The 112,342-nt window shown below is 64.6% G+C and carries 119 protein-coding genes and 1 pseudogene (2 of these 120 only partly in view); 72 read left to right on the forward strand and 48 right to left on the reverse strand.

Going from position 1 to position 112,342, the window contains the following annotated elements:
• Positions 1-171 carry the beginning of a hypothetical protein gene (locus MUG78_RS17085; protein ID WP_246997352.1) on the reverse strand. Its footprint begins 507 nt before the window's first position, so the window shows 171 of its 678 coding nt (coding positions 1-171); its start codon is at positions 169-171; the stop codon falls past the left edge of the window.
• A 70-nt stretch (positions 172-241) separates the two neighbouring features.
• Here MUG78_RS17085 and MUG78_RS17090 point away from each other — a divergent pair, with 70 nt between their 5' ends.
• Positions 242-721, forward strand: coding sequence for a helix-turn-helix domain-containing protein (locus tag MUG78_RS17090; protein ID WP_246997354.1), 480 nt, complete (start codon positions 242-244; stop codon positions 719-721).
• On the forward strand, positions 714-1,403 hold the full coding sequence (locus tag MUG78_RS17095) for a nucleotidyl transferase AbiEii/AbiGii toxin family protein (RefSeq protein WP_281500422.1): 690 nt from the start codon (positions 714-716) through the stop codon (positions 1,401-1,403). The genes MUG78_RS17090 and MUG78_RS17095 overlap by 8 nt, the downstream gene beginning before the upstream one ends.
• A 22-nt stretch (positions 1,404-1,425) precedes the next feature.
• On the opposite strand, the gene MUG78_RS17100 is transcribed toward MUG78_RS17095, so the two are convergent.
• From MUG78_RS17100 to MUG78_RS17140, 9 genes are all read right to left on the reverse strand, one after another.
• Entirely contained in the window at positions 1,426-1,611 is a 186-nt protein-coding gene (locus tag MUG78_RS17100) for a helix-turn-helix domain-containing protein (RefSeq protein WP_246997358.1), read from the reverse strand.
• A gap of 234 nt (positions 1,612-1,845) precedes the next feature.
• Positions 1,846-2,505 carry a Fic family protein gene (locus MUG78_RS17105; protein ID WP_246997360.1) on the reverse strand — a complete coding sequence of 220 codons (660 nt, stop codon included), beginning with the start codon at positions 2,503-2,505 and terminating at the stop codon, positions 1,846-1,848.
• A 153-nt stretch (positions 2,506-2,658) separates the two neighbouring features.
• Entirely contained in the window at positions 2,659-2,961 is a 303-nt protein-coding gene (locus MUG78_RS17110; RefSeq protein WP_246997362.1) for a hypothetical protein, read from the reverse strand.
• A 72-nt stretch (positions 2,962-3,033) separates the two neighbouring features.
• Entirely contained in the window at positions 3,034-3,405 is a 372-nt protein-coding gene (locus MUG78_RS17115; protein WP_246997364.1) for a hypothetical protein, read from the reverse strand.
• Positions 3,406-3,911: 506 nt separating this feature from the next.
• Positions 3,912-5,897, reverse strand: coding sequence for a hypothetical protein (locus MUG78_RS17120; RefSeq protein ID WP_246997366.1), 1,986 nt, complete (start codon positions 5,895-5,897; stop codon positions 3,912-3,914).
• Positions 5,898-7,286, reverse strand: coding sequence for a type VII secretion-associated serine protease mycosin (gene mycP / locus MUG78_RS17125; RefSeq protein ID WP_246997368.1), 1,389 nt, complete (start codon positions 7,284-7,286; stop codon positions 5,898-5,900).
• Positions 7,286-8,815, reverse strand: a complete 1,530-nt coding sequence (gene eccD, locus MUG78_RS17130) for a type VII secretion integral membrane protein EccD (RefSeq protein ID WP_246997370.1) — start codon at positions 8,813-8,815, stop codon at positions 7,286-7,288. The genes mycP and eccD overlap by 1 nt, the downstream gene beginning before the upstream one ends.
• Positions 8,816-8,887: 72 nt before the next feature.
• The gene (locus tag MUG78_RS17135) at positions 8,888-9,286 is read right to left on the reverse strand and encodes a hypothetical protein (protein WP_246997372.1); all 399 of its coding nucleotides are present in this window, start codon (positions 9,284-9,286) and stop codon (positions 8,888-8,890) included.
• A gap of 95 nt (positions 9,287-9,381) precedes the next feature.
• Complete coding sequence (locus tag MUG78_RS17140) at positions 9,382-10,686, reverse strand: MinD/ParA family ATP-binding protein (protein WP_246997374.1); 1,305 nt, start codon at positions 10,684-10,686, stop codon at positions 9,382-9,384.
• Between the two features lie 222 nt (positions 10,687-10,908).
• On the opposite strand from MUG78_RS17140, the gene MUG78_RS17145 reads away from it, so the two are divergent.
• Complete coding sequence (locus MUG78_RS17145) at positions 10,909-11,079, forward strand: hypothetical protein (RefSeq protein WP_246997376.1); 171 nt, start codon at positions 10,909-10,911, stop codon at positions 11,077-11,079.
• An 18-nt stretch (positions 11,080-11,097) separates the two neighbouring features.
• On the opposite strand, the gene MUG78_RS17150 is transcribed toward MUG78_RS17145, so the two are convergent.
• From MUG78_RS17150 to MUG78_RS17165, 4 genes are read right to left on the reverse strand one after another with little or no spacing between them, the layout of a single operon-like run.
• The gene (locus MUG78_RS17150) at positions 11,098-13,533 is read right to left on the reverse strand and encodes a hypothetical protein (RefSeq protein ID WP_246997378.1); all 2,436 of its coding nucleotides are present in this window, start codon (positions 13,531-13,533) and stop codon (positions 11,098-11,100) included.
• Positions 13,530-16,100 carry an ATP-binding protein gene (locus tag MUG78_RS17155; RefSeq protein WP_246997380.1) on the reverse strand — a complete coding sequence of 857 codons (2,571 nt, stop codon included), beginning with the start codon at positions 16,098-16,100 and terminating at the stop codon, positions 13,530-13,532. Before MUG78_RS17155 ends, MUG78_RS17150 begins: the two co-directional genes overlap by 4 nt.
• 42 nt (positions 16,101-16,142) lie before the next feature.
• Entirely contained in the window at positions 16,143-16,490 is a 348-nt protein-coding gene (locus MUG78_RS17160) for a hypothetical protein (protein ID WP_246997382.1), read from the reverse strand.
• 51 nt (positions 16,491-16,541) lie between these two features.
• Entirely contained in the window at positions 16,542-16,817 is a 276-nt protein-coding gene (locus MUG78_RS17165) for a hypothetical protein (protein ID WP_246997383.1), read from the reverse strand.
• A 605-nt stretch (positions 16,818-17,422) separates the two neighbouring features.
• Here MUG78_RS17165 and MUG78_RS17170 point away from each other — a divergent pair.
• The 6 genes from MUG78_RS17170 (at position 17,423) to MUG78_RS17195 (ending at position 29,039) form a co-directional block, all read left to right on the forward strand.
• Complete coding sequence (locus MUG78_RS17170; protein ID WP_246997385.1) at positions 17,423-18,280, forward strand: hypothetical protein; 858 nt, start codon at positions 17,423-17,425, stop codon at positions 18,278-18,280.
• Positions 18,280-19,323, forward strand: coding sequence for a hypothetical protein (locus MUG78_RS17175; protein WP_246997387.1), 1,044 nt, complete (start codon positions 18,280-18,282; stop codon positions 19,321-19,323). The genes MUG78_RS17170 and MUG78_RS17175 overlap by 1 nt, the downstream gene beginning before the upstream one ends.
• A gap of 523 nt (positions 19,324-19,846) precedes the next feature.
• Positions 19,847-21,223 (forward strand): hypothetical protein, encoded by a 1,377-nt coding sequence (locus MUG78_RS17180; protein WP_246997389.1) that lies wholly within the window; start codon positions 19,847-19,849, stop codon positions 21,221-21,223.
• A gap of 43 nt (positions 21,224-21,266) precedes the next feature.
• Positions 21,267-23,150 (forward strand): AAA family ATPase, encoded by a 1,884-nt coding sequence (locus tag MUG78_RS17185; RefSeq protein ID WP_246997391.1) that lies wholly within the window; start codon positions 21,267-21,269, stop codon positions 23,148-23,150.
• Between the two features lie 90 nt (positions 23,151-23,240).
• Positions 23,241-24,719: a type VII secretion protein EccB gene (gene eccB, locus MUG78_RS17190; protein ID WP_246997393.1), complete on the forward strand. Its 1,479-nt coding sequence runs from the start codon at positions 23,241-23,243 to the stop codon at positions 24,717-24,719.
• A 3-nt stretch (positions 24,720-24,722) separates the two neighbouring features.
• The gene (locus tag MUG78_RS17195) at positions 24,723-29,039 is read left to right on the forward strand and encodes an FtsK/SpoIIIE domain-containing protein (protein WP_246997395.1); all 4,317 of its coding nucleotides are present in this window, start codon (positions 24,723-24,725) and stop codon (positions 29,037-29,039) included.
• Between the two features lie 476 nt (positions 29,040-29,515).
• On the opposite strand, the gene MUG78_RS17200 is transcribed toward MUG78_RS17195, so the two are convergent.
• On the reverse strand, positions 29,516-30,277 hold the full coding sequence (locus tag MUG78_RS17200) for a hypothetical protein (protein WP_246997398.1): 762 nt from the start codon (positions 30,275-30,277) through the stop codon (positions 29,516-29,518).
• A 68-nt stretch (positions 30,278-30,345) separates the two neighbouring features.
• Here MUG78_RS17200 and MUG78_RS17205 point away from each other — a divergent pair, with 68 nt between their 5' ends.
• Positions 30,346-30,882 carry a hypothetical protein gene (locus MUG78_RS17205; RefSeq protein ID WP_246997399.1) on the forward strand — a complete coding sequence of 179 codons (537 nt, stop codon included), beginning with the start codon at positions 30,346-30,348 and terminating at the stop codon, positions 30,880-30,882.
• A 553-nt stretch (positions 30,883-31,435) separates the two neighbouring features.
• Here MUG78_RS17205 and MUG78_RS17210 read toward each other — a convergent pair.
• The 3 genes from MUG78_RS17210 to MUG78_RS17220 form a co-directional block, all read right to left on the reverse strand.
• The gene (locus MUG78_RS17210) at positions 31,436-31,666 is read right to left on the reverse strand and encodes a hypothetical protein (protein WP_246997401.1); all 231 of its coding nucleotides are present in this window, start codon (positions 31,664-31,666) and stop codon (positions 31,436-31,438) included.
• Positions 31,667-31,847: 181 nt separating this feature from the next.
• Positions 31,848-32,027 carry a hypothetical protein gene (locus MUG78_RS17215; RefSeq protein WP_246997403.1) on the reverse strand — a complete coding sequence of 60 codons (180 nt, stop codon included), beginning with the start codon at positions 32,025-32,027 and terminating at the stop codon, positions 31,848-31,850.
• Positions 32,028-32,033: 6 nt separating this feature from the next.
• Positions 32,034-32,582, reverse strand: a complete 549-nt coding sequence (locus tag MUG78_RS17220; RefSeq protein WP_246997405.1) for a helix-turn-helix domain-containing protein — start codon at positions 32,580-32,582, stop codon at positions 32,034-32,036.
• A 204-nt stretch (positions 32,583-32,786) separates the two neighbouring features.
• On the opposite strand from MUG78_RS17220, the gene MUG78_RS17225 reads away from it, so the two are divergent.
• Together MUG78_RS17225 and MUG78_RS17230 are read left to right on the forward strand one after the other, a co-directional pair.
• Entirely contained in the window at positions 32,787-33,110 is a 324-nt protein-coding gene (locus MUG78_RS17225; RefSeq protein ID WP_246997407.1) for a hypothetical protein, read from the forward strand.
• 11 nt (positions 33,111-33,121) lie between these two features.
• Positions 33,122-33,451: a hypothetical protein gene (locus MUG78_RS17230; RefSeq protein ID WP_246997409.1), complete on the forward strand. Its 330-nt coding sequence runs from the start codon at positions 33,122-33,124 to the stop codon at positions 33,449-33,451.
• A gap of 87 nt (positions 33,452-33,538) precedes the next feature.
• Here MUG78_RS17230 and MUG78_RS17235 read toward each other — a convergent pair whose 3' ends face one another.
• Positions 33,539-33,928: a hypothetical protein gene (locus tag MUG78_RS17235; RefSeq protein WP_246997411.1), complete on the reverse strand. Its 390-nt coding sequence runs from the start codon at positions 33,926-33,928 to the stop codon at positions 33,539-33,541.
• A gap of 192 nt (positions 33,929-34,120) precedes the next feature.
• Here MUG78_RS17235 and MUG78_RS17240 point away from each other — a divergent pair, with 192 nt between their 5' ends.
• From MUG78_RS17240 to MUG78_RS17250, 3 genes and pseudogenes are all read left to right on the forward strand, one after another.
• Positions 34,121-34,816: an exonuclease domain-containing protein gene (locus MUG78_RS17240; protein ID WP_246997414.1), complete on the forward strand. Its 696-nt coding sequence runs from the start codon at positions 34,121-34,123 to the stop codon at positions 34,814-34,816.
• Positions 34,817-35,891: 1,075 nt separating this feature from the next.
• Positions 35,892-37,041 (forward strand): annotated as a pseudogene (locus MUG78_RS17245) (IS3 family transposase).
• A gap of 37 nt (positions 37,042-37,078) precedes the next feature.
• Positions 37,079-37,687, forward strand: coding sequence for an HNH endonuclease family protein (locus MUG78_RS17250; RefSeq protein WP_246997416.1), 609 nt, complete (start codon positions 37,079-37,081; stop codon positions 37,685-37,687).
• A gap of 171 nt (positions 37,688-37,858) precedes the next feature.
• Here the strand turns inward: MUG78_RS17250 and MUG78_RS17255 are convergent, their stop codons facing one another.
• The 12 genes from MUG78_RS17255 to MUG78_RS17310 form a co-directional block, all read right to left on the reverse strand.
• Complete coding sequence (locus MUG78_RS17255) at positions 37,859-38,002, reverse strand: hypothetical protein (protein ID WP_246997418.1); 144 nt, start codon at positions 38,000-38,002, stop codon at positions 37,859-37,861.
• 172 nt (positions 38,003-38,174) lie between these two features.
• Positions 38,175-38,513 (reverse strand): type II toxin-antitoxin system RelE/ParE family toxin, encoded by a 339-nt coding sequence (locus MUG78_RS17260; RefSeq protein WP_246997420.1) that lies wholly within the window; start codon positions 38,511-38,513, stop codon positions 38,175-38,177.
• Positions 38,514-38,629: 116 nt separating this feature from the next.
• Positions 38,630-39,352 (reverse strand): site-specific integrase, encoded by a 723-nt coding sequence (locus tag MUG78_RS17265; protein ID WP_246997423.1) that lies wholly within the window; start codon positions 39,350-39,352, stop codon positions 38,630-38,632.
• A gap of 163 nt (positions 39,353-39,515) precedes the next feature.
• Entirely contained in the window at positions 39,516-40,607 is a 1,092-nt protein-coding gene (locus tag MUG78_RS17270; RefSeq protein WP_246991954.1) for an IS630 family transposase, read from the reverse strand.
• A 27-nt stretch (positions 40,608-40,634) separates the two neighbouring features.
• Entirely contained in the window at positions 40,635-41,534 is a 900-nt protein-coding gene (locus MUG78_RS17275) for a ParB/RepB/Spo0J family partition protein (protein ID WP_246997425.1), read from the reverse strand.
• Positions 41,534-42,223: a nucleotide-binding protein gene (locus MUG78_RS17280; RefSeq protein ID WP_246997426.1), complete on the reverse strand. Its 690-nt coding sequence runs from the start codon at positions 42,221-42,223 to the stop codon at positions 41,534-41,536. The genes MUG78_RS17275 and MUG78_RS17280 overlap by 1 nt, the downstream gene beginning before the upstream one ends.
• 1,650 nt (positions 42,224-43,873) lie before the next feature.
• The gene (locus MUG78_RS17285) at positions 43,874-44,263 is read right to left on the reverse strand and encodes a hypothetical protein (protein WP_246997428.1); all 390 of its coding nucleotides are present in this window, start codon (positions 44,261-44,263) and stop codon (positions 43,874-43,876) included.
• 1,694 nt (positions 44,264-45,957) lie between these two features.
• Entirely contained in the window at positions 45,958-46,407 is a 450-nt protein-coding gene (locus MUG78_RS17290; protein WP_246997430.1) for a hypothetical protein, read from the reverse strand.
• Between the two features lie 417 nt (positions 46,408-46,824).
• A complete protein-coding gene (locus tag MUG78_RS17295) occupies positions 46,825-47,067 on the reverse strand; it encodes a hypothetical protein (RefSeq protein ID WP_246997432.1) in 243 nt (80 codons plus the stop codon).
• Positions 47,068-47,235: 168 nt separating this feature from the next.
• The gene (locus tag MUG78_RS17300; protein WP_246997434.1) at positions 47,236-47,652 is read right to left on the reverse strand and encodes a helix-turn-helix domain-containing protein; all 417 of its coding nucleotides are present in this window, start codon (positions 47,650-47,652) and stop codon (positions 47,236-47,238) included.
• A gap of 177 nt (positions 47,653-47,829) precedes the next feature.
• The gene (locus MUG78_RS17305) at positions 47,830-48,198 is read right to left on the reverse strand and encodes a hypothetical protein (RefSeq protein ID WP_246997436.1); all 369 of its coding nucleotides are present in this window, start codon (positions 48,196-48,198) and stop codon (positions 47,830-47,832) included.
• A gap of 189 nt (positions 48,199-48,387) precedes the next feature.
• A complete protein-coding gene (locus tag MUG78_RS17310; RefSeq protein ID WP_246997438.1) occupies positions 48,388-48,723 on the reverse strand; it encodes a histone-like nucleoid-structuring protein Lsr2 in 336 nt (111 codons plus the stop codon).
• Positions 48,724-49,097: 374 nt separating this feature from the next.
• Between MUG78_RS17310 and MUG78_RS17315 the strand changes: the two genes are divergently transcribed.
• The 4 genes from MUG78_RS17315 to MUG78_RS17330 all read left to right on the forward strand — a co-directional run bounded on the left by MUG78_RS17315 (position 49,098) and on the right by MUG78_RS17330 (position 52,460).
• Positions 49,098-49,403, forward strand: a complete 306-nt coding sequence (locus MUG78_RS17315) for a hypothetical protein (RefSeq protein ID WP_246997440.1) — start codon at positions 49,098-49,100, stop codon at positions 49,401-49,403.
• 12 nt (positions 49,404-49,415) lie between these two features.
• On the forward strand, positions 49,416-49,805 hold the full coding sequence (locus MUG78_RS17320; protein ID WP_246997443.1) for a hypothetical protein: 390 nt from the start codon (positions 49,416-49,418) through the stop codon (positions 49,803-49,805).
• Positions 49,806-49,880: 75 nt separating this feature from the next.
• Positions 49,881-52,013 (forward strand): hypothetical protein, encoded by a 2,133-nt coding sequence (locus MUG78_RS17325; protein WP_246997445.1) that lies wholly within the window; start codon positions 49,881-49,883, stop codon positions 52,011-52,013.
• Between the two features lie 99 nt (positions 52,014-52,112).
• Positions 52,113-52,460: an Lsr2 family DNA-binding protein gene (locus MUG78_RS17330; protein ID WP_246997447.1), complete on the forward strand. Its 348-nt coding sequence runs from the start codon at positions 52,113-52,115 to the stop codon at positions 52,458-52,460.
• A 68-nt stretch (positions 52,461-52,528) separates the two neighbouring features.
• Here the strand turns inward: MUG78_RS17330 and MUG78_RS17335 are convergent, their stop codons facing one another.
• The 4 genes from MUG78_RS17335 to MUG78_RS17350 form a co-directional block, all read right to left on the reverse strand.
• Positions 52,529-52,915 carry a hypothetical protein gene (locus tag MUG78_RS17335; protein ID WP_246997449.1) on the reverse strand — a complete coding sequence of 129 codons (387 nt, stop codon included), beginning with the start codon at positions 52,913-52,915 and terminating at the stop codon, positions 52,529-52,531.
• 264 nt (positions 52,916-53,179) lie between these two features.
• A complete protein-coding gene (locus MUG78_RS17340) occupies positions 53,180-53,449 on the reverse strand; it encodes a hypothetical protein (protein ID WP_246997450.1) in 270 nt (89 codons plus the stop codon).
• 19 nt (positions 53,450-53,468) lie between these two features.
• A complete protein-coding gene (locus tag MUG78_RS17345) occupies positions 53,469-54,176 on the reverse strand; it encodes a hypothetical protein (RefSeq protein ID WP_246997451.1) in 708 nt (235 codons plus the stop codon).
• Between the two features lie 141 nt (positions 54,177-54,317).
• Complete coding sequence (locus MUG78_RS17350) at positions 54,318-55,892, reverse strand: hypothetical protein (RefSeq protein ID WP_246997452.1); 1,575 nt, start codon at positions 55,890-55,892, stop codon at positions 54,318-54,320.
• Between the two features lie 264 nt (positions 55,893-56,156).
• Between MUG78_RS17350 and MUG78_RS17355 the strand changes: the two genes are divergently transcribed.
• Entirely contained in the window at positions 56,157-56,555 is a 399-nt protein-coding gene (locus MUG78_RS17355) for a hypothetical protein (RefSeq protein WP_246997453.1), read from the forward strand.
• A 2,377-nt stretch (positions 56,556-58,932) separates the two neighbouring features.
• Here the strand turns inward: MUG78_RS17355 and MUG78_RS17360 are convergent.
• Positions 58,933-59,262, reverse strand: a complete 330-nt coding sequence (locus MUG78_RS17360; RefSeq protein ID WP_246997455.1) for a hypothetical protein — start codon at positions 59,260-59,262, stop codon at positions 58,933-58,935.
• A gap of 403 nt (positions 59,263-59,665) precedes the next feature.
• On the opposite strand from MUG78_RS17360, the gene MUG78_RS17365 reads away from it, so the two are divergent.
• The 4 genes from MUG78_RS17365 (at position 59,666) to MUG78_RS17380 (ending at position 64,172) form a co-directional block, all read left to right on the forward strand.
• Positions 59,666-60,391, forward strand: a complete 726-nt coding sequence (locus MUG78_RS17365) for a hypothetical protein (RefSeq protein ID WP_246997457.1) — start codon at positions 59,666-59,668, stop codon at positions 60,389-60,391.
• Between the two features lie 217 nt (positions 60,392-60,608).
• Entirely contained in the window at positions 60,609-60,926 is a 318-nt protein-coding gene (locus MUG78_RS17370; RefSeq protein WP_246997459.1) for a hypothetical protein, read from the forward strand.
• 83 nt (positions 60,927-61,009) lie between these two features.
• Positions 61,010-61,345: an HU family DNA-binding protein gene (locus tag MUG78_RS17375; RefSeq protein ID WP_246997461.1), complete on the forward strand. Its 336-nt coding sequence runs from the start codon at positions 61,010-61,012 to the stop codon at positions 61,343-61,345.
• Positions 61,346-63,593: 2,248 nt separating this feature from the next.
• Positions 63,594-64,172 carry a lysozyme family protein gene (locus tag MUG78_RS17380; RefSeq protein ID WP_246997463.1) on the forward strand — a complete coding sequence of 193 codons (579 nt, stop codon included), beginning with the start codon at positions 63,594-63,596 and terminating at the stop codon, positions 64,170-64,172.
• Between the two features lie 157 nt (positions 64,173-64,329).
• Here the strand turns inward: MUG78_RS17380 and MUG78_RS17385 are convergent, their stop codons facing one another.
• A complete protein-coding gene (locus MUG78_RS17385; protein ID WP_246997465.1) occupies positions 64,330-64,926 on the reverse strand; it encodes a WhiB family transcriptional regulator in 597 nt (198 codons plus the stop codon).
• A gap of 102 nt (positions 64,927-65,028) precedes the next feature.
• On the opposite strand from MUG78_RS17385, the gene MUG78_RS17390 reads away from it, so the two are divergent.
• Complete coding sequence (locus MUG78_RS17390; RefSeq protein ID WP_246997466.1) at positions 65,029-65,997, forward strand: hypothetical protein; 969 nt, start codon at positions 65,029-65,031, stop codon at positions 65,995-65,997.
• Positions 65,998-66,057: 60 nt separating this feature from the next.
• Here the strand turns inward: MUG78_RS17390 and MUG78_RS17395 are convergent, their stop codons facing one another.
• Positions 66,058-67,152, reverse strand: coding sequence for a hypothetical protein (locus tag MUG78_RS17395; RefSeq protein WP_246997468.1), 1,095 nt, complete (start codon positions 67,150-67,152; stop codon positions 66,058-66,060).
• A 229-nt stretch (positions 67,153-67,381) separates the two neighbouring features.
• Here MUG78_RS17395 and MUG78_RS17400 point away from each other — a divergent pair, with 229 nt between their 5' ends.
• The 3 genes from MUG78_RS17400 (at position 67,382) to MUG78_RS18480 (ending at position 69,130) form a co-directional block, all read left to right on the forward strand.
• On the forward strand, positions 67,382-67,942 hold the full coding sequence (locus tag MUG78_RS17400) for a hypothetical protein (RefSeq protein WP_246997470.1): 561 nt from the start codon (positions 67,382-67,384) through the stop codon (positions 67,940-67,942).
• Between the two features lie 15 nt (positions 67,943-67,957).
• A complete protein-coding gene (locus tag MUG78_RS17405; protein ID WP_246997472.1) occupies positions 67,958-68,704 on the forward strand; it encodes a hypothetical protein in 747 nt (248 codons plus the stop codon).
• A 75-nt stretch (positions 68,705-68,779) separates the two neighbouring features.
• Positions 68,780-69,130, forward strand: a complete 351-nt coding sequence (locus MUG78_RS18480) for a DUF6283 family protein (RefSeq protein ID WP_372493301.1) — start codon at positions 68,780-68,782, stop codon at positions 69,128-69,130.
• Between the two features lie 49 nt (positions 69,131-69,179).
• On the opposite strand, the gene MUG78_RS17410 is transcribed toward MUG78_RS18480, so the two are convergent.
• A complete protein-coding gene (locus MUG78_RS17410) occupies positions 69,180-69,548 on the reverse strand; it encodes a hypothetical protein (RefSeq protein WP_246997473.1) in 369 nt (122 codons plus the stop codon).
• 150 nt (positions 69,549-69,698) lie between these two features.
• On the opposite strand from MUG78_RS17410, the gene MUG78_RS17415 reads away from it, so the two are divergent.
• Entirely contained in the window at positions 69,699-70,106 is a 408-nt protein-coding gene (locus MUG78_RS17415; RefSeq protein ID WP_246997475.1) for a hypothetical protein, read from the forward strand.
• A gap of 57 nt (positions 70,107-70,163) precedes the next feature.
• On the opposite strand, the gene MUG78_RS17420 is transcribed toward MUG78_RS17415, so the two are convergent.
• Entirely contained in the window at positions 70,164-70,595 is a 432-nt protein-coding gene (locus MUG78_RS17420) for a hypothetical protein (protein WP_246997477.1), read from the reverse strand.
• Between the two features lie 312 nt (positions 70,596-70,907).
• Between MUG78_RS17420 and MUG78_RS18195 the strand changes: the two genes are divergently transcribed.
• The 19 genes from MUG78_RS18195 to MUG78_RS17515 all read left to right on the forward strand — a co-directional run bounded on the left by MUG78_RS18195 (position 70,908) and on the right by MUG78_RS17515 (position 86,133).
• Entirely contained in the window at positions 70,908-71,465 is a 558-nt protein-coding gene (locus MUG78_RS18195) for a MerR family transcriptional regulator (protein WP_372493307.1), read from the forward strand.
• Between the two features lie 21 nt (positions 71,466-71,486).
• Complete coding sequence (locus tag MUG78_RS17430) at positions 71,487-71,975, forward strand: hypothetical protein (RefSeq protein ID WP_246997478.1); 489 nt, start codon at positions 71,487-71,489, stop codon at positions 71,973-71,975.
• 10 nt (positions 71,976-71,985) lie between these two features.
• Positions 71,986-72,207, forward strand: coding sequence for a hypothetical protein (locus tag MUG78_RS17435; protein ID WP_246997481.1), 222 nt, complete (start codon positions 71,986-71,988; stop codon positions 72,205-72,207).
• Positions 72,208-72,490: 283 nt separating this feature from the next.
• Positions 72,491-72,790: a hypothetical protein gene (locus MUG78_RS17440; RefSeq protein WP_246997482.1), complete on the forward strand. Its 300-nt coding sequence runs from the start codon at positions 72,491-72,493 to the stop codon at positions 72,788-72,790.
• A gap of 21 nt (positions 72,791-72,811) precedes the next feature.
• Positions 72,812-73,009, forward strand: coding sequence for a hypothetical protein (locus MUG78_RS17445; protein ID WP_246997485.1), 198 nt, complete (start codon positions 72,812-72,814; stop codon positions 73,007-73,009).
• 433 nt (positions 73,010-73,442) lie between these two features.
• Positions 73,443-75,155: a hypothetical protein gene (locus MUG78_RS17450; RefSeq protein ID WP_246997487.1), complete on the forward strand. Its 1,713-nt coding sequence runs from the start codon at positions 73,443-73,445 to the stop codon at positions 75,153-75,155.
• Between the two features lie 37 nt (positions 75,156-75,192).
• On the forward strand, positions 75,193-75,969 hold the full coding sequence (locus MUG78_RS17455; RefSeq protein ID WP_246997489.1) for a hypothetical protein: 777 nt from the start codon (positions 75,193-75,195) through the stop codon (positions 75,967-75,969).
• A complete protein-coding gene (locus tag MUG78_RS17460; protein WP_246997491.1) occupies positions 75,966-77,057 on the forward strand; it encodes a YlcI/YnfO family protein in 1,092 nt (363 codons plus the stop codon). Before MUG78_RS17455 ends, MUG78_RS17460 begins: the two co-directional genes overlap by 4 nt.
• A gap of 145 nt (positions 77,058-77,202) precedes the next feature.
• The gene (locus MUG78_RS17465) at positions 77,203-78,474 is read left to right on the forward strand and encodes a PPE domain-containing protein (RefSeq protein ID WP_246997493.1); all 1,272 of its coding nucleotides are present in this window, start codon (positions 77,203-77,205) and stop codon (positions 78,472-78,474) included.
• A gap of 151 nt (positions 78,475-78,625) precedes the next feature.
• Positions 78,626-78,919, forward strand: coding sequence for a hypothetical protein (locus tag MUG78_RS17470; protein ID WP_246997495.1), 294 nt, complete (start codon positions 78,626-78,628; stop codon positions 78,917-78,919).
• 44 nt (positions 78,920-78,963) lie between these two features.
• Positions 78,964-79,260, forward strand: a complete 297-nt coding sequence (locus MUG78_RS17475) for a hypothetical protein (protein WP_246997497.1) — start codon at positions 78,964-78,966, stop codon at positions 79,258-79,260.
• Positions 79,261-79,579: 319 nt separating this feature from the next.
• Positions 79,580-80,593, forward strand: coding sequence for a hypothetical protein (locus MUG78_RS17480; RefSeq protein WP_246997499.1), 1,014 nt, complete (start codon positions 79,580-79,582; stop codon positions 80,591-80,593).
• Positions 80,594-80,685: 92 nt separating this feature from the next.
• Positions 80,686-80,898: a hypothetical protein gene (locus MUG78_RS17485; protein ID WP_246997501.1), complete on the forward strand. Its 213-nt coding sequence runs from the start codon at positions 80,686-80,688 to the stop codon at positions 80,896-80,898.
• 83 nt (positions 80,899-80,981) lie between these two features.
• Positions 80,982-82,388: an N-acetylmuramoyl-L-alanine amidase gene (locus tag MUG78_RS18395; RefSeq protein ID WP_246997502.1), complete on the forward strand. Its 1,407-nt coding sequence runs from the start codon at positions 80,982-80,984 to the stop codon at positions 82,386-82,388.
• An 85-nt stretch (positions 82,389-82,473) separates the two neighbouring features.
• Positions 82,474-83,013: a hypothetical protein gene (locus MUG78_RS17495; RefSeq protein WP_246997504.1), complete on the forward strand. Its 540-nt coding sequence runs from the start codon at positions 82,474-82,476 to the stop codon at positions 83,011-83,013.
• 543 nt (positions 83,014-83,556) lie between these two features.
• On the forward strand, positions 83,557-84,549 hold the full coding sequence (locus MUG78_RS17500) for a C40 family peptidase (protein WP_246997506.1): 993 nt from the start codon (positions 83,557-83,559) through the stop codon (positions 84,547-84,549).
• Between the two features lie 45 nt (positions 84,550-84,594).
• Complete coding sequence (locus tag MUG78_RS17505) at positions 84,595-85,005, forward strand: hypothetical protein (protein ID WP_246997507.1); 411 nt, start codon at positions 84,595-84,597, stop codon at positions 85,003-85,005.
• A 52-nt stretch (positions 85,006-85,057) separates the two neighbouring features.
• Positions 85,058-85,720, forward strand: a complete 663-nt coding sequence (locus MUG78_RS17510) for a hypothetical protein (RefSeq protein ID WP_246997509.1) — start codon at positions 85,058-85,060, stop codon at positions 85,718-85,720.
• 56 nt (positions 85,721-85,776) lie between these two features.
• Positions 85,777-86,133 (forward strand): hypothetical protein, encoded by a 357-nt coding sequence (locus MUG78_RS17515; protein ID WP_246997511.1) that lies wholly within the window; start codon positions 85,777-85,779, stop codon positions 86,131-86,133.
• A 36-nt stretch (positions 86,134-86,169) separates the two neighbouring features.
• Here MUG78_RS17515 and MUG78_RS17520 read toward each other — a convergent pair whose 3' ends face one another.
• Positions 86,170-86,334 (reverse strand): hypothetical protein, encoded by a 165-nt coding sequence (locus MUG78_RS17520; RefSeq protein ID WP_246997513.1) that lies wholly within the window; start codon positions 86,332-86,334, stop codon positions 86,170-86,172.
• Between the two features lie 453 nt (positions 86,335-86,787).
• Here MUG78_RS17520 and MUG78_RS17525 point away from each other — a divergent pair, with 453 nt between their 5' ends.
• Entirely contained in the window at positions 86,788-87,279 is a 492-nt protein-coding gene (locus tag MUG78_RS17525) for a hypothetical protein (protein WP_246997516.1), read from the forward strand.
• Positions 87,280-87,612: 333 nt separating this feature from the next.
• On the opposite strand, the gene MUG78_RS17530 is transcribed toward MUG78_RS17525, so the two are convergent.
• Together MUG78_RS17530 and MUG78_RS17535 are read right to left on the reverse strand one after the other, a co-directional pair.
• On the reverse strand, positions 87,613-87,897 hold the full coding sequence (locus tag MUG78_RS17530; RefSeq protein ID WP_246997518.1) for a hypothetical protein: 285 nt from the start codon (positions 87,895-87,897) through the stop codon (positions 87,613-87,615).
• Between the two features lie 305 nt (positions 87,898-88,202).
• Positions 88,203-89,783 carry a helicase-related protein gene (locus MUG78_RS17535; protein WP_246997520.1) on the reverse strand — a complete coding sequence of 527 codons (1,581 nt, stop codon included), beginning with the start codon at positions 89,781-89,783 and terminating at the stop codon, positions 88,203-88,205.
• Positions 89,784-89,903: 120 nt separating this feature from the next.
• Here MUG78_RS17535 and MUG78_RS17540 point away from each other — a divergent pair, with 120 nt between their 5' ends.
• From MUG78_RS17540 to MUG78_RS17630, 19 genes are all read left to right on the forward strand, one after another.
• Positions 89,904-90,302 carry a hypothetical protein gene (locus tag MUG78_RS17540; protein WP_246997522.1) on the forward strand — a complete coding sequence of 133 codons (399 nt, stop codon included), beginning with the start codon at positions 89,904-89,906 and terminating at the stop codon, positions 90,300-90,302.
• Positions 90,303-90,494: 192 nt separating this feature from the next.
• The gene (locus MUG78_RS18485; protein ID WP_372493308.1) at positions 90,495-90,776 is read left to right on the forward strand and encodes a helix-turn-helix domain-containing protein; all 282 of its coding nucleotides are present in this window, start codon (positions 90,495-90,497) and stop codon (positions 90,774-90,776) included.
• 105 nt (positions 90,777-90,881) lie between these two features.
• Positions 90,882-92,135 carry an IS256 family transposase gene (locus MUG78_RS17545; RefSeq protein WP_246997701.1) on the forward strand — a complete coding sequence of 418 codons (1,254 nt, stop codon included), beginning with the start codon at positions 90,882-90,884 and terminating at the stop codon, positions 92,133-92,135.
• A gap of 523 nt (positions 92,136-92,658) precedes the next feature.
• Positions 92,659-93,951: a hypothetical protein gene (locus MUG78_RS17550; RefSeq protein ID WP_246997524.1), complete on the forward strand. Its 1,293-nt coding sequence runs from the start codon at positions 92,659-92,661 to the stop codon at positions 93,949-93,951.
• Positions 93,948-94,343, forward strand: a complete 396-nt coding sequence (locus MUG78_RS17555) for a hypothetical protein (protein WP_246997527.1) — start codon at positions 93,948-93,950, stop codon at positions 94,341-94,343. The genes MUG78_RS17550 and MUG78_RS17555 overlap by 4 nt, the downstream gene beginning before the upstream one ends.
• 305 nt (positions 94,344-94,648) lie before the next feature.
• Positions 94,649-94,879 (forward strand): hypothetical protein, encoded by a 231-nt coding sequence (locus tag MUG78_RS17560; RefSeq protein WP_246997530.1) that lies wholly within the window; start codon positions 94,649-94,651, stop codon positions 94,877-94,879.
• Positions 94,880-95,006: 127 nt separating this feature from the next.
• Positions 95,007-95,726, forward strand: a complete 720-nt coding sequence (locus MUG78_RS17565; RefSeq protein WP_246997531.1) for a hypothetical protein — start codon at positions 95,007-95,009, stop codon at positions 95,724-95,726.
• Between the two features lie 75 nt (positions 95,727-95,801).
• On the forward strand, positions 95,802-96,080 hold the full coding sequence (locus MUG78_RS17570; RefSeq protein WP_246997534.1) for a hypothetical protein: 279 nt from the start codon (positions 95,802-95,804) through the stop codon (positions 96,078-96,080).
• 74 nt (positions 96,081-96,154) lie between these two features.
• Positions 96,155-96,520: a hypothetical protein gene (locus MUG78_RS17575; protein ID WP_246997536.1), complete on the forward strand. Its 366-nt coding sequence runs from the start codon at positions 96,155-96,157 to the stop codon at positions 96,518-96,520.
• Between the two features lie 149 nt (positions 96,521-96,669).
• Positions 96,670-96,993 carry a hypothetical protein gene (locus tag MUG78_RS17580; RefSeq protein WP_246997538.1) on the forward strand — a complete coding sequence of 108 codons (324 nt, stop codon included), beginning with the start codon at positions 96,670-96,672 and terminating at the stop codon, positions 96,991-96,993.
• A 15-nt stretch (positions 96,994-97,008) separates the two neighbouring features.
• The gene (locus MUG78_RS17585; protein WP_246997540.1) at positions 97,009-97,257 is read left to right on the forward strand and encodes a hypothetical protein; all 249 of its coding nucleotides are present in this window, start codon (positions 97,009-97,011) and stop codon (positions 97,255-97,257) included.
• Positions 97,258-97,354: 97 nt separating this feature from the next.
• Positions 97,355-97,693 carry a hypothetical protein gene (locus tag MUG78_RS17590; RefSeq protein ID WP_246997542.1) on the forward strand — a complete coding sequence of 113 codons (339 nt, stop codon included), beginning with the start codon at positions 97,355-97,357 and terminating at the stop codon, positions 97,691-97,693.
• A 121-nt stretch (positions 97,694-97,814) separates the two neighbouring features.
• Entirely contained in the window at positions 97,815-98,081 is a 267-nt protein-coding gene (locus tag MUG78_RS17595) for a hypothetical protein (protein ID WP_246997543.1), read from the forward strand.
• Between the two features lie 683 nt (positions 98,082-98,764).
• Positions 98,765-100,420 carry an ABC-F family ATP-binding cassette domain-containing protein gene (locus MUG78_RS17605; protein WP_246997545.1) on the forward strand — a complete coding sequence of 552 codons (1,656 nt, stop codon included), beginning with the start codon at positions 98,765-98,767 and terminating at the stop codon, positions 100,418-100,420.
• Positions 100,417-101,685 carry an MFS transporter gene (locus MUG78_RS17610; RefSeq protein ID WP_246997547.1) on the forward strand — a complete coding sequence of 423 codons (1,269 nt, stop codon included), beginning with the start codon at positions 100,417-100,419 and terminating at the stop codon, positions 101,683-101,685. The genes MUG78_RS17605 and MUG78_RS17610 overlap by 4 nt, the downstream gene beginning before the upstream one ends.
• Positions 101,686-101,700: 15 nt before the next feature.
• Positions 101,701-103,035 (forward strand): ISL3 family transposase, encoded by a 1,335-nt coding sequence (locus MUG78_RS17615; protein WP_246997549.1) that lies wholly within the window; start codon positions 101,701-101,703, stop codon positions 103,033-103,035.
• A gap of 987 nt (positions 103,036-104,022) precedes the next feature.
• A complete protein-coding gene (locus MUG78_RS17620; RefSeq protein ID WP_246997551.1) occupies positions 104,023-104,178 on the forward strand; it encodes a hypothetical protein in 156 nt (51 codons plus the stop codon).
• 15 nt (positions 104,179-104,193) lie between these two features.
• Positions 104,194-104,442 (forward strand): hypothetical protein, encoded by a 249-nt coding sequence (locus MUG78_RS17625; protein WP_246997553.1) that lies wholly within the window; start codon positions 104,194-104,196, stop codon positions 104,440-104,442.
• A gap of 26 nt (positions 104,443-104,468) precedes the next feature.
• Positions 104,469-104,714 (forward strand): hypothetical protein, encoded by a 246-nt coding sequence (locus MUG78_RS17630; protein WP_246997555.1) that lies wholly within the window; start codon positions 104,469-104,471, stop codon positions 104,712-104,714.
• 176 nt (positions 104,715-104,890) lie between these two features.
• On the opposite strand, the gene MUG78_RS17635 is transcribed toward MUG78_RS17630, so the two are convergent.
• Positions 104,891-105,751 carry a hypothetical protein gene (locus MUG78_RS17635; protein WP_246997557.1) on the reverse strand — a complete coding sequence of 287 codons (861 nt, stop codon included), beginning with the start codon at positions 105,749-105,751 and terminating at the stop codon, positions 104,891-104,893.
• 249 nt (positions 105,752-106,000) lie between these two features.
• On the opposite strand from MUG78_RS17635, the gene MUG78_RS17640 reads away from it, so the two are divergent.
• Positions 106,001-106,273 carry a hypothetical protein gene (locus MUG78_RS17640; protein ID WP_246997559.1) on the forward strand — a complete coding sequence of 91 codons (273 nt, stop codon included), beginning with the start codon at positions 106,001-106,003 and terminating at the stop codon, positions 106,271-106,273.
• 30 nt (positions 106,274-106,303) lie between these two features.
• Here MUG78_RS17640 and MUG78_RS17645 read toward each other — a convergent pair whose 3' ends face one another.
• Positions 106,304-106,648 (reverse strand): hypothetical protein, encoded by a 345-nt coding sequence (locus MUG78_RS17645; RefSeq protein WP_246997562.1) that lies wholly within the window; start codon positions 106,646-106,648, stop codon positions 106,304-106,306.
• 185 nt (positions 106,649-106,833) lie between these two features.
• Between MUG78_RS17645 and MUG78_RS17650 the strand changes: the two genes are divergently transcribed.
• On the forward strand, positions 106,834-107,043 hold the full coding sequence (locus MUG78_RS17650; protein ID WP_246997563.1) for a hypothetical protein: 210 nt from the start codon (positions 106,834-106,836) through the stop codon (positions 107,041-107,043).
• Positions 107,044-107,053: 10 nt separating this feature from the next.
• Here MUG78_RS17650 and MUG78_RS17655 read toward each other — a convergent pair whose 3' ends face one another.
• Positions 107,054-107,890 (reverse strand): restriction endonuclease, encoded by an 837-nt coding sequence (locus MUG78_RS17655; RefSeq protein WP_246997565.1) that lies wholly within the window; start codon positions 107,888-107,890, stop codon positions 107,054-107,056.
• Positions 107,891-108,156: 266 nt separating this feature from the next.
• On the opposite strand from MUG78_RS17655, the gene MUG78_RS17660 reads away from it, so the two are divergent.
• Complete coding sequence (locus tag MUG78_RS17660; RefSeq protein WP_246997567.1) at positions 108,157-108,498, forward strand: hypothetical protein; 342 nt, start codon at positions 108,157-108,159, stop codon at positions 108,496-108,498.
• A 27-nt stretch (positions 108,499-108,525) separates the two neighbouring features.
• Positions 108,526-108,852 carry a hypothetical protein gene (locus MUG78_RS17665; RefSeq protein WP_246997569.1) on the forward strand — a complete coding sequence of 109 codons (327 nt, stop codon included), beginning with the start codon at positions 108,526-108,528 and terminating at the stop codon, positions 108,850-108,852.
• A gap of 99 nt (positions 108,853-108,951) precedes the next feature.
• Here the strand turns inward: MUG78_RS17665 and MUG78_RS17670 are convergent, their stop codons facing one another.
• Complete coding sequence (locus MUG78_RS17670; protein ID WP_246997571.1) at positions 108,952-109,989, reverse strand: Eco57I restriction-modification methylase domain-containing protein; 1,038 nt, start codon at positions 109,987-109,989, stop codon at positions 108,952-108,954.
• Positions 109,986-112,342, reverse strand: partial view of a DEAD/DEAH box helicase family protein gene (locus tag MUG78_RS17675; RefSeq protein WP_246997573.1) — the 3' portion only. Its footprint extends 940 nt past the window's final position; the window shows 2,357 of its 3,297 coding nt (coding positions 941-3,297); its start codon lies beyond the right edge, outside the window; the stop codon is at positions 109,986-109,988. The genes MUG78_RS17670 and MUG78_RS17675 overlap by 4 nt, the downstream gene beginning before the upstream one ends.

Genomic DNA, 112,342 nt, shown 5'->3' on the forward strand with positions numbered 1-112,342 from the left:
CATCGCGCCCAGGAACCACAGCAGGGTCGCGGCCGCGGTGCCGGCGGGGTTGACGGTTGCCAGCCGCCATCCCCCAGCGAGTGCCCCGAAGGTCCCCGGTTGCGCCGACGAATCTCCGCCAATAGCTTCCGCTGATCCCTGCGTATTGGGCAACTGGCCCGGATTGTTCATGCTTTTCACGCTAGCGGAAGCGGGGTGTCGGCGGCGGGTCGCCACGCCAACTCTGTCTAAAATATGAGACATGTCTGCCCGCCGTCCCGCCCCGCCCGCGCTTCGCGATCTGTCGGCGATCGGCGGCACGCTCCGGCGGCGTCGACAAGCGCTCCAGCTCGCGGCCGCCGCTACTGCACGGTCGGCGGGGATCTCGCGGGCGACGTTGTACCGCGCCGAGTCTGGGAACCCGTCGGTCACGATCGGCGCGTACGCGAGCCTCGCCGCGGTTCTCGGACTGCGGATCGAGGTCGCCGACACCACTGCCTGCCCCGCAGATGCCGTCCCGGGCCGGCACGAGCCCGAAACCCGAGTGTCGCTGTCGCAGTACGGGCAGTTGCGCGCCATCGCCTGGAATCTGGCCGACGACACCACTCTCACCGAAGAGGAGGCGTTGAGTCTGTACGAACGGCTGTGGCGCCACGTCGATCAGTCCGCGCTCACCGACGACGAACGCGCCTTCATCGCGTCTCTCGCAACCCGATTCGGCGGGGGAGTGCTCCTTGTTTAGTCGCCCACATCACCAGCGCATTGCCCAGTTCCTGGAAGCACTGGATTCAGGGTTTCTCTCCCAGAATGGGTGTCTGTTCGGCGGAGGCACGGCGCTGACTTTGCGGTACGGGGAGTACCGCGAGTCGGCGGTCGTGGACTTTCTCGTCTCCGACCGTGCCGGTTACGGGGCGGTCCGCGAAGCTGTCCATCACCGCAACAGTATCGACGCGCTCACCACGAGTCCGGTGCGGGAGTTGCGGACGCCGAAGACTGATCAGTATGGGATTCGCACCTTCGTCGAGATAGACGGTGTGCCGATCAAGTTCGAGCTGGTCGTCGAGGGCCACATCGATTTGGAGGCTCCGGGCGCTGGCGACGTCGTGTGCGGGGTGCGAACGCTCACGGTGCTCGATGCGGCCGCAACGAAGCTGTTGGCGAATTCGGACCGGTGGGCCGATCGTTCGGTGTTCAGCCGCGACATCATCGATCTGGCGATGATGGATCTATCCGAAGATGTGCTGGATGCGGCGATCGAGAAGGCGGCGGCCGTCTACCACTCGTCGGTGGTCACGGATCTGAATCGGGCGATCGGCTATCTCGCTGACAACCCGCAGCGCCTCGAAACGTGCATGGCAGCATTGCAGATGGACCAGGTCTCCCCTGCCGAGGTGTGGGACCGGATCTTCCGCCTTCGGCGGTAGCTGACCTGAGCCCGCCGACCCCTCATTTTCGGATCAGTCGATAGATGTTCTCGCGCGACATGCCCGCCGCCCGCGCCACATGGGTGATCGGCAGTCCGGCCTCGACGGCGGCCCTGATGGCGGCCAGCTGCTCGGCGCGTGCGGACTCGCGCCTACGCGTGGCGTGTTCTACGGCGGCGAGGAGGTCAGCGGGAACAGAGTCTGGCACGGAACCTGTTCTAGCACAGTGCCTGCCACGGATGGCCCTTCCGCCGAGGGCAAGCGTTCGTGGGGGCTGTTGTCGCGGCTAACGATCAGATCGTTGCCGCCAAGCTGGCGCGTCGGCGCGCTGTGGTGTCCGCGCTTGCCGCTGGTGTGCCAGCGACGCGGGTTGCCGCGGCGCTCGGGGTGTCGAGGTACCGGGTGTACCAGATCCGCGACGGCAAGTAGGTCGGCGCGCCGGCTATTCGGCGGCGTCGCTGATCTCCAGTAGTCCTTGGTCGCGGAGTAGTTCTTTCACGGCGTCTGGGTTGCGGTCGAGGTAGGCCTGTGCGAGGAGGTCGTTGAATTCGTCTGCCAGCGCCGGGTTGGTGTCGTCGACGGGGATGGTCAGGAGTAGTCCTGTGTCGGCGGCGATTAGGTGGCGGTTGGCGACCAGCAGTGCGGTGCGTTTGTTGCCGTCTTCGAAGGGTTGGGCTTTCGCGATGTCTACGAACAAGTTCAGTGCCGCGTCCACGTCGTCGCCGGTGACGAGCGCTGATTCGATGATTGCTGTCAGTCCTGCTTGATCTAGCGCGGTCGGGGTGTGCCGGCCGTATCGGGTCTGTACGCCGATTGCTTGGTCGGCGGTGCGTAGTTGTCCTGGGTGTAGTGGTCCGCTGCGGCTGATCTGGGAGTTGACCGCGCACACGAAGTCGGCGTCGATGTCGCCGTCGTGGCCGAGGACCTCCATGACGGCGTCTCGGAGGTCTTCCAGGAGTGCGAGGTCGGCGCGGGAGTTGATTCCGTGGGTGGATCCTGAGCGGAGGAAGTTGGCGGTGTCGAGTCGTCCGGTGCGTAGTCCGTCGAATACTTTTCCGGCGGAGTAGACGACGCCGGCGAGGTCGGCGACGGTGATCGTCATGCGGGGGTCTTCCTCGTGTCGCGGGGGTCAGATGGTTTGGGTTGCGAGTTCATCAGCGGCGGCGGTGAGCGTGGCGTGGCGGTCCGACTGGGCCGCCACGGTCCAGGCGAGGTTGCCAGTCGCCAGCCACCGTGGGCCACCCGCAGTGCGGACTCAGCCCACTGCTTCATACATGACGACATACTCGGGATTCAAATACTGAGCCAGCGCGAAGGCCGCTTCGAAGTCGCCTGCGTAGATAGAGCATTCGTCGCAACGTTGGATACCGAACTCGGTATCAACCGGGGCTACGACTCCAGGGATGGGGGCACACTGTCCACACTCTGAACTTCTAGTACCGCTGACCGCGGTCAGGTCAATTATCGTGCCCGAGTTGTCAGCGAGCCATGGGTTGGTTCCGAGCGCGAGTACGATCTCCGGACTGTCGCGCTCCGGCGTCCACTGCTCAATGGCCATTGTCGTTCGTTGTCCTCTCTGACGCGCGCCAGTCGATAGCACGTCCTCATTTATCGACTCTCGCCCTGTGATCTATCGGCTGATCTGACTGAGCTTTTCGTATGCGGCGGCGATGGCGTCCTTAATCAGGCCCGGCAGGTAGCCGATGTTGTCACTTCCATCGTCGCCGATCGGCTGGACATGCTTGCCTTCGATGTCTCCGTACTCGCTTCCCCAGATACTGGCGTCACCGAGGGTGACTCCCTCTCGAGATGCCTCTACGACAACGCCCACGAATTGGAACTCATCGTTCTTCCAGGCTCTGATCAGATCTGCGAACTCTTGCCGGTCGTACCGCTGTTCGGCGTCGCAGTCTGTGTCCTCGACGATGTAGGCGGTCAGGTCGAAGTCGTCCTGGCCCTCCAGTTCGACGGAGTAGACGATCGATTCGGTGGGATACGGCATCAGGTCCCTCTCTATTGATCTTGGCGTTTGCAGACAGCATGGCATGCCGCCCCGACGAAGCCCCTCGGGCTGGTCTGGACCCGAGTCAAGTCACGCGGAGCTGGTCGCGGGCCATGACACTTCGCACGATCGACAATGGTTCAATCCCGTGGCACTTACGGGGATCTCTGGCTACTGGGTAGCGTTCGATGGCCACTGCCATTAGGCCTTGGTCACACTGAGAATCTCTTTAACGGCGTCGTGGTTGCGCCCTTGATCTCCTACACGAAGTCTGCGTCGATGTCGCCGTCGTAACCGAGGGCCAGCACGACGGCGTCTCGGAGGTCTTCCAGAGGCGCAAGGTCGGCACAGGTAGTTGATTCCGGTGGATCCTGAGAGGAGGAAGTTGGCGGCGTCGAGTCGTCGGGTGCGTAGTCCGTCGAGTACTTTTCCGGCGGAGTAGACGACGCCGGCGAGATCGGCGGCGGTGATTGTCACGAGAGGTTCTTCCTCGTGTCGCGGGGTGGTTAGACGGTTTGGGTTGCGAGTTCGTCGGCGGCGGTGAGGTGGTCCCATTCGGCGTCGGTCAGTTCCCAGTGGAAGTGTTCTTCGTCGGACATCGACTTGATGGTGAAGTCGCCGTCTTTGTTCTGCGCGTACAGCATGTAGGGGGCGGCTTCTGGGCGCCAGGACGGGCTGTAGGCGATGAGCGTGGTGTTGGGGTCGGCGGGAGGTGGAGGCTGGTCGGGACCGGCGGCGACGATGCGGACGCCGGGGGTGTCGAGGGGGGTGTCGTAGTTGACCCAGTCTGAGTCGAGGGCTTGGACGTAGCTGCGGAGCGCTTCGACTTCGACGTTGACGGCGATTCCGGCCAGGGACAGTCGGGCGATGAGGGAGCTGAGGTGCCAGGTGCCGCCGAACATCCACAGGGTGCGGCCGGCGGGTTCCAGGTTGACGAACAGGGCCGCCCCGTCGGGGGTGGGTCCGAGGTGGATGCCGGGTCCGTGGAGGTAGATCGCGGTGTCCAGTTCGGGGGTGAGCTGGTGCGTGCGGGTTCCGGCGGAGTCGACGGTGTCGGCCATCGGTAGGGCCCGGGTTTGCAGGTCTCCTTGCCGGTAGCGGGGCGGGTACCAGTGCCCGGCCGGCGGGGGCGCGGCTCGTTCCAGGTCGGGGGCGGTGATCGTGAGTGCTGTGTCGACGACGGCGTCGGCCGTGCCGGTGCCTCGCACGTCCCAGGTGGAGGTGATGGTGGAGCCGTAGGTGTAGCTGTCGATCAGTGCGTACTGGTCGAGGCGGCGGGGAATGTAGGTGACGGTGGTGTCGGTGTCGCTGGTGCTGTGACGGGGTTCCTCGGCGGCGATGGCGTCGTTGAGGGTGTCCAGTGCGCGGTCGTGGAAGTCGCGGACCTGTTCTACGGTCAGGATGTGTGACCGAATGCGGTGGCGGGCCAGTGCGCGCAGGAGTCGTGCGGCCACGACGTAGGCGGTGCGGCTGGTGGCGCGCGCGAAGGCTTCGGGGCTGTCTTCGAGCATGCGGGCGGCGATCGCGTCCATGCTGTCGCGGACGTCGATGACGACTTCGATCACGGTGGCCTGGTTGATCGGGGGGCGTGGGGCGTCGGGGATCTGGTTGAGGTAGTCCGTGGCCAGTCGGGATTCTTCCAAGCTCAGGTAGCCGTTGGTGATCACGCGGAGGCTGTCGACGTGTACCCCGGATCGGTCGAGGTATTCGGCCAGCACGCTGAGCGGTAGCGTCGCCGCGGTGCGGCGGGCGGGACTGTCGGTGTCGGAGTCCTCGGCGTCGTCGGAGTCCTCGGCGCCGTCGGGGTTCTCGGCGCCGTCCGGGCCGGAGCCGGGGTCGGAGTCTAGGTCTCGCAGGTCCAGCACAGCGGTGATCTCGTTTGCGTTCGCGACGTCGGCCAATCCCCCGCCGAGTGCGGGGTCGGGATCGGTCGCAGCCCCCAGCGGCTGCCGGGCCTGTTCGGAGGCGACAACGGCCAGCATGTCGGAGGTGTCCACGATGTCGGTGGCCGGCGGAACGTACTGGATGGACTCCTGGTAGGCGTCCTGGTCCCACGGTTGTTCACTCGGCGCAGCCCCGAGGGGGCCGTCGAGGTCGGCCGACGCATGGACCTCGTCGGCGGGGGGCCGATGGTCGACGGGGGCGGTGTCGACGGCATCGAGGTCTACCGGGTCGATGACCGTCAGCGCGAACGGCTGCGGGTCGATCTGGACGTAGACCGAGCACTTTCCGTGGCTCCACGTCGTTCCGGCGCTGTCCTGGTCGAAGAGCAGGTTCGTGCCGCGACGCGCACCGCGGCGCCGATAGTGCCAGCGGGCCAGGATCGTTTCGGCGACCGATTCGTTGCGGCTGGCCGGCCACAGCGGCACCGATCCCAGCACCAGCCCGGTGATGGCCGCGACCCACAGGTTCGCGCCGAACACCGCGCCGACTGCGGAGATGGTGATGGCCAGGAAGGTGGCGGTGATCGTGGCACCGGTGGAGATCCGCATTTAGAAGAGGTCCTTGCGTTCGGGGGCGCGACTGGAGGCTTGCAGAATCACGACGAGCAGCACGATGACGCCGGCCACTGCGGCGATGGCGATGGCGATCCATTGCGGCCAACGGTTAGGGGTTTCTGGAGCGAAGTTGGGGGCTGCTTGCGGGTTGTTCGACGCTTGCGCCGGCCAGGATTGGTCGATGTCGTAGGTCAGTGCGGCGACGGCGTCGACGGTGCCGTTGCCGAGTTTGCCGGCTTGGTCAGCGGACGGCGATTGCGCTGTGCGCAGCACCCGCGCGTACAGGCTTTCCACGGGGGCGTCGGGGTAGGTCTCTTTCAGCAGGGCCATGAGTCCGGTGACGTATGCCGAGGCGAAGGAGGTGCCAGCGAGGTCTTGGGGTTGGCCGCGTTCGACGCGGGCGTTCATCAGGGTTCCGCTGCGCCCTTTGGCGGGGTCGAGGGAGACGATGCTGGTGGCGGGGGCGGCTACCGACACCCATGGCCCGGCCATTGTGCGTTCGTAGGGGGCGCCGGTGTCGTCGATGCCGCCGACGGACAGCAGTAGTCCGCTGGGCGCGTAGTAGCTGGGGAAGCTGACGGCTTGGACGTCTTCCCAGTTGCGGGTGTCGCCGGGGTTCTTGGGGTCGTATGGCGGGTTGGATACGCACGCTTCGGAGGTGTTGCCGGCGGAGGCGACCACTGCCACGTTCTTGCTGTGGGCGTACTTCAGTGCCGCCCCGAGGTCAGTGGTGTCGACCAGTGCTGTTGCGGGGGCGCACGCGGTGATGGACAGGTTGATCACTGAGGCGCCCATTTGGGTGGCGCGGACGATGGCCATGGCGACGGCGTCGAGTCGGGATTGTCCGCCGCTGCCGCTGGACGCCGATTCCAGTCGGACCGAGGTTTGGCGGATCGACAGGATGGTGGCGTCGGGTGCCACGCCCACCATGCCGTCGTCCTCGGATGGTTTCGCGGCGATGATCCCGGCGACGAGGGTGCCGTGGTGGTCGCAGTCTTCAAGTCCGTTGCCGCCGGCTACGTAGTCTCCGCCGCCGCGCAGGTTGGGCAGTCGGACGTTGGGGTTGACTCCGGAGTCGATGACGGCGACGGTGACGCCTTTTCCGGTGGCGTAGCGGTGTAGGTCGTTGACTCCGAAGATCGCTGACGCCGGCGGTTCGTGTTCGAAGTTGACGTCGTCGGTACTGCCGCTGGTGGCGCATTCGACTTCGCGTTGGCTCTCCACCCGCGCCGAGGGTTTGGTGCCCGAGGGTACCGCTGCGGTGATCTCGTCGATGGTGGGTGGCTTGTCGTATGCCGCGGCCGGGGCGATCGGTGCTAGTGCCAGTGTCGCGGCCAGCAGGAGTGCGCCGGCGGCGCGGAGCGTGCGTGTGATGGTGGCCATCAGTGGGCTCGAATGGTCTGCCACAGTTCCATCACCAGGGCCAGGTCGATCATCAGGGAGGTGTAGAGGATCTTCTCCACGATTTCGCCCTTGAATCGGGTGCGGGCGGAGTAGACGACGGTGTGGGTCAAGGCGTAGATGCAGGTTGCCAGGAGTGCGGCGGCGGCCAGTGCGATGGTGACGGCCAGGTAGGTGCCGTGTCCGGATAGTGCGGCGCCGATGGCGGTACCGGCCAGGGTCAGTGCGGCCGCGGAGAGCCACATTCCGACCATGACGGCGTCGTCGAAGGAGCGGCCGCGGAAGACCATGGCCAGCGCGAGAGACAGGGAGAAGATGAAGGTGACCAGGGGGTGTGACTGCAGGGTGGCCATGGCGGTGGTGACTGCGCCGATGATGAGGAGCAGTCCGCCGCCGAAGAACCCGAGGATGGTGTTGTGGGCGCGGATGACCTGTGGTTCGTGGTTGATGACCGATTCGATGTACTTGGATCCGGCGTCGAGGGGGATCTGCGACAGGTCGGTGGTGCGGTCCTTGACGAAGTCTTCGCCGACTGACCGCACGTAGGGCATGGGAATGCGGGCCAGGGTCATCGCCCATCGTTCAGCCGACATCAGGAAACCGAGGGTGACCAGTGCGAGTTGGATGGCGCCGACGGTGGTGTTCTGGGGGAACTGGAATTGGCCGATCCCGCGGGCGATGAGGTTGATGCCGCCGAACAGGATGATGGTGGCGATGATGGTGAGTCCACCGAAGCCGGCCCCGTAGTGCACTGCGACGATCTGCGGGTTGATGCGCAGCATGATCATGGCGATGGCCAGGAGGAGTGCTGCCGACATCAGCGCGCCCCAGATGAGGTTGCCGGCGGGGAACGCGACTTGGCCCAACGCGAGAATGCTGGCGTATCCGCAGCCGGCTAGGACCGAGGCCAGTGCGGTGTCGACGCGCCCGAATTTGGGTAGGACTCGGGTGGCTACGGTGCCCGAGACCAGTAGGAACACCAGTGCCGCGAAGATCAGTGCGCCGAGGGTGGCGCCGCGAACTCCCCATCCGACGTTCTCGGTGAGGACTGCGGCAACACCCAGCCCGGGGGCGAGTACACCGAAACCGGCCAGGACGACGAGCGCGAGAATGCGGGACTGGGGGCTTTCCCAGGTGCTGAAGTGTCGGCGCTGGTATTCGGCGACGGCCTGGGGGGTGTCGTCGATCAACCGCGGGTACTGCTCTCGCACAGAGTTCTGCAGCAGCAGCAGGGTTTGCCCGTTGCGGATCCCGAGCTCACGCAGGGTGGCGTCGGGCCGAAGGTGACTGGCCAGCAGGGTCGACAGGGACCAGCGGGACTCTTTGTCGTTGAGCCAGTCGAGATCGTCGCGGTGCCGGCCGTCTCCGGAGGCCTCGTTGCGGCGGGTCAGGTCTGTCCGCAGGTCGACGATAATTTCTGCCAGCAGGGAACGGACTGGCTCGTTTTCCGGTAGGCGCAGGTCGATCTCGGCGTTCGGCGTCTTGATGGAGACGTCGAGGAATTCAGTCATCGCGGGGTCTTTCTGCGGTGGTGTGCAGGAGTGGTGAGGTGTTGGTGTCGGGGCGGGCCGGGAACCGGTCCCCTATTTGCCGGGACGGCGACCTTTTCGGCCGGGGGCGGTCTTGAATCCCATCTTCGCCAACGCCTGCTTGGTGATGATCTGCTGTCCGAGGATCTCGTCGAGTGCGGCGTTGTAGGCGACCCGCTCGGCTTCTTCTGCGTCGAGTGCGACGTTGTGCGCCTTGGCAACTTCGGCGGTCACGTCCTGGATTCGCTGTTCTCCTTCGAGTCGCACCTGCTCCGAGTGGGCGGCGGCTTCGTCGAGCTTCTTACGCGGCGCGGTCAACGATTCCGCGGCCTGGATGAAGAACTTCGCCATATCCATCGGATCGGCGACCACTTCCGGGGCACCGGCGACAGCGTCCACGCTGTCGCCGCCGGACACGATATCGACGTCGGTTTCGGTTTCGGTATTGCTCACGGGGCTTGGTTCCCTTTCTTCCCTGCGTTCAGTTCCCTGAATTATAGAATCGGTAGGGACGCGACTTCTCTGCCGAAACGCGCCTTCGCCGGTTTTTACGATGAAATCTCGACGACGGTCGCTCCGATCACGACGTACGCCTTACGCGTTTTCGGATCGAGATCGTCGTAGGAGGTGTCTTCGGCGGCACGAAGGTGCGCGTCGAACGGCACTTCGGCGGCGTGGACGCCGCCGGAACGCAGGACTCGGCGCAGTTCGTCGACGTCGATCTCGTTGTCCAGGGTGTCGGTTTTGCTGATGACGACCATGCGTCGGCTCTTCAGGTGGCTGGCGCCTTCCTGGTCGAGCCATTGCGGGATCTGGTCGAGCATTCGGGTGCCGGCGACGGTGGGTGGGGCGGTGATCACCAGCGAGTCCAGCGACCGCAGGACTGCCTGGTAGGTGGGATCGCGTTTGATGACGGCCATGTCGACCAGGATCACGTCGTAGCGTTCCTTGAGTTCGTCCAGGACCGCCTGCCATCCGTCGGGAGTGAGGGGCTGGTCCAGGAGCGAGGGGGCCGCGCCCAGGATGTCGACACCGTCGACGGTGTGCGCCATGTACGCCGGCCGGCGTTCGTTCCCGTTCGCGATCGCAGCGGCGAAGTCCAGGATCGACGATCCGGCCATGCCGTCGCTACGGAGGATGAGATCGCCGAGCGGGTCGGTGTCAACGGCGCACACGCGAGCCCCCGCCCGCAGCCGCGCAATCGAGACACCCGCGGCGATGGTGGTGGTCGTTTTCGCGCCGCCACCCTTGAGCGCGGTGTATCCGACGACGATGGGCCCGTTGAGCGGCAGGTTCATCTTCTTCACGAAGCGACGCCACTTCCGTTCGTCGTCGGACTCCTTGACCGCGAAGCCCATGCGGCGCGCCATCGCCCGCCACGCGGTCGTGGCCGGGGTGACGTTGGCCGGGACGACTTCCATTTCCGGCAGTTCGTGGTCGGGGGTGTCGATGATCGACATCTCCGGCAACACCGGTGCCGGCCCCGGCAGCGCAGTGCTGGCCGCGGGCGCCGCGTAGTGCGGGGCACCTGCGAGCTCCGAGTCCGCACTGTCGGCAGCGGCGGCCGCAGCCGACGGCGCGGGAGGAGCGGGCGGCTGGTAACCCTGCGCCGAACCCGGCCAGTGCGGTCCGGGCACACCGAGAGGCGCCTGCAGGCTGGGGGCGGCACCAGGCGGGGCCACCGGCTCCGAAGATTCTCGAGTGCCCACGGCGAGCGACGCGGCGAACTCGCGCGGTGCGGCCGGTTCGCCGACCCGGCCACCGACGGTCGGCGCCGACGGATCGGCCCGGTGGGTGGGCTGGTCCAGTGCAGGTTCGGGCTTGGCCGCGGGCGGCTGCGGCAGTGGCGGCACTGGGGCAGGCTTGGCCGGGGCCGGGGTGGCCTGCGGCGGCGCGGCGTCTCGGCCTGCTCCGCTGCGGGCGCTTCGGTCACCGACGGCTTGGGCGCCGGGGGTGCGGGTGTCCGATTCGGCGGCGCTGGCCGACGAGAGTGCGGGGTCAGCCGCACCCCGAACTCGGCGTCGTCGTCGAAACGAAAATCGCGCGTGCTGCCTGCCACGACTTCCGTCGGCGGCGTGGTTGCACCGGTGTGCCCGCCAGCGGGGGGCGGCGCCGTGGTCGGCTCGGGCCGGTTCGGCGTTGAGGCGGAGACCGGCGCCGACTCCGGGGCATCGTTGTCGTTGTCGCTCAGTGCCGCCAGCGCGGCCTCGCGCGCCAACTGCTGGCGTGCGGCCGCCGGGTCGTAGGCAGTGCGTTCTTCCATGTCAGATCCTATCGTTGAAGACTGCGGAGCTCCCGAAGGAGATTCCGTCTGGTTCCCGAGCATCGAAGTCGATCGCGGTACCGCGTTCGACGTTGTCCGACAGGACCGGATGGATCGGTTCACCGGCGGCGCGGGCCCGCTCGATGGCGTCCAGGTGGGCGCGTTGAGCTGCGGCGGCGGCCATGACGTTCGGTCCTGTCCCGGAGGCGTCTTGTGGTAGTTGCGGTCCCGAGGTGCGGGCGTCGGGTGCCCCGAAGAACTGCTGCTGTCCCGGCGGGGTGGTGCCTCCGAAGGTGAGAGTCTCGGTAGTGCTGGCACCAGAGTCGCTGGGCGCCCCCCACGTTGTTGCCGTGTCCAGGGGGTCGGGTGCGGTCGCTCGGGGCGCGGCAGAGCTGGTGGCCGAGGTCGGACCGGTCAGGCGCGAGAGAATGTCTGCCGGCGGCGTCGCGGCCGGTGTGGGCGTGCTGGCGGCGACGTGGGCGGTCGGGGTACTCACTGCGATGACCTGGCCGTCGATCACGCGCGGCTGTGTCGGATCAGTACGTCCGTTCAGGTGCACGGTGGTTCCGATGACGGTGAGCCCGTCGACGTTCCAGGTGTCGTCGGCACGCAGGTGACGGCCGTTGGGGTGGTCGGTGTGGCTGGCCCCGAAGCCCGCCGATTCCGAATGGGAATAGTGCTTCCAGTTCCGGTCGGTGCTGTCGCGGGCGACGGCCGGGATCGGCCGTGCACCGGCCGGCAGTGTGGGGGTTTCGTCGGGGTTTCGGTGGCGGCCAATGTTGGTGCCGACGGGCACCAGTGCCGTGGCAGAGGCGGTGGCCGCCGGGAGTGCGCCCGCGGCGGCGGGCACGATCACTGCGTCGCCGGCCGCAGCGGGGAGGTCTTCGCTGCCGGGAGTCGGGGCCGTGTTCGCCGCAGCGGGAGACTTCTCTGGGGCGATGACGGGTTCGGATTCTCCGTCACCGAAGATCACCGGGGTGGCTGTGGCCGTGGCGGCGGGAGGAGAGCCGAGGGTGACGGTTTCGGTGACGGTGTCCACCGTCTCGATGTCGTCCTGGGACAGCATCTGTGTTCCCTCCTTCTTCTCAGCGGCAGCCTTCTCGGCGCGGCGCGCACTGGCCCATGCGGGCGAGAGCGGCATGCCGTCGAGCCCAGCCTTGTCGAACAGTTGCGCCGGGCGTGCGGCGGGGTCTTCCCAGTAGATCTGGCGCCAGTCGCCCCAGCCGTCGATCTGTTTTCCGCTGTGGATGACCGCGGTCCCCGGCATGGTCGTCTTGAACAGTGCCCCGCCGGGCTTGATGTTCGGGATGACGTAGCGGGCGAACAAGTAGTAGATCACGCCCAGGATGATGATCTGCAAGGTCGGATGCCAGTTCATGTTCGACATCGCGCCCAGGATCGCGTTCGGCAGCAATGCGGCCAGGAACACGGTGCCCAGGAAGTACAGGAAGTACGTGAGGATGGTTTGGAAGATCGGCAGGATGTCGCCGAGGATTCCGCGGTCATCCCCGGGCATGAACAGGCGCTTCAGCGCCAGGTAGGGAATGTACAGTCCGCGCCAGATCACTACGGCCAGGAACCACGTGATATTGCGCAGCAGAACCCAGGTGAACTTGAACAGCGCATACATGACCGGGACGCAGAGCACCGCGACGACGAAGTTCCCGACACCGACATCCATGCTGGCGGCTTGGTCGGCGGGCAGGCATTGCGCGACGATGTCGGGGTCTCCGCTGGTCATCGATGACGACCAGGCGTCGATGCAGGCCTCGGGGATGAAGCCGCCGAAGTTGATCAGCCAGGTGATGCCACGCAGGACCGCGAACATCGGGGTGACGACGCCGCCCTGTTCTTGGCTGATATCGGCGACGATCTTCTCCGACCATTCCATCAACGTCTGCACCACGACGAACGGGTGCATGGTGAACACGCCCACGATCATGGCCAGCACGAACGCGGAGGTCAGTGCGTCGAGGGTCTTCTTCCGTTCGGGTGAGCCGTGGTTGTCCGAGCGTAGGACCGTCGAGTCCCATTTGTAGGAGGTCTTACCCAGGTAGCGGACCGTGTCCTGCTTCTTCTTGTCTTTCTCTCGGCGCGGCATAATGCCGTAGCGGAAAACGAGCAGCATCAATGCCAGCGCGCTGAGCCCGAGGGGCGAGACGATCCGGAACGCTGGACTGAGGAGTCCGGCACCGATGTTGGTGAGGATTTCCGCGAGTCCTTGGGGGCTGGTGATGAAGTTCGTCAGCCAGGTCAGGGGCGCGAAGATCGTGACGATCAGGTAGTAGACGCCGCCGGTGAGGAAGGTCCCCAGGAACCAGGCGCCGGGGTTGGGGAAGAATGCGGACTGCTCGAAAACGAGGGTGTAGTCGCTCAGTTCCAGACCGGTTCCGTCCGGGGTGTTGAACAGGTCGACGATCGGATTCAGTGCGCTCACGATTGCGCCACCAGATCGTCTTCTCGGATCATCCGCGAGGCGGTGGTGTCAGCCAGTCGCGCCCGCTTGGGCGGCATCGGGAGCATACGTACCCGCGCGATTCCGTTGTGCTGGAGATAGCATTCTCCTTCACGGCCTGCCAGCACCTTTTCCCCACTCACGTCCAGCGGGGACATGTCGGTGGTGATGTGCTTCAGCGTCGAGGGGGTGACGGGCACGTTGCCCCACATCAACGCTTCTTCGGCGAGTTGCTGCTCGCGTTGCCGGAAGACGACGCGGGTCGGGATCAGCGAGTACTCGTCTCCCAGGTCGCGGGCGTTCTGGGTGGCGGCGATGACCAGGTTCTTTTCCTTGGCGCCCATCTTGTCGGGGGTCTTGATCAGCAACGTCGGGACTTCCCCGCCGAGGAAGGCCACCTCATCGGCGATGGTGACGCACACGTCGGCGATGCGGGAGAACCGCTGCTGGGTGTAGAACGCGATGGCCAGGTATGCGGCTTCGGAGAACAACTCGCGGGGCTGCTTGACCGCCTTGTCCTTGTCGGGGGTGCTCAGGTTGTGGGTGCGGAACACCACCAGCCGCCGCGGGTCGTCGCGCTGCAGCAGCGGCAGCGGCGCCGGCGCGCCGGTGCTGGAGTCGAGCGGATCGATGAGCAGCCGCGCCCACGACGAGTTCGCGTACGGCAGGAACGCCGAGTACAGCTCGCGCAGCGGATCGCCGGCGGGCCGGTTGGGGCCGACGGCGGACAGGTACTGGACCAGGTCTCGGGTGGAGGTGATCGTGCCGCCGGCGCGGGAAGTGAGGATGTTGATCAGCTGCGTGCCGGCGTCAGTGCGCGCGTTGATACCCAGCATGGGCAGCCACAGGTCCAGGAAGATGTCGCGGGCGGTTTCCGGGTCGTCGGCGTAGACGCGCAGCGGATCCATGGAGTGGGTAGCTGCCGCGACGTGGACGGTGACGCTCGCACCGGCCGGTAATGCGCGTGCGGCGACCGCGTACTCGCCGTGGGTCGACATGTCGATGATGTGTTCGTGGGCGCCCATGTCGAGGTAGGCGTAGGCCAGGGTCTTGATGAAGTAGCTTTTTCCGCCGCGGGGCTCACCACTTGCGGCGATCGATCCGCTACCGGCTTCGGTGGACCGCATGAGGTTCATGCGCACGATCTGGCACAGCGAGTTCTCTTTGTTGATCGCGATCGGGAAGCCGGTCTCGGAGCCGATTCGGGTCGACCGGATCGGCATGGATGCAGCGAACTTCTGGATGGTGGAGGTCTGCTGGAGTGCTTCACCGAGCGCGCCGAGGGGCTGTCCGGGGGCCATGAGCTTGAACAGTTCTTCTTCGGCGCCGGGAAGGGTCCGCAGGTCGTAGCCTTCGTTGCTCAGCGCGGTTTGCACGGCCGCTGTTTGCTGTTCCAGGTACCGCCAGTCTGGGTGCGCGAAGGCGTAGATGGTGGCGACCTTGATCGCTACCTGGGCGCGGTCTTTGCGTGCTTGCGCGTGCCAGGCCACCATTTCGGTGCCGGAGTCCTGGTAGTCCTGCATGTCCAGTTCGTCTTCGGCGATCGCGCCGGCTTCTTCGCCTAGCCGGGCGCGGGTATGCCGAATGCCGTCCTTGGTGACCGCGTGCCGGTCGAAGGTGATGCGTTGAGCGAAGTCGGCGTCGAGGAAGATCTCCTGGTCGACGATGCCGGTGAAGTGGTTCAACGCCTTGGATTCGGTCGTCGGGTAGCTGAGGATCGCCATCAGCTTCTGGTAGGAGACTGCCCCCTCGGGGCGGTCCGCGGTGCGGGCGTCGGGGTCGATGACAGCGCACATGGTCGACTCTTGGGCGGTGCGCCAGTTCCCGATGAACCAGTCACGGGCCTTGGCTCGGATGCCGCGGTTGAACTTGTCAGCGAAGTCGTCGGCGTAGGCGTCGACCTGGGCGTTCTTGTCGAAGATCATCGCGGGGAACGACTTCGGCCCGAAGGATGCCTCTGGTGAGGCGTCGGTCAGTGCGTACGGGATCGTGCGTCCGCGGGACATGAAGCGCTGGTGGATCCAGCGCACGTGGTGGGGGGTGCCCCGGGCCGGCCGGTACTCGGGAGGAATGGCTTCGAACATTTTCCGTTCGAGCTCGTCGAGGGAACGTTCGTCTGGAGCAGCCATTTCTCGGCCGACGGCTTTGTCGAAGCCGCCTTGTTCAGCCCCCAGTTTCACGGCCAGGAAGTACTCGCGGCGGTACTCGTTGCGGACGCCGTGCTCGTATTCGCGATAGAAATGCTGGAACTGATCGAACAGTGCCGCATAGCGGTCTTTAGTGAACCCGGGAAGCCCGGCGACGCAGGCACGGAGGATGTCCTTGGGACTGGTACGTGCCTTCATGCCGAGGATCAGATACTCGGATCCGGGGGCGGCCGCCAATGCCTGGAAGAAGCCCTGCTGTGACAGTTGGGCCGACCGAATAGTATTCGGCTGGTACATGTTGTACACGACGCCAGAGAGAGTGTAAAGCGCCCAGATACTGCCATCTTCGGCGTAGAGCCGATTCCCTCGGATGTCCTTCAGCGGAACGATAAAGTCAGGCATTTTTCTCTCTGATCTGTGGGGTCGGCGGGTTCGCTGGCGACGTCAGTAGTTTTTCGTGATGGGTTTCCGGGCGGCAGCCCGAAGGAGTCGAATCTGGATCATCACGTCTCGTAGCCCATAGGAACGCAGCCGCGCGTCGAGAATGACCAATGCGGCCATCACAATTCCGGCCGGTACACCGAACAACCAGACCGGACTCCAATACCCTGATGTCGATGCGTACATGACCAGTGCACTGATCGTGGCCACGTACACGAAGAAGATGAGCCCTACCGGCTTACTCACCTTCATGCCGGCAACTTTGTAGATCGGTTCCACGTAGGTGACGCCGTTGAAAATTCGGAAGGAATCCATCTCACCATAGCCTTGTTGGACGATCGGGCAACTCACGGACGACGCTACTCACTGCAGGCTGCAGGTAACACTGCAACACGCCGCCAACTAGGCCGCGCTGAGCTCGATAGCAGGTTCGTGAATCATTCCGAGGTTGTTGAGTTCACCGCCACCACGCTGCTGGAGGCCGGGAACCCCACTCGGAATCCACAGAATGACGGCGCCGACAACAATCGCCGCCAGGATGATAGCGGCAATATCCTTGAACATCTGCTCACCTGTTGTGCCTTTGCTGAACACCTTGTAGATGAGCCAGATCGCGGTGAGCGCGACCATCCCGAGGAGGTAGGGCTGAAACTTCGCGATGAATTCGAAGATGATCATCTTCGTACTGCTCCTTCGTTCCTGGTTAGTGCCGCGAGAAATCGCCTCTCGCCGCCCCGGCATCCCGACACCCCTCCATGGCCCTGCCTGTCGCCTAACAGACGATCAGCGGAACCCAAAAGTGCGACCCCACAGGAGGAGAACCCCTTCGACGAGCGCTCTGCAAATCACGTCTGACCTGCGCGGGCGCACCGCCTCACGGAACCACTTCCCAGGGCCGGGAGCCTGGTTTCGGGCAGCGTATCAGCGGACCTGCCACCGACTCTCCCCAAAAATGCCCCTTACCAACAAAGCCTGTCCGCAGCCCTCCATTCCGACGCATTCACCCAACGTCCAAGCGCCCCGATACGGCGACTGTTTACGCAGTCCAGGGCAGGTTTCTGGTCGCCCTTCCCGACCGCAGATCCGGCATTACAGAACCTCCGATCCCCCTCGTCCAGGCCTCCACTTCGACCCCTCCCCCCCGCCGGATAGTCCGCCAACACCCCATCGACGCCCACAACAGCTCCCACCTTCCCCCGTTTGCCGCCCGCCACCTGCCCTTTTCCAGGAGGGTGCTCTTTTAGGGCCGAAGTTGCCCGATGCCCGCCGGTACGATCCTGTGCATGAAGGTCTACCTTGCTGATCCGCAGTCAGACGAAAGTTCCCTCGTCCCGATGTACCGCAGGCTCGTCGATCTGTACGCCGCTGGCGTACTCGGCGACAATGCTGAGGTGTGGCCGGACCCTACGGATACGCAGGCAACCCTCTTTTGGACTCTGACGGATCGAAGCAGTGCCATGTACTGCTTCGAGGCCCCTGTGCCTGGTTATGTGCGGATCTATGACGGACGGGTCCGGTGGGCGACGACATACGACGGCGCCGGCAAGGATAATGCTCCTCTCGACCTGGTTCTCGACGATCTTCGTGACGCTGTCGATGGGCCCCTGAATCTGGATGCCCGTTCCAACTTCACGTTGGTCATCAAGACGATCAACTCGTCGAAGGAGGTCGGCATCGTCGAAGGTACGAAGCAACAGACTCACGGCGGTGTGTACCGGTCGCCGCGGGGTATCACGATCATTGATCTGGCCCGCTTCGAGCCGACCTTCCACTACGCCGTGCCGAATCCTCACGCAACCTCTGACGCTGACGCGTGGACCTTGCAGCCGAACAAGCCGACCGAGCCGGGCGTGGAGTACCTCAAGTTCCATGGGAAGCCGCCAAGCTATGAGCAGTCGCACGCGATTGTTCAGGGGACGGGGTTGATGACGGCGCGGATGTCGACAACGAATCGGAATATCGTTCGCAGCTACATCGAGAAGCATGTTGTCGACCTCGGATCTGAGGCTCTGAGCAATGCCGATGAGCGGGCGCGTGGCGTGTTCCAGGCACTGGCTCGCGACACGCTTGACGAGCTGGAACAGCAACTCGCCGGCACGCCGCCGCTGTTTCGCGGCGTGGAGAGTGAAATGGTCAGCTGATGGCCGTGTGGAATCGGATTTCCAGCGAGCAGTATGGGAAGCTCCTGCGGTGGAATCTGCTGATCTCCCCGCTACTTCTCATTCTCACGCTGTACTCGTGCAGCACGGCCAACGAGGCCGCCAACCGGGCGTTGCCGGATGTGCAGCGCGAGGTCACGATCAACAACAACATCCGATTCTTCGTGGGCAACTTCCTGGACGTGTACTTCGGCGGGAGCGGTCGGCTCGACTCCGACCAGCTCGCTGCGATGGTCGCCGACGGGGTGCCGGTCGATCTGCCTGTGCAGCCGATGACGGTGGAGTACACCAACATTCGGGATGTGCAGACGTTGGCTCGCGGCCAGGACTCGGGTTTGTATTCGGTGTCGGCGTCGGTCACGCTCACTGCGCCCGGCGCCGCGGGGTCGACACGAAATACGTTTGTGCTGGAGGTCGTGCGGGCCGGCGAGTCGTATGCGGTGGCGAAGCTGCCGGAGTTGACCGCGTACGCCGCGCAGCGGGTGCAGTCGTCGATGACGTACCTCACGCCGGTGTCGACGACGAGCCCCCTGGGGGAGGCTATTTCGAATTTCGCTGGCGCGTACTACGTGTCGGCGAACAGCGCGTCGCTGGGCCGGTTCGTGACCTCCGGGTTCAAAGACGAGTTCTCGATCGCTGATTCCCCGTACACCGCGGCCCAAGTCGTTTCGATCATGGCACCCCGTAACCTCGATGGGCAGCCGCCGACTGGTGATGAGACAGTCAGTGTGGTGGTCACGTTCAAGGGTGTGGTGACCAATCAGACGTTCAATCTGATGCAGACCATGTTGAAGATGAAGGTGCGTGACGGCAAGTGGGTGGTGGACGGAATCGGGGCGCGCGTTCCTATCGACGGGGTGAAGGCGGTTGATCCCGCTGCCACACCGACGACGCAGAGCCCCTTGGACTACACCGGGCCGAAGCTGACCCCGACACGCCCCTACGCCACCCCCGAGTCGACCCCGACAGACAGCAGTGAAGGCGAGCAGGACGATGACTCCCCCACCGAACCCTCCGGCCGGTAGTTCTGGCGGTCGGTCCATCGATGACCTGGCGGCGCAGATCCTGGCGGGCGGTATCGACGGTATCGAGGCCAACCCGGGGCTGCTCGATGAGTTGACTGCTGCCGCGCGTTCTCGGCCCGCTCCGGGTGTGGGCTCGGCGCAACAGTCTGCGCCGGAGCAGGGGCGGTCGCCGCGGCAGGGGCTGGGGGACCCTCGGCGTATCGCTCAGGCCGCCCAGAATCTTCCGCAGGCGCCGCCGGCCATTCCCAAGAGTGTGCAGCCTCCCCGGGTTCCTGCGATCGACGACGGTCTTCCTCATGTGGCGGCGCCACCTGCGGCTACTGGGGAGGACTTCACGGTCAGTCTGGTCGAGCAAGCTAACGCTGGGCGCGGTCGCGTCTCGGACATGTTCGCTCCCCCGCCCGCGACTCCAGATCCGTTGCCTGCTCCAGTCGACGGGCTGTCGGTCCAGGCCCGCGAGGAGCGTTCGGTAGCTGCCGAGACAGTTGACACTGCTGCGGCCGCTGACGCAGCAGACGACGCTGTGGACGTGCCGCCCCGTGTCGATGTGGTGGACACGGCCGCGCTAGCTCCGGCCGATACGTCACCGGCCGAGGACGCCTTGCCCTCAACGTTCGGCCAGGACCAGTCCGCACAGCCGATTTCCGTGCCGATCAGCATGCCTGCCGCTGAGGTGGGGGCCGAATCCCCCCAGGAAGATGTGCGTCCCAGTTCGGCGGTGCCGCCGCCGATCGAGGCCCCTGTCTCGGCCGAGGATCCTGTCGAGAGCCTCCCCGGCTCCGACGCGGGGTCTGTTCCGGTGCCCCCCGAGGTTGTACCGGCGTTGGGGCCCGAAGCCCCGGAGGGAGATCTCGGAGACGCTGCAACGTTGGGCCGGCCGAGTCTGAGCTCGCAGGCCGAACGCACTCTTGAGGAGATGTTCGGCGAGACGGACGAGCCGGAAGTTGCCGCGGCCACCCCGATCGACGACCCCTACGACGCCAGCCGCGCTGGGCGGGGCAGCCGCCGCACGCATGGCCGGTCTTCGGCTGCTGCCGATGCCCGTAGCGAAGACCTCGCCGACCTTGATGAGACCACCGCCTCCGATGGCGACGACGGCTCCAGCGCCGAGGAGGAAACCGAGACCGGAGGGGACGTCCAAGCAGCCCAGAAGCCCTGGTTTGTGCGGGCGATCTTGGCGGTGAAGTCGGCGTATCGGATCGTCGCCGGGAGCGTGTCGCGGGCGTGGCAGAAGATCCCGGAGGGGTGGCGGCCGCTGGCGAAATGGGCCATCGGTTTTGTGGTGGTAGCGCTGGTGGTAACGCTCGTGGTCCCCACCATTTTCGGGGGCGACGATGCGGAGCCGCAGGAAGCTGGTCGCGCCGGTGGCGCAGTGCCGGAGGTCGTGCAGTCGCAGTCCACGGGTGCCGCGGCCGACGGCGTTCTTGCGGTGGCCCGGGGCAATGTGAGTGCGGACTGTGCGAACGGTAGCACTCACCCACACTTGGCTTTCTCGTCGGCGAGTAAGGATGCGTGGCAGTGTAAGCGCTACTTCTCCTCTGATGGTGTCACCATGGAGATTCGTTTCGATCGGCCGGTGACGATTTCGCAGATCCAGTTCACGCCGGGGTGGAACTACACCGAGCCGTCGGTGGACAACTGGACGAAGTGGCGTGTCGTCAAGGAAGTCTTGTGGATTGTCGGAGAAGATCAGTATGCGCAGTCGGTTACCCCTACTCGCGCCGGTGTGACCCAGCGGTTCAATCCGCCGGTGAGTACCAGTGTTTTGAAGATGGTGATTTTGCAGACCGAGCCCGCCAGCGGCGCCAAACAGAACGGCTCCTTGGGGGGTTCTTGGGATGAAACCGAGGACGGTTTCGCTATCTCCAATTTGAAGATTTATGGCCGCGAATCAAGTTAGTCACATTAATCAACGATCACATGAGCAGCAAGGGCAAGGGGAAATGAACGATACGCAGGTCCAGGATCTTTTTACGCAGGCGATCGACTACCTGGGGTTCAAGGACAGTCCGCAGGCGGCCAGCGAAATGGCGACGCGCGCACTGAACCTGGACAAGAACCAGTGCGATTTGTGGCGGCTGCTCCTGCGTTGCGACCCCACCATGACTCAGGCCCCCGAGGTGCTGCAGCGCATCCATCTGCGGTCGGCCAGTTTCGGGGAACTCGCGGCCGTGGTCAATGCCAATCCGCATTTCAAGGGCGCGTTCGATCGGCAGGGACTGACAACATCAGAGTGGATTGGGACTGAGTGGCCGCTGCCGCTGGACCTGCGGGTCTCCATGATCTCGCCCAGTCGCGTGGCCGCAGCGTGGGCTGCGCACAATGCGTTTACGCTCGGCGAGTTCGACAAGGCTGCAGCGATCCTGGACGCCAGTCCCGTGCCGAACCTTCCGTGGGTGCGTGCGGTCTACGCGCTGATGTACTGGTACACCGGCCGCTGGCAGAACGCCCAGTCCGAGGCCGAGAAGCTGCTGGCCAGCCTGTCGTACGCGTCCGACGACCGCACGGTCCGGGTCAACGAGTCCGGCCAGGAACTCATCGACGCCGACCTGCGCTACCTCGGCTATCTGATCGACGGCATGGCGTACGCCCACTTCGGGCAGGACGCGCAGGCAGAGGAACGCCTGGCCGTCGTCGCCGGCGCCGCGATCGGGGGGATCGCTTTCCCGGTACTGCAGCGCGCCGCCCATCACACCATGGGCCTGCTGCATCGCGCCCGCGGGGCGAATGAGAAGGCTGACCGCGAGTTCGCCAACGCCAAGCAGTTCGGGACGACCGCTGAACTCGATGCCGATGCGAGCGATCCGAATCGGCGTCTGGTCTTCACTTCGCCGGAGACCATCGACGCCCGCACGTCCTATTGGGACAAGTCCAGCGAGCCGTCGATGAAGGAGATCACTGATCAGCGTCGTTCCGAAGAGGGCGCGGCGCTGCTGGAGTCGGCGTTGGCGGCGATCGACGAGCAGATCGGCTTGGTCGATGTGAAGAAGAAGATCCACGAGTTCGCCGCCCAGCAGCGGATGGATCAGTTCTACCGCGATCAAGGCATCGTGCCCGACGGTGATTCGCGGAACTCGTTCGTGTTCGTGGGTCCTCCCGGCACCGGTAAGACCGTGACAGCCCGAGCGTTCGCTGAAGTGCTCTTCGCCTACGGCGTCATCAGGGAGAACAAGCTCGTCGAGAAGTCCGCCCCGGACCTGGTCGGTAACCATCTCGGCGACGCGGAAAAGCTGACGATGGCGGCCCTACATGAAGCCGACGGCGGCGTGCTGTTCCTTGACGAGGTGTATCAGCTCACGCAGAAGGGCGACAGCAGCGGCGGGTCGAATGCGAATGCGTTCGGCAAGAAGGCGGCCGAAGCGATCCTCAAGTACATGGAGGACACCCCCGACTGTGTGGTGATCATCGCCGGCTACCGGGAGGAAACTGACTCCTTCCTTGAGTCCAATCCGGGGTTCCGTAGCCGCTTCACCGACACCCTGAACTTCGTTTCCTACACCCCCGACGAACTCGGGCAGATCGCCACCCTGATGGCTTCCAAGCGGGTGCCGCAGCTGAAGTTCGCCCCGGGCGCACACGCCCACTTCGTCGAACGCTGCCAGGGCATGACGGCCCCCTACCGCGATGGCCGCACCGTCGGCGACATCGCCGGCAACGGCCGCATGGTCCGCAAAGCACTCGACGCCATGCGCAAGAACATCAACGTCCGGCTCAACCCGATCCTGGCCCAGCCCAACCACCAGCTCACCGTGGAGGACACCCTCACCATCACCGTCGAGGACGTCGACGCCGCAATGGACCCGATCATGAAGGAACTCTGGCAGTAGCAGCCGCACCGCCCCGCACTCACCACCCGCACCGCACACCATCCGCGACCTCCCCGCACTCCTCGCAGGGCCACCCGAAAGGACAGCAGGTTGCCACGCCGTCATCTCACCAACCCGGTTCAACGCTCCGGCGAAGCCTGGATGATGAACCGTCTCACGCGCGCTTTCGGACGCCGTGACACCCGGGACATCCCCGAACCGCTGTCGTTGCAGGCCACCCATTTCCGGTATGGATTCATCGCCGTGATCGTGCTCTGCATCGCCGCAATCGTCACCGGATTCATCCTGCCGTCAGGCAAAGCGGGGACGGCGAACTTCATCGTCACCAAACAGGGCGGCCGCTACGTCAAGTACGACGACGCCTGGCATTCGGTACCGAACTTGGCGTCGGCGCGTCTGATCCTGAACTCTCCTGTCGAGGCGAAAAAGGTCGACGAGAACGAGTTGCGGTCGGCGCCGATGGGGCCGGCGATGGGAATCGCGTTCGCGCCGGACTCCTTGTCCGTCACCAAAAGCACCCATCCGCGGTGGTCGGTGTGTTCGGCGCAGGAACCGTCGACCTCGCTCACCTCGGCCAGCAGTAAGGACATCACCACCACGGTGGTCGGCGGCACCGGACTGAACTCGCTGGCGCACAAGCTGTCGGGGTCGGAGGCGACGTTGGCGGTCACCGACCAGGACAAGGACGCCTACTGGCTGGTGTGGAACGGCAAGCGGGCGTTGGTCTCCGACGACACCGAGGTGTGGAACGCGCTGGGAATCTCTGAGGAGAAGCGGGCAGCGGCGACGGTGGTCTCACGCGCGGTACTCAACACCATTCCCAGTGCCCCCACGATCGCCGCCCCGACTATGGACCGGATGGGGCAGTCCTCCAGCGTGGCCTCGCAGTGGGATGTGGGCACGGTGTTGCGGACCCAGGTCGGTGATGAGGTCAGTACCTATGCGGTCGCTGATGACGGCGTTCAGGTCATCAACGAGACGATCGCGCGACTGCTGATCAACAGCGGCGCCGAGGAGTACACCGACGCTCCGGTGTCGGTGATCGCGCGGTTGAAGTCGGTGCACCATATCGACACTGGCGGTTTCCCGGCCAGTCCACCGTTGATCATTGCCGGTAAGACGGTGTGCTCGACGTGGCAGAAGGACGGTACGACGCCGGCGCAGTTCTCGGTGTCGGTGGCCCCGAAGTTGCCGCTGAACGAAGATCAGCAGCCCGCGGAGCTGTTGCCGTCGCAGGGGGCCACGTTGCGTGCAGACAACGCCTACCTCACTGCCGGCGACAACTGGTTGGTGAACATCATCGGGAGCGATCGTGATGATGTGGCCGGGGCGCAGAGTTGGTTCATCACCCCGAACGGGGTGCGGTATGCGATCGGGGCGGGAACGCAGAACGCGGATCCGCGGGGCGCGTTGGGTTTGGGGTCGGTCACACCGGTTCCCATGCCGTGGTCGATGGCGCAGCTGCTCACTGAGGGTGAGTCGTTGACGTTCGCCAATGCGTTGGTCTACACCGATCGTTCGTTCGACAGTCCCAATCAGAAGCCGGCACCGCGAGAGGGTGGGCAGTAAGTCGTGGCCAAGCAAGTGTTCATCGCTCCGCAGCGAAAGCCAGGGGCTCCGATCCCCCCGAAATCGGAAACGATTCCCGAACCGATCCCGCATCCGACGAAGAAGAAGACCAGCATTATGGCGGTCCTTCTTCCCGTCCTGATGATGGTTGGCATGATCGGCATGGTCTCGCTGATGGCCATCCAGATGAAGCAGACCACCGGGCAGATCAACCCGATGATGCTGATGATGCCGCTGTTCCTGATTCCCGCGATGTTGCCCATGCTGATGAACCAGGCCAGCGGTGTCGACATGGGTGAGCTGCACGAGAGTCGCGTCAACTTCGTGCTCGCCGAACGCGAGGTTCGGGAGACGATTCACGACCAAGGCGAGCTCGTTCATGACCAGCAAGCCCGCCAGTTCCCGGCCCCGGACGCGTTGATCAACTACGTCGGTTCACGCAACGCCGACCACCCGATCATGTGGCAGGTCAATGCGAATGAACGCGGAGGGCTCCACGTGCCCGACGCTCTCATGGGCGACGATGAGGACCGCAAGCACATCACGTACGAGGCGTATCTGGCGCCGCGGATCGGGGTCGGTACCGTGCGCCGGATGCCGCCCTTGGACCTGGGGAACAATCAGCAGGTCTCTGAGCTCCTGGAAGCCACCACTCAGGTGATGTGGCGTCGCTTCGTGATGATTCAGTCGTTCATGCCGGCGATGCCGGTGGCGTTGAACCTCGGGTCGGCCCCGTTCTATTCCTTCGAGGGCGACGGTGAGGCCATCGTGTCCGCGGCCCGCGCCATGATCTGCTCGTTGGCATTCAACCATTCGCCGGCCGATCTGAAGATCGGGATCATCAGCCCCGACATCGGTGAGGATTCGGAGTGGTCGTGGCTCAAATGGCTTCCCCATCTGGAAGATCCCAGTCGCCGGGACCGCCACGGTATCGCTCGCCACGCCTATCGTTCTCTGGATGAGTTCGCCCAAGCGCACCACAGCGATCTGGCCTCCCGGAAGAAGTTCCTGGCCGAAACCGAGATCACGACGAATCGGTGGATCATTTTCATCGACGCTCCCGGCCGGGAACTGACCGCACCGGCAGTGATCGGCGACGGTGTCGACGGTGTGTCTTTCGTGGTCCTTCGAGGACATTCCTCCCAGCTCGTCACCGATCCGCGGAACATGTTCCGTATCACCGCAGACCGCGACCTCGTCTCGGCCACTGGCGCCACCCAGGCCAAGGTCGATCAGGTCAGTGTGCTGGATGCGCTACTGCTGGCCAAGAAGCTCAGTCAGTACACCGCGACCGCATTGGCCAGCTACGAGCTCGTCGACGACACTGAGGAGGAGGAGATTCCCGGTTTCCTGGAGCTGATGGGAATCGACAACATCTCGCAGTGGGATCCCCGTGAACGCTGGAACTCCATTCGCCATGACTCGCATCTCAAGTTCCCGATCGGCAACGTGCGAGACGCCGCCCATCCCAAAGAGGCGATCCGGACGCCAAAACTCGCGTATCTGGATTTGATCGAGATGGCGCAGGGCGGATTCCCGCACGGCGCCGGCCAGGGCCAGACCGGTGCCGGAAAATCGTTCCTTCTGAACGCGTGGATTTTGACGCTGATGACCCTTTTCGGACCGGATCGCCTGAACCTGATTCTGGCCGACTTCAAGGGCGGTTCGGCTTTCTCTCCATTCCGGGGCCTCCCTCACGTGACGCAGGTGGTGACCAACTTGGACGATGACATGGAGCTTGTTCATCGTCTGGGGTTGGTCCTAGAAGGTGAGGTACAGCGGCGCCTGCAGTACTTGGAGAAGCACGGAAACGCGAAGGATATCTACGCCTACCGGCAGTTGATGAAGGAGAACCCCCAGGAACACCCCCCACTGCCGGATCTGCTGGTGATCATCGATGAATATGCCAAGTTCTCCCAGATGATGAAGGACATGCCGGCCAACGCCCGGCAAGCCCTCCTTGACATCGGCCAGCAGGGACGGTCTCTGGGAATTCACCTGATGCCTTTCAGTCAGGCACTGGATGCGGCGCAGATGGGCGAAGACCTGTGGAAGCACATGCAGTTCTTCGTCACACTGGCAACCGCAGACGAACGTGCTTCCCTCGGGATGGTGAAGTCGCCGCAGGGCCATTACCTGAAGGCTGGCGCAGCCATCATTCGGTACGGATCCTCGGACTTGGTTCCGTTTATGGCATTCAATATTGAAGCCGAATACACCCCCCAAGACCGACCCGTCATCATCGAAGAGGATGCTGAACCCGCCCCTGAACCGCTCGACACAGACCTTGTTCCGTTCACTCTGGAGAACCTCGAACTCGAGTCCGATCAGGACCAGGCCCCGTTGTCTCAGCTCGATTCCCTTCTAGCTGCCGACGTCACCGAAGACGACCAGAACTCCAGCCGACCTCGGGTCCCCATTCAAGACCAGGTGATCACCCACATGATCGCCCGGCTACGCGAACTCGATCAGATTGAAACGGCGCGCCAAATGTGGCAGCCGACGCTGCGTGAACCGGTAACCTTGCACCCCGACACGCTCATTGTCTCGCCCATCACCGATATCGCAGACCCCACGATCACGCTCGGGTTGATCGACGATGCATACGGACACGCACGACCGCCTTTGTCTCTCCGGCTCGACGGAGCGATGTCCAACGTGTGCATCAGTGGGCAGGGCCGCTCCGGCCGCACTCAAACGCTGGCAGCCCTCATCGGTTCGGCATCGATCTCCCACGATCCAGCACTGATGTCGTTCTACATCGTCGACCCCACCGGCGCCGGACTGTCGTACATGTCGGAATTCATCAACGTCGGCGGATACGCATCCCAATCCGATACTGACCTGACTGACCGACTCCTCGGCGAGGCCACGCGCCTCATTGACCACCGCGAGGCGTCCATGTCCACTAGCCTGGCCACCAGCTTCGCCGAGTACTTCACGCGGAAGCAGTCCGTACCAGACCGCGAGGACCCGTACGGCCACTACGTCCTCGTGATCGATCGGCTGGACACTCTCCTTGACCGCAACCCCACACTCCAGGCGCAGATCGAGCGGATCCTGAATTCGGGATCCGCGGTCGGCGTCCACCTGGTCGCTACCGCCCAAGACCTGGGGTACCGAATCAAGACGAGTTTCGGCTACATCCACCTCGCGGGCGGCGACAGCGACGCCACCACCAACCGACTCCACAAGCTCGCCGTAACGGAGATCGACCCCGACTACCCAGGCCGCACCACCTCGTACTACAAGAAGCGTGACTCCTTCCTCGATGCGCGCATCCTCATTCCAACGACCGAGCTGATCGAACCAACGGGATACGAGCCGGGATCCGACGACACCCGACCGATCTGGCCGACCGATTTCACCTCCCAGATCCGCGAGTTTGGCCAGCGGATCCGCGCCTACAAGGAGGGCCGAGGAACCATGGCGGCACCGCGCGTCGCTGTTGTCGCCGACGTCGTGGACTTCGCCGACTTCTGGCGGGAGTTCTCCACGACCCCGGTCCACCAGTCGGAAAAGGCATTGGCGTTGGGTGTGAACCGGCGGGATCTGCGGCCGGTTCTGGCGCCATCGTCGCATCTGCTAGTCGCTGGCACTAACCGTTCCGGTCGCACCAACGCATTGCGCGTGTACATCAACTCGATTGTGTCGACGTACTCGCCGGCCGAGGCGCAGATCTTCATCGCCGATCCGCGGTTCCAGCTGCGGGCCGAGTACGACGTGCTGCGCGCTAACGGTTACTCGATGGAAGATCGGGGTTACGCCTACGACGAGACATCGGCGAACGCGATGGGAGAGGCGTTGAACACCTACATCGCCAACCGGACGCCGGACCTGGATACGCTCACCGCCGAGCAGCTTGCGTCGGGCAAATTCTATGAAGGACCGCACATTTTCGTGCTGATTGACAACCTTGCCCAGTTCAACCTGTCGGGCTCCCAGCATGTGATCTCGACGGTGTTCGATGTGGTTACGGACGCTATGCGGGGGTTCGACATCGGGGTGTCGTTCATCGTGACGCTGTCGGAGATCGATCTGGAGGCGTTCCGCAACAGCGCAGGCTTGAACAAGGTGTTCCAGTCCTCGATGACTCCGCTGCTGGGGCTCTCTGGCAGCAGCCAGACGATCTTGCGTCCCCGGATGGGCGACCATGTCGAAGCGATCAAGTTCAGTATCCGCCGTCCCGGCGAGGCCATTCTCTACCGCCCGGACAACCCCGTCGACGTCGAGATCGTTCAGATGCCGCAGGTGTTGCCCTGGGGGCAGGCGCCGAAGCCTGCTGACGACTCGCCTGAAGGTGGCCGCCACCGCGGTTGACCCCACCCATCGCGAAGGGCCCCGCACCTCGGATTCGTCCAGGTTGCGGGGCCCTTACTATGTTGTCGCCGCACGAGCGTGAAGTTGGCTTATCTTTTGTCCCGCAGCGCTCTCGGCCGTCGGCCGTCCGCGCGCCGATGACCCGGCTGGCCCGGATCGTGAGTACGAGTTCGACCCCCCGCGGAACTCGGGGTTAGTGATCCCGTACTTCACTGCCGCGTTCGGCTCGGTGTCGAGTGCGCGGCCATCGTCCAGGACGATCGTGTACGTCGGCCCCCCGCTGCTGGTGGTGGCGCCGCGGGTGGTGTCTCGAATGGTTCCCGTGGTGGTCGTCTCCATGCGGCGACCCCTACGGGATTGCCGTCTCTGCGTTTGGGTGGCGCGGGTGGTGGTGGCCGAACCGAGCCTCGACGAGCGCGGTCCGTGTTCGGGCGGATCTGAATCGTGCCCTTCCCTGATGGACAGTGCGCTCGGGCCTAGTTCGGCGAGTCGAGCAGGGGAACGGTGGGGATGGATTGCTCTTTCGCGCATGCCTCGGCGGTGGCGCCGATCAGGTCGTCGGCCACTTTCTGTGGGGCGTCGAGGTGGTCGGTGATCAGGAGGTAGATCGCGGCTGCGTTCGCTTGGTCGACGTAGTCCTTGTAGTTGCCTGCGGGGTCGATGATGGCCACGACATCCTCGACTGTCGAATCTGCGTCCAGGCCTGGAGCAGGGAGCGGTGTGCGGGTCCGTTTGCCGGGTTCGGATGACGTTGAGCGGCGGGGTGTAGTGGCGGGCGCCGCGGTGTAGGCGCCGTCTTGGACCTGCTGCCAAGCCGTTTCGAACTGGTCGAAGGTCAGTGTGGATGAGGCTCTGCTTGTGCCTTGATGGGGGGCGGCGTAAATGAGCCATCCGGCGGCGACGTCCACGGGAGTGTGCGCTGGCACGTCCTCGACGAGCGCGGTGAATGAGGGATCGACCTGGTTGTCGGTGAAGCAGTTCTCGGCGTCCTCGCCGGGGTCGGCGCCGCCGAATAGTTCACCGGGGATGTTCAGGAATCCGACCAGCGAGTTCACGGGGCTTGCAATGCTGCCGGCTGCGGTAATGGCTCCGCCGACGAGAATGATGCAGCCGCAGATTACGATGGCGGCGACAGTGATCTTGGTTCGAAGCGCCCACTCTCCGACTTTGAGATACTTCTGTGCGTAATGGGATTGGACTTTGTCCTTAAACCACGATTTCACGCCATTGACGATCATTTGTCAGGGCCCATTTCCTGCTGTTAGTATTCGGCCAGTGACCTTCATCTTAGGGGAAAGGGTGGCCTGTGGTGAACGCTGACGCGCCTGCGCGGAACAGGACGGCCGTCGTCGTCATTGTAATTGCGGTAGTTGTCATCGTCGTTGCGGGCCTTGTGCTGCTCTTCAACCGGGACGAGGGCAATGAGGGTTCCACGGACTACGCCACCGCCGAGACCCTAACTGAGAGCGGAGCTCTCATGCTTTGGGACCGCTGGCTCGACGCGGTCGGTGACTGTAACTTGGCGGAGATGCGAGCTGTCGGTTCTCCCGATTTCCTGGAGACGTTCAGTCAGACGAACGGTTCGGGTGCCAGCTCGCTGGCAGAGGCGTGCAGCATGAAGCAGGACCATGAGCGGTTTAAGTCGGTCACCACGGTCGAGCCGACCAATGATCCGCCTCAGTTCACCGGTGGGATTCCTCCGACTTTGGTCTTGGGGGCGAAGATCACCACTGCGGATCTGTTGGGCGGCAACAAGCAGGTCCGGTTCACCCAGCGGTCCCTCAGCTATGTTCGGGGCAGCGACGGGTACTGGCGCATCGATAGTGCCCGATGGGTCGACTGATCCCGCACTGCGCAGGAATCATGACGGGCAAGCCTTGCTTCGCCGGTCGCCGCCGAGGCGCCTCGGCCCCGCTCCCCTGAGTTGTCGGAGGGGTCTGGTGAAGTGATCACGTGGCCGCATTTCCTAGAGGTCTGTAGCCACACATTTTCCGGGTAACGCGAGAGCCCATCGGGACTCTCTCACCACCGGGATGAAGAATGACGGAAAGGGGCCGTCATGGAATCTGGAAGGAGTACGCAGGTGTTGACGTTGATTGCGGTTTTGGCGACTGCTGTTGCTGCGGTGATGCTTGCGTTGGCTGTGCGTGTGGCGGTCTTCGACCCGCCCACTATGCAGCCGGTGCGTCAGAGTGTGAGGGTCGGCGACTATGACCCGGCTCGTCCCACGTATGACCCTCCGCTGGACCGTCAGGTGATTCGCTTGCCTGGGGTCTGGCCGATTCAGCACTAGCTGCTGATCGAATCCAGAAGAAGGGCTGGGGCCCCGTGAACATCAGTGTTCGCGGGGCCTTAGTCTTCACTCCCCTGAGTTCTACGGGCGCGTTCGACTGCGTTCAGGACCGCCGAATCGGGTACGCCAGGAACTGCTTGCCGTCGTTGATGACCATGAACAATCGGTACACCTGATCCTGATGGATATCCGGGACGTATTCGAACACTTCTCCGCCGGCTGTGGCGACGACGGCTATCCCGCTACGTGCCCGCCGACGTTCTGCCATCACCGTTGCGGTATCCACACCGAGCGGAGTCCTGATCCAGACCACGGATCCGGCAGTGGCCACCATGGACAACCATCTCCCACACTAAGAACTTCCCTCGGGCAATCGCCACGGGGCGTGCCGATCCTAGCGGCTCGTCGATGTCGACCACCACTCACACGCACGACCAGGCGCTACCTGGCCCTGCATCTCAGTGCCGCCGCCGTTGGGGGGGCGCGCTTCGTTGAGCGAGCCGCGCAGGGAGCCGTCACTCGTCGTCGACGAGGTCTGCGACCAGGTTGGCAACTTCGATTCGGCTGGCCTCCAGTCGCCACGAATCTGCGTTGCTGTGTCCGCGTTGGCGGGTTTGTTCGTCCTCGGCGCGCAGTTGCCGGTAGTAGCGGATCGCTTCGAGCGCGGCCCCGTCAAGTGAAATGGTCAGGGTCATGGCGTTTTACACTGCCAGCTGTTCGCGGGCCAGGGTCGAGATGTTCCTGGGCATGGGACGGGCCATGCGTCGATACCATTGGCAGATCGCGGCCAACGTCATGCCGAGCCTGGAAGCTGCGCGTTCTGCGTACTCTCCGCCGCCCAGGAGCCATTCGAACTCGTCGAGCAGCAGGTTCTTTTCCTCCAGCGTGTACGGGCGCGGTTTGTACTCGGGGAATCGGGACTGGATCTGATTCGGGGAGACGCCGACCTGCCGGGCGATGTCGGCGACGGGAATCTCGGTGGCGAGCAGTTCTCGGATGAGTCTGATCTGTGTCGATGTCGGGAGCCCTGCGACCTTCCGATTGAGCTCCTTGCGGTCTCGGGAGACAGTGCCCTTGCCGCACCCGAGCCGTAGCGCGATCTCGGCGACGGTCAGGCCCTGACGGGTCAGATCCGCGACGCGCTGCCGGCGCACCTCGACGGGGATCTGCGCCGGAGCGGGGTTCGGGCGGGCGGCGCCCTGCGATGGGTTGGTGACCGATTTTAGGGATGCCGGTGATGCAGTTTCCATTATTCAGCTCTTTTCCGCGGGTGGTGTGGCCTCAGTCCTCCCCGTGTCGTGCTGGTGTGGTGTTTCACCAGCGGGGATTATGAGGTTGTGCGGTCAGTGTGCACGATCACAAGCGGGGTTCGCGCCCGGAAAATGCGGCTAAGCGACCCCCTACACTGGAGGCCAACGAACGGTCGCCCCCCCCCCAGGGAAGGAACAGTCGCTGTGAGTAGCTCCCCGACGCCGATCGAGCGGTTCTTCCTTGAGTACGCCGTCTTCAACGGAGAACCTCATTCGCCGGCTGGGGAGTACACGAGCTTGCAGGTGACCGCCGCGGACGCTACGGCGCTGCTGGCCGAGTTCACGGCACCGGAGTGCAGTGCCGAGGACCTCATCGGCCACTACTTCGCACAGCGCTTGGCCGACGGCGCCGTCCGGGTCACAAAGTACGGTAGCGCTGACGAACTGAATGAGGTCCAGACTTCGATCCACGCTCAGCATGAGCGTTGGCTTCAAGAGTCCGGGCGTTCCACTTCCCCCTCCGAGTAGAAGGATCCCCCATGGACACTGCATTGGAAGCCCTGTTCCGCTCCTACGTGCTGAGCGCGACGTACATGACTGACGACGAGCTCGACGGCGACACCGAGTCGCCGACGGGGGTGTTCGCCCGAATCACGATCGGCGAGTCCGACATCGACGGGATCCTCGCTGAATGCGAAGACGTCACCAGCGCCTACGGGGTACCGGATCGCGGTGACATCGTCGGCCATTTCCTGGTGCGCCTGAGCGATCAGGGAATCATCTCCATCCACCAGTACGCCACCCGGGACGCTCTGGACAAGGACTACACCGCGCTCGCCGAGGAATACTCGGGGTGGCTCGACAGCTAGGTTCGGCGACGCACCGACCGCGGACGGCCCGCCAGGATGGTCCTGGCGGGCCGTCTGCGTTGTCGACCAGCCCCCCTCGGGCTCGCGCTACTGCGCGGCGTGCAGAACTTCCAGTGCTTGCCGCACCAGTGTTTTCACTTCGTGTGAATCTTCGGTGCGGTGTGCTTGGTTCAGTAGTGCGATGACGTCGGCCCGGGCTGACTGGTCGCACCGGCTGTCGCTGCGAGCGGCGAGAAGTTGGGCTGTCAGGTTCCGTTGTGCGTCGTAGGCGGCCGGGAGGTCTTGACGAGCGCGAAGGGCTTCTCGGATCAACTCCGGCACGTCTGTGCCGGCCATCTGTTGCACCAGGGCCGGCTCGGTGTTGCCGCCACGAATCTGGCGGGCGCGTTCGGCGGCCGAGTCCAGGTCCGCGGCGAGAGCAAGTGTGGCCAGAGGAGAGGCCGGGGCGGGGGGCATTTCGAACGTGGCGGTGGTCATGGTGCCGAGGCTAACAACCGCCCCCGACAAGACCACAGCACCTCTTGTTTGCCTCTAGTTGGCAATCAAGCGATCCATTTTTCGTCGTTGCCGACCGCGCGGCGGGAGGTCCTTGTGTCGGTAACAGCTGGTAGAACTCTGGCTAAGGTACGACGCCGTTCATGCCGTTGTCACTGGCGAAAGGACATTCTCGTGTGGCTGCCTGAGTACGTCGTCGGATTCGACTTGGAGACCACTTCTGCCGATCCAGGATCGGCCAACATCGTCTCGTATGCACTCGTCCACGGTTCCCCTGGGAATCCGCCGGCCGCCGGCCGCAGCAGTGTGGTCGACCCCGGAATACCCATCAGCCCCGGAGCGATGAGCGTACACGGCATCACCGATGAACGTGCCCGCGCAGAGGGCATGAACCATGCTGCCGCGGTCGACCTTATCGGCACCCAGATTCGTCACGCATGGCAGTGCGGCGCAGCGTTGGTGGTGTACAACGCACCGTTCGATCTGTCGATTCTGGACCGCCACACCCCTGGCGGATTCTCGATCGACGGCCCGGTGATCGACCCGCTTGTCTTGTCACGGATGTTTGTTCGCAGTGGGAGCCACCGACTGTCGGCAGTGGCGTCAACGTTCGGTATCGCTTTGACCGACGCCCACGACGCGTACGCCGATGCCAGCAGTACGGTGCAGATTGCGTGGGTGCTGCTGGAGCAGCTTCGCCGCCAGTCCGCTCTGTGGGAGGTCCCGGTGCAGTCAGCTGAGGAGTTCATGGTCTTACAGCAGCGAGCGGCGGTTGCCCACCAGCAGCTTCGCTGCCGTGTCGGAGAACGCGTCGGGTGGCCGCGGCTCGGCGATCTTCGCATGGCGGTCGCTGAGGAATGCTGCCGATGAGTTGGCGGCGATGGGTCGGCACCGCGGCCGGCGGCAGTCTCGGGAACTCCTGGGTGTGGGTGGCAGCGCTTCTCTGCTCAGCGGTTTTGACCAGCACTGCGGTGTGGGCGGTGCAGGGACGAGCTCCCGGGGGCATTGATCGTTCGGCCGGCGAGATCGAGGTGATTGCCGACGCGTCTGGCTTCCAGTATCCGGGGGCGTTGGTCCCCGGAGGTCGGTTCTACGTCGAAGACCTGAGCGTTCAGTGTTCGATGGGGTGGCCAGCAGTCGACGATCGCGGCCAGAGCGGTTTCTTCACCGCTGCGCATTGCTTCCCTGAGCGGGGCCCGGTTCGTTTGATTATTCCGGTGCGGGATGGCCCGCAGATCCAGGTCGTTGCCACTCCGGTACGGCCGGACGATGACGTTGATCTGGCATTCGTTCCAGTGCCATCTCTGGGTCTAAGCAGCGGGGGACAGTCTTCCCTTTTCGGGAAGCCGCTTTCTTCTGAGCCTGTATCGCTGGAATGGCTGTCTCGTCACCGCCCCAAGATCTGTTGGAAAGGGCAACGTACCGGGTTCGCTTGTGGACAGACTAGAGCCGTCAGTAATGGGTTCCTTGTGTTCACGTCGAACGTTCGAAGTGGCGACTCCGGTGGCCCGGTGTTTGCGGTTACCGATGAGGCCGTCTATCCCGTGGGTGTTACACACGCCGTAGACGGCCCACTGGCGAGTGCTACTCCCCTGCTGCCGCTCATTCATGACTGGCGAATTCATCTTTCATGAATCCTCCCCCACAGCTGAAGCCGGGGGATTCCCGCCCCAGACCTCATCTCGGTGACTGAATCCTGTCGGCGACACCGTGTTGGATCTATCCAACAGCAACATGCGTGGTAGGAGCCAGGATGAAGAAGATGACGTTAGCGACGAAAGCTGGACGGAAGCGGGTGCGGTCGCTGGGCGCCGCGGCACTGGTTCTGTTCGGCGGGGCAGGGTGGCTGGTGTACGACCACGTGGGCTGACCCCGTTTCGTAGGTCCAGTCGTTATGAGAGTCGTCCTGTTGCCCGCGGTCGCGGGCAGGGAGACTGGTCAGATCATGACGAACAGCAGGAAGCGTCACACCCCGGAGCAGGTCGTCCGTAAGCTCGGGCAGGCCGACAGGATGCTCACCGATGGTCAGGACGTCGCGGCGGTGTGCCGGGAGCTGGGGGTGTCCGAGCAGACGTACTACCGGTGGCGGAACCAGTACGGCGGCCTCAAGGCCGACGACGCAAAGCGCCTGAAGGAGTTGGAGAAGCAGAACGCGACCCTGAAGCGTCTGCTCGCGGAAGCGGAGCTGGAGAAGGCCGCGCTCAAGGAGCTGGCTGAGGGAAACTTCTAAGCCCGGACAGGCGCCGCGCCGCCGTCGATCACCTCAAGCGCAAGTTGCGGGTGAGCGAACGGATGGCGTGCCGTCTGGTCGGGCTGAGCCGCTCCGCGTACCGGCGACCGCTCAAGGGCGACACGGTCACGGACCCGGATCGGGCGCTCAGGGAGTGGCTGCGCGCCTGGGCGAAGGACCATCCCCGCTACGGGTATCGGCGGGCGTATCACGACGCCCGCGCCGAGGGGTGGGTGGTGAACCACAAGAAGATCCAACGCCTGTGGCGTGACGAAGGGCTCCGGGTCCCGCAGCGGCGTCGACGCAAGCGCGTCGGTCCTCGACCGTCGACGCGCCGACGGCGGACGCGCCGAACGTGGTGTGGGCCGTGGACTTCCAGTTCGACGCCGACGAGCACGGACGATTGATCAAGATCTGCTCGATCGTCGACGAACACACCCGGGAGTGCATCGGCGGCCTCGTGGAGCGCTCGATTACCGCCGACCGACTCACCGCCCACCTCGAGGACCTCGTCGCCGCCCGGGGCGCCCCGGCGGTGCTCAGGTCGGACAACGGGCCGGAGTTCATCAGCGAGGCGATGGCCGACTGGGCCGGCACCCGCACCGGCCTGTCCTACATCCCTCCGGGCTCGCCGTGGCGCAACGGGTACGTCGAGTCGTTCAACAGCCGGATCCGCGACGAGTGCCTCAACATCAACAGCTTCTACTCGCTGCTGCACGCACAGGTCATCATCGGCGACTGGAAGGACGAGTACAACCACCACCGCCGGCACTCCTCGCTCGGCTACCTAACCCCAGCCGAGTACGCTCGGCAGTGCACCCATCAAATGGAAACCGACGACTCACAGAACGTCCGGACCGAATGAAGGGGGCGGCTCACACGGGCTGCCGTCGGAGACGGTTATGGTCGCGGAGTCCGATGTCGAGCAGATCACCCAGGCGTTGGATCTGCTCCCCACCTTGCTCGTGCGGCCGGCGGAGGACACCGGCGACTTCGATCGCACCGCCCATTTCGGGCCGAGGTGGACCGACAATCACAGCGCGCGACTGGGCCATAATGGGTGCAGAACTGACGCCGATATCATCCGAGAACAGATCCTCGACTCCACCTATGCCGATGAGTGCTCAGTGGCCGCCGGCACCGTCAACGACCTCTACACCGGTACGACATACCCGTACGACCGCCAGTCAATCCAGATCGACCACGTCGTCAGCCTGTCGCAGGCGTGGAAGACCGGCGCACGCTACTTGTCCCAGTCTCAACGTGTCGCATTCGCCAACGATCCCGACAATCTACTGGTAGCTGGTGCAAGCGCAAACATGTCTAAGGGCAATAAGTCCTTCGACCAGTGGCGACCTGACAACTCGGCGTTCGTCTGCGTGTACGGCGCCCGTCAGATCCGAGTCAAAGCGAAGTACCAGCTGTGGGTTACCCCGACGGAGCAGTCGACACTCCAGTCGTTTCTCTCCGCGTGCATTGATGCCACATCGTCCGCGTCATCGTTCCGGTGATCCGGGCTTGATCTAGGTCGCTCGCCGCATGAGGGGTGGACCCCTCCCCTACCGTCACGTGACGACTACTGGAAGGATCAAGCAACGCACTACCTGGACGGCGCAAGCGACTACGACGCCGAGGATGGCGGCGTACTGCAGCAGCCCGCGGACTGCGTTAGCGCGGCTTCGTTAGCCGGCGGCGGCGTACGCGGACTCCGGCAGCGCACGGAACTCGGCGATCAGGGCCTCGACCTCACGGTCTTCTTCACGCGTGCTCGGCCGGTCGTCGAGGAAATCGTCCCAGCTGATGGTGAGGTCACTCAGGGAAACCATTTCGCGGTCCACCTCTCTGGTCTGATTCTGTGAACACTCGAAATGCTAGCAGGGTCTGAGCAGGTTGTCTCGGCCGTATACCACGCCGCTGCCCGTAGGAGTGGGCGCGTCCCGCCTCAATCGACGGCTCGCCCGGGAAGTGACGTGCCGCCGCGCCGACAGCCCGGCAGTTTCAGCGGGCCTGCAACCATTCGTCGTATCGGCGTTCGGCTTCTCGCATCGCTTTCGGGTACCACTTTGTCCACTGCCCCCTTTTGTCGCCTGCAACCAGAAGCACCGCTGTCGAATCCGGGTCGAAGATGAAGAGGATTCGGATGGTGGTGCCTGGCGGCCGCAGTTCTTTGAGGTTGGAGAACTTCCCCCCGATCACGAGATCGCAGAGCGGACGACGAAGCAGGGGCCCTTCCTCTTCGAGCATGATCAGTGCCGCCTTCACTGAGCGATACTGTTTATCCGGCAAGTCGTCGATGAATTCGGCGACGTCGTGCCACATCCTGATCTGCGATGTCATGCTCGAAACCCTAACCAGGGACGCCGACACTCATAGAGTCCGCCGCTGTTTGGCCATGCCGAACCGTTCCTCGCTCACAGCCCCCACCGCATTCGGAATGCGGGAGTGCAGCACGATCAACGATCGCGGGGATCCTCGCCGTGCCGACTCTGGGCTTCGGCGATGTTCCCTGCCCGGAGCGATCGAGCCCCGAACCGGCGCCCATCTAGTCCGATCGCGGTAGCCCTGCGCACGATGATCTCGTGGACGGTGTGCGCGCTCATCGCATGCGGGGCGATCGCCTGATTGGTTTTGATGAGCCTGAACACCGGCATGGGCGAGCCCATCGAGGATGCGGCGTATGACGTGCATGCGTGAGTGTGCTCTGCCTCCGGCCGGCCCAGGACCCGGATGAGCCCTAGTCGGGAATCCTTGTCGTAATTAGCGAGCACATCCATCCAACGCACGTAGGCACAGCGTGGGCAAATGTTAGGGCGGTGCCCCTTCGGGAGTTCAACGTCGCGAGTGCCGCTGCGGTCGACGACGCCGCCGATGACCCACTGCCCTGCCGAGAGTTGCCGAACCTGGCCTTCGGATAGTCCGACAATTTGGGGCCGAGTCAACGCGCCGAACCAGCCGATCAGCAGCACTGCCCGGTCCCGCCGTTCGTATAGCCGCTCGCGCCAGCTGTCCGCAGCAGAACGGGCATGGTCCACCATGGCGATGAGGTCGCTACGCATGAGCGGCTCCTGAACGAGCCGGCGCCCCCCGCCGTCGCCAGTGCCGGCTACGTGCATCTCGCCATGCGGACGCTGTTCGCCGGCGGAGTCGGCCGCGGCGACCCCGGCGGATCGTTGCACGAGTCGAGCTTAGAGCATCGCCCCAACGGCGCCCCTCCTCCACAAAAGCCCAGTGGCACCGGGAGATCGACTCCCGGTGCCACTGGTAACTGTTTTCCGCGGAAAACAGCCGAAGGGTACGTCAGTTAATCCGCACTCTCGACTGCCGCACTAGTGGTGTGTCTCAGTTTTGATTGGTTACTTCGGTGAGCGTTGCTCGTGCGCGGGCGACTTTGGCGAGGATGGATTCGGCGGTGGCGGTCCAGAGATACGGTTTCGGATTGGCGTTGCTGGCGGCGAGGTAGCTTTCGATGCTGGCGATCAGGTCTGGCACGGAGCCGAAGATCCCACGACGCAGATTCTTGTCGGTGAGGTCGCGGAACCAGCGTTCGACCTGGTTAAGCCAAGATGAGGAGGTCGGCGTGAAGTGCAGGTGGAACCGCGGATGTTTGGCGAGCCAGGCGGCGACGTCTTTGTGTTTGTGGGTGCTGTAGTTGTCCAGAATCAGGTGGATCTGCAGGTCGGTGGGGACTTCACGGTCGATGGTCGTCAAGAACTTGAGGAATTCCTCGTGACGATGTCGCGGCAGGCATTGGCCGATCACCGTGCCGGTCAACACATCTAATGCAGCGAACAGTGTGGTTGTGCCGTTGCGTTTGTAGTCGTGGGTCATGGTTCCGGCGCGGCCGCGGATCATCGGCAAGGTGGCCTGGGTGCGATCGAGCGCCTGAATCTGAGACTTCTCATCCATGCACAGGACGACGGCTTTCTCGGGAGGGTTCAGATACAGTCCGACGACGTCGATGACCTTGTCGGTGAACTTCGGATCGTTGGACACTTTGAACGAGTTCACCAGGTGCGGTTTCAGTCCGAGGTCAGACCAGATGCGTTGCACGGTAGCGGGACTGACGCCGACCTCGGTGGCCATCGACCGGCACGACCAGTGGGTTGCGCCAGCCGGCCGGGACTTGGTGGTCAACTCGACGATCCGGGCGACGGTCTCGGCAGGGATTGTTGATTTGCGGCCGCGCCCGGGCGCGACCTTACCCCAGTTCGCAAGCCCTTCTTTCTCGAATGCTTTGCGCCACAATCGAACTGTCGTAGCACTGACACCGTGCCGGGTCGAGATTGTCTTGTTGCCCACCCCGTCGGCGGCAGCAAGGAGTACCGCGGCGCGAACGACTTCACGATGAGCGGCTACCTGCGATCGACTGATTCGCAAGAGGACTTCCCGATGCTGGTCAGACATGGTTAAGGCTGCGGCAGGAGCGGACATGCCCCAGTCTAACTCATAACGGATCAATCATTTGCGAGACACACCACTAGCCAACTGCTGCACGAGTGCGGCGAGGTCGTCACTGTCGAACACCTCCAGAAGTGCGGCCGCGAGAGTGTCAGGGGTTGCCCCGAGACGCTTCAATGCGCGGGCGGCCTTCTCGGGTGTCGGCTCCGGCTTACCCGATTGCGGCGCGGGGGTTCCTCCCTCTTCGGGAGCCACTTCCTCACCGTCATCACCATCGGAAGTCGCAGACTCGTCCTGCGCGCGCTGCCATTCCAGGACCTGCTCTTCCTGGGGCACGCGCGCAAGCTCCCTGGCGCTTCGGATCGCGAGATCGCCAGCGCGCAGCTTCTCCTGCAGACTGGGGTGAAGGTCGAGCAACACCCGGCGCTGAGAGACCCAGGTAGGCGAACGGTCGAGCCGTCGAGCCGCCTTGTTCACTCCCCCCATCTGGTCGACGAGTTGGGCGACCGCCTTCGCCTCTTCGATCACATCAAAGTCAGTGCGATCGAGGTTCTCGCTGATCGCCGCCCAGAGCAACGTGTCGCGCGACTCGGCGAGCGCATCTCGGACAACGACATCCAACCCCGGCCGGCCGAAGTGGATGGACGCCGCGAGTCGCCGACAGCCATTGATGACTACCCAACCCGCTTGCCCCAGGAGTCCTTCGTCGTCCGGAAAGAGTTCGAGGTAAGCGTCGCGGGACACCACCGTCGCAGGCTGCAACTGTGTTTCCCGGATCGAGGCCAGCTGCTCAAGGTCTCCCACGGAATCACGCGGGTTGCGAGGGTTTGCGACAAGCTCGGCGACGGGCACGTCGGCACGGAACTGGCCGTCGACAACCCTGCCGCGGTCGACTGCCGACTTGGCCCCAACCGAATCGACAAGGCTCGCCAGGTCGACCTGGCCGCCACGGCGCGCCATTACGCACCAACCTTCAGTGCGAGCGCGAGCTGCTCGAAGTCGCGAACCGCGCGGACGGAGACCTTGTTGTCGGGGTAGTCGGTCACAACCTGCCCCTTAGCCGCGGCGTGGCTGTGGACCTTGTAGCGACGGATGACCGCGTGCGACAGCGGCCATCCGGAGCGGTTCACGAAGTCGCGCGTCTGATTCAGGTCACGGTCCCCGTCTCGCGGATCCCACTGGTTGACAACAACCTTGAAGGGGATTCCTCGCGGTTCGAGCAGGTCACGAATCGTTCGCGCCGTGGGATCGAACGACAGGGCTTCGGGGGTGATGGGAACGATCGCCATATCCGCAATCGAGAGGGCCTCATCGAGCAGTCGACCCGCGAGCCCCTCGGAGGCGTAGTCCTGCGTGTCGCCAATCCAGCCCGGCGTGTCGATGAACACGTGCTCAACCCCCGGCAGGGACGGGACGCGGGGAAGGATCCCCTCCTGGTTGACAGCACTGAACCGGAACGGCAACTCGGCGGCACGCTCAGCCCACCACACCGCGCTCCCCTGGGGGTCGATCGACGCCAACAGCACCGGCGAGTCAGTGTCGTCGTCGCCTACCGGAGCAATCGCGGACGCAAAGACTGCGGCGAGGTTGGCGGCCAGGGTGGTCTTGCCGACCCCGCCCTTCTGATTGAGCACAACATAGGTGGTCATTGGATATTCCTCCGTCTGCTTTCGCCGAGGCATCCACCCTCGACTACTTCGGTGTGTTTTCCGCGGAAAACGGCCTCCCGCGGAACTCGCCGGCCGCCGCTGCGGGGCCGGTAGCTAGAACTCTACACGAGGTCGCCCGTGAGTACGTACTTACTCACCAATTTTTCTTTCCGCGTCTCGCCCATGCCTCAAATCCGCGGGGCGCACGGCTTGCCCTTGTCCCGTTTCCGCGGAGAGTGTCAGCCCTGCACGGAGCTGTTCGCGCCTACTGTTTTCCGCGGAAAACAGTAGGCGCCGCGTCGCCCGTTCCCCGTTCACTGTTTTCCGCGGAAAACAGTGAACGCTTGCCGGGCGGCCCCAATTAGGTGCGAGGGCCATCCCGGACGCGAGGGACGCCCGACCGGAAGCCCCCGCGTTTCAGTTCGCCGCCGGGGGCCCGCCGGCGCATCGGCCACGATCGCCGAAGGCATCTGGCGCTGCAGCCCTGGGCCTATCGACACCGCCCGCGGCCGAGGCCCCTCGGTTCCCACGTCAATCCGAGCGGGCTCCACCCTGGCGGCCTTCGCCGGGGGCAGTGTGGCCCGAGCCCATGTTTCCGCTACCCGGCCGGCCTACGCTCGCACATTCCCCACTGTCTGCACCGTTTGCCTGGCCACACTCGACCCAGCCTCCGTCTCCATAGTGGGCGCGACGGCCGCTGCCGATGGCCGGCCAGCAAGCAGTACGGCCCACTCTTCGGGCTCTCGGGCCCCGGGGCCCGGGCCTAGATTGCCCGTCAGTCCCCGCTGCGCCAGAAGCGCAGCTCACGCTCGAATGAGCTGCCCACGACGGGCCGCCTCGGCCATCGGACTGACTCACCTTCTAGCTCATCGCCGACAGGGCCTACGCAGTTCGCGCCAGGCCCCGGGCACGACGGTCCCCGACGGTGCTCGTCCGACCCACTCGTCTACGGTCGGTTCCACCCGATTCCTGGTTCAGTGGGAGTCTCGGGTCACCCCGCATCGGTGGATGCAGCGTCTGATCTGCGGAGGGCTCGGGCGGACTACCTGCGCGGCCCTACCAACTCGACTGCGCGGACCGCGCGACAGGTAGTCCAGCTGAGAGGAACTCTGCGGGCTATCGGCGACAGCGCTCTCGTCCCGCAGGTCAGCCCTGCGTCTAGTGAGGATCGTCCTCATCACAGCGAACCAGAAGTGTTTGAAGGGGACTCAGAGGTCAGCAGGAGTGTTTCCCCGCCGTGTCTACCCACCCCCCACTTTTCGTCACTGTGTCGTAATGGGAATTGGGCTCCTTTTTCGCGCGGTAGGCCCACCCGCGCCCCTGGGATCGTCGGACTGAACTTGCTGCCCTGCCGGCAGGATCGCCCCCGGACTATCCGATAGCAACGGGCAGACGCCGCCCACCCGTTTCGGATCTCCGCAATTCATTGCATGTGCAATGCTCCAGGCGGCGCCATCGTCCACCCGGCCACACTCAAGGCGGCTGGCTGCCCAAGCACTAATAACGGTTGCTGTTCCCCGCTTATCCAGCTAGACAGCTCGGGGCCTATCCGGAACCCCTGGTCCCAGAACTGGGGGACTTATCACCCCTGGGGATTGTCTAGCTGGATAAGCCCGCACGCCAGAGGGGCCTAGAGCGCCGCCAGAGAGCTCATCCCGCACCTCCGGGCACTTTCTCCCGAAGAGTCGGCCGCAGCGCCGCGTGGAGCCAGCTGGAGCCTCGGATGTACCTCGTAGGAAGGGAGTCGTCCAGCGCACGATCGAGTTCGGATCTGCCGTCCAGAACCTCGGGCTCGCGCACCGAACTCGAAGCCTTCCGTCCGCGCGCGTGCAGCCGCTCTTGCAGCAGTGCCAGCCCGTTCCGTGCCCGTGTGCCCTCGCGCTTGGATTCTGCGTGCCACACGGCCCGCTCGCGGTTGAGGCGGCTGGCCAGGAGTTGGGCCCGACCGAGTGCGCCGAGCGCGGCTGCCGCGGCGTCCAGGGTGGGGGAGTCGGCAGCTAGGGCCCACTGCCGATTGCGGCGTCCGCCGGTGGGCGCCACGAGTCCAGCCGATTGCAGCTGGTGCAGGACGAGCAGTGTCCCGTAGCTGCGGTCGCCGGGGGGCAGGTGGCAGAGCTTGCTGAGGGAGTGGGTGGTGTGGGGCCAGTGGTCTGGAGGTGGGACCAGAGGAGGCGGGCCGTGTGGCCGAGGGTGCCCCAGAGTGGGTGGGTGAGGGTCTCTCTATTTGTGACCTCATGGGCCTGATCCCCCCGATAAGAGCTGTCCGGTACCCCCAGGTCATAGGTGGCTGCCTCCCGCGGAGTCTGGGCGGACCAGGGCTTGTTCACTCGGAGCAGTCCACGGTCCACAAGCTCGCCGATGACGCGGGAAGCAGTGCCGTCACTAAGGTGCAGCCACAGCTGCAGGTCTCGGCGAGCGATGGGGCGATCGTTGACTCCACGGCCGTCGGCGAAGCGCTTCTGAGCCAGAACGAGACCGGCGGCTTGGAGTAGAGGTTGGTTACTCCACCAGGCGAGCTCCTGGCAGACGGTGTCGATGAGATCGAGTTCGGAGGCAGGCAGGGGGTCCCTAAGTGCCTCCGCGCGAGCAGCAATGCTGTCCCAGTGGGCGCGGCAAGCCTGGAGCTCATCGGGGCGTGCGGATTGCTGGTCACGCAGACGGAATTTGCTGAATGCGGGGAACTTGTCGTACCAGGCCATCGCGGAGCCGGTACGCACTCCGTGGCGGTAGATGACCCAGGCCGCGTTCGTTGCGGCGAGGGACCTGTCAGGGGTCGTGCTGTCGTAGAGGACGGCCCACTCCTGGTCGGAGAGAGGGATGCGCTTGCGCCAGGAGCGGGGCTGGTCGGCGTAGGTCTCGGTGAAGGGTCGCGCAGACGAAGCGGGAGCGGTGAGGTTGTGGGCGTCAGGCTTCACCGGCGAGGCGGACCTACGCCGCTGGCTCTGACGCTGTGGGGCGGCGCCAGCAGTGCTCGTCGGAGCGTGTGTGCACAAAGACAATCCGGCAGCCTCGGCGTTGGAGATGACTGCCGCGGCGGTGGTTGCTCGGCCGGTGGCGGGGTCTTTCAGTCGGGACCGCTTGATCCCAGCCTTGAGGGAGAGGCTGCCGGGTACGCGGATGGTTCGACCAGTCCGATCGTCGACGGCCCCAGCGGGAAGTCGGTGGTCCTGTGCCAATGCGGCAGCGGCCGCGGTGAGCGCCTGTCGTCCAGCCGGTGTTGCCGGCTTGAGCCACAGATGCGCGCAGTTAGGGCGGCCCGAAGCGACCAATGCGATGACATCAGCGCAGTAGTCCTCTGCAGCCTCCAACAGGATGGGGACGGCGACGTCAGCGCAGCCGTCAAGGTCGAAGGCGAGAAGCTCGGGGTGCGGACGTACGACGACGGCCCATTGTGCGTCGGCGGTACCGAGCGCTCCTTTGAGCGTGAGTTCATCCGGACGACCGGAGTCGACTTTTGTCGGAGCCTTGGTCTCAGCGGATGCGACCAACGCAAACGCGCGAACGGAACTATCCGCTAAAAGGCCAGCGAGGACCGCGTATGCATCGGCACCGGGATGATCCGGACGCGCTGACGATGCGTGGGAGGTTGTGTTTTGTGCAGAGTGCGCGCTACCCTGGACCCAGTCCTGCAACAGACTGTCCCTTCGGGGTAGTTCGGAGTTCGAGTGCCACCTCGGTTCCGAAAAGTATTTGGTTGTGTGCCCCCCGGTCATAGACCGGGGGGCACATTACTTTCATCCGGTCTTGGGGTAGTCGATAACCTCCTGGTATCGGGGCTGGAGTTTTTCGGGCATGAGTGCCGCGCAGCCAGAAGCGGTCGCGAGCGCAGCGAGAATGTAGTCATTGCGCGTCATTTGGGCGCGTTGAGCGATCGTCTCGATCAGACGCAGATCCGCCGGAAGCGCCCGAAAGTTGACCTGAACGCGATCGGGGCCAGGCTGAGGGTCTACTGCCGGGGCGTTGCCCGCGCGGTAGATGAGCTGATCAGCGGTGAAGTCGCTGTTCTGCAGCTTCGTTGGGAGGAGTTCTGCGTGCCCGGACACCGTGGCGATCGCGGCAAGGAGGTAGTCGGTGCGGTTGGCCAACCCCGACTGCCTGGCAATGTCATCGATCAGCTGCCGATGGGCAGGAAGCGCTCTGAAGTTACTCAACTTCCGCTTCGGAATGCGTTGAATGCTGGACACGATGACCTCCTCTCGGTTGTACGCCACGACTGTAGCATCCTGCTTTACGTGTTGTTGGCCGGTAGTGCGGAAACTGGGGCTTCGGCGTGTCGCAGTGTTGGCTCTTTCTGGTACGCCGAAATGACCGTCTGTCGCGAACTGGCGTAACTCGCGGTGACGGTCCCTTTGCCGAATTTGTGCCGATTCGGCGGCGGGTGGTCCCCTGATGGGGCGCGGAGACGCTAGAGCGTGCGGATCGCTGCAGGCGGCGAACCTGCGAGCGGAGTGCGGCCCTCAGCTGGCGCAGAGGGTAGGCGCTGCGTCGTGGATATCAGTGGAGACGGATCCCTTCCCGTAGTTGTGTGGTGCCGTTTGGGTGGTGGTGTTGTGTCGCCGTGCGGGCTCAGTGCGCGGCGATAGCTGAAGCGAAACTCAGGGCTAGCTCCATGGGAGCTGGTTGAGGATGTCCTCGACGTCGTAGCTGTCGCCAGTGATCTGCCGGTACTGGTCGTAGTGGTGTTCCAGATGGGCGGGGCTCAGGACAAGGGTTGCAGTGGCAGGGTCGACGGCGCCGATGTCGGCGGCATCGTCCAGCGTGACCGCGACCGTGCCAGGGATCGGCTGGCCGGTGCTGGTACGAAAAATGTCCAACGCCGCATCCTGTGCTTGCTGTGCGTCCATGGGCGAGCTCTTTCCGTGTGGTTAGAGCTGAGTGTAGGACTGTCCCCGGACAGGGGTAGGTAACGCCGCCCGGGCGAGTCCTGCCGGGCAACGGAGCGTGCTCGTGCACTGGGGCGTAAGGGACAGCAGGGGCGTTGGGGCAGGGGAGTGTTTCCTCGGCCGTGCCGGCTAGGCCTGGTTGTCGAGGGCTCGTTCGATCGGAGTGACCAGGCATGCGGGGAAGTTCGAACTCTGAAAGCGGACCACCGCGGCGACACCTGGTCGGTCGTGGCCAGGAGCCCGGAATGGCTGTTCCATCCGGAGCCAGTCCGCAGCGGACTCGACTGTGGTGGTCCCCGGCCCCTGAAACTCCAGCGTCGCTTCCGGGTCTTCATGATCGCCGAGTAGCAGCGCGGTGGGGGAGCAGTCAAAGACTGCGGCTGCCACGGTGAGCATGTCGACGGTGATCCGCGTCTTTCCTGATTCGATCGAGGCGTAAGCGGCCAGCTTGATGGGATACCCCGCTTCGGTGAAGCGGTCGGCAACCTGGCCCTGGGTCAGTCCGGACATCTTGCGCCTGCGCAGGAGCTCTCCGGAGACGATCACATTCGTCCTACCAGGAGGTTCTGTCTTAGGCATAATCTATAGACGATACCACCAGAATGTGATCTGGCTGTGGAAGAACGCGCTGGATGGCAGTCCGCGCGGCCACCAAGTGTCCGGGGCCCGCGCTGGCTCCGCGCGGCTGATCGCGCCGGCGCCGGGGGCTCTCCGGGGGAGAGATCAAGAGAAGTAGTTCGTCTGCGACATGTTCAGTTGGAAATCGTCGAGGACAGCCCCGCCCCGCGCCTCGTCTCCGAAAACGATGGAGACCATCTCCATCTCCGGAGTGAACAACGTCAGCCCGGGATCATCGGGCCCCCACCACTGAACATCGAGAGCGTTGTGGAGCAGTAGGTAGCCATGCTCGATGGGCGTCATCGCCAGGATGTAGTCGCCGGTGGTGTGATAGATGAACGGGATCAGATCCTTCGCGCGATACATTCGGATCTCGTGGTCGCTCCCAAAGTCCCGGGCGGCTTTCGTCAGGGCTTCACTGCGCTCCTGATCTGGGTAGAAGGCCAGGCGCTTGCCGTTTTCGGCGTAGAACATGAGGGAGGTCCTTTCCCCGGGGTGTTGTGGCCCTACGTGCCGACTGCGTGGTGGCGTCGCAGCAGACGTGCCATGCGGAACTCGGGAGAGTGTGAGCGAGAACGAGAGGGGCCCTGCTTCCAGTCCGAGGGAAGTCCCAGAAAATGGGGACTCGGGAGAAGCAGGGCCACCGCGGCAGGAGAGCGGCTCCTAGTTGGCGGCCTCGTATGCGGCGACGATCTCCGCCGGAATGCGCCCGCGGTCACTCACGGTGTAGCCGTTATTGGCAGCCCACTGCCGAATCTTGCGGGTCTCGCCGGCGCCGCCCGGGGTGCGTGCCGCCGGCTTGCGGCCACGGCCTCGGCCCACGCGCTGTGCCTTGGAGATGTACTCATCCATGTGGGCATGGAAGTCGCGAGCGCTCTCTTCGCTGAGGTCCAGTCGATAGAGCATGTTGCCGACGGAGAACTCGATGACTTCGAGGTCGTCGGCATTGATCGGCTCGCCGGTCACGTCGTCGTAGAACTGAACGATGTTCTTCTGCATGAAGGGAAACGCTTTCCGGTTGTCGGGATGGCTATGCGTAGTGAATGGTGCCATAAACAATCGGCAGTGTCGAGTATTTCCAGTGCGGATTCGAGGAGTGCGCACAAAAGGGGATCAGTGCGGCACGCGTATGACCCCAAGAATTGTGTGAAAGGTGGTTCGTGATAAGTCCCCCAGTTCTGGGACCAGGGGTTCCGGATAGACCCCGAGGATCAACATGCAGAAGGCGCGATCGCCTCCCAGGTGTCATGGCAGGGGGCACACTAACAGGCCTCGTAGCGGCGCGATTTGCCGTCGATATCGGCCAGCGAGAGCAGTAGCCTTCACACTGAACACCGCACAGTGACACAAGGACACCCGAGGAGCGCTACCCAGTGAACGACGCCGCCGGCCAGACCGTGCCGATTACGGACCTACGAGAGGGGGACGTGGTCGACTTCACTGACCAGGTCAATCGCTATCAAGACCTGGCCGACCCCGTGGAGATCAACGGGCGAGAGACACAGATCGGGGACTACACCCGAGCCCAGGTGCAAGCAGCGTTCCTGCACCTGGGACACGACAAGGTCATCGTGGTCACCGACCAGATCACGCCCTACCTGCCCGTGAGCGAGCGCGTCGTTCGGCTGTCGCAGGCTGAACGTTCAGGGCCGCCCACCGACCTGCCCCTGCAGGGCTAGAGGAGCCGTCCCATGAGCACAGAAGTTACGTCAGTCGCGATCCGCGTGGAAGTGATGCCGGAATCGGAGAACACCGGCGAGGTGTATGTCGACAAGGTCGAAGAGATCCGGGTGGCCCTGGAGAAGCAGGTGACTGAGTTCGGGTTGGACGCTCTGCCTAATCCGGCCGGGCAAATCGTCTGCGAGTTCCGCCAGGAGGTCGTGGACCTGGCACTGAAGGACTCGCCGACAGCCCAGGTCCAGCGGTGGATGGAGACGCTATACGGCGTAGTCTTCCGCAACGCCACTCGCGCCGATGTCGTCGAACACATGAAGACCCTGGACCCGCGCAAGCCGGACGGCACTCCCTATGCCGGAGTGAAATGGGCGTTCTTTGACCTGGCAGCATTCCGCGAAAGCTGACATGTGACTAGACGCTCCTACCTCCTACTTCGGCGGGCAATCCTCGTCGGGGTAGTCTCATCGATCGTCTTCGGCGTGGGATTCCTTGCCTATCGCACCGGCACAAGCGTGCCCGGGACCGAAGTGGGGGCCGGCAAAATGGCTCTGGTCCTGATGGCGGCCGTAGCGGCGATCTGCGGCTATCTCGGCTACATGTTCCGGCTGGAGACCAATACTGGTTACTCGTTTGCCGACACCCCGCGGCTCTTCCGCTCCAAGGGAGAGCCGGGATTTGATGGCCAAGAAGACTACTCGGAGCTGGTGGAGCGGCTGCCGGACGGCAGGTACCCGCGGGAACAGACCGTGCCAGTTAATCACTCCAATCCAGTGAAACTGGAAGTCCATGGCAAGGGGCTGGCGGGGCAGATCAACATGGCGGCCAATCCGCCGGCGCTGCTCGGTGAAGATGCCGAGGTGGCCGAGGAGCTCGACGCACTTGCTCGTCGCTATCCGGTAGTCAGCCAGCTCCTCAGCCGCGGCCATCGTGCGGCCGTCGAACTGATGGATACCGCGGACCTGATGCGCACCGAAGCGACGTCTCACCGCAACCCTGACGGCACCGTGACGAAACTGCATGTCCGGCACGCACCCGCGTTGGTGGGTATGGTCAGTCACGCCCGGGGCCTGGTGATGAGTTTCGCGCCACTCAAAGGCCAGGACGAGGGACTTTGGAAGCGGAGCCTGGGAAAAATGTCCACACAGCTGGGCATCACCACACTGGAGGTGAGACAGGACGGTGGCCGGATGGTGCTGGCGTTCAACGACAAGATCACCGACCTGAAACCGCTGATGAAGCTCGACGAGCCGCTGCGTGTGCAGGTCTCTCAGGGGCACTTCCGATCTCCCCTGGGGGTATCGGCGTTCGGCGATGTCGCTATCGACTGGGCCAACAACTCCGGAATGGTCGCCGGCGGCGTTCCGGGATCAGGAAAGACCGCCTCCATGCTGCCGGTCTTTGCCGGTCTGGCCGGACGCGTGGAAATGCACATTGCCGACGGCAAGCTCTCCGAAGACCTACGCTCCATGATTCCCATTTGCCGAACCTTCGACAATGAAGGCGGCTACGAACTGGGGAGACTGTACGCGCTGTGCCGATCGATCATGTTCATGATTAACAGCCGGGCACGAGCGAAAGCGATCTACGATTCGTTGGGCATCGCGAACTTCTGGAATGCAGACCCCGCAGCGCGAGAAGCAGCGGGACTCTACCCGATCTTCGTCAACATCGACGAGTGTCAGTTCTGGTTCGATCCGGGGAAGACACTGTCGAAAGAAGACAAAGCCGCCACGGATTCCATCATCAACGACGTGAAGAACATGATCCAGCGTGGCCGGTCGTTGGGCATCATGGTGGTCCTGACGACACAGAAGCCAACCGCCGACACCATCCCCACCAGCATTCGCGACATCGCCGGGCTGAAGATCGCGTTCCGCGTCACCACCCGGGACCAGGGCAAAGCGATCCTCGGAACCCTGAGTTCCGATCAAGCCTCGCCGATCGCGATCCCCAAGGAGATCAAGGGCCGCTGCGTCATGGACGTCGAAGGCGTGGGGTCAAGCCTGGTCCAGACCAACTACATCGATCCCGACGAGATCGAAAGCTGGCTGTCGAACAACTTTGCGCCCGTCCCGGACCAGTTCGCACGCGCTGTGGGCTACCCGCTGGCCGTCGCAATGCAGGCCTTCCATGACGGTGTCGATCCGCCGCCGCCGATGGTAGCTGGACTGACTCCGGAAGCCGGACGCATGGCGATCGTGGACGACGACATGATGGCCACGATGAGCAGTTACGACGCCATGCTCGATGCGCCCGAATGCACCTCGGAGGGACAAGCCATGCTGCCGGTCTCGCAGCCCCCCGAGCCAGACGCCGAACGGGAAGAGTCCGACGCCGCACCGCTCCCAGAAGGCCCCCCGCGGCGCCCCTACGGCCCGGTTCCCGCGGAATCAGTGCGCCCGCCGTCGAGCCAAGGGAGCAAACCCCGCAGCGCCTGCGCCGCCACACGACCGGCCGAGTGTCGCCGGAGTGCTCCCTGCCGCAAGTCCCGAGACAGGAAGTCATCGGCACCGCCTGACAGCTATGCGTTGCCTATACCCGCACCAGAGGTCCCCGCCGCCCGCCCCATGCCGCCGCCGGCAGGCCCGGCGTACCCGCTGCCGCCACACTGAGACCCACGACGCGCGGCAACGCCCTGAAAACGACAACCTGGCCATTCATTGGCGATTATGGGCTAATGGTGTGATTAGCGGCAACGAAGGAGGCTCGGCATGACCACGCGTTCGGTCACCGTGACAGAACACATCGATGACCTCACCGGCGAGATCATCGGTAGTGGCGTCCGCACGGTCCACTGGGTATGGGACGGCCGCCCGCTGAAATTCGACGTCGGCCCCGAGGGGATGAAGGCCTTGGAATCGGGCACCATCACCCTGTCCGCACTCTTGAAGGCCAGCCGCGACGACGGCGACGATGGCGAACGAGCCTCACGCCAACAGATCCGCAAGTCCAACAGGGCCGTGCGCGAATGGGCTCGAGAAAACGGATGGGACGTCGGGGTTCGAGGCCGGATCTCGGCGGAGATCATCGAGGCGTACCAATCCCGGGCTGACTCCTGAACCAGAGAGCAGGGAGCGCGGCGGATGGCCCGCCCCCCAGGCGCGCTAGGTCCAGAGGGGTGTAGCAGCTAGACCACGCGTAGGCGTGGGGGCGGGGGCACCCGATCTGCTCGCGCCTGAGCGCGTTTGGCGATGAACGCGGCGATCGACTCGGGCAGGTCGACATAGGTGGCGTTGACGTAGCCGAAAATGAGCGCGTTACCGTGCACCATCCGGGCAGCGAATGCCGAGGGGCTGCTCTGCCAGAGCAGATCAGTGGCCAAGCTGTTGACGGCCATGCCAGCGTCTTCGGCGCCGCGGTCGGCCAAGATCGCAAACCGATGAGAGGGAAACAGGTGCTTGGTTAGCGCCTCCGCCGACAGCGCGTCCAGGAAGAAATCAGGGTCGGCCACGTCAGCGACGACCGGCGAGGTAGAGGCCTCAATCTGAACCGGGACCATCAATCCGGTAGGCACGGTGACACCTTCCCTTCCGATTCGGGCCCCAATCCCCTGTGCAAGAATACCGCGCAATATCGCGCGGTCGCCCCCCTCGTGGTGGGCTCGGTGCGAGTCCACCACCAAGGGCTATGGAGGGAAATTCTAGCGCACCGCGGAGCTGCAGCGCGATGGCAGAATGCGTTCTAACTGGCCTTATTTAGTACTTCTGGAACATTGACCGGTCCGGGGGCCCTGCTCGATTACGCCGGGCGCACCCCGTTCGGGTAAGTCCCAGAGCAGTCAGGCGTCGAGCTCCTCACGCGAGAACTCCTGATTGACGTAGACCTGGGCGAGGTCGCCGGGGGAGTCGATGATGGTGACGGCGAGACCGTCATCGTAGAGGCGGAAGCGGCCATCGACGGACTCATCGCGGATCCGTTCTCCCAGAGCCTGCTCAACGCGCTCCAGTGGGGTTCCGGCCGGGACCGCGATGATCGAATCGAACGTTGTGCGACTCTCGTGGTGAACGCGGTACACGTCGAGTTGGCTGTCGTTGGTGTTCGGCGACATGGATTGTCCTGTCCGGTAGTCAGCGGGATTGCGGGGATCTGTTAGTGACGTCTTTGCCGGTCCGGCGCAGCGTGCCGCGCCGGCGATGCTCTAGCTGCCGGTGACATTCCGTGGCCAGGAAGGGGTACTCCTCGGCGATGAGGATGTACGCGCGCTCACGGATCATGTCCTTGGCGACGTCGACGCCCACGAGATTGAAATAGTCGTCGAGGCTGTTGTCGTAGCGGGTGCCTTCGTGGCGCAGCCAGTTCACCATGATGCGGTCGAAGAAGGCGTCCGTGCGGCGACTGGTGATCTGCTCGGCGACGTAGCGGCCCCGTGAGCGTTCCTGCCGGCGCTGTTCGATCGCCAAGAAGCTCGCACTCGCGCGGGCCTTGATCTGCGTGGAAGTCAGGCCCCGATAGTCATCGGTGAGCTCCAGAGTGGACAGAGCCTCTTGGGCAGCTGTCAACGTTTCCTCCCGAGCCTTGGCTGCCCGGGCGACCGCTCGGTCGCTGCGCTCCTGGCTTTTGGCCTTCCACTCCTGCCATTGGGCTGAGCCCTCAGCTAGTGCGACTCTGTCCTTGCAGAACAGCTGGATCTTGGGGCCCTTGCGTCGGCGCGGATTGCGCCGGACAGCGTCGGGGGCGCCAAGGAATCGGGTGATCCCCGATTCAGTCCATCCACGGGACAGTACCTGCGACTTGTTCCAGAAGTCGTCCTGGTCGATGGTGGTGGGGGTGCTCATGGCGCCGAACGTAACACCCGGTCCCGACACGTGGGAGTGCGTGAACGCCCAAGGAATGTGGCCCAAAGGATGTGGCCCGCCCCGCGCGAAACGGGTCGGGCCACAATCGAGCATCCTCTGGGAAGTCGAGACGGGGTCAGATCACAGCGGAGCCAGCGTGATCGGGTCGTCCTTGTCCTTCTTCGGCTTCTGCGGGGCCTGCTGGTTCGGGCCTTCCGCACCCGGCTCTTGTGTCACGCCCTGATCGTCCTTGGGGCCCTGCGGCTGGGCCGGCTTGCCGGGCTGGTCGCCGGAGTTGCCGCTGGGAGCGGTACCGGGCTCGTCGGGCTGAGTGCAGGCGCCCATGCCCTCGGGCATCTCAGGATTGGGGACGGCCGGGTCGAACGACGAGTTGGGACCGAACGTGGACTTGCACTTGGAGTCCTGCTGCTGGATCCACTGCTGCTTCTTCGCCTGATCCTGATCCTGCGGCGACTTCGGCGCAGCCGGATCCTTGTTCTCCTTGTCGTCCGTATCAGACGGGGCGCGGTCCGGAGCCTGCTTCGGCGCCGGCTCGGCGCCGCGGCCCTCCAACGGCTGCGAAGACTTGGGGTTGCCCGACCGCAGCGCGGGAGGCAGAGCTCCTTCGATCGCGTTGTGCACGTCCTTCTGCGCCTGGCGGGCTCCGGCCGCCCAGTCGCCGGTCACCTTCGTGACCTGCTCATGCAACTGCGGATTGTCGACGGCGTCCCAGAACTGCTTGTCGGCGTTCTCCCACGCCTGAGTCACGGGATTCGGCGCGGCCGGCTGCTGCACGATGACAGGCTCGACCTCGGCCGGAGTCTGCACGAGTTCGGCAGTGGGTCCGGGCTTGGGCTCGGGGGCGGGCTGGAGTCCGAACACGCCGGTGTCGGAGGTCCACTTCGGGCCGCCAGCGCCGAAGGTGACGCGCAGATTGTCGACGAGAGCACCCTCGGGCAGAGCAGTGCCGGACGCGCCGATGGCCTGCAGCATGGCGCGGCCGGCGGTACCAGCGGGCATGAACATGCCGCGCGTGACGTCGGTCAGAGCGAGCGAGGTCTGGCCGGTCTTCGCGTCGAAGCGGTAGTCGAAGGTTCCGAGGACATTGACGCACTGGCCGGCGTCGGACGAATTGGCGACCGACAGCACGCCCGCACAATTCACGGCACCGCGGCCGCTACCGGAAGCAGTGGTGGCCGTGGCGATCCCCAGGATGGAGAAGGCGGTGGCGGTGCTGCCGGACTCGGCGGCAGAGGCGCCGGCGTAGCTACCGGGAAGGAGTGCGGTGGACTGCGCGTGGCCGACCGAGAACGGATCGCGCACAGCCAGCCCACCCGAGCGGGCGTCGGCGATCAGCGGCTTGACGACAACGACCTCCGAGCGGGTGCCGTCGGAAACAACCGCCGCGGTCCCGTAGGTCGGGGCAGTGCCGTCGAGTCGGCGCTGGGCGAGTCCAGCGAGCCAGTCGGTCAACTGCTCCTGGGTGACGCCGACTTCGGCGGCAACGACGTCGACCTGGCGGCCGGGAACGGACTCGGCGAGCTCAGTGGCGCCTGCGGTGACCGCGACCGTTCCGGCGGGCTGCCCGGTGTTCGGGGGCTGGGCCGCCGGGGCCGCGAAAGCGGATCCTGCGGCGGAGGTGAGGCCAAGGACGGCGCTGACAGCGACGACGCTGCTGCGCTTGGCGCGAGTGGACTTACGGCGATGGCGAGGCATGGTGTGGATCCTTTCGGGCTGCGTGTGTTCACAAGTGGTGCCGACTCCTGGACCGTCCGTTGCGTTGACCGGCCAGGGGGGTGGAGGCGAGTGGCGTCTGCTGTATCGACCCCCAGTAGGTGTGCAGCTCCGGATCAAGAATAGAGGTCGGGGCGTGGAGTATCGAGCCTGAAACGCGCTCTATCGCACTTGTCACTCGCTGTCATGGGCCGCCGGGAAATCGAGTGGCGGCACTGTCGGGACAGCCACTTACACTGCCTCGCCATGAGCCAATTCGAAATCCCCGTGATCGAACATCGAGACACTGCCGAAATCAGCAACGAGGTGATCGCGGTGTTAGCTGCTGCGTCGGAGGACCTCGCTGAGGTCCAAATGGTCATCGAGACAGCGAGCGGAGGTGACCGGGCTCTGGTAGCTCCCATCGGACGCGACATGGTGCTGGTGCTGGGCAACGGCGACGGAAATGTTCGCTGGACACGGAGTCGCGATGGCCAGGTGGTCTGCGCATCCGTTTGGACGAGAAGGGTGTGGGATGACGGAGAGGACGGCGCGGAGGTCTGGTCGCTCGATTGCGAGCTCCTTTCTCTGCAGGACATCGATGTGCCTGCGCTCCGTTCCCTCGTGAAAGGGGCGCTGGAAGCCGCCGCAACATACGCAGGGTAAAACGCCGATCCGGCCCCTGGGGCAACCGAGAAGGAACTGATTTTGAATCGAACCGTTTACATCACCGAATCCCGGGACGGGGCACTGTCTGAGGACTTCCCCAGTTTGGATTGCGCAGTCGAAGCCGCGCGGTCCCTCGCCGATGGCACGGTGGTTCTGAAGGCTCAGACCGATGACGCCGGCACGATCACAGCGATGGAACTGGCATGGAAGCCCGAGTGAGTGTCGACGCGGGAGCAGGAGAAACGATCATGAAAGCTGTTGGAGTGTGCCCGCTTGATGGTGGCGGGTCCGATCCGCACCCCGCCGGCGGCGGGTTCCTGGTCTGTCGTAAATGCTGCGAGACTCTCACTGCGGACGAGCTCGTCGCGGAGGCTTCAGCGGACACTGCGCGCCGCTACGTGGTGGGTAACGGGCTGGATAGCGCTGAGGACTACCAGCGGTACCTACAGTGAGTGCGCTCGGGGCCGCAGATCCACCGTGCGTGATTGGGTTGTCGCCAGCGCCGAGGGGCAGCGACAGCATGTAGCAGAGGAATCTCCGATCAAGGGGCGCTTCCCGAACCTATTCGGGAAGCGCCCCTTTTTGTGCCCTGGCTGTGGCCCGAGGGGCCTCGGGGGGAGGGCTGCCCAGCCGTAGTTGAGTGAGGGGCCCCGTGCTTTTGTCAACATGAAGGGCAACTCTCGCAATGGCGCGAGAGAGTGCCGGCGAGCAATCAGTCCGGATACTCCACAACGGCAGCGGCAGCGGTATGGAGCAGAGCGTCGTCAGCTCGACAGGAGGAAGTAGCAGAGAGCCGGGGAGGCTGCCGGGGCGGGCGAACTGGGTCTATCCGGCGGAAATGGTCAACCGCTGAGGGGGAGCGAGTAACTCGGTGGTAGCGCTGGCCCGCAGATGGGGGCTCTGGCACCCGTGACTGCGCTGCGCGGCATAGCAGCGGATCGGCCGCCAATCGGAATGACGGACCTTGGCGCAAAATGTTCCTAACCGGAGGGAGGCGTGCGGCAGTGGACGCCAAATGGGCGCGCAGTGGGCGGGCAGTGGGCAACCAATGGGACTGGAAGAGGGGTCGCAGCGGCACGGTGTGGGGTCTAGGCGGGGAGGTGAAGTGGGGTGCAGATGGATGGTGGTTGTGGGATCGGCGGACACCGGATGGCGCCAGCGCCGGGCCGGGGTTAGGGGCGATGCCGCGTCTAGGGAAATGGGTATCGAGGGGATATGTGTAGGGCGCCAAACGGATATACGCCGGGATTTCCGGATCGACGTCCAGGTAGTGGTTTAGCCAGAATCGCGGTCCAGAAAGAGCAGAAACAACCAGGTCAGGACTCTGTTTAGGCGGAAGCGGTTTCTGGCTTAGGCAGATTTCGGTGAGGGGCAGTAACCTGTCGCCGACTGGGGGCCGGATGTGGTGGCGATTGTCGCGATCGCTGTAGCCGGAATGGGGCGGACGGGGGCCTTACCCGACGTTCCTTGCCGCGGCGCTGGTGAACCAGGAAAAGGGGAGGAGCAAAAGCCTGGACTTGGCCCAGAGGATTGGCATTGGGGGCCTTCTTCCTCCGCCGCGCCGTCGAGGCGCCTGCTCGGTGGAGCAGCCGCCGATCAGCGCCGCCCCGCACGCGCTCGAAGCCTCGGGGATGCCTCGACTCGATGCACCGCCGATGGCGGGGTGCCAAACCACGCCACCGGGCCCGGGGCGGTGGGGCAGCGGGCGTTGATCTTGGGAGCGCGGGCCGAAGGCTTGGCGAGTGCCGAACGTGCGAACTACGGGCGCTGCCGCTAGCACCAAGGGCGCCAGGCGGCCCGAAGCCGCGGGGGCGAACTTCGGTGTGAAGATGGTGCAGCGCCCCTCAACGGCGGAATCCCGGATGCCTCCACCGCGAACGGCGAGAGGAGTGAGCCAGGTGGCGCCGAACGCCGGAAAGCGAGCCCCCCGGACAGCGCACCGATGCCCTGCGGGGCGCGGCCGCGGCTGTCCTCGGCCGAGGACTGAACAGTCCAGGTATGGAGTCAGTGAAGGGGTCTCCCGGAACGATCAGTGCACGCTCGGGATCCCCGGTTGAACCCCGGGCGGATCCACTACCCCGGGCGCGCGCCCATTTCGGAGTTCACTGGGGCACGAGAGTTGGGGGGCACCTCGAAGCCGCGAGATGTTAACGACCCCGGTCAGGAATGTCGCACTGCAGATGGAACCCTGAAGCCACGGCGGGGAGACTTGGACTGAACTATGTGCCCAACCACAGGGGCGGCGTAGTCGCATTCTCTCCGGGAGAATCGGGTGCCCGACCGCGGAGATTGGGGAGTGAACCATGCGAGGAAAACAGTGCGCCCCAACTCCGCTGAAAGGAGTGGGGCGCACGAGTGCGTTGCAGGGGCGGGGCTAGTCGCTTCTGCGGTCGACGAAGTGGTCCATGACGACGTCGAGGTGGGCGCCGGACCGCTCCGCAGTAGCTGCCATCCAGTGGCCAACCAAGCGGGCTGGCCATCGGCCGTCGGCCACCAGCTCGATACGTGCACCGCCGGACTCGCCAAGCTCTACGGTGTAGGGGCGCCCAGTCTCAGAGATGATGTCGTGGGCCCAATCTTCCAAGGCGCCCCAGTCGTCCAAATAGGGATGCGGATCGCCGCTGTTGATGAGCTGAGCAAAGCGACGCAACGCCTCATCGGCATCGTCGAGCTGCCGATTCAGGTGGTCGTGGGTGTCGGTCATGGCGCGACAGTAACAGTCGGCCCGGACGGCCCCTGCAGCAAAAAGCCGAGGCTGGCGCCCCTGGAACAGTGCGGGTTTCGGGCACGACTTCCCGCGGTGTCACGACTACTCTCGCGCGCAGGATGCAACGTGCATTAGCAGGGCCCCTCGGGGCTTGGCCGACAAAGAATTCCTGGCCGACAGGAGGAAGGGTGGGGCTACGGACATGGGGCTTTTGACCGATGACGAGTGGACCGGAGGGACCGGTTCCGCGCGGCGACGAACCACGCGGTCGGCACGGCGGGGTAGCGGGGTGCCCGCGGAGCGAGGCAGCAGACCGGAGCCCGCGAAATCGCCGCAGAAAGACAGCGCGAGGGGTCGAGGGCCGGACCAGATCCGAGCGCGAAGTAGCGTGTTCGGCACTGTGAAGACGCGGATCTTCCTGGCCGTCTCATGGGTGGTGATCGCAGGACTCGCGGTGGCGCTGGTGATTGTGGCCACTAGACAGAACGACTCAGTGCGCGTCGCTGATCCCGCTCCGCCAGCGACCGCCGGTGCGCCGAAGGGCGAACAGATGACCTTGGGTGCGGTTTCCGCCGCGGTGGAAGCACTGCGGACGGCGTCGTCGATGACCGTCCGCGGCGAGGTGCAACAACTGGCAGCGACTATCGACGTGACCTACTACACCGATGGTCGATGGGGAGCGGGGACGATCTCTGCCGCCGGCGCTGACGGCAAGGTTCTTGTCCGTTCCGGCCAGGTCTTTGTCGAGGGGCCCGCCTCGCTGTGGCGGGCAATGGGAGTCGACGCCGCCCAAGCGCCAGGCTGGGTGAGGGTTCCAGACGAGCTCTCCGGCCAGAACATCGCGCCGTCGAACCAGCGACTTGCTGACGCGCTGGCACTCAAAGAGTCTGGGGTGGTCGACTCCGCGGAGTGGGACTACCGGACTGCTGACGGCACGGCATCGATCGGCAAAGACAGCAGGTTCACCAAAGTCGTAGTCGGGGGGCTGTCGGCGAGGGTGGTGCTGAACGAACCGGTGCCTGCGGAAGGAACCGCGCCGGGTGAGGTGCGCGACGAGATCGTCCGGGGAGAGCGCGGTCAGTGGGAGCTGCGTGCGCTCGCGGCTCCCGCGCCTCCGGCGCCGTAGAGGTTCGGGAGTCGAGCCGAATTCCGCGCCGGCCCACGGAATTGGCGGCACTAGGCCATGTCGTCGGCGACAACGATGATGCGTCGCCGATAGAGTTGGCGCCACTACTTGTATGGACTCACTAGCTCAGGCACGTCAGAGAAGTCAGGAGGCGGTTATGGCCGATAGTTTGCCCGGAAGTCAGCATGGGGCGCACGCCTACTCGCAGGAGTCGCAGGTGGAGTCGGTGCAGCCGATCCCCTACGAATTCATCACCGCGATCGCTGGCGAGTCTGGCAACGTGTGTGGCCGAACCATGGTCTCCGCCGCTGACTGTGCCGCGACAGAGGGGAAGCTCACTGGCTACGGATTGACAGTCACGAGCACCACGACCAAAGGCTCCTTCGCGTTCCTGGTCTACGAGGGGCCCCTCGCTGCCGTGCGCCGGTGGCTTCCCGAACACGAGATCCGTCGGTACTGGTACCCGCCGCTTCCCGCCGGTGAGACGCTGACGTACGTTCCCACGAAGGAGCAGGCCTTTCCCGGGCTGTTGTGAAGCGCGAGTAGCGGCCGATGAGGGAGAGCGTCTCGGGGCTCACAAACGAAACAGTCGGGATTGATCAGGAGAGATGAGAGCCAATGGCAACCAAGAGCACGATCGTCGCGAAGATCGCTGAGCGCTGCGACCTTCCCTCCGAGGTAGTGGCAGCAGTGGTCGACGAATTTGCTGTGTGTGTCATCGAAGAGCTAGGGCAAGGCGAGCCCGTCACGCTCCGGACCTTCGGGAGCTTCCGGCCGATCGTGCGACGCGCTCGGCGCTCCCGGAACCCGGAAACGGGCGAGTACTTCATCGCAAAAGAGACCGTGGTGCCGAAGTTTTTCCCCTCGGCGCCCTTCAAGACGGCCGTTGCTGAGGGAGCCTCGGCAAACCCGAAAATCGCGGAACAACTGCGCGAAGCGGCTATACGCGACTAGGCGATCGGTAGTCAAAATTCGGTACCGTCGAGTAGTCGAAATCGGGTTCCTCTCCGCCCGTAATCGTGATGTATGCTCAGTGGTGCCTCGCCTAGCGCGAGCAATTTCCCCGGGTTGGGTGGTGCCGATCCGCGGGTGGTGAGATAGCCGGGTTTTTACGCGACCGGCTTGACAACGAGTGGACCAGCCCAGGCTCAATGGGCTGGTCCACTCGCATTTTCGGGGCAGATCTTCCTGCAAGGGAATGACTGGCGGGGGTGCTGGGGGAAGACGCAGAGGCCGGCATGCTGGTCGAGATGGGCCGCGAAGTCCGCCAACCCTCGACAACCGGCCGTCCGGTATCGGGCCCACCCGGTGGGCGGGGTCGATGGGGCTGTGACGGGGGCGCGCTCGGGGCAGTTAGCGGGAGCGATTCTGACGTGAACGGCGGGCCCGAATCGCGTACCAGGCTGCGGAACCAACTCCGGCAGTCCACAGCACGTAGGCCGGCAGAAGCGTCCACACTGCGGCTTGGTAGCTCGACAGTACGGCGGCGGCGGGAGCCAAGGTGACGAACACGAGAGCCCCGGCACGGTAGCTACCGAGAAGGACGTCCGTCCGCGGCGCGCCGCTGCGGACCAGAAGTTGGTGAGCGCCGGCGGCCGATCCAGCGCTCAGCAGAAGTACCGCAGAAATCAGAAGCATGCTCGGGACCGCCGCCAGTGCGCCGCGAGGACGCCGGCGTGGCGGCGCGGAAGAACGTATGCGTGCAATGCCATGGCTCCTTCTCAGAGTCTAAGTCGATCCTGCCGGAGTGAGCAGACAACAGCGAGCTTCTGCAGCGGCGATTTTCCGGTCCGGCACGAGCGCCAGCGCCAGTATGCGCGCCGCGAGGAGATGGGCCAGGGGCGGAATACCCATTCGACGCATAGCCATGGGCGCAGTACTCGGAGGGGCGCCGGCTACGGAGCGGGGAGTTTGGATGGCGATAGCGTCTCTGCTTGCTACTGAGTCAGTGAACGGGCGGTCGACGGGCAGCCGGCGGGCAGCGGAATGGGTAGCCGGCGGGCGATAGGGGGATAGGTAGCGAGGCTACAGCGGAGACCAAGAGGGGCCGACAAGGACATGCTGGCGGGACGACCACGGGCCCACGATGGGCACCCGGCGGAGCTCCGGCGGGCTGGTTCGCCGAGGCGCTCGCAGGGCCAGCCGGGCGGGCGGGCAACGGACACGACACGGGTATGTAGTGGGTATGCAGCGGGCAATAGAGGCGATCAATCTAAGCGGACGCTGACTTCTGGCTATGTCGGAAAGAATGATGGCAGAGCCCAAACACTGCTGGTAGGTGCAATATAGCTGCGGCGGGGTTGTCGGGGGTGACAGCTGAGAGGGCTCGTTCTAGGCAGGCCGATAACCCAGATGGGTCATACGGTGGGGATATGGGTAGCCGCGTCGTCCACTGTGTTGCCGGGAACGGCTGCGTGTGGGGTGGCCCAGCGTTCGGGGGCGGAAGGTTGGCTCCTCGTGGAAGGACCCGCTGAAATTGGGGCGGGGCTCGGCGGAGTCGGACGCAAGCCCCGCCGGGATGGTGCGAGGGTGCGTCACGTTCACGGAGATCCGCCTGCGGGGTAGTGGCGGACAGGCGGCTCGTAGGGGATGAGCGCCAGCGTTCGCGCGAGCACTACTCTGTCATGCGATTTTGCGGGGCAAATAGGCACTCGGCGGTGATGTCCGCACTGTGTGCGCGGAACCAGCGGGGCGCGGCGGGCGGTAATGGACGCGCAGTGTTGCGCCAATCGAGAATATCGATCCGCTAAGGGAGTGATCTTCGATAGAAAGCGTCCGTCCCCGCTGATAGCGTCCATTGCACATTGACGATAGTTCGCCGATGGAAGGCCGAGTCGGACCAACCGGAAGGGGGCGGCGGAAGGCGCGAAGTGAAACTTCCTCTCGCGAATTTCGCCCCGCGGACTGCAGCCCGCGCCTGCTGAACTTGTGCCTCGTAGGCGCGGGCTGCACTTCAAGTACTACCGGATCAGGTGCAGTCCTGCACATGCGGGTCGGAATCGGCGAGGTCCGTTCGCCTGAATTGCTGGACGAAATAGCAGGTGGTTCGCATGGGGTGGTGAGCACGAGCCTGTCTGAATAGGTCACTGAAACGGCCGGGGGCGTATGGGGGTACTGAAACCAGACGTGGGAGCACCGCGATTGCCATCCCTTGCATGACCAGTCCGCGGTGACGTGTGCGAACTGCGCGCGGCGAACAGAAATGGACGTTGAAACGAAGATGAACGAACGCGAAGAGTGCTCGAATGAGGAATCGATGGTCGCCCCACTGGCGATTCTCGTGGGAATCATCGCGATCCTGGGAACGTTGGTGCTGGTAGTAGGCCCACCAGACTTACTGTTTGGGGGCAAGGACGCAGCCAGCGTCGATCGCTTGAGCTCGGAGCAGATCGAGTACCAACCAACCAACCGGGGAGTCCTTGCCCCGACCGAGGTCGACGAGATCATCCGAGAAGCGGCCACGTTGAACGGAATCTCCGACTACGACCAGAGCCTGGAGTGGGTCACCGGGCTGCGCTCTCTCATCGACAGGGAATCTGGCCGCAACAGCGATGCCGTCGCTCAGAACAACCTGGGGCCGGTGGCCGCAGACGGACGGTCAACCCAAGCCCCGCGGGGCCTGGCTGCGTTGACCCCAGAAGTGTTCGGGGAGCACCACCGGAAAGGCTCGTCGAGAAACATCTACGACCCAGTGGCGAATACCGCTGCCGCGATCGGGTACATCGACAGCCAGCGAAACGGGGTCCCGGTGGGCGAGTTCATCGCCCGATTCCTCAACTGAAATGGGTGCTACAGCATACTGCGCGACCGATTCGAGGACGGAGCGAGCAGGAGTGGCTGACGTCTGAGAGCGAGTGCGGGCTCGATCGCTGCGCCGCCGCACGGCCGGGCGCAGAAGGGGTCTGCTGGTGGCCAGATTCGTTGCGAAGGAAGAGGGGTCAGAGTGCCGTCGGAAGATTGGCGCGGCGGCCCGAGATCCGGAGAATCGTATCAATCAGGTCGGCGCCGTAGAGGTCAGCGGCGCGGGCAGAGTCGGTGAAGGCGAGTCGGACGAGATCTTCAAGTCGTCGCTGGGAGGCGGCACCGAACAAGCCGATCAGTTCATCGAACAGCTCGTCATCGATTGTGCCTTCGCCTTCTTCGCGAATCTCAGTTCCGATCCGCTCCATCAGGAAGCGAGTAGCGATGTAGGCGACCTCGTCGCCGGCCGGTCCGGAGGCGGCGCCGCGAGCGATCGCCTGAATGTACTTCAAGACCTTCCCCGTGATCGGCTCGGCGTTGATCCCGCCCCAGAACCCATGCAGGAGAACGTTCTTGTCGGTGTTCAAAGGCATCATGCTGGTGAAGCAGTTCCCGATGACGGGGCAGGACTGGCACAGAGGTTCGAGGGTTTCCTTGTTCCAGCTAGGTCGGTCGAAGAACAGCTCGGTGTCGACGCCCTTGCAGCCGGCCGCAAGGTTCCAGTTCGCGCGCATGAATGCCAACGCGTCTGCCTGCCGATCCTGCGGCACCGCCTGGCCGGTGGGGGAACTCATCGCAACTCCTTCGACATGCCCGCTGCAGATAGATCCAACCTGCATTCGCATTTAGCATAGAAGCGTAGCCCATGGTGTACAGCTCGACACGAAGGAGAACCTGTGGCTGACAGTTTGAACAGGCCTGACGGCGTCGCCGCGCCGCGGGGAAATCTGACCATCGAGCACCTGGGATACCTGTGGGAGACCGGCGTGCTGACCTCCCCGCTCGACCACCTGGGGCCGATGCCTGCAACCCGCATCACCTTGCCCGCCGAACACGCCAAGCGTGACCTCATCGGGCACGGGTTGCTGACAGAGTCCGGGGAGCGCACCGAGTTCGCCAAGTCGGTACTCGCCGCGATTCTGGCACCAGACGAGGCGTGGTGGGGAGTGATCCTGTTGCGCAGCATGGCGGATACGGCGCCGATCGAGGTGCCAGAAGAGCTGAAGCGGTTCGAAGGGCTCGCCGAGTCGATCATGACGATTCCCAAGGTCTACTTCACCATCGCCTACAGCGGCGGGACCTGCGCGATCGCGGTCCGCTCCGGGATGAACGTGTCCATTGCCACTGTTCCTGCACACCAGCCGCGGAGGGACCAGGTGGCCGACCTGCTGATGGAGATCGTCAACCCTCAGCGGCAGTGGGCGCCCGCCGCAGACTGGGCTGAGCTGGTTGTCCCTCACGAGGCGACCCGCAAGTACGGCAGAACGGGCCAGACAGGGGACGAGCGTCTCGACGCCAAGGTGCGGCTTCGCCGACGGAAGGCGTACCAGGAACAGGGGATGTCCGACGGTGACGTTGACCGCGCATTGCGGCTACTCGAAGACACCGGGCAGTGCGCGGCTTCTATGCAGGTGCAACATCGTGACTCGATGGGGCGCGACACCCCGACGGCGTTCTCGATTGAACTTCTGTACCAGCAGGGGATGATCGTGATCTACCCGGCGTTGGGGTTTGACCGGGCGTGGTGGCTTCGGATGGTGCGCGCCGAGAAGAGGAACGTGGCCTTGGCGGCTGAGGCAATCGCCGCGACACCACACTTCGTCTTCGAGGTGCAGTCGAACTCGACTACCAGCGTGGGCCGATAGAGGCCGCGCCGTCGTTCCTGTAGCGAGCAGGAACGACGGCGCGCAGGACTATCGAGGGTCTTACATGCCCGGCGGGGTGAAACGCTGCGTGGACAGGCTGGCAGCGTCCGGGACGGTCACGGTGCCCAGTCGCTGCCCCGGAGAGGAAACGGAGGCTGCTGACGCGGCCGGGATGATCGACGCCAGAGCAGCACTGGGCAGGTCGGGATGGGTTCCCACCGATTCGGTGATCTCCCACCACGGCCCGCGCACCCACGGCCACATCTGCTCCCAGTCCGCCAGGACAAGTCCTTCGGTCGGATAGTCGTCGTAGAGGACGTGCCCGCTGGGTGCCCCCTCCGGTAACGCCGTGGAACCGGGAGCATTCGCCGAGGACTGTTGCTCGTTGAACATGCTGGGATCCTGCGGCGGGACGTACAGCGGCGCCGGCGGGGGGCTAGGCGGCGTCGGCCGCACGGGGGTGGACGTGGGCGCCGCAGTGGCCTCGGCGGCGGTGACTTCTGTTCCGCGGGACGAAGCCGGAGCGGCCAGGGTCGAGGAGGGAGCCGGCGGCTCGGCCGGTGCGGCAACCGTGGGCGGTGCAGCCGCGGGTTCCTCGTCCTCGGTGTACTGCTCGGAGGACTCGTCTTCGGGGTTGCCAATCCATGCTGACGCTGCGGCCGAGAAGATCTGCAGGTCACTTCCTGCCAGCACTGCGCGGCGGTTGCCGACAGCGGTCGAGAAGTCGTAGAGCGCAATCAGCCCGGTGCGGTGGGGCTGGTGGAGAAGGACCCGGCTGCTGTTGCGGGCCGTCACGGCTGTGGTCGAGCCCTCGATCAAGTGAATCGTCGACACGTCGGCCACGGTCGCAGTTCCCGCGGTCGAGTAGATCTCGGTGGCGTCGTTGCCGTGCACAGTGCCGCTCTCCTGCTGCACCAGTGCGCCGTATGACACGACCGTGGAGCTACCGGTGACTCGGATCAGGGGTCGGTGGACATCCTGCGGGGACTGGTCGTTCCCGTCGCTGGGTTCCGGGGCGAAGGCGTACACCAGTGCGCCGTCCCCGACGTCCAGCCGGGTGTCACCCATCACGATGATGGTCATTCCTGCCGCGTTCTCGATTTTGTGTTGTCCACCGTCGCGGAGGACGAGGACCGGGGAGTGGGGTTGCTGCATCTGGGAGATTCCTTCCAGGGGAGTAATGCGTACCAGATTAATCGACGGTGGTGGCTGTTCGCTCCCGTAGAGCGTGTCTTAGGAGACCGGTGTCCGGGGCTCCCGCTAGGGTTTATTTCATAAGAATGGGCCATGATGTGCGGTGCGCCAGGCCTCGCACGCGATCCAGTGATGTGGGGAGCGGCGAGTCTGTGTTCGGCGCGCGGCGACAAACGAGAAGGGGCGTGCAGTGCCAGAGAAACCGTTCACGATTGGCGAAAAAACCATCATGAACATTCCGGCGGAAGATCTGCTGGACATGTGCTCGCTGCGGGGCGCGGACGTTCTGGTTGCTCCGGGGCAGCAGGCAAAGAAGCCGGGTCGGGACCTCGACACGGCCAGGGAAGCGGTGAAAGTCGGCGGTCTGCTGATTGCGATGACGAGCCGCACACGGGGGTTGAGTACCTACGTGGAGACCGTTGCCGACGAGGGGCATCCCAACGCCTTGACCAGGATCACTCTGCCCCGAACGCGTAAGCATGTGCGGTCAGTTGATGGTGGGGGCACCGTCACGATGGAGCGGTTGCGTGAGCTGTTCGCCGACGTCCCGAACGGGGCGAAGGTCGTGGGCCTGACCTCTTGCGGAGGTGCGCTACTGGTCTTGGCCGTGGAACGTGATTTCAAGCTGGTGTGCACAGAACCGGACGTGCACGAGTTCATGTGCGCAGTGGCCAACGTGGGCCGGCAACTTGACTACCGGCCGATCGACGAGATCGTTGCAGAACCATCTGCAAATGGCCAGGAACAGTAAAGGGGGGATTGAGACATGGCCATTGGATCATTCGAAATCCCGGCGTCGCAGTTGGCGACGTTCCTTCGTGTCTGCAAGACGCACCTGTATTCGGGGAAGCAAGGAGCGGAGAAGAATGCGCTCGATTCCATCCTCGTGTACACGATCTCCGGTGAGTACGGGGATACTCCGGGTGTTGGAACCATTCTTCTGGGGGTGTCCAGTGACGGTCTGTGTGCCTCGTTGATGAGCAAGCCGTGCGGCGGCGCGCTTGACGATGCCATCCTGGTCCCCGGGGACCGGATCGGAACGATCACGTCGTGGCTGGGAGACGCAGTCCGGGAGAGTCGGGCCGAGAAGAGCGAGGACCCGCTGGTGCTGTGGTCGGTATCCAACGGTTACGAGTCAAACCTGCGCACTTCGCCGTCGCGAACTGAGTCCCTGCGGGTGAATACGACCAGCAGCGAAGAGTACCCCGAGCGCGAGATTCAGGCGATTCTGAAGGCCCGCGACGACGGTGCCGAGACGATGACTGACGCCGACGGCAACGAGCTACCGGTAGGCGCGATGTTCTCTTTCGGGCCGGCGTCGCAGAAATCGCACGCGGTCCGGGGGATCCTGGGTGGTCGTATCGACTACTACCCGCCGAAGCACCCGACCGGCGTGTGGGCGGTGGAAGACAAGGCGAACGGATGGCGAGGGGCATTCCCTGCGGAGAAGTACAGTGTCGGAAACGATCTGGACAATCCGGAGATCCCCCTCTACCTCCGGTGCGATGAATAGCTGAATGAGTGGCAACGGAACTGGGCGGTGCTGTGGGCGAGGAATCTGCAGCCGGAATGGCTCGAAAGGTGAGTAATGAGTGCACTTCCTTCTGACGAGTTCTTTTCGCTCCGAAGGCCTTGCGGGAATTGTCCGTTCAGGACGGATGTTGAGTTCCCGCTCACGAGGGCCGCGAGTATCGCCGATGAGTTGCGGAAGAAGAATGTATTTCTCTGTCACAAAACCGTGGACTATAGTGGCGACGACGGGGGAAACCAGGACCGAGCAAGAATGTGTGCAGGCGCCCGGGCGACAGCAGCCAATGACGGGATCATCGTGGCAGCAGAACAGGTCGCAACCCGCCTGGGGCTACCTGTCCCGGATACGGATCCAGACCTCCCCGTTTACGATTCTTTGGAGAACTGGGTGGAGTCGAAGCGGACCTAACCTCCTCGGCGGCAGCTGGTCCCAGGCGCGCGCACGAATCGGGGGAACATTAGGCCGCGGCCGGGGTGATCAGGAGCAATTCCTCCTGCGGGGTAGGTGTATCGGCGAAGTACCTACAGAAAATTCCCATCCACGCTTCTTGCTCGGCGGACCCGATCGACTCTGAGCTGACACCCATAGCGTGAGAGAAAATGTCGTAGGAGGAGAAGGTGCGGCCTTCGAGGTCCCAGGAGTCCTCGATGGCGAAGAGTCCCCTGATCCGTTCCTCGTGCAGCCCTCCGGGGCCAATGGCGAATCCCAGACGAATCGGGCCAGTCAGGCCAGGGGTACTGACTTGAGCCATATCATGCAGCCAATCGGCAATCGCGGCATCGCTGAAGTAAGATATAGCCCGAAGGGCTTCGGAATGCGAAAGCATAGATCCGATTCTATGTGAGCAGTAGCGCTTTCCGCGAGGTGCATTCGCGGCGTGTCATAAGGAGCGGTAATTGATAATTGATGGACCGAACCGTGAGGGCTAGTGCCTCGGGGCGAAAGCGGGAATTACGAGGAAGGCGATGCAAAAGCAATGATCGGCGATGAGTCCATTGGTGGCGGTACGCGGCGGGAAGTTGGGGCGCCCGAACCGGCGATAGTCGACGCCCGGGGCTCGGGGCGGAGCGAGGGACGCAGCGGGCTGCCGTGGCTGGAGATTGGCGCAGCGACCGTGCTGGCGGCCGGCGGTGTGCTGCTGGCAGTTCTCGGATGGTCGCGCATTTTTGGAGGCGGGGCCATCGCTGGCGGTGCTGGTGTTCTGGCGGTCGGGGCCGTCTTGTTGACGGCGTCCGGTGCGATCATGACGACGAAGGAACAGCGGCAGGAGATGGGCTGGCTCCGGGAGGGAAAACCCGCTCCGTGGCGGCTCGTCTGGTCGATCCTGTCGTGGTCAGTCGCCATCCCGATGGCGGTCACCGCAGTTGTGGCGCTGGCGCCGTAGACGAGATGGCCCGCACTCGCCCAGCCGGTCGAGACTGAGGACGCTCGTCGAGTGCAGCTAGCTGGCGACCGGCTCGACCGGCTGGCCGCTGCACGTCATAGCCGCAGCCATCAGGTCGTGGCCGGACTCGGTGAGAGTCAGCTTGCAGAGGGCTGCGCCGCGATGGACTGTGTACTGGCCGGGCTCGGGCGGGGAATGCAGCAGCCCTCCGTTGACGCGGGCGATGTCAGGCCACGCCTGTGCGAGCTGGGTATTGGCCGCGGAGGTCCGCTTATCTGCGAGGTATCCATGGTGGCTGGTCTGGCCGAAAATGCTGGCGAGCAGGTAGATCGCCCCGAAGGCGGCGAGCACAGCAACCCTGCGCGTCGCGAGATACCCCATGCGCGCCAGCCCCGCCAGGACCACCAGGAACACGACGCCGATCAGGGTGATCGCTTTCCAGGGCACCGCAGTGCTGCCGGCCGACAAATCGATGATCTCCGAGTACATGCTGTCTCCTTCGGGGGTAGTTCGAATATGAGTGCCACCTCATGAGCCTGACACTACCTAGAAGCCCGATAGTAGGGCAACAAGAAGCCCAAAAGTGGTGGAATGTGCGGGCCGCGCCCGGGTGCTCAGGGGCGCGGACGAAGGGGGGGCGCCGAACGGCGAATCGGAGGCGGCCCCAAGTTCGTGGACAGCCGGAGGAGAGCCCGGGAGGGGCTGTCCGCGAAGTCAGTTACGGTTCCATGTGCGGCCCAAGAGGATCGAGTGCCCTTCCGCGCGGAGACCTCCGGGCAACGATGGAAGAGGGAGAGTGCAATGACAGGTGGCGACCGCCAACTGGCCTTGTTCGACGTCGTCGGCGATGCCGCGCAGGCCCCGCATGTCCAGGGCTTCCGGGCGCCCGCGGTACAGGCGATCGCTGGAGTCACCTACCGGCAGCTCGACTACTGGGCTCGCACGGGAGTCATCGAGCCGAGCGTCCGGTCCGCAACAGGCTCGGGAAGTCAGCGCCTGTACTCCTTCACTGACATCGTCATCGTCAAGCTCATCAAGCGGCTCCTGGACACCGGGATCTCCCTGCAGAGCGTGCGCAAGGCAATCGACCTCGTCCGCTCACGCGACCCCGAATCCCTGTCCGAGATCACGCTGATCGGCGACGGCGCGACCATTTACGAGCTGTCCGAGGACGGCGACATCATCGACATCCTCGCCGGAGGCCAGTGCGTGTTCGGCATCGCCGTCAAGCACACCGTCGCCGAAGTTCGCGGCTCGGTGTCTGAGTTCGTGGCCGAAACGGGCCGGGTCGACGAAAGTCCGTCGCCAAGTGTCAACGATGAGCTCGCCGCCCGCCGCAAAGCGAAAACCGCAAGCTGATCCTTCAAGAGAGAGACGATCATGAGCACTATCGACCTGCACTGGAAAGGCCGCCTGCGAGAGATCGCAAATACCGGCCAGCACACCGGTGCCGAGATCGGCGAAGACGACCCGGGCAACTACCTCGAAACGGACTCGGCCGACGAGGGCTACCTGGTCGTGGGATTCACCGAATATCTCAACTTTCCGATCGACAACGGGGACCTTCCCTCCGCGATGGTGGAGGAGGGGTGGCTCACCGATACGGCACTCACCCTCGCCCGCGACGCGATCTCCGAGATCCTGACCGAACGCTCCGGGCTGCCCGCCGACGTCATCGAGACGCTGTCGGTGGATCACCTCACCGGAGACTATCCGGGGATCGCTGTGGAAGTCACCACCCCTATCGACGATCCGCGCACCGTGGAGGAAGTCTTCGGCGCCGTCATGAACCGCTTCTGGGCGGCACTGACCAACATGACCGACCCGGGCACATTCAACTACCCCTACCTCTGGTCTCGAGTCGCGTAGCGCCATGAGCATGACTGACTTCGGCGGAGCTCCCCGCACGCCCGACGCATCCGACCGAGGCGTTCGAACCGCCGCGATCGAACAATGCTCCGTGTACGCCCACCAGTCGAGCCACGTGGAAGGCTGTCACACGCCGGATGTGGTCAACGTCGAGATCGACGCACCGCCCGGCGTTACGGTCCGAATTCACCTCAACGACGGCAAGATCTACGAAACGGTGGTGCCGGACTAGGTCTATCGGGGACTGGTGGGGTTGCGTAAGCGCACATCGGATCGCGCCATTCCGGCGAGACAAGTAGCAGCCCCGGACGTGTCGGTGGTGTGTGTGACGATGGATATGAGTAGGCCGACTCGGTGCCGCCACGCGCAAAGGAGGAGCCGTGGGGTCTCGACCGCACACAGGATCCCCTCGGGGGGGGGGGGCTGCGGCGAGCCGGATTCGAGGCTGGCGTGATAGGCAGCCCGCCGGCAACCCCCAAGGGCCGAGAAGAGGAAAACGAGGGAGAGAAATGGGCGTGAAAGAGAAGAACCTCGCTAGCGAACATCTCAAGGGCCTGTTGGCGATGGAAGCCGACGGCCGCGTTCGTATCGAGTACGGATTCAACTCCGGCGGATATGAAAGCAACGTCTACTTCGTCACCAAAGACGGAGGCTGTCTGCATATCGACACCGTCATCGCCGAGATCGACGAAGTCGACTTCACCGACCCTGACGACAGCCAGTGGTTCATCATCGGGAGCGACGTCAACTACGAGGACGGCGAACTCTACGACGCTCACACCAACGCGCTGATTCCCGCCGCGTACGGCGACTGAGAAGAAGGATCCTGGGCGACCATGGCAGACATCACGAAGTATCAGCTGGTGGATAGTTCCGACCACGAAGTCGACGGACTGTACGACTCCGAGCAAGAGGCAATCGCCGCGGCCAGGGCCAAGGGGAACCATGCGGTGATCGCCGTGGAGTTCGAGTTCAGCGACTCCGAACTCGTCTGGACTCCCTCCGGGCAAGGGTCGTGGCCGCCCCGCGGCTGATAAGAGGACAGCTCGTCAGGCCCGCCCGCCGCACGGCACCGAGCCGCGCCATTGATGGCGAAATGCTGCGAATCCCGCTCCGGGCCAGGCAGTGGGCAGACTCTCTATCGCCCGAGCCGGTTTTCGTTGGACTCGGCGGCAGGGGCAGTGCGTGGCTATCGCCGTCTGTGACCTCGATGCCCGTAAGAGCATTGGAAAGCGGCCGCAGGCCCCGTGCCGACGGGAGGTCGGCGTGTAGTGCTGAACCAGGAGCCAACCGGCGGGCACGAGGCGCATGGCAAAGGGCATTCAACGGCAATAGCGTGTCCCTCAACTGGCTACACAGAAAATGGGTATACATTGGAGGCAAGAACGGGTATATATTGGATCCGAAGTGGCGGGAGATCGCGGAGCGGCCCTTCTCGCTGAAGGCCATGAGGAAAGGGGACGTTCCATGGCGGTTCGCAAGCCCAGCGAGGGTGCGGTGGCAGACAACCACGCGCTCCTAGTCACGGACTTCGGGTTGTGGACCCCGTCGGGGCGTCGGCTCTACGACAAGCCGATCGAGTCCGTTGATCAACTCCTGCGTGCACTGCTGTGGCGTCGACATGACCTCAGAGCGGCGAAAGTGCCGCCCCAGGCGTGGATTCTCGCCGGAGCCTGCGAACAGCTGGGGTGGGGGCCGGATGCAGTCGACCCCGGCGAAGAGGACGATCCGATCGAAGAGGTGATCGGCCGACTGGATGCGGTGACCGACGAACTGTTCGCGCCACTGCTTGCCGAAGACGATGACGACGACGGTTGGCACCTGTTTCGTCCGGCCGGGGAATCGGGCTGGCGCATCCATCTCCTGCACACCGCGAACGGCGGCCGCGACCGGTTCCTGATCGACCTGTTCCTGGAAGGATGGGCGTCGTTGACCTCGCGAGATCGCTTCAACATCCTCGGCTCCAAGGCGCACGGTACGGTGTTCGACTTCGACAACGACCGCGACGGAGCCAGAGAACTTGGCCGCAGGCTCGTCTGGCACCTCGACAACTTGAAGGTCCTTCCCGGGAACACCCCGGCCAGAACAGGCGCGGCCATGGCCGACCGGATCTGGGACACCCGGAAGAAGAACGCCAAGACCACCAAGGCTCGCTCGGGAACGAAGGCGCCGGGCGCGTTCCCGGTGAAGGCGACCCCACTGCCGCCGGTCGACGACGACTTCGTGGAGGACATCGAGCCGGTCGGCACCTGGTCCCGGGCGGTTGGCACCGACGAGTTCGTCGTCGGTCCCCGCGCCGGGGGCGAGGAAGTGATTCGGCTTGTGACCATCGACCAGCGGGCCTCCTACCTGGCCTCGGCCGGCATGGTCTCCCTGGGGCTGGGCGAGCTTCAGCACCTGGCGGGCGACGATGCCGCAGCCCAGTTGTCCGAGTCCGCGACGCTACCGTTCGGGTTGTGGCGAGTGACCCTGCCGGCGGCCGCGTCGCTGGGACTGCCGCCACTGCTTCCGCTGCCGCATCCCCGCATGGCCATCGACCGGGACACGCAGATGTGGGTGACCACCGAGTCAGTGAAGTCACTGACGGCGCCGATCGCCTCGGGCGGGGCGGGACTGGACTGGCTGGATCTGGGCGTCACCGAAGCATGGCTAACCGACCAGCAGGGCCTGGCGCTCAAGACGTGGAAGGAAGATCTGGCTGCGGCCAGGACCTCGGCCATCGACGCCGGTGACCCGGCCATGAAGGCCATGGTCGGCGACATCTACAAGGGCTACCTGGGGCGGATGGCAAACCCGGAACTGTGGCAGGGCCGACTGGCCCACCATCACCAACCGCTATGGCGGGCCAGCATCATCGCCCACGCCCGGCACCGATCCCGGGCGAAGGCCACCGCGGTCGCCGCTGATCACCAGATCTGGCCCATCAAGTCGGTCACCGACTCCTGGACATACCTGGTCCCCGGCAACGTCGAGGTCGCCGACGACGCCCCCGGCCCCGACGGCACCGTCGGACGGGCAGGGCGCTACCTGGGCAAGTTCACCACCGAGTCCGACGTCGTCCTCGACGACGAGCGACTGCTGGCGTTGCTGAACACCACCACCGCCGCCGAAGTGACGCAAGCGGTCGACGCCATCGAACGGGCGGCGAAGAACCCCACTCATCCCGGAACTGGAGCCTGACATGGGCCAGTTCCGGCCGCGGCGCCGTTCAGTGCCGATGAAGACCACCCGCACCGGCACCGCCAGCGGCGACAACATCGACGTCGCCAACTCCGCGATCCGCGACATGGCCCAATGGCCATCGGAACGAACCCTCGTTCCGCCCCGCGAACCGACGATCCGCGACATGCTCAACAACCTCACCGAGGAGCAGATCCAACGCGCCGCAACGCACGCCGGCCGGACCGCGCCGTCGAAGCGCACAGTTCGACGCTGGAAACAGCAAGGACGGATCCCCGATCCTCGGACAGCCGAACTCATCGCGCGCCATGACCTGATCAACCAGATCGGCGGCATCGACAAAGCCATGGATGTACTACAACGCTCCCGGTCCGCGCTCAACGCGTGGCTGGCAGGCACCAGCAACAAGATGCGCAAAGACGCGCGGGCGCGAGCCTCGGACGCCAAAGCGCTACAACGACTGGCCGACTCAGGAATCGATCCGAACACTCAGACACCACGGATCACCTTCGTCGCCGACGTCATGGTCCTGATGAGCAACGAACAGTACGACTATCGTCGGCGCAAGGACTTCATCCTGGGTCCCAAGGCGCACCCGAGCGACCGCGTCGGCCAAGACATCGCCAAGGGCAACCACATGGACCGGGACACGATCCTGGCCTTCGCGATGGCTGTGGCCCGCAACGACTATGCCACCGTGGTCGCGCTCCTGCAGGAGTACACCTCCCTCCACGTCGCGGACTTCCGCGAGTTCGACAACAGTGCCGGATTCCACTTCGAGCACATCAGCAAGCTGCGTGTGCTGTGGCTGTGACCTACGGACCGGGCGCGCCGGCCCACGCAGACAGCAGCGACGACAGGCAGCACCGCATCCGGCGCCGCCCACCTTCACCAGACGCGGCGCCACTGACCGTCGACCGCGACGACCCGGTGCGATACATCCTCATCGCCGCCGACATCCCCGGAACAGCCCCGACGACCACAGACCCGACAGCCCCGGACATCGGCGCGTTCGCGCTGGCGGACTACGAAACCGGTGCAGCCTTCGAGTCTGCACTCCCCGGGCCCGGCCCCATCCCGCGCGATCCGGCCACGACAGCGCGCGCCGTACTCACCTGGCTACAAGGTCCCGGCCGGCTCGTCGCGGTCGCGGGCGATTCGGCCACCGACGTGCAGGTGCTGGCGCAGTGGCTCCACCACCACGCCGGCACCATCCCGTGGGGCCCCGACGTACGAACAATCAGCGACTTCGCTGCGGGACTGGTTAGGAGCTGGACCTGCACCGATGAGTGGGCCCTGCTGCGGGGCAGACCGGCCAACCCCGGACCCCTGGGAGTGGTCGACGGGAACGCGCGCGCCTTGGCGCGGCTGGCGATCGCCTTCGAGGTCGACGATCTTCCGCCGGTCGCTTGGTCGTTGCCGCCAGCCACCGAATCGATGCAGTCGGTGTTAACCAGAATGCGGGAGGCGGCGGGCGGGCCCCGCGTGCGCACTCCAGACCCTGCGGTGAACAAGCGGCGACGCAAGAAGCCCGCCGGTCAATCGACCACGGTTGTTCGCGGAGTTGCACTGGATCAGCAACTGAATGCGGCGATCACTCGGCTAGCGGAGGTGCGGGGAGTCCCGAAGTCGTCCTACGTGCGTTCGGCGCTGCTGGACTATCTGCAGTCGCCCGGGCCTGTACCGGAGAATCCTCCGGTCGGCGCCAGCAGAGAGGTGCTGCCCTACAAGGTGCGCCGCGACTTTCTGGCCGCGGTCACCGAGTCGGCCAAGCAGTGGGGCGTCAGTATCAGCGATGTCATCCGAGCCGGGCTGCTCACCTACCTCGACCAGCCACCCGAGGAACCCGCCGATATCACCACCGGAGCCGCAGGGGGAGACACCGGAGGCGGTGCGGGGTGAAACGGCCGAAAGGCCCGGCGCACTGTAGGTATAGCCCGGCCCGGGACCTCGCATAGGGGGCGTTTGCGGCGCGAGATGTTCGCGGCCCCGCCGATATGCTGGGGACAAAGCCGTGCTGACCTGATCGACTAAAGGAGACGAGCGCGTGTTCTATGGCCTGTTCCCGCCCGAGGTGAATTCGGGAATGTTCGACATGGGGCTGGGGCCTGCTCACTTCGCCGCCGCGGGCGCCCAGTGGGAAGTCCTTGCCGCGACCTTCGCGACTCAAACGATGGCTGCTCAAGCCAACCTTGCTGCCGCGCTGGCGGTCTGGAGTGGCGGCGCCCCGGTGCTCGTGCAGATGGAGTCGTCCAAGCTGCTGGCGTGGTTGGCTCAGGCGCAAGCGGTCTGCCAGAAGAACGCGGCCGCATGCTTCGCTGTGGTGCAGGCATGGTTCGCCGCACGGGCGACCATGGTGCCGCTACCGGTCGTCATCGCCAATCGGGTCGCGGCGGCCAGCGCGGAAGCGACGACAGTGGCTGCTGCCGCCGCCGGCCCCATCGGCGCGCCGATCGCGATCAGCTCAGCTGCTACGGCCGCGCAGTTGGAAGCGGCGTACGCAGCGATGTGGACTATGGATGCGACGTCGATGAGCGTCTATCACGGGCTGATCGTCGCGGCGACGGCGCCGGTGACGTTGCCGCCGCCGCCGATGATGGAGTCGTTGGGGGGAGTCGGGGCGTTGACGGCCGCGAACTCGGCACTGCGAGCCAGCGGGCAGCTGGGGCAGGCTGGGGCTGAGCGCGGCGGGAAAACCGTCGCCGAGCAGCTCGGTGGGCAGCCCGCGCAGCAAGCGATGTCGCAGGCATCGAGTATGCCTTCGCAGATGATGTCGCCGTTGTCGTCGAGTCTGTCCAATGGGATCAGCGACAACCAGTTCAACCAGATGATGCGCGACCGCGGACTGAACCCCGGTGACTTCGCGACCCCGGACCTGGGGGCGATGGCGTCGATGGGCGGCGGAGTCGGTGGCATGGGCGGCGTGGGTGGTGGTGGCGCCGGACTGGACGTGATGCCCGCGAGCGCCGCGCTGGCCGACATGACGGGGATAGCCCCGGCGGCGGCGTTCGCCGGGGTTTCTCCGGTCATGCCGACTGGCGGTATGCCGGCCTCGCCGATGATGGGCGGCGGCGGTGGCATGGTGCCGCCGATGACGGGCGCAGGGGCCGGCGCGCCTCGAAGTGCGGCGAAGAAGACGAGCACCGAAGCGATCCTCGCGGCGCACCCGGAGTTCGGGGAACTGCTGTCGCGGCGCGCGGACGGGCTGCTGGAGAGCGTCCCGGCCGGGGCGATGGTGGAGGAAGCCTCGGAGGAGGTCGCCGAGGACTTGGTCGCGGTCCCGGTCTTGGCTGCCCCCGACGAGACGCCCAAGCCGTAGAAAAGAAAGTGCGCTAAGGGGCCGTTTTTCGGTCGAAATGGCCCCGGTTGCCGGTGTTACCATACCGGCAACCGGGGTCATCCCGAGCCCGGAACACCGCTTGAGCGGCACTTTCGGTGTCGCCCACACTCAAAATGGCTAGGAGTAGTACATGGCTACCAAGCTCACCCCGTCCGAGGCTCGGGCGCAGGCATCGGGCATGCAGAACGAACTGAACGAGGCCCTTTCCGGGCTCAAGCGCATCCAGGCAGGGGCAGAGGCGCTGGCGGGTGCGGGCATCGTCTCTTCCTTCGGCAACGCGGCGCGCGCAACCGCTCAGCAGCTGGTCACCGAGGGCACCAACGCCAAGAACCGCGGTGACGCGGTCGCGCAGGCGCTGGGAACCTACGCGAACAACCAGGAGAACCAGAACGAGTCCGGCAAGGGCAGCCTCCCGACGCTCTGATCAGCCCTGAACAACCAGCCTCCTCTACGACGTAAGGAACAGACATGACCGATTCGATTACCGTCAACCCCGGCGCCGTCGCCGGCGCACTGGGCGACGTCAACGGCGGCAAGGCCCAGTTCGACGCTGCGTTCGCTTCCTACAGCTCGCGCGTGAACTCCCTCCAGGGCAGCATGGACGGCGCGACCCTGGGCGCCATGCTCGACATCCAGCGGGTACTGCAGAACATCGCCACCCGGGTCACCGAAGCCGTCGGGCAGCTGTCGCGTGCCGCCGACAACCAGGCCAACGAGCACCTCGGGCTCGACGGCCAGGCGGGTCGGCAGATCTCCGGACTCTGATCGTTCGGCGACGGCGATCCGCTCGAAGGCCCCACCAACACTCGTTGGTGGGGCCTTCGGGCATCTTCGGCGTCATTTCTCGGCGCGTCGCGAGAGAGAATCGTGGCGGCACGAAACATAATGACGACACATTCTAGTTAGCTAGTTGGCCTACAGGTAGTAAACACGGGGGTCTGTGATGGCGGGAAGTGGGCGGGTCGCCGTGGCGCCGCCGCCACCTCCGGCGAATGGCGGCCGGCCGCGCTCGGCGATGAGGGCGAGCCCGCGTCGTGCCCCCGAATTCTGCTCCGGTTGGAGCCGATGGCCAGGATGGGTGCACGTGGGGTTCGAGATGGACGCCGCCGCCCCGGCAATACTCGCCGTTGCCGAACCGGGCTGCTTAGAGGGGGCACTCTTCGGCCCGCTCGCGGACTTAGTCAGAGCGGGATACGACGCGCAGTGGGTCACCGTGGACGCGGCCCTGGCCGGAGCCTGCTTCAGCCTGCCGCAGGTGTTTCTGCTGGCAGCCCCCGCCGACAGCAACGGGCCTGCCGTAGGGACGTTCGGGGAGCACACTGCGCTGGCCACGTTGATACCGGAAGCTGGATGGTCCGATCCGGAGATGGGACTGTTCGGCCCGGTGCCCTTCGTCGGGAGGCTGCCGGCCGCCGGCGCTCTGCGTGGCGATGCGCTGCACGGGCTCGGCGAGTTCGGGGTTGCGGGGCTTCACCACTACCTGGGCGCGATGCTCGATGATGGCGGGGATCAGTGGGCGGACCGCTTCGGGTGGTCGCCCAGCGAGCTCCGACGAGCCCGCCGAATGCTGGGGCGAGCCTTGGGTGCGCCGACCCTGACAGGTCTGGGGTCGGCGATCCTGGTCGCCGCACAAGGGGGCGGTCCGCGGCCAGCGGAAGCGTTACTGCCCAGCCCGACCATCGGGGCCGCGCCGCGCCGGCGTGGTCGGCGCCGGGCCACACTCGCCGACGTTGTGGCGGGCCTCGATCAGAGTCCCCCCGCCGTTGAAGGTGACCGCGAGCCACCGCAACAGGCCTTGCCGGGCATGAGCCAGTCCGACGTCGCACGATCTTCGGTGCCGATGTTTCAGTGGGGGCCGTTCGCTCCCGCGATCGCCCGGCACGCCCACGTCACTGGGGAGCTGGCGCCGGCACCGTTGCTGTCCGAAGAATCTGGCCAGGGCCAGCTTGCCGAGGCCTTCGTGGACTGGGTGCTCACGGTCGCCGCCAGCGATCATTTTTCGGATCCGGGAAGGCCTGCTGCGGGGCCGTCGCCGCAGCTGCTGCTGGCCGTGCAAGTGCTGGCGGCAATCGGAAGCTGGCGCGGCACCTGGGCCTAATTCTCCCCGGCAGGGGTGTCGGGGCCAATCGCTACGGTCGGAGGCTCCACAGCTCTGAGAGGACCTGCCTGATGATGTACGTTCAAATTTCGTTGAGCACGAACGGATACGACGACGCCGAAGCCTCGGCGATCATGCTGGAGCAGATCGCGCAGAAGATCCGCGAGGGCGGCGGGCTGCTGATCAACGAGAGCTCCGACCCTACGCCGGGACAGTCCGAGGACGAGGACACCGATCTCGGCACCGAGGTACAGACCGACGCCAGCCACTCCCAGCGGGTGTATTGGGTGTGCGCGTCGGAATAGCGCTCAATACGAGGCGCGCTGCGGCCCGCCGGTTGGCTAGTGTTCGACGCAGTGACCAAGAGTGAGTGATGGGAGGTGCTGCTGTGACGGTGATCCGAACTGCGGGCGCTGCTGCAGCGGCAGCGCTGCTGGCTGCGACGGTAGTCGCGGCGCCGGCGGCGTCGGCAAACCCCGCAACCCAATGCGCGACGCTGGGCTGGGTGGGCGATTCGCTGTCGGTGCCATTGCTGGCCGAAGGTCGGGGAACGATCCAGAGCGGTTCGGTTGGCCAGGACACGCCGCTGGCCAAAGATCTCCTGCCGCAGGGGGTGAACACCATCTACTACGACGTGGCCGGGGCGCGGAGCGCCGTGGAAACGGTGAACGGGACCCCGAACGCTGTCGACGCGTTGGCCTCACTGCCCGCCGCGGACTGCTACTTCGCGGCCGTCGGCACTAACGATGCGGCGAACATCGCCGTCGGCTCGGAGGTAGATGCTGCAGAACGCGTGAAGCGTCTGCGTGGCGCGGCCAGCGGGAAGCCGCTGTTCATGATGACCGTCGCGATCGGGGAGAACGCCACGGCAAACGGATACACCCCGGCCGCCGCACAAGCGATGAACGACGCGATCACCGCGGGACTGCCGACCGGACACGTTCTCGACTGGGCTGCACGGTCGACCACCGAGCTGCGCGCCGCGGACGGCATCCACGACAGCGCCGCCGGCATCAGCTCCCGCGCCCGAGCCGCCGGAGTGTTCTTCGCCGGCGGTACTCCGGCCGCCGGCGGCGACGACCGCAGTCCCGGGCAGCCATGCCAGGCCCCCGTGATCGCACTGGACCCGGGCCACAACCCGGACAAGATCGAAGCATTCGACCGCCAGAGCGGTGTGCTGATGGTTGACGAACCGAACGGGGCCGAGGACGCCGACGTGATGGCAGTGGCCAAAGCGGTCCGCTCTGCGCTGGAATCACGCGGCTACAAAGTGGTGCTGCTGAAGTCGTCCACCGACCAATCCATCAGCTACCGCGACCGGGTGGAACGCGCCAAGTCCGAGGGCGCAGCCCTGGGGGTGTCCATACACACGTCCATCAACGAAAACTCGATCTTCCCCCAACGGGAAGGGAACTATCGCGAAGGCGTCGGCGCCGACGGCCAGCACACGCGGGTTGCCTTCAGCAATGCCGATACCGCGGCTGCCAGCGAGCAGTACTCGATGATGTTCGCGCAGGCGCGGGCGACCGCCGAAGGTCGTTCGGTGGTGGTGCGCAACAACTCCTTCGATGGGCGGGCAGGCTTGTGGGGCGGCAACATCCCGGTAATCGCGTTGATCGCCGAGGACGTTCCGTGGGTGTACAACGAGTTCGGGACCCCCACTACCGGCGGGACGGTCAAGGTGCCCAACGAGGAACTGGCCCGATACGCCACGGGGCTGGTCGCCGGGATCATCGCCTCGATCCCCAACGACTGCGGCCAGCAGACATTGCCGGCAGCCCCCGAGCCCTCCTGAAAGCCTGAAAGGCCCCACCCAGACGCAGCAGACGGCAGCATTTCGACACCAGTCGCTTAACGGAAGGAACCACAGCACCATGTTCATGGCTGAACGCGACCTGGCTGCGGTGATGGTCCGCCCCCATACCGTGACGTTGATGGCAGCTGCCGCGCTCGCGGCGCCGGGCGCCGCGCTCGCGCAGCTGGCCCCCCTGGTCAACGCAGAGCAGGCGGCGGCAGCAGGCACGGTCATGATGGTCGCCGCCGGCGTGCTCGCGGTACTGGCCGCGGTGGCATTGGCCGGGGACTGGATGGGTGCCTTCTCCCGCTGGTGGCCGCTACCTCCGCTCTGGGGCTATCGGCGGGCACTGAGTGCCCGGTGCTACGCCTACTACGGTGTTGCCGCCGCCGGATACGCCGGCATAGTCGCCTATCTCGTCGGCGTCGGGGGCGCCGCCGAGGCGCTGCCGATCGTCGTCCTCTGGGGAACGGTGGTGACGCTCCTGGCTGGTCACGGCGCGTCCGCCAACCTGCTCCTGGTGGTGCACGACCGCCAGCAACACCAGCAGGCCAGTGTGCTCGGCCGACAGCAAACGATCGGTGACGATCTTCGTGGACGTCCACCTGTCATGGTGGGGCCGTAACGTGATGGAGACTGCGTCCGACTCTGCCGAACCCCATCCGAAGGAGCGACTATCCGATGGCTGACATTCACGATTTCTGCTGGACAGTGGCGTCCTACGGACAAGGCGGCGCCGGATCCGGTGCTGGGGTGTGCTTCCGCAGGACCGGGCATTCCGGCCAGCATTCGTCCGGGGCCGCCCAATGGGCGGGCGGCGCGGGGAAGGTCCCCCAAGGGCAACGACACCTGTGCGCCCGCCCGATGACGCCACTGCCCTGAACACCTGCAGGCGCACAGCGGGAGTAGGCAAGGAAACGCCCCGGGGCCGTTAAGGGGTGGCCAGCGGGGGCGGTTTCGGTCGTGCTCGGCGACTATCAGCTAGTCTAGTGCGCCGCCGGCGAGGCTGTCCACCCCCCGCGCGGCCTCGGCCGCAGGGGTCGGTTAGCAGCTGATGGTGGGGCGAAATAGGGCCTCAAGGGCTTGTACGATCACCGAAACAGCCCTGCAGCTTCTCGCGACGGTGCGCATTCGCCACTTGACGGTGGCCACTACGAAGGAGGAGTCGATGACCGATTTCGGACTGAAGAGCGGAATCGACGGCGCGTTAGCCAGCGGCCGGTCGGCCGTCGACGGAGCCATCAAAGGGGCGGGCCCTGCCCCTGACGCCCGATTCAACGGCGCTGCAGAAGAGAACCGCGACGACGCCCGGAAGGCCCGCGGCCGCGTCGAACGAACCTCCGACGCCGCTCGCGGAGCCGTCGACCAGCAGCGCAACATCAACCGAACCGGCACGGCTGCACTGTCGGGGACCACCGTGCCTCAGCAGGCATCCAGGGTCACCACCCCGATGGGACTGCTCGGGGCACTGGCAAACCCGGGGCCCGGCGGGCAAAGTCCGCTGCAGGCCATGGCGCAACCGATGATGCAGTTCGCGCAGACGATGGCCCAGCCGATGGCCGCGATGGCCGCGCAGGCACCGCAGACTTTTTCGCAGGCCTACTCTCCCAATCCCGGAGACAACATTCGGCTCAGTCCGCAGCAGCAGCAGGCGTTGGCCGCTGCGTTGGCCGCCGCCCAGGAGGGCGGTACCGGATCCACGACCATCGACGGCAAAGACCTGGCCGAGGGCGTTCACGGCGACCGGGAGAAGAAGGTCGTGCAGCTGGCCAAGGCCGTCGTCGACGCGAAGATCCCCTACTCGTGGGGAGGGGGCTCGTTGACCGGGCCGACACTGGGCATTTCCGGGCCCGGGCTAGGCGCCAACGATAACCAGGTCAACGGCATGGACTGCAGCAGCTTCACCCGGTACGTCACCTACCAGAGTTCGGGGGTGGAGATCCCGCGTGTGTCCGGCGCACAGTGGGCCGCGTCGGAACCGGTCTCGGCCGGTCAGGCCCGTCCCGGCGACCTCGTGTTCCCCCCCGGAACCCAGGGCGCCAATCACGTACAGCTCTACATCGGCAACGGCATGATCGCCGAGCAATACCAGTCCGGCACCACCGCCCGTATCATCCCGCTGGACCCGTCCTACGAGATTCGTCGCCCGCGCGGGGTCTGACCCCGTGCCAGCTGAGGAACCGCGCACCCGAGGAAGAAGCCACCTGTGATCTACGAGTACACCGGCGAGCAGAAGATCGTCGACGGCATGGTGCTGCGCAGGATCCGGGCCACCACAACGCTGATCGACCGAGGGATCAGCGAGGGCGACGTCGGCGGCTGGATCGAATCCGACAGCAACCTGATTGACCGCGGCTGGGTGGGAGAGGACGCCGTGGTGTGCCAAGGTGCGGTGGTCAGCGACGACGCGCAAGTCCGGCACCGCGGGCAAGTTCGTGGGACTGCCCGTATTCGTGACACGGCAGTCGTCTACGACGACGCCATCGTCACAGACGCCATCGTCGCGGACGCCTCCTCTGTCGGTGGAGACGCCCAGGTCGGCGCCGGCTGCGTTCTCGTCGTAGACACCCACCTGCGCACCGGCGTGTTCCCCGTGGCCGCCGGCCACAGCGAATGATCTGGGAGCCGTGGAGCCGGCCGGCCTGCAACGATCATCCGCGGCCACGCCCATGAAACGTGGCCGCGGACTCCCCACGTTCCTGCTCTCGGCGACGCCGCCCGGGGCTCGTTCCCTGAGCCGGCACGCCGCCGCAGCACGACTAGGCATCGCCTACGACTCACTGGTCAAACTGATCCGGGCGGGGATACTCGACGAACCGCTGCACCCGGCCGCCGTCGACGTTCTCGCAACCCGGCACTGGCTCACTGCGCGGACCGGAGAACTGACCGTTCTGCGCACCGACGGCCCCCCCACCGTGGACGCGCCGACACGGCGGCCATTCGGGTTCGCCGTGGACGTCACCGACGACTACCTCGCAGACGCCGCACTCGGCCCGTGGCGCAGTGACCCGGAGAGGGTCGAACGCAACCAGCTCCTCGCCGTCGTGCTATCCACCGTGCCCGTGGCGGTCTACGACATCGACCGGCGTGGCCCCGCGGAGCTGGATACGCGCGGGCATCCGCGCTACACCTACTCCGGGACGCTCCTGGCGCGGCTAGGGCCCAGCAGCTTGGGCTCGCGCAGAGGGGAAGCGCCAACGGACTCGGCCGGCAACGCCGTGATCATCAAGAATCCGGACCTGCCGGTGGCCGATCCCCGGATCACTACCGCCGAAATCATCATGCACAGTCGAATCCGAGTCGATAGCCGCGGACCCATCGGCTACCTGTAACACGGCAGCGCGCCGCAGCAACATCGACCATCGAACGCCTGTGCTATATTGTGGGGGTGAAGGCGGGCGACGTCGGTGGGGGAAGACCACCGAACGCGGCCCGCCTTCACTGCCAGAGCCTCATCGACGCCGGCACCTGGCACCCGGTCTCCGATCGCCCGGTAATCCTGCAATCGAACATCGCGCTGGGCTGGGCGGCGCGGGTCGCCGACCGGGAACAGCCCTCTCTGCATGTTCGCTCCTGGGGGCTGACGTTCCCGACCGAAATGCCTGCGACGCTCATCGCCTGGGCTCGCTTCACCACGGGCCTGTGGGCTGCCGTGGTCGAAGTTGCGCTCCCGACGTACAACGGCGCCGAGTGCGTCCACGCCACACTCTGGGTGCCTGGCGACACGATCCGACCGCTTCCCTGAGCCTGAATCAGGCATTAGGTCGCGAGCAGGGAAGGCTCAGCGGGGCAGGCGAGGAAGTACGGAGTTCGCTAACGCGATGGCCAGGCGCCGGCCGTCGTCACCCCGATCGTTCACCCCGAGCACCGCGGCGCCGCGCTCCCCGAACGTCGGAATGATGATCCACCAGTCAGGGGCTCCGCTGTCGGTGATGGTGCGGAGCATAGCCGTGCGTCCGCCATCCAAACGCACCTGGTGTGCGCCTGTCTCAGGCCCATACTCGCGGCCGGTGGCAGTCACCGAGTAAGTTCCCGAACGCCACTGGCACATGTATGTGCCATCGGGCTGCGGGATCGGTTCGGGGCGCCACGGGGCGGCTGAGCCGAGCAGGGACAGGTCTGCCAACGTCAACGTCGAACAAGGATCACCAGTCCACTGCGCCTTCCACTGCTCAAACGTTGCGGGAGCTGTGGAGGGGTAGAACGTCTGCTCCGCATGTCCGGATGGCGATGGCGTCACCGCCGTAGTCGCGATCTCCCCGGTCTCGCTGCACGCAGTGAGGGTCGCGGCAAGCAGCACTCCGATAGCCACGGTGCTGGCGGCGTGCCACGCCGAACGAAACAGCGGAGAAGGGTGTCGGCGCATAGGGGTAACCTTCCTGCGGCGCGGAGACAATGAATGTCTAACAACACGAACCGTAATCCGGGAACGCTCGATAGTGAAATCAACACACCGTGCAGGGGTCACAAAACTGGGAGCTTCGTCGAAGTCGAAGCGAGAAGGAGAATGAGAGACGTGGGAATTGATGGGGGCAGCCAAGAGTTCGTTGCGCGACTCATGCAGCTGCAGAATGTCAACGATGAAAATAGGGAGGCGGCCGAGCAGTGCGCTATCGCTGGACTCGGGTGCTTCATGCGAGAAGAAGGAATCGCGGAACTGCACGTCGACTATGAAAAGTCGAACGTCGTGGACGTGCAGTACTCGGACGGGCGAATCGGCGGCCCCGAGAGCGATGAGGACACCGATTTCGAGGTGGCAGACATGCTGGTCGGATGGGTTCCGCACGCGCTGTTCGCGTGGCGAGAAGGATTTATGCCGAGGCTGGGAAAAGAGTACTACGTGACCCTCGAATCGCTGGAACAGGAAAATCCGGGAGTGCTGAAAGAGTGATCTGCTGCGGCCCCCGCTACCGTGACACGAATCAACGTCGATCACCGAAAGGCGCCGTGAGGAGCTGGAGTGCAGGCTGAAAGTCGGTGGGTGCAACGTGCGGCGAGAAGTGGGCGAGGTCCGTTGAAGTGCCAGTGATTGTGGTGAGCTTGCGTGCGAGGTTGGAGCAATGGAAATGGATCAGATCCAGGGTTGCCTGAATGGTCGCGGCAGCTTGGCGGCGTCGGAACATTCTGGTTCTGATGATCTCGCTGCCGCGGTGAATTATTCATTCGCAAATCTATTTCGGAGTGAATGTGTCGGCGGGGCTGGTGCCATCTGGCGGAGAGTGGGCTAGGGGGCCAGGAGGACCGCTTCCACGACAAATCCGGCGGGAGCCGTGAAGTTGCACTGGTCGTTGTACACGATGACTTTGTCTCCGGTGGCCTCGATCGATTCGACCGCCGCGAACTCGGCCTCGGCCACCATTTTGGCAGCACTCAGTGCTTGCGCGGCTTCAGCAGCGCTGGGAGCCCCGAACGGGGTCCACTCCCAGAACCAGTCGGGGTGATTCTCCAGCAGGGGAGTCAGATCGACGCCGTACGCGTCGGTGAGCTTCTCGACAGGCAGTTCGGGCATGGCCGGTGGGTCCTTTCAGGTGGCGAGCGACGAAGAGTCGGTGATGGCAGGAACATACGGGGCCGCCCCGACAGCACTATCGTTGGCGCCGTTCGGGGATGGTCGCGGCAGCAGTCAGCCGTCGCTGCTGGTCGGGGGTGAGGCGTCGCGTGCCGGCAGCGACCTGATAGAGCCATTTGCCGATCGCCGCGTCGGTCCCGGACTGCGGGTCGGTAGTGCGCTCCCACTCGTGGACAGTGCGGATACCGCTGGCCGCAGTGTGCGTGGCGATCAGATCGATCCAGTCGTCGGCGCTACGGGTGGGCTTAGAGATACTTGCGTTCCACGCCCAGCCGGGCAGCGCCTCGTATATCGCAACGATCTTCGCCGGGAGTGAACCGCGACGATAGGCGTGACGCACCTCCCGAACCCGGGCGCCCAGCGGGTAGTCGTCGCGGGTGCGATACGCCGGCGGCGGATTCGGATGCCCCCCCCGGTTCGGCGAGGAACACCGCGAGCTTCTGGGCAGTGAGCACGTAGTGGCTGGTAGTGCGCTTGACCACCTTGAGCTGGAAGTCCGCGACGTCGACGTCGTCGAGCATGCGTGTATCGATAGACAGCCTCCCGGTGGACTGTTCTTCGGGGGCCGCTGAGGTCTCCACCGCGGTGCGCCAGCCCAGCAGCGCGTCGTTGACGTAGTCGTCCTCTTCAGCGAGGGTGGTCAAAACTTGCCAGGCAGCAAGATACGAGGTGCGGGCGACCTTGACGTCCAGTGGGGAGTCGTCACCGGCGAGGTCCAGGACGGGCACGATGATCAGTGCCTTGTGGTCCGGGCCGGCCGGGTGCGGGCGGATGGCGCGGCCTACGATCTGGACGATATCGGGGCCGGAGCTGCGGGGCCCGGCGAACAGGACTGCGTCCAAGGCGGGGACGTCGACGCCCTCGGCGAAGAGTTGGCAGTTGGACACTACCGTCAGCCGGGACGAGTCCTTGAGCGCGTTGATCGCGGCCGTCCGATGGCTGCGGTGGCTGGTCCCGTCGACGTGATACACCATGGCCGGCGACGCTGCCCGTGTGGCGAGATGCCGCAACGAGTGCGCCCAGCGACGAGAGTCAGCGATCCGATTATGGAAGGCCAGAACCGACCGCATCTCGGGATGGGTATCGAGATACTGCAGGAGCGCGAGTTGAGACACTGCTGCGACAGTGTCGATGTTGTCCCCGCGGAGCCGGGCGGCACTGATCGCTGAGGCGGCTGCGTCCGAGGACACTGCCACGACGGCGATCTGATAGTCCGACAGCCAGCCGGCGCTGATCGCCTCACGGAACGACAGGGGACGGACGTGGGGGCCGTAGATCGCGGGATCGTCCATCGAATACACCTCGACTTCCTCCACACTCGGAGCCGATGCGGACGCGGTCAACGGCGCCACGGTACGGGTCGTGGCCGTCATGAACAGGCGCCGCCGCGCTGGAAGCCGTGTCTGGTCCAACGGGGCAGCCCACGCCTTGCCGATGGGGCCGGTGGTGTGGTGGGCCTCATCGCAGATCAACAGATCTGCCGGGCCCGTCGCGGTGAGCGCCGCGCTGATCGCAGGAACCGAGGCGTACGTCGCCACGATCACCAGGGGCCCTCCGGCGCGCAGGGAAGCGCGAATGGCGGCGACGATCTGATTGGGGTCGGTGGTAACCCGTAAGCCTTCGGTGGTCGCGACGTCGGACTCGCGGAGGTCGTCGGCGAGGTCGTCGCCGGCGTGTATCTGCGCCGGGACGTCATCTTCGTCGGACTGCCTCGCACACGCGCGGGGATGGCTCTCCGAACGAGCGGGTCCCGTCCGTGCGGGGAGGCGGCTGGTCTGCGGACGCCGGGTTCCGGTGTGCTGACAGGTGGCCAGGCCGAGAGGCAAGGAGGCTTCTGGTTAAACCAGAAGCAAATCGTCTTTTATTGAGAAAGCAGGCGAGCATAGACATAGTGAAACCCGGTTTAACGGGGTGAAGCTGTACGGCGGCGCAGTTAGTATCCGGCCATGGAACTCAGTGACCTGACAATCGACCACATTGCCCACTCGGCGATCTGTGACCTCGTTGCCGAAGGGTGGGGTGGAGTGGGGGATTTCGGGGCCCTGCACGAACTCTGTGACGCCAACATGCTGGCGACCGATGTGGCCGACGTCTACTGCTCCTACACCGGCGTAGATGATCTGGTGGTGATGCCGCTGTGGCAGGAGGTTGTGCATCGGTGGCTGCAGCAGAACCGGGAACGTCTTGACGCGGGACTGCCCGCGCTAGAGACGCCGAAGCGGATACACCTGATCTGGCGCTCGGACTACGAACTCTTGCTGCGGCGGTGGGAGCAGGGGGACCGCAGATCGTCGCCTCGGGCTCCGCAGGCCTCTGACGTGGCCGAGATCCTGCTTGGGGACTAAGCACCTGCTGCTGGGGCGAGGCGACCACCGCGCGGTGGATATCGAATCGACTCCACGCGAGTCCGGGTCTGCGTCTGCCGGCGGAGGTCCGGGCAAGGTCTGCGCGGTATTGCTCGGTGACCGTTCTCCGGATCGGACTAGGGCAAGATGTCCGGCATGACGCGCGAAGTTCCCGAGCCCTGGTTCACTGCAATGGCGAAGCGGGGCCTCCTTGACCAGCGGACGGGAAGGCCGGCGGCCGCCGCGCTCGCACGCGAGGCTGGTGTGTCTCCGTCCACGGTCGCGCGAATTTTGTTTGAGGAGCGCCCCGTGCGTGCGAATGTTCTCGCTGCGGTTGCTGCGGCTCTGGGCGAGTCTCCCGCTACGGTCTTTCGGTGGACTGGGGCGGAGGGGGCGCCGGAGGACGAGTCATTGGTGACGTCGCCTTGGACGCGGGTGAGTCCCCTGGAGTGGTGGGGTTTGGTGGCTCGCTGAGGGCGGTGGACACGCCGGAGAGCTTGGTGTCGCCGTTGGGGTGGGCCATCGCGTGATGATCAGTGAGTTACCTCACAAGTGACTCAACTGAAAGGCAATCACGCGATGACCCACGACCATTCTGCCCTGCTCGAGCAACTGACTGAACTCGGCACACTCCGATCCGACGAACTCGGTCTTGCCGGAGTGCTCCCGGAGATCCTGCGGGCCGGCTTGCAGGCCCTGATCGAGGCCGAGGCGACAGCGGCGATCGGCGCCGGCCGTTACGAGCGCTCGGCGGACCGAACGACGGTCCGCAACGGGCATCGACCCAAGACGATCTCAACGCCGGCCGGTGATGTGCGGGTGAAGATTCCCAAGCTGCGGGCTGGGTCGTTCTTCCCGGTCCTGCTGGAACGACGCCGCCGGATCGACAAGGCCCTCTACGCGGTGATCATGGAGGCCTACGTGCAGGGTATCTCGACCCGCAGTGTCGACGATCTGGTGCGGGCCATGGGCGTGGACTCCGGGGTCTCCAAGAGTGAGGTATCCCGGATCTGTGCAGGTCTCGACGCTGAGATCGCCGAGTTCCGGGAGCGTTCACTGACCCACACCGAGTTCCCGTATGTGTTCTGCGACGCCACGTTCTGCAAGGTCCGTGTCGGCGCGCACGTGGTCTCCCAGGCGCTGATAGTGGCTACCGGTGTGTCGATCACCGGCACCCGCGAGGTCCTGGGTACCGCTGTCGGGCAGAGCGAATCGTACGAGTTCTGGCGCGAGTTCCTGGCAAGCTTGAAGGCCCGTGGGCTGCACGGGGTGCATCTGGTCATCTCTGACGCCCATGCAGGATTGAAAACCGCTGTGGCACAACAGTTTACGGGTGCCACGTGGCAACGGTGCCGCGTCCATTTCATGAGGAACCTGCACGGAGCGGTCGCGGCGAAACAGCAGCCCGTCGTTACCGCCGGAGTGCGGACTATCTTCGCTCACACCGAAGCGAAAGATGTTGCCGCGCAATGGGATCAAGTCGCCAACACCTTCGACGGGCCGTTCCCCAAGGCGGCAGCGATGATGCGGGACGCGAAAACCGACGTGCTGGCATTCTCAGCGTTCCCGAAGCCGCACTGGCAGAAAATCTGGTCGAACAACCCGATCGAGCGCCTGAACAAGGAAATCAAACGACGCGCCGACGTCGTGGAGATCTTCCCGAACCCCGCCGCGTTCCTCCGACTCGCGACCGCCGTCGTGATCGACGCACACGACGAATGGCAAGTCACCCGCAGATACATGTCCGAGGTCTCCATGGACGAGCTACGCGAGGTCCTCGCCGAGAAGGACAAGGCCGCCGCACTCCTGGACGCGCAAGCCCAAATCGCATAGCGTTCACAACGACTCGTTGATCAGAACGCGTGACTCTACGCCCGATCCGAAGTCCACCACCCCAAGGGGCACTATCTTGGACGCCGCCGGCGGAGGCGAAGTTTCTTACCGCTCGGGAGCGGAGGGCTGTCGACGAGATGATCACCTGTCTGGTCGCTGGCCGTCGATCCGCGGGCAAGTCTTCATAGCCTCGGCCCTGCAACAGCAGAATTCCCTCCTTCGGACTATTTCGCTCATCCCGCAGAGGACTCGGGGGTCTGTTGCGTGTGGTCTCTCGCCGGTGCCCAAGCCGGGTGGCCGGGCCCCGGGCTTTCTATGAGCGGGCCGCGCGGCGGCTCTCCGGCGAGCGAAGGCCGCCGATTCTGGCTAAAGAAGAATCAGGTGACTGATAAAGGAGGGTAGATCTCGGCGGGCCGCGGAGACCCTGTGCCCGGCAACAGGGGGTGACAACAGGGGTTGACAACAGGGGTTGAACGGATTAGAAATGGGGTATCACCACCCCACCACACCGGAGGTCCCCGACATGTCTGACCACGGACTCGAATCTCTTCCTGAAGCCGAGAACACCTCTGACGACGATGATCGATCGATCGTGCGGATCGCCACCCACCTCCGGCCGAAAGCCGACGCGCTGATTGCCCGCGCCAACCGGCGCCTGGAAAAGGCTGGCGTCGAAGAACGCTTCTCGCTCGAAAACCTCGACACCGAGGTCGTGGGCGTCGTCAACGAGTCCGGCGTCAAGGTGTTCATCGAGGTAAGCACCGTCCGCCTGTCCTCCCCGCGGATCGCCGCCGAGGGATGGGAATTCGTCGCCAAAGCCGAGTGGGACGCGCCGGCACAAGCGGTGCTCATGCGCACCAACCCCAGTGCAGAACACGTCGACGATCTGCCCATCCCCGAAGACCTGCGCTGCGATCACTGCGGCAGTGTGCGCACGCGCCGCAAGGCGTACCTGATCCGCCACACCAGCGGCGAAATCAAGGTCATCGGCGCCAACTGCGTGGCCCCGTTCCTCGGGTTGTCGGTGTTGGCCCTCTGGTGGCTCGACGGCAGCCACGACCTGGGTACCGCGCTCGGCGAACTCGGCCACGAACGTGCCCCTCTCCTGGTCGACCGGGACCAGGTGCTGGCATTGGCGTGGGTGCTGACCAACGAGGGCAAGGACTACAAGCCGTCGTCGTTCGAGGAGTCCACCCGTGGGCAGGTCGCCAACGTCCTGTGGCCCGATGCGAAGGAGAAGCCGGCAGATAAGGCCTGGCGCGTCCAGACCGAGAATGCCGCCGCCGAGGTCGCTGCGGAAACCATCGAGGCGCTCCGGGCCGCAGCCACCCAGCTCGACCCGACCTCCTCCTACGGACACACCCTGCAAGCGATCACCGCAAGCGAGTGGGTGTCAGCCAAGAACCTGGGCTACTTGGTAAGCCTGGTCTCGGTGTACCGCCGCCAGATCGAGCAGGACGCCCCCGCGCGAGCCAAGGCCGAGAAGGCACCTACGGTGACCGGACCGTACGCCCCCGAGGGCACCAAGATCCAGGGCGTTGCCGCAGTCGTCACCACCCGAACCAGCTTCACCTCGGATATCGAGGTGCGCGGCTCCTGGATCCAGCAGACCCGCGCCGTCGTGGTGCTGCGAGTGATCGAAACCGGACATCTGCTGAAATGGATCTCGAGTTCGGACGCCGCATTCGAGTTGGGCAAACACGACGAAGTCGTGATCGAGAGGGCCACGGTGAAGGAACTGCAGGTATGGCGGGACGAGGAATCCACCCGGATCGTGCGCCCGAAGATCACGATCACGAAGGCCGCGGACGAATGAGTCGTGAACAGCAACAGCGCGGCGCCGACCATGCAAGCGTGGTCGGGGGCGAAGTCGTCGGGCCGCCGACCGCCGCCGCGGCAGACCTGCTGAGGCGGGCGCTCGCGCAACTGGAATCGGGGAATCACACCGATACCGAGGAGACGATCGGCGACGATGCGATGGCGCGCATCGCCGAGCTGACTGAAATCATCAGACAGATCACGGCCGCCAACACAACCCTGCTCCGTGCGCGAGAGCAGCTCATGCTCGGCCAGCTCGCGCAAGGGCAGTCGCCCCGCGTGATCGCCAATTCCGCCGACATGTCGGTCTCCCGGCTGTACGCGTTGCGCAGCCGCCGCCAGAACGATGCCACGTCCAACGAAAGCGGCAACCCCGCCGACGATCGGTGAAGTCGAAGCCGTCCCGGGGCTGCGGCGAGGCCCTGTCCGGGAGGCGTGCCAGGATCTCCCCGGAAGGTAGGGGACAGCAGGCCCCCTCGCGGAATCGAAGTAAGGGGAGGCAGCAGGTGGAGTGTTCGGTATCGGTTCTCGACACCGTCGCCGCCAGCGGGTACTTGGCGGATTCGGGCAAGGTGGTCATGCGCGGGTCAGTACGTCAAGAGTTCGCCTCGTGGGTTGTAGCCGGGCTGAAAAATGACCTACTCGACGGAGTGACGCTCCGGGGGCTCGTCTGCGACTGGGGATCCTGCGCAACGATGTGGACCGAGTCCGCGCAGAAGAAGCTGATCGCAGACAACCAGGACACCTGCTTCCATCCCCTCGACCTCGGATTGGAAGGGGCGTTCAGCCTGGCGCGCTACCAAGACCGTGTGCGGGCGGCGATTGTAGATGCGCCGATCGACGCGCTCGTAGCCTCCGTCCGCCAGTACCTCGCCGACAACTGCGGGGTCGATCCGTTCCTGGAAGAGATCGAGTGGACGCGATGAGGCAGCCATCAGCCGAGTCCGGCCGGCGACCGCGCGGTCGCTCTCAGCGTGTAGAGGTCGGGACGGATCGGAGCGCTCATGATCGCCGAGGGCAGTTGCCCGGGCCGGTGCCGGCGGGAGGGCGCTGGTGAGGATTGAGTATTGGCAACTCGCAATGGGGATCGTGCTGACCGCCATCCAGATCCTGTTGCTCATTCCCCTTGGGCGGAGCGTGTGGCGAACCCGCGACATGACGGGCATCTCGCCAGCGGGCGAGGGAATGTGGGTGCTCATGGGCGTGGGCTGGCTGGTCTACGGCCAGCAGAGCGGGTCACTCGTGCTCATGGTCTCGGGCTCAGTCGCCGCCGCGGGATCGGTGATCATGCTGTCCGGGGGATGGCCATCGCTGTCCGTCCGCGGCCGGCGGTCTGCACTGCTGAGCGGGCTGGCCACTTTCGTGCTTGTGGGCATTCCCCTCGCGGGCTGGGGTCTGCTGGGGCTCACCTGGTCGTTGGCCGTGCTCGGCGCGGTCCAATTTCTGCCCCAATGCTGGTCAGTATGGCGCGCGTGGCGGCACGACCTGCCCTCTTCTGGCGCCGATCCTGCCACCGCGCTGTGGCGGATGGCGTACGTCTGCGGGTGGGCGGTGTACGCGGCCGGCTGGTTCCTTTTCGGGTACGCCCGCATGGACGTGCCGCTGCTGGTCTGGGGACTGTCGGGGCGGTGGCGTGGGGCCACCGCGCTCCAGCTGCGCGCCGTGGCGTGTTGGCGACATCCGGTACCCGATCCGCGCACGCCCCACACGCGCCGAGGAACACACCCGCCTCCCCACACCCCTCGACGCCGACGTCGACGACAATCGCCGTGAACTCCCGATAGCCGATAGAGGTCGAGCTACCGAGAAGACAAGAACATCCGACACCACGACAACTTGGAGGACACCATGAGTTTCAACAACATCACCGAGATCCGAGAAGCCAACGCCGCAGCTGGGCACTACTGGTTCAACGAATCGTGCCGCGCCGAAACCAAGATCCTCGGCGGCCGATACTGGGTCGAATCCCGGCCGCGCGAACGCGTTCCCTCAGACCATCCCGAGGGTGCCCGCTGGTACGCCGCTGTCAAAGCCAACGACGACGGCACCGTGGAATGGTTCGACACCAACCACACTCGAATGGAGTCATTCGAAGCAGCCCGAGAACTGCTCAACAGCGTTCTCTGAATCGCTGTATCGCCCCGAGGGGGTACAGCGTCACACGGTGCCCCTGGCATTCTCGACGGATAAGGAACTCCAGAATGGAACTGCAGAACATCGCTGATTGCGAGGGAGTGTTCGCGAACGGCTACACCTCGGAGATGATCAACGAAACCGCCCGTGACCTCGCTGCCGCGACCGGCACCGAAATGATCTGTGTGTGGGCGTACATCGACGACTTCGGGTACGGCGGGGACTCCCAGATCTACACCGTCCGCGACGGAGTGGTCCACGAGATCGGCGGAACTCTCCAGGACTGGCTCCACTACAACGCCGACGGCGGCGATCTGCGTGTGCAACTGTCCCCGCCCGACACCTGGGTGGGCGTCGTCGCCACGGAGCCCCAGGGATGGTCTGAGCTCAGCGGAGACGGCCACAGCAACTACGCGCTCGAAACCCGAAACTAGGGGCTCGCGACGCTAGCGACCGTGCCGGAAGACGACAGGATATTCGGGCCAGCCCGCGCGAGATCCGCAAGGAGGCTGTCCGGGACCGCTGCTAGCGTCCGACACTGTTCGACCGATCCCGGTCTGAACAGGATCGAAAGGGTGCCCTGGTGAGTGACTCGTGGCAGGCGGAATTCTGGCCGCAGGCATGGCAGAACAACAACGCGATCGACGTCGACCCCGAAGGGCCGACGCAGTGGCCGATCTCCGCCGGCGACGCGCGAGACTGGCTCCCCGAGGCCTGCTCGTCCAGCCCCGACCTCGACGACCTACGGCAGCACCCCGACGCCCCGCAGTGGGTGAAGGACTGGCGCGGCCCGTTCTACATCACTCTGACCGCCCCCGACGGCACCACCGTCGACACCAGCTACGACATCGCCGCCGCGATGAGCGAGCCGACGGAATCCGCCGTGACCATCCCGCGCGGCCGGTAGCAGAAGGAACCCATCATGGCCGAGAGCAGCACCTTGTTCGAATACTCCTGGGCAGGGGCGGGCCGCGATGAACGCTTCCTCTTCTACGTCCAGGTCAGCCGAGATGAACTGGTCGCCCGCATCCGCGCCGCACGGGAACGGGACGTCGACGTAATCGACTTCGACGACTTGGCCGCGGACCTCGCCGACCAGGGAATCACGATCGTTCGGCACTTCGAGCCTGAACCAGTCTGCATCTACGAGTCCGAAACCGCACCGAGCTGACCGCCCGGGCCGAAGTCGAACGACCCCCCCGCCACACAGCCGACGGATCGACGACTCACCCGCGTTGCCAAGCCACACACACAGAGAGAGGAACCCGATGATCAACATCGCTACCCCCAGCTACTGGAACAACGACCTGCAGGCCATCGCTGACGCCGCGGAGGAAACCGGCCACGTCATCACCGAACTCACCGACCGGCACCTGTACCTGAGCAACGGCCAAACATCGATCAGCGTGTTTCACAACGCCGGCAACAAGCTGGAGATGTTCGACAGCCCCACCACCGCCGCGGAGTGGCAGACCCTGAGCAGCTACTTCGGATTGCGAGGGCACGGAAAGATCTGCGAGTGGGTGAGCCGACATTCCACCGACGCCGGCCGTTACGACGCCTACCACTCGGAACAAGCACTCGATCGGCTGCAGCGCATCGGATAGTGCGTCCCCGCCCCGCAGCGACTCGCCGCCGCAGTCAGAGGCACCCCACGGTGGCGCTATACGAAACAATCCGCACCCCGCACCTGCCCTGCACACGGGCTGCCAGTAGGAGCACCAAACGATGAGTGAACAACCGCAGCTGTACTCCGCCGATATCGTCGTCGCAGCAACCGCGTACGTCAAGGCGCGCAGCGAAAGCGAAGCTCGGCAGATTCTTGTCGACGCCACGAAGGACTACACCGTCATCAACGCAGAAGGCGCCGATTGCGAAGAGATACCGATCACCGGCAGCCAATTCGACGACCCCGATCTGCCCGTCGTGTCCATGTCTCCGATCATGACGGTCCAGGGCACGACCCTGAAAACGCCGGTCGAACTCTGCAACTAGCTAGTGAGCGCCGACCAGTCAACGAATAGCAAGGTAGCGGCAGTGTCGGTCCCTTTCGATAACTCGTAGGAGGAATTAATGGCGAAGCCGCAGAGCGGTGCGATGTGGCTGGTTTACGGGCTCATCCCAATCAAGGGTGTAGTCGGGCCTTGGCCTTCGGACGTGGGCAGTCTCCTGGCGATGTGCTTGGTGAGAATGCGAGACCCGAGCGCGCTCGCGCGGAGGTGCTCGAGCCGACCACTGATCGCCTTTGACGACCCGTTCGACGTGCCGCGGCGCGCGGTGACGCGGCCGCTCAGACGACTCGTGGGCCAAGCCCATCGGGTCGCGGTGTTGCGCAGGGCACCCTCAGCCATACCGGCGGGACCAGTGGTTGCGGGCGCGGGGTTCGGCAATGTTAGACGAGGACTGCGTGGTCGAGTTCGAGGTGCCAGCCAGTCGAACAGCTGGGCCCCGTCCGTCGCCTAACGTGGCAGCAGATCGGCTGCAGGAAGACATACCGGCGGCATGCGGTACACTTTCTCCATGCATCTGTACTTCCTGTGACGGCTGAGTAGGCCCACCGCGCTCGTTGAGTATTCCGAGTCTGCGGCGGCCGCTCGTTCTGACCCTTCTGGGTCGCCGTCAGTTGCGTACCTATCTGCCTGTTCGTGGCCGGTGGTGCGTCGTCTCGAAGGACTTCAATGCTCACCCCGACAAACCGTCATCCGGCGCGCCAGCGCGCGCAGCTCATCGCTTCCGACGTGTCTTTAATGCGCGGAGCCACGCCCGTTCTCCATCATGTCGACCTCACCCTCACTTTCTCATCGCGTGTCGCGATCGTGGGCGAGAACGGGCGGGGGAAATCGACGCTCCTGCAGGTGCTCGCTGGCGTCCTGGCCCCGGACTCCGGAACAGTCCAGTGCATCGGCACGATCGGTGTTGCCGAGCAAGAGATGACCGCCACTGACAGTCGAACTGTTGGACAGGCGGTCACGGAGGCGATCGCCGAACCTCTGGCCGCGTTGGAGGCACTCGACGCCGCCGCTCTCGCTCTCGCGGACAACACGGACCGGGCGGAGGAGCAGTACGCGGCCGCGTTGGAACATGCCGAAGCGCTCGATGCGTGGGATGCCGAACGGCGCGTGCAGATCGCGCTCGAAGCGCTCGACGCGGAGACGGACACGACCAGGCTTCTCGCAGACCTCTCGGTGGGACAGCGTTATCGGGTACGGCTGGCGTGCCTTCTGGGCGCCGATCACGACTTTCTCCTGCTTGATGAGCCCACCAACCACCTCGACCGAAGCGGGCTCGGGTTCTTGGCCACGCAGCTCCGAGCGCGGAGCGGGGGTGTTGTCGTCGTCAGCCACGATCGTGCGCTGCTGTCCGACATCGCGGAGACCATCGTCGACCTCGACCCGACGCCGGACGATCGGCCGCGCGTGTACGGGAATGGCTATGCCGGCTACCGGGAGGGGCGCCTGGCCGAGCGGGAACGCTGGGAACAGGACTACGACCGCCAGCAGGCCGAGCATGCTCGACTGCAGGACAGTCTCAGCGCCGCGCAGAACCGATTGGTCTCGGGATGGAGACCAGAGAAGGGCACCAACAAGCATGGGCGCGCCACCCGGGCCAGCGGGCTCGTGCAGAACGTGCACCGACGCCAGGAAGCACTGGAAGCCCACGCCGTCACCGTGCCGGAACCGCCTCAGCTCTTCCGGTTCCCCGACCTCCCCACACGCACTGGGGCGGTTCTCCTCAGCGTCGATCAGGTCAGCGTCGCTGGGCGGTTGACCCGGCCAGTGTCGTTCTCACTCTCCCACCGCGGCCGTCTCGTCGTGACCGGCCCGAACGGTGCCGGCAAGTCCACACTGCTGAGCGTGGTCGGCGGTGAGCTGGCGCCGGACACGGGAGCGGTTCGAACGCCTCGGAGCACGCGCTTGGGCTTTCTCCATCAGGAGACGACCCTGCCGCCTGAGCGGAGAGCGAGCGAGGTGTACGCCACGCACGTCGGCGCGCTGGTGTCCGAAGGCACTTTGCTGGAGTCGGATGCGATCGGGCTCTCTCAGCTTGGTCTGCTGCGCCCGCGCGAGGCGGGCAAACGAGTGGGTGAGCTCTCGATGGGGCAGCAGCGCCGGCTCGATCTGGCGCTCGTGCTCGCGATGCGCCCGCATGTGCTGCTCCTGGACGAACCCACCAACCACCTTTCCATCGCGCTCGTTGACGAACTCACCGACGCGCTCGGAGCAACCACGGCGGCGGTCGTCCTGTCAACGCACGATCGGCAGCTGCTCCGTGACGTTGACGAATGGCCGAGCCTCGAACTGACTTCGATGGTCGAAGGCGAGGCCCTGGTATGAGCGAAATGAACCTCAACCGGATACGTGCCCTGCGGCCACTGGCTTCGCGGGACTATCGCCTCCTGTTCGCCGCGGTCGGCATCGAGGTCTTCGGCACCGGGATGTGGACCATCGTGATGGTCTTCCAAGTGCTCGCGCTCGATGACAGCCCGCTCGCGCTCTCAGCGGTCGCAACAGGGATGAGCTTGGGCCTGTTCACCTTCTCGATCCTTGGTGGCGTTGTCGCCGATCGGTTCTCCAAACGCCGCATCATCATCACCGTGCAGGGATGCACCGCGGCTGTGATGATCGTGGTGGCAGTCCTGTCCCTCACCGAGAAGATCGAACTGTGTCACGTCGGCGTTGCCTCATTCGCGATGGGCGCAGGAAGCGCGTTCTTCTACCCCGCCTACAGCGCGTATTTACCTCAGGTGCTTCCGCCTGAGCAGCTCCTCGCAGCGAACGGGCTCGAAGGCGCTCTCCGCCCCTCATTGGGGCAGGGCCTCGGTCCCGCCCTCGGCGGAGTCATCGTCGGCATATTCTTCCCCGCCATCGGGGCCGTCATCGTCGCAGCCTCGTACGCAATCGCGTTCATCCTCACCCTGTTCCTCAGCCGACGCGACGAGCCGACCACGGCCACGTCTCCGGAGCAGCACACGAGCGTGTGGGGCGACCTTCGAGCAGGCGTGAACTATGTGGTTCACACCCGCTGGTTGCTCTGGACCCTGATTTTCGGATCCTCGCTCGCTCTCATCATCCAGGGACCGATCGAAGTGCTGCTGCCCTTCATCACTCGCGACAGGTTCGAGGACGCCGAATCCACGTTCGGCTTCCTTCTCGCCGCATTCGGCATCGGTGGGGCTATCGGCTCACTCGTTGTGTCGTCGCTGAAACTCCCGCGTCGCTACCTCACGTTCATGATCGCCTGTTGGGGCGGCGGAACCCTCCCCCTCGCGGTCATCGGCGTCGCCGACAATCTGATCCTGATGCTCGCAGCCCTGTTCATCGTCGGCGCAGCGACCGGAGCCGGTGTCGTCATCTGGGGAACCCTGCTGCAACGCTTGGTGCCGCTCGACATGATCGGCCGAGTCGCGAGCCTCGACTTCTTCGTCTCGATAACCTTCATGCCGGTCTCGATCGCGGTCGCAGGACCGCTCTCGCTGCTCGTACCCATCCCGGTGATTTTCACCATCGCCGGCATCGCTCCACCCGTACTTGCGCTGATCGCGTTGCTGGCAGGACGTATGCGCGAAAGCGAGATAGAACGCCTTCTGGACGAACGGTGAGACGCGACTGTCGACATGCCCAACGCTTCCGTCCGGGCGGGCTTCACCTGCCCGGACTTGACCACATTCTGCCGACTCGACGAGCTTGACCTCGTCGTCACCGGCCAACGCCTCGAGCCCGGCCGAGCGGTGCTGGCCTGCCGGGTTCTCACATCGGACGAGTGGTGTCGGCGCTGCGGCGCCGAAGGGACTCCTCGTGACACCGTCGTCCGGCGTCTTGCACATGAGCCGCTGGGCTGGCGACCCACCGTCCTCGAGGTCGCGGTGCGTCGCTACCGCTGCATTGGCTGCGGGCACGTCTGGCGCCAAGACACTACCCGGGCGGCCGAGCCGCGGGCGAGGCTCTCGCGCCGCGGGCTGCGGTGGGCACTCGAAGCGCTGGTCGTGCAGCACCTGACGATCGCCCGGATCGCCGAGGCGCTCGACGTCGCGTGGGACACCGCCAACGACGCCGTTCTCGCCGAGGGCAAGCGTGTTCTTATCGATGACGAGCACCGTCTCAACGGTGTGAAGGTCGTCGGGGTCGACGAGCACGCCTGGAGGCACACCCGGCGCGGTGACAAGTACGTCACCGTGATTGTCGACCTCACTCCGGTCCGTGACGGCACTGGGCCTGCGCGGCTGCTCGACATGGTCGAAGGCCGTTCCAAGCAGGCGTTCAAGACCTGGCTGACTGAGCGTGACGAGGCCTGGCGTGAGGGGATCGAGGTGATCGCGATGGACGGGTTCACCGGCTTCAAGACCGCTGCGGTTGAGGAACTCCCGGACGTAGTGACCGTGATGGATCCGTTCCACGTCACGCGCCTGGCTGGCGAGGCGCTCGATGAGTGTCGCCGCCGGGTGCAGCAGTCCATCCACGGCCACCGCGGCCGCAAGGACGACCCTCTCTACTCCGCACGGCGGACCCTGGCCACCGGCGCTGGCCTGCTCACCGACAAGCAGATCGACCGACTACAGCGACTGTTCGACCCCGCCATCCACGGCGATGCCCATGTCGAGGTCGAGGCGACCTGGGGCATCTACCAGCGCATGATCGCCGCCTACCGCCATGAAGACCGCCGCTGCGGCCGCCAGCTGATGACCGCGCTGATCGACTCCGTCAGCACCGGCGTCCCGCCGGCCCTGGTCGAGGTCGCCAAACTCGGACGGACGTTGAAGAAGCGGGCCGACGACGTGCTCGCCTACTTCGACCGGCCCGGCACTAGCAACGGACCGACCGAGGCCATCAACGGACGACTCGAGCACCTCCGAGGCTCCGCACTCGGGTTCCGCAACCTCACCAATTACATCGCCAGGTCCCTGCTCGAGGCCGGCGGATTCAGACCACGACTACACCCTCGATTGGGATGAGCCGGTTTACGTCGACGAACAAGACAACGTACGCTTGCGGCTGGCGGATCGGCGAAACACATATACTGCTGCCGATCTGATTGGTGACTAGAGTCGGAATGGTGCGGCGCGGTAGCACTGCCGTTTAACGGAAGTTTCCTAACCTGGCACCAAGTTCGTCCGCAGGTATCACTTAACGGAAGGCGAAGAATGAGCTGGATAGATCGCAGTATCCTTGCGCGAGCACGCGAAGAGGCATTCGGAACAGCGGTGCCAAATGCGATATCGCCCCCTATTCCGGAGGAAACTGTCGTACTCATGGACAGTAAGGGCGAGGTGCATACGACGCTGGCTTGCCCTGAGTTAATCAGCACTGGAGCGTGTTACCTCCCTGGCGAGTGGGAAGGCCTGTCACGGCAGCAAATCCAGCAGCTCGGTGGCCAGCGGATGTGCGAGCTGTGTAATAGCGATATGCCGCGCGAAAGCAGAAGTGTTGCGAGCGGAACAGTGGTCGCAGATAGCGTCACCACAATGCTGCGTGAACTGATCAGGAATGGCGAAATCGGATGAGCGACTTCAATATTGTGGTGGAGCGGCACAACTGTGACGAATGGGCCGGTACGTACGGGGTGCTTGTCAGGGCTGCGATTGAAGACCTGCTGACAGACGGTCCATTGTCTGCTGAGCTGGTAATCGAGGGGGCAAGGTAGTCTCCGGTGATATCACCTCGATTGGCGGGACCTGCAGGATTGGTGCCGACATCGTCGATTTGAAAGGCATTCGGCGTCTTGCATTGCGAGAATCAGGTCCTATCGGGAATCGCAGAACAAATCGAAAGGACTCTACGTGTCTGAAATCGTAGGTATATTCTCGTCGATCGAAACGTCGAGGGGGTAGGCGCCTATTTCGACGATCTCGCTGAAGCAAAGAAGGTGGCCGCTGCTGGCGACTGCGCGTTAGTGGCCCACGTATTCGAGTATTCCGACCAAGAGCTGGTATGGACGCCTAATGGGGATCAGGGCACAGTGGGTGAAGGACTGGCGCGGCCCGTTCTACATCACTCTGACCGCCCCCGACGGCACCACCGTCGACAACAGCTACGACGTCGCCGCCGCGTTGAGCGAGCCGGAGTGGCCCGCCGTGACCAGCCCGCGCGGCCGGTAGCAGAAGGAACCCATCATGGCCGAGAGCAGCACCTTGTTCGAATACTCCTGGGAAGGGGCGGGCCGCGACGAATGCTTCAGCTTCAACTCCCCGGTCGCCCGAGATGAACTGGTCGCCCGCATCCGCGACGCGCGGGAACGGGACGTCGACGTAACCGACTTCGACGACCTGGCCGCGGACCTCGCCGCCCAGGGAATCACGATCGTTCGACACTTCAACCCCGAACCAGTCTGCATCTACGAGACCGAAACCGCACCAAGCTGACCGCCCCCCACACAGAGAGGAACCTGATGATCAACATCGCCACCCCCAGCTACTGGAACGACGACCTGCAGGCCATCGCCGACGGCGCGGAGGAAACCGGACACGTCATCACCGAACTCACCGACCGGCACCTGTACCTGAGCAACGGCCAAACATCGATCAGCGTGTTTCACTACGCCGGCAACAAGCTGGAGATGTTCGACAGTCCCACCACCACCGCGGAGGTTATCGACCTCATGCGCAAACACCCCGGTGTCTCAGTGCGTCGATGATCAGGTTGACCACCCCCCTCGCTGGGTGGCGTCGCCGAGGGGCGCCCCAGAGCTCCGGAACATGCAGATTCCCCGGAGCAATCGCCCCCCCGGGGACTAGACCGAACGAGACTGCAGGGTGCCCGGGCAGGTCCGACCCGGGCCGATGGCGCCGAGTCCGGGGAGCGTCCGTTCGCCTAGTTCGGGCCGGACCAGCGGAGCGCGTTGGCGAACATGTCCATGCAGCCTTGCCTCCATCGGCACTCGTAAATGCCGAGTTGGCTGCCGGAGCGGAGCCTGGTCATCGTGTACGCACGGTGGGCCGACCGTGGGAAGGTCACGACTCGGAACGGCTGGCCCTTGTTGTCGACGACAACGCTCTTGTTGTTGTCGAGGTGAAATCGTAGCCGGAAACGGGTGTCGGTGTTCTCCGGCGCGAAGAGCTTGGCTCGGAGTCCGACATACTCCGAATTCGTCAACGTCACGGTGTTGGTGGACGTGTATGGATCTCCGAACATCTCCCGTTCGTCGATGCTGCGGGCCGTGGAATCGACACCTGATGTCAGATCGATGCCGAACTGGCCCTTGCGTTGATCTCCTTGCGGCCACAGATACATCACAGTCCCATCGGGGGCGGGCCTCTGGTCGAAGTCGATGTACTCGATCGAGGTGACCTTCACCGGTTCGCTGAACCCGCTTTTCAAGTCGAACGCCAACACTGTCGCGAAGTACTCGGTGTCGCGCTCCCCGTTCGGGCCCGCGGTTGCCGGCCGCGGCACTTTCAGCGCAACGTCGCTTCCCGGGAACCCGTAGTCGGACGCGGAGGGGCGAACAGTGAGGGTTTGGTCCGAAACCCAGGCCCCGAGCCCGTCCTCCCCGGGCAGAGACTGAACCTGAACAGCCATCCGTTCAGGCCAGATCCAGGACTTGGCCGTCGCGATGACGTAAGTTCCGGTTCCCCAGACGAGTTGGGCCAGGAGGGTTGCGGTGCCGGCGATCGCGATCGCAATCAGAGCGGCCTTCTTGGCGCTGCCTTGCTGGTCACTAGCCTCTGCCATCGTGCTCCTATGCCCAAGGAAATTTCAGGCAGTATCGCAGCACCAGGACGGCCGCGATGGGTAAACCCGCATCTGCATCGAGCCACGTTCGCGTCGCCGGGTGGACACGCCACGCAAGGCGGAATGGGCAGGCCCGTCTTGGGGATCGATCCGCGTCGCTGTCGGGGGAGGTCTCTACGGTGAGTGCGGGGCACCGAACGCCCCAATCAGAGGCCCTGTCGCTGGGGCCAGATCGATAGGGGAACAACGATGACGACCATGGTGTACCGCGCGGAGGCAGAGGTGGACAGCGCGACGTTCCTGCACAATGTCGCCGCCGCCGGCTACGCCGTTCGGGACCTCCACCAGGACGCCGAGGACATGCTCTTCGGGCTGATCGTCGAGTTCGACACCGACGCCGATCTGGATCAGCTCGTCGACATTGCCGCCAGCGTGGTCGACGGACACATCCTGTGGCGGACCCTGCGTGAGGGGACGATCGCAGCAGACGCTAACGAATTGGGCGACTACGTCCGCGTTTAGGGAGTAAGCCCTGCCCCCGGCGGGAGGGACCTACAGGTCTGGGTGCCAACCAGACTTGGCGACCTCCTTGAACCGTTCGCGTAGTACTTCGATCGAGGTTCCGGTGACGGTGATGTCCGGACTGAACGTGGGACGTTCATCGACGGTGTAAGCCGACTCGAGAAACAGTTCGTGCCACCACGATTCGTCGTGCAGCGGTTGCCCTGACGAGTCGACATCGATCTGATCGGGAACGAACAGCATGCTCGGACCTTCGCAGCACTCAGAGATCAAGGCAATGTCCTTCGGCCACAGCTCGCCGGGGAAATAGATCGCGCCGGGGTACTTGTCGTTCGACGAGGATCGGTACTGGAAGGGGATCACGGTGTAGGTCATGGCCGGGACGGTAACAATGCGCCCAGACAGCGTCCGGGGGACTGTTTGGTCGGCGCCTGCATTGTCGGGCCGGTGTGCCATTCTGCTCGCAGCCGGGCCGAGGCACGGACGCCGTCGGGTGGTGCCTGGCCTGACGGGAGCGCACCAACGCGCGCCCGGGGCGCCCAGACTCAAAGGGGAACAGCATGATCGACAATCGGGTAGAGCCGCAGTACGACGTGACCGTTGGTACCACGCGCGTCTTCGCGGGAACCTGGGATGACTGTCGGCAACAGGTCGCGACGCTTCCAGATTCCTACAAGGGCGAGACCATCGAGATTCACCGGACTGGGCTCGTCATCGACCGCATCGAGCGGAAGGTTCGCCAGCCGCGAGCAGGGGAGCTGCGCCTCTGAGCGAGGGAGATTAGCGGCCGGGCGAGCTTCCCCGTGCCTCAAGGTGATCGGGAAGCACAACCGTCGAGCGAAGATCGGCGACCGCTAGGGAGACGACGAAGCCCAACCCCACAGCAAGCACTATCGGCACAAGCGCGACCACGCGCGGGATCCCATCTGGCGGAAATGCCGCGAGAAATAGCCCCGTGAGAGCAATTAGCACAGCGAGATACGCCGTGAGCACCACTCCGATGAGAGTCAGTGCCCGCCGGGACAGGGTGACCACTCGACGGTCGTGAGCCAGGGACTGAGGGTGCGTCCGGCCCGGGTCTCCCCGCCCCAGCGTGAGAAGCCGCGCCCGGGCCTGCGTGCGCTGGGCCTCCCGTTGGCTGCGGATCCTGCCCCAGTGCTGCTGGGTATAACGAATCGTCTCGTGAACGAGTTTCCAGACCAACCCGCCGTCGTTCCGGGCCGCTTCCTGGTGCCAAGTCCACTGAGTCTGCTGGACCCAGAGCATGCGGCGGCTGGCGGCCGAACTGATAGCGGTATGTCTCCCAGACAGGTCGAAGGAGTACAACTCGACGCCAGCCTGTTCCGCGTACTTCAGAGCTTGCGGGGAGTAGCCGGAGCCGGAGAAGAACAGCCGCGCTCCGCCGCGGTTGTGGGCTGCGCCGACGAGGTTCTGCACCGCGGGCCGGCCAACCTTGGCCGACTGCCACTTCACCTGCGCGACGCCCTGCGTCGCGACGACATCCAAACCACCGTCGTTGCTGCGCTGGGTCGAGCGTGCGTCAGGAAAGCCAAGGCCGCCGCGCATGATTACCGCGGCAACATGCTCGGCGTAGTCGGCGTTCGCCCGGTTCGACAACAGCCGTCTCCTCACGGGTGCAGATGGTCACAAGGAGTATCGCAGAGCCGCGGTCCTGAGCGGACGGCGGCCGGCGCCCCTTTGAGGCGGCTTTGGGGGAGATGACAGCCTGTCACCTCCCCCAAAGCCAACTCAAAGTGCGGCGCCATTGGCGGTGACCCGCCAGCCCCGGGATCGGGCTTTGCGGGGTGTCGGCGCAATGCCGCCGGACTGTCCGGGCCGATTGTTAGGGTTCGCCGACCATGAAAAGCACAGGAGAAAACGAGATGAAGGAACAGTCGGAACCGTGGAGCACGGTGTCATTCGCCGGGCATGTTGCCCACTTCTACGTGAAGGCGAACAGTGTGTGGTGCTATGCCGCTCCTGTGACGAACGTAGGAACCACCGACGTCGGGGAACCGTTCGTGGGATACCTGCATTGGGAGCCGTCGACCAATCTGTCGAAACTCGGAGGACTGTCTGAACGGCATGCCGTGGCATTGCCGTACTTCGGACAGGGAGTCGGTAACGAGCTGCTGGAAATCGCCCGGCAGATCAACCCGCGAATCATCCTGTCCGATCAGGTGAAGGACGCGCTTCACGTAGCTGACGCGGCCCCGCGGCAGTAGCACGAATCGGAAAGGCGAGGTACCACTGTGGGAGTACGAGCACAGTTCAGGGTTGAGGTCTACGACCCAGCCACTGACACAACACTATCCAAGCTGGTCGACGAGCTGAGCATGCGAGGGAACTACACCATGGAGCTCGACGGGTTGATCCCCCTTGACGTCGGAGATCGCATGGAGCGGAGTCAAGAGGACATCGAGGAATGGATCGAGGAGAACGACGACGCCGACGATGAGCTCCTAGAAACTGTTGCTGCGTGGCTGCGCGCAATACGTGCCCCGGAGTCCTTGAGCTGGCCCGGTGGATACACTCCTTCCGACCCGAATTCGTTCGGAGTTATCGAAGTGCGTGGCTAGGGTTCGTCGAAGTCGCCCGGGGTCCAGTAATGCCCGGCGTCCCGTTCTGCTGCGCGCCGATTTGGGGCAGGCGGAGCTATCCGCGAATGGGAGCGCGGTTTACGCAAGAGCTTCGATTTCGGTCTCGATGAAGCTGATCGCGGCCGGATCGAGCGTATACTTCGCGTACAGCTGCTGATCTATCTGCGGGACAGAACGGGACCAGTCGATGTCTGAATCCGGCCCGAAGTCCTGCATTGGGACGTAATTCCATCTGATTGCCGAGTTGTGCTTACTGTTTGCCTTTAGGGCGCTGAGCATTGCCCGAGCGAACTTGGTCGTCACATACTTTGCGCACGCCTCGGCCTCTGCCTTGCTGTCGAATTGTCCAATAGCTAGGTATGTCTGGGTGAAGCCGGTGCCAGGCGCTGCGACTGACGGCATTCCCAGGACTCGGCCCGACTGTGCGGCTGCTCCATCGGCGCTGGCGATGATCACTTTGAACGCGTCAACGACGTCCGGCGTTTCGAGATAGTCGCGGCGTACCCACCGCGTTGCGCGTTTTCCGTTCAATCGGCCGAGGATCTGGACGTATGAGTGTCCATCATCAGGTTCGGACGCTAGGCAGACCTCTGCCATTCGTTTGAATGTATTGGTCTTGAGTCGAAGTCCGCTGGAGGCGGGAATGCGGCCTTTCAGGTCGGGGTGATCGGCGAATACCTGTGGCCTCCAGCTGCACGGGTGCTCGGTGATAGTGGTAGCCAGCGATGGAGCTGAAACGTTCGTGACGATAAATTCCTTCAATGCGGGCGGAACGTGTGAATGATGGCCGATAGGGCCAATGGTGCGCGTGGCGTCACGATAGGTTACGACTATCCCGCCGTCGATGTCCGTGCCGGGAAAGATGTCTGATGACTCGGGTGCAAACAGTGCCACTCGGAGATGTTCGTCGGCCAGAATCTTCTGGTTCCATGATCGGGGGGTCTGGCCGGCGTTAGAAAGGAAACGGGCCGGAGTCACCAACACCGTTTGCTTAGAAATTTCGAACGCCGCGTCCATGAAAAGGTGGTACATCGGAGGGCGCTTGGTTTCGTTATCGCCGATCAGCTCGTCCTGGTAGGGCGGATTGCCGATGACGACGTCAAACTTCTTGCTCATTGCGCGGTGCCTTCCGTCAGCATGCCGTCCACTATTTCCTGGCGATCGTCCGGGTTCATAGCGGTGATGTTACCGACCTTGAAATGGCCGGAATCCCTGATCCAGGCTTTGCGTTGGGGGACGCCGCCACTCACGGCTTCGATGGTGATGGCGTGGAGGATTCTGTCATGGCTCATTTCAAATATTTGGGTGGTGAGAATGTGGCGAAGCCTATCGTCCTGATCGGGGATGATGGTGGCAAGGCCTGTGTTGAGGCGGCGCACGATCTCCATCAGGAATAGTCCTGCTGTAGAGAACACGTCCGCGAAGGTCTTAGTCGGATCGGAGAAGATCCCGGGGTTCGCTGCTTCCACTTCATCGACCATCATCGTGACCACTGATTGTGGGGTGAATACGAGCGATGTTTTTTGCTGGGGAATGTAGGTGAAAATGTTCTCGGACTGGGGTGGGCTGAAGTAGTCCGCGAGTTCCTCCTTCTTGTCCAGGAACTCCTGAATGGCCTGGTCGAATACGGCTTCGTCGAACAAGCCTGGGATGGTAGTAGAAACGGCTCCGTGTTCGTCGAAGACCTCTTGGCCGTCACGTAGGAGACGGAACTCCGCCTCGGTGATCCCGGTGATCTCCTCGAAAACGTCATCGGGTGTGTAGTCGTCGAAGTTGGAGAGACGAATATCGCGGTCTCCGTAGGCCATCAAGAACATCGGAATAGTTCGTGCGAAGCCGCGAAGGTGAGCGCGAGCTTCCTCCATCGTCTGATTGGCCTTCTTCTGCTCCTTCTTGGTCTCTTCGCGCGTGACAATCTCGGGCACCATCGACTCCATCGTCTCCTCGACGATATCGAGAATGTCCTTCTTGAATGCCTCATCCGTTGCGGACTTCTTAGCCTCGACGGCCTGTGCCTCGGCCTCGGTTGCCGCACTGGCTAGCTCGTCGTCGAGGTGCTTGCCGGCGATCGTGCGATCGGCGTAGGCCCGCTCGACCTTCCTTCTGACGGCTTGTTCGGTGCGCTGCTCGTCACGTTTGACTTGGCCGGCTGTGAGGCCGTAGGCGTCCTTCAGCTCCTGGCGCTTCTGGCGGCCCTGTTCAATCACCGACGTCGCGATTCGCGCTGCTGCCTGTTCCGGCTTCTCCGAGAGCGCGGCCGTGATCTCCTCCTTGCTGTAGACAGGCTTGCCGAGCTCAGCGACCTTGGGGTTGATGACAGTCTCCACGTCAACCTGGACGTTGCCGTCCGGGTCGGTGACGGGGGGCGGATGGGGGATCTCGATGCTCTGCCCGGTCGTGATCTTCCCCTGCTTCGCCGTCGGGAGCTTGTCCAGGATCTTCTGGACATGCTCGGAGTATCGGAAGATGCCGGATACGTTGGCGAACAGCAGGTTGGACAGGAACCCGCGACGCACGACCTCGCGCGCCTTGAACACCTGCGGGAACGTGAGGACCTGGGCAGCATCGAGTTCGATCATCCGGCCTTCGGCGTCCTCCCCGAGAACCGGGAAGAAGTTCAGCAGCCGGCGGATGTTTTCCTGCCGCACGCCTGGGTCGCCCGCAGGATTCTGGCGCAGGTTATTGGCGAACGCGTCGAAGACCGTGAGCGTACGCTCGGGTGCGAAATCGAAGATATACGCGTTCTGCTTCTGAAAGACCATGCCCGAGCGTTCGAATGTACAGGGGTTCTGTGCCCGGAACGCCGCCTGCATGTAAAGCGCAGGGGAAGAAAGGTTGGACAGCATGATGACCGCGGTCCATTCGGGCACCGTGACACCGGTGGTCAGCTGTCCTACCGACAGGGTGATGGTCTTGCCGTTGATCGCCTCGGCCTCCGCGATGGCAGCCCTCACCTTGTCGAGGGATTTGCCTGCAGCGCCCACGTCTGTCTCGTCGCCGTTCTTACCGTCGCCGGCGGCCAGGATGATCGTGTAGTCAGCGAAGACGGGGTGCTTCTTGAGCAGCTTCTCCAACGCCTTCGCGGAGGCGACGCGGTTGAGTAGCCAGAAGGAGTGACGAATCTCGTCACGCAACTCGGCCGTAGAAAACGGGTACTTGTCGTTGGTCGTGAGGCAGTCGAGGAACTGGGTGACCTCAGCCTCGTGCTCGAAGAACCCGCTGGTCTTGGTCGCGAAGAACTCGTTGAGATCGAAGGTGTAATCGATGTTCGCCGCGTCCTCGCCGACGGTGACCCCCTCGGCCAGGCGGTCGGTGATCATCCGCGAGATCTGGTAGGTCAGCAGATTGAGCGTCGGTAACGCCGCGTACGGGTTCTCCTGGGTGCCGTCCGCCCATTCCTCCCGTGCCGTCTGCTCGTCCTCGTAAGTCCAGTTGAAAATCTGGTCCTGGTTGAACTTGCCCGACGCCA

The sequence above is a fragment of the Gordonia alkaliphila genome, assembly GCF_023017165.1.
In the GTDB taxonomy this organism is placed as follows: Bacteria; Actinomycetota; Actinomycetes; order Mycobacteriales; family Mycobacteriaceae; genus Gordonia; species Gordonia alkaliphila.

Excerpts from the sequence above, each read along its gene's own strand:
- MUG78_RS17640 (WP_246997559.1), top strand. The coding sequence starts at position 106,001 with ATGACGACCATGGTGTACCGCGCGGAGGCAGAGGTGGACAGCGCGACG.
- MUG78_RS17215 (WP_246997403.1), bottom strand. The coding sequence starts at position 32,027 with ATGACCCTGACCATTTCACTTGACGGGGCCGCGCTCGAAGCGATCCGC.
- MUG78_RS17165 (WP_246997383.1), bottom strand. The coding sequence starts at position 16,817 with ATGATCATCTTCGAATTCATCGCGAAGTTTCAGCCCTACCTCCTCGGG.
- MUG78_RS17230 (WP_246997409.1), top strand. The coding sequence starts at position 33,122 with ATGGACACTGCATTGGAAGCCCTGTTCCGCTCCTACGTGCTGAGCGCG.
- MUG78_RS17255 (WP_246997418.1), bottom strand. The coding sequence starts at position 38,002 with ATGGTTTCCCTGAGTGACCTCACCATCAGCTGGGACGATTTCCTCGAC.
- MUG78_RS17340 (WP_246997450.1), bottom strand. The coding sequence starts at position 53,449 with ATGTCGCCGAACACCAACGACAGCCAACTCGACGTGTACCGCGTTCAC.
- MUG78_RS17475 (WP_246997497.1), top strand. The coding sequence starts at position 78,964 with ATGACCGATTCGATTACCGTCAACCCCGGCGCCGTCGCCGGCGCACTG.
- MUG78_RS17670 (WP_246997571.1), bottom strand. The coding sequence starts at position 109,989 with ATGAGCAAGAAGTTTGACGTCGTCATCGGCAATCCGCCCTACCAGGAC.
- MUG78_RS17420 (WP_246997477.1), bottom strand. The coding sequence starts at position 70,595 with ATGTACTCGGAGATCATCGATTTGTCGGCCGGCAGCACTGCGGTGCCC.
- MUG78_RS17625 (WP_246997553.1), top strand. The coding sequence starts at position 104,194 with ATGGCCGAGAGCAGCACCTTGTTCGAATACTCCTGGGAAGGGGCGGGC.
- MUG78_RS17405 (WP_246997472.1), top strand. The coding sequence starts at position 67,958 with ATGGCCATTGGATCATTCGAAATCCCGGCGTCGCAGTTGGCGACGTTC.
- MUG78_RS17545 (WP_246997701.1), top strand. The coding sequence starts at position 90,882 with ATGACCCACGACCATTCTGCCCTGCTCGAGCAACTGACTGAACTCGGC.
- MUG78_RS17235 (WP_246997411.1), bottom strand. The coding sequence starts at position 33,928 with ATGACCACCGCCACGTTCGAAATGCCCCCCGCCCCGGCCTCTCCTCTG.
- MUG78_RS17395 (WP_246997468.1), bottom strand. The coding sequence starts at position 67,152 with ATGCAGCAACCCCACTCCCCGGTCCTCGTCCTCCGCGACGGTGGACAA.
- MUG78_RS17375 (WP_246997461.1), top strand. The coding sequence starts at position 61,010 with ATGGCAACCAAGAGCACGATCGTCGCGAAGATCGCTGAGCGCTGCGAC.
- MUG78_RS17610 (WP_246997547.1), top strand. The coding sequence starts at position 100,417 with ATGAGCGAAATGAACCTCAACCGGATACGTGCCCTGCGGCCACTGGCT.
- MUG78_RS17415 (WP_246997475.1), top strand. The coding sequence starts at position 69,699 with ATGATCGGCGATGAGTCCATTGGTGGCGGTACGCGGCGGGAAGTTGGG.
- MUG78_RS17575 (WP_246997536.1), top strand. The coding sequence starts at position 96,155 with ATGGAACTGCAGAACATCGCTGATTGCGAGGGAGTGTTCGCGAACGGC.
- MUG78_RS17550 (WP_246997524.1), top strand. The coding sequence starts at position 92,659 with ATGTCTGACCACGGACTCGAATCTCTTCCTGAAGCCGAGAACACCTCT.
- MUG78_RS17305 (WP_246997436.1), bottom strand. The coding sequence starts at position 48,198 with ATGTTCTACGCCGAAAACGGCAAGCGCCTGGCCTTCTACCCAGATCAG.
- MUG78_RS17520 (WP_246997513.1), bottom strand. The coding sequence starts at position 86,334 with ATGCTCCGCACCATCACCGACAGCGGAGCCCCTGACTGGTGGATCATC.
- MUG78_RS17380 (WP_246997463.1), top strand. The coding sequence starts at position 63,594 with ATGGACGTTGAAACGAAGATGAACGAACGCGAAGAGTGCTCGAATGAG.
- MUG78_RS17470 (WP_246997495.1), top strand. The coding sequence starts at position 78,626 with ATGGCTACCAAGCTCACCCCGTCCGAGGCTCGGGCGCAGGCATCGGGC.
- MUG78_RS17510 (WP_246997509.1), top strand. The coding sequence starts at position 85,058 with ATGAAACGTGGCCGCGGACTCCCCACGTTCCTGCTCTCGGCGACGCCG.
- MUG78_RS17155 (WP_246997380.1), bottom strand. The coding sequence starts at position 16,100 with ATGCCTGACTTTATCGTTCCGCTGAAGGACATCCGAGGGAATCGGCTC.
- MUG78_RS17660 (WP_246997567.1), top strand. The coding sequence starts at position 108,157 with ATGAAGGAACAGTCGGAACCGTGGAGCACGGTGTCATTCGCCGGGCAT.
- MUG78_RS17350 (WP_246997452.1), bottom strand. The coding sequence starts at position 55,892 with ATGCCTCGCCATCGCCGTAAGTCCACTCGCGCCAAGCGCAGCAGCGTC.
- MUG78_RS17360 (WP_246997455.1), bottom strand. The coding sequence starts at position 59,262 with ATGACCGACACCCACGACCACCTGAATCGGCAGCTCGACGATGCCGAT.
- MUG78_RS17355 (WP_246997453.1), top strand. The coding sequence starts at position 56,157 with ATGAGCCAATTCGAAATCCCCGTGATCGAACATCGAGACACTGCCGAA.
- MUG78_RS17495 (WP_246997504.1), top strand. The coding sequence starts at position 82,474 with ATGGCTGAACGCGACCTGGCTGCGGTGATGGTCCGCCCCCATACCGTG.
- MUG78_RS17220 (WP_246997405.1), bottom strand. The coding sequence starts at position 32,582 with ATGGAAACTGCATCACCGGCATCCCTAAAATCGGTCACCAACCCATCG.
- MUG78_RS17115 (WP_246997364.1), bottom strand. The coding sequence starts at position 3,405 with ATGCCGTATCCCACCGAATCGATCGTCTACTCCGTCGAACTGGAGGGC.
- MUG78_RS17435 (WP_246997481.1), top strand. The coding sequence starts at position 71,986 with ATGACTGACTTCGGCGGAGCTCCCCGCACGCCCGACGCATCCGACCGA.
- MUG78_RS17170 (WP_246997385.1), top strand. The coding sequence starts at position 17,423 with ATGAAGGTCTACCTTGCTGATCCGCAGTCAGACGAAAGTTCCCTCGTC.
- MUG78_RS17345 (WP_246997451.1), bottom strand. The coding sequence starts at position 54,176 with ATGAGCACCCCCACCACCATCGACCAGGACGACTTCTGGAACAAGTCG.
- eccD (WP_246997370.1), bottom strand. The coding sequence starts at position 8,815 with ATGACTGAATTCCTCGACGTCTCCATCAAGACGCCGAACGCCGAGATC.
- MUG78_RS17260 (WP_246997420.1), bottom strand. The coding sequence starts at position 38,513 with ATGACATCGCAGATCAGGATGTGGCACGACGTCGCCGAATTCATCGAC.
- MUG78_RS17525 (WP_246997516.1), top strand. The coding sequence starts at position 86,788 with ATGTCTAACAACACGAACCGTAATCCGGGAACGCTCGATAGTGAAATC.
- MUG78_RS17630 (WP_246997555.1), top strand. The coding sequence starts at position 104,469 with ATGATCAACATCGCCACCCCCAGCTACTGGAACGACGACCTGCAGGCC.
- MUG78_RS17385 (WP_246997465.1), bottom strand. The coding sequence starts at position 64,926 with ATGAGTTCCCCCACCGGCCAGGCGGTGCCGCAGGATCGGCAGGCAGAC.
- MUG78_RS17560 (WP_246997530.1), top strand. The coding sequence starts at position 94,649 with ATGTGGACCGAGTCCGCGCAGAAGAAGCTGATCGCAGACAACCAGGAC.
- MUG78_RS17650 (WP_246997563.1), top strand. The coding sequence starts at position 106,834 with ATGATCGACAATCGGGTAGAGCCGCAGTACGACGTGACCGTTGGTACC.
- MUG78_RS17410 (WP_246997473.1), bottom strand. The coding sequence starts at position 69,548 with ATGCTTTCGCATTCCGAAGCCCTTCGGGCTATATCTTACTTCAGCGAT.
- MUG78_RS17280 (WP_246997426.1), bottom strand. The coding sequence starts at position 42,223 with ATGACCACCTATGTTGTGCTCAATCAGAAGGGCGGGGTCGGCAAGACC.
- MUG78_RS17120 (WP_246997366.1), bottom strand. The coding sequence starts at position 5,897 with ATGCGGATCTCCACCGGTGCCACGATCACCGCCACCTTCCTGGCCATC.
- MUG78_RS18480 (WP_372493301.1), top strand. The coding sequence starts at position 68,780 with ATGAGTGCACTTCCTTCTGACGAGTTCTTTTCGCTCCGAAGGCCTTGC.
- MUG78_RS17605 (WP_246997545.1), top strand. The coding sequence starts at position 98,765 with ATGCTCACCCCGACAAACCGTCATCCGGCGCGCCAGCGCGCGCAGCTC.
- MUG78_RS17430 (WP_246997478.1), top strand. The coding sequence starts at position 71,487 with ATGAGCACTATCGACCTGCACTGGAAAGGCCGCCTGCGAGAGATCGCA.
- MUG78_RS17250 (WP_246997416.1), top strand. The coding sequence starts at position 37,079 with ATGGTCGCGGAGTCCGATGTCGAGCAGATCACCCAGGCGTTGGATCTG.
- MUG78_RS17570 (WP_246997534.1), top strand. The coding sequence starts at position 95,802 with ATGAGTTTCAACAACATCACCGAGATCCGAGAAGCCAACGCCGCAGCT.
- MUG78_RS17110 (WP_246997362.1), bottom strand. The coding sequence starts at position 2,961 with ATGGCCATTGAGCAGTGGACGCCGGAGCGCGACAGTCCGGAGATCGTA.
- MUG78_RS17585 (WP_246997540.1), top strand. The coding sequence starts at position 97,009 with ATGGCCGAGAGCAGCACCTTGTTCGAATACTCCTGGGCAGGGGCGGGC.
- MUG78_RS17595 (WP_246997543.1), top strand. The coding sequence starts at position 97,815 with ATGAGTGAACAACCGCAGCTGTACTCCGCCGATATCGTCGTCGCAGCA.
- MUG78_RS17635 (WP_246997557.1), bottom strand. The coding sequence starts at position 105,751 with ATGGCAGAGGCTAGTGACCAGCAAGGCAGCGCCAAGAAGGCCGCTCTG.
- mycP (WP_246997368.1), bottom strand. The coding sequence starts at position 7,286 with ATGGCCACCATCACACGCACGCTCCGCGCCGCCGGCGCACTCCTGCTG.
- MUG78_RS17450 (WP_246997487.1), top strand. The coding sequence starts at position 73,443 with ATGGCGGTTCGCAAGCCCAGCGAGGGTGCGGTGGCAGACAACCACGCG.
- MUG78_RS17530 (WP_246997518.1), bottom strand. The coding sequence starts at position 87,897 with ATGCCCGAACTGCCTGTCGAGAAGCTCACCGACGCGTACGGCGTCGAT.
- MUG78_RS17615 (WP_246997549.1), top strand. The coding sequence starts at position 101,701 with ATGCCCAACGCTTCCGTCCGGGCGGGCTTCACCTGCCCGGACTTGACC.
- MUG78_RS17275 (WP_246997425.1), bottom strand. The coding sequence starts at position 41,534 with ATGGCGCGCCGTGGCGGCCAGGTCGACCTGGCGAGCCTTGTCGATTCG.
- MUG78_RS17620 (WP_246997551.1), top strand. The coding sequence starts at position 104,023 with ATGGGGATCAGGGCACAGTGGGTGAAGGACTGGCGCGGCCCGTTCTAC.
- MUG78_RS17200 (WP_246997398.1), bottom strand. The coding sequence starts at position 30,277 with ATGATCGTCAATGGCGTGAAATCGTGGTTTAAGGACAAAGTCCAATCC.
- MUG78_RS17330 (WP_246997447.1), top strand. The coding sequence starts at position 52,113 with ATGACCACGCGTTCGGTCACCGTGACAGAACACATCGATGACCTCACC.
- MUG78_RS17445 (WP_246997485.1), top strand. The coding sequence starts at position 72,812 with ATGGCAGACATCACGAAGTATCAGCTGGTGGATAGTTCCGACCACGAA.
- MUG78_RS17270 (WP_246991954.1), bottom strand. The coding sequence starts at position 40,607 with ATGTCCGCTCCTGCCGCAGCCTTAACCATGTCTGACCAGCATCGGGAA.
- MUG78_RS17455 (WP_246997489.1), top strand. The coding sequence starts at position 75,193 with ATGAAGACCACCCGCACCGGCACCGCCAGCGGCGACAACATCGACGTC.
- MUG78_RS17105 (WP_246997360.1), bottom strand. The coding sequence starts at position 2,505 with ATGACGATCACCGTCGCCGACCTCGCCGGCGTCGTCTACTCCGCCGGA.
- MUG78_RS17645 (WP_246997562.1), bottom strand. The coding sequence starts at position 106,648 with ATGACCTACACCGTGATCCCCTTCCAGTACCGATCCTCGTCGAACGAC.
- MUG78_RS17210 (WP_246997401.1), bottom strand. The coding sequence starts at position 31,666 with ATGGTGGCCACTGCCGGATCCGTGGTCTGGATCAGGACTCCGCTCGGT.
- MUG78_RS17555 (WP_246997527.1), top strand. The coding sequence starts at position 93,948 with ATGAGTCGTGAACAGCAACAGCGCGGCGCCGACCATGCAAGCGTGGTC.
- MUG78_RS17500 (WP_246997506.1), top strand. The coding sequence starts at position 83,557 with ATGACCGATTTCGGACTGAAGAGCGGAATCGACGGCGCGTTAGCCAGC.
- MUG78_RS18485 (WP_372493308.1), top strand. The coding sequence starts at position 90,495 with ATGGCGAAGCGGGGCCTCCTTGACCAGCGGACGGGAAGGCCGGCGGCC.
- MUG78_RS17540 (WP_246997522.1), top strand. The coding sequence starts at position 89,904 with ATGGAACTCAGTGACCTGACAATCGACCACATTGCCCACTCGGCGATC.
- MUG78_RS17175 (WP_246997387.1), top strand. The coding sequence starts at position 18,280 with ATGGCCGTGTGGAATCGGATTTCCAGCGAGCAGTATGGGAAGCTCCTG.
- MUG78_RS17310 (WP_246997438.1), bottom strand. The coding sequence starts at position 48,723 with ATGCAGAAGAACATCGTTCAGTTCTACGACGACGTGACCGGCGAGCCG.
- MUG78_RS17320 (WP_246997443.1), top strand. The coding sequence starts at position 49,416 with ATGAGCACAGAAGTTACGTCAGTCGCGATCCGCGTGGAAGTGATGCCG.
- MUG78_RS17295 (WP_246997432.1), bottom strand. The coding sequence starts at position 47,067 with ATGGACGCACAGCAAGCACAGGATGCGGCGTTGGACATTTTTCGTACC.
- MUG78_RS17185 (WP_246997391.1), top strand. The coding sequence starts at position 21,267 with ATGAACGATACGCAGGTCCAGGATCTTTTTACGCAGGCGATCGACTAC.
- MUG78_RS17590 (WP_246997542.1), top strand. The coding sequence starts at position 97,355 with ATGATCAACATCGCTACCCCCAGCTACTGGAACAACGACCTGCAGGCC.
- MUG78_RS17090 (WP_246997354.1), top strand. The coding sequence starts at position 242 with ATGTCTGCCCGCCGTCCCGCCCCGCCCGCGCTTCGCGATCTGTCGGCG.
- MUG78_RS18195 (WP_372493307.1), top strand. The coding sequence starts at position 70,908 with ATGACAGGTGGCGACCGCCAACTGGCCTTGTTCGACGTCGTCGGCGAT.